The sequence below is a fragment of the Hymenobacter lapidiphilus genome (assembly GCF_013377885.1).
GTDB classification, from domain to species: domain Bacteria; phylum Bacteroidota; class Bacteroidia; order Cytophagales; family Hymenobacteraceae; genus Hymenobacter; species Hymenobacter lapidiphilus.
Genome location: NZ_JABKAU010000006.1, coordinates 56,426 through 165,869, shown reverse-complemented (window position 1 = coordinate 165,869; position 109,444 = coordinate 56,426). Strand labels below are relative to the sequence as shown.

Here is a 109,444-nt window from a genome sequence, read left to right as displayed (position 1 = left end):
TTTCCGTGAACGGTAGAAATCAGCTCGGCACCTGGTGGCCAGTTGGCCTCAATGGGGCAGCGCGAGTTTAAGAAACCCGTCTACGATTCAAAGTTTACGAAACGCGCCAAGTAGATGAGTTTCGTAAACTCCCAAACCGGAGCCTGGTCCCTCGGCAAAGTACCACGCTGGCCGTGCCCCAGCAAGAAGCCAAAAACCGCACATATTCCGAGGTGGGTCGGATAACACCGATTATGTAAAGAGACTATTCCTAAAATAACCTCTAGCTTCCTATTATTGTCCACTACTGTCTAAATGCTATTCCAGAAAGCTAAATTCATTGCGCCGCCAGCTACAAAAAGCCATAACTTGTTCTGTCCTTGGGTCTTACTAAAACTAAAGAAGTGAGATTGACCTCTGGCGAGACGGAAAGTATTCGGTTGAGGAAAAAGATGTTAGCGTGGTAAGGTCTTGCTATTCATCGAAGCTTTTCGCTGAGTTAAAAATGACTAGCCTCGTTGTCCTTTGGGCGCTTTGCTCGTAATGAGAGGTCATCAAACCCCCACTGCCTCGATGGCACGTCGGTAGCAGGCTTCATAAAGGGGATAAGTGCTGCTAAGAAAATGTTTGGCAGAGAACATCAGGCTGGGGGCAGCAGAGTATCTTTACCTCACTAGCACTTACTTGCTCGCGCAGTACAGCGGCTTGTTAACCCAACCCCAGCCTGGCATTTCGGTTGTTTGCTGATTTCGGCAGTCTTTCGCTTCCCCGGACTTCACCAGGGCTTCATTTCTGCCTGCCAGTTTTACGCCCACAATTTTCCTTCATGGCCGATTCTCTTGCTTCCGTCGATTTTCAAGGGCTGTTCCGGACGCTGCCGGGTGCCTACCTGCTATTGGCCCCCGATGGCACCATCCTCGACAACTCCGACAAGCACGTGGCCGTGTCGATGCTTCCCCGCGAACAGGCGGTGGGGCGCTACATTTTCGATGCCTACCCCGGCGACCCCCAAAGCCAGGCCGACCTGCTGGCCTCGCACGAGGAAGTGCGGCGTACTTTAAGGTCTCATGTGATGCCGCTGCTGCGCTACGACATTGCGCGGCCCGCCGCGCAGGGCGGTGGCACCGAGGAGCGGTACTGGCAGATTACCCACCATCCCCAGCTCGACGCTTACGGCGAGCTGCTGTACATTCTGCAAGCATCGGAGGACGTGACCGAGGCCACGCTGGCCGCCCGGCACGCCGCCGAGGTACAGCGCGAGCTCAATGAGGTCACCGAGCGCAACCGCTTCGTCCTCGAAAACCTGCCCATACTGGTATGGACCACCCAGCCCGACGGCACTGCCGAATTCTTCAACGCCCGCTGGACTGATTTCACCGGCCGCTCCCTGGCCGATACCTTGGGTTGGGGCTGGGTGGCCGACCTGCACCCCGACGATGTGGCCCCCACCACCGCCCGCTGGGAAGCCGCCCGCCAGCAGGGCAGCGCTTACCAGGCCGAGTACCGCATGCGGCGGCACGACGGCAGCTACCGCTGGCACCTGGCCACAGGTGTGCCACGCCTGGGTCCCGACGGTCAGATTCAGATGTGGGTGGGCTGCAATGCCGACATTCACGAGCAAAAACTTATGGTAACAGAGCTGCTGGAAGCCAATGAGCAGCAGGCCTTGCTTTCCGACCAGGCCTACGAACAGTACCAGTGGGCCCAGCAGCAGCGCCAAATTCTGCTGGACCTCTTTGCCGATGCCCCGGCCATGATTAGTGTAGTGCGCGGCCCCGAACATCGCTACGAGTTTGCCAACACTAGCTTTCAGGAGTCGGTGGGCCAGCAAGACCTGGTGGGCAAAACCGTGGCCGAGGTGTTTCCCGAAATTGTGAGCCAGGGCATCATTGCCATCCTCGATGGCGTGTTTAGTACCGGTGAGCCCATGGTGGGCAACGAGCTGTTGGTGCAGCTGGCCGGCCCCGACGGCCAGTTGCGCGACTGTTACTTCAACTTTTCCTACCAGCGCTTCGAGGAAAACGGCCGGCCAGCCGGTATCACAGCCTATGCCTCCGATGTGAGTGAGTTGGTGCGCACCCGCCAAGCCCTGGAGCAGCTCCGCGGCCAGACGCCGGACGTCCCCGCCGATAGCGACTTGGTCTTTTGAGCAAAGGCCTGCTCGTGCTTCCCCATCTACCCGCCTTCTGTAATCTCCGGCATGCCTCTCTCTTCTTTCGACTTTCAACAGGCCCGCGTCAAGCAAGTCCTTTTTAAGTCACGGCTGCGCTCGGTGCTCTACGGGGTGCGCGAAGCCGAGCCGGCCCTGTTTACCTACGCCGAAAACCCACTGGGCCAATGGATTCAAACGGTGTTAAAGCCTGAACTGGGCAGTCAGCCCGCCGTGCATGAGCTGGAAAACACGCTGCAGCAAATGCTGGGTACCAGCTTCGAGCTGGCCAACCGCTACCAGCGCGGCCTAATTGAGGAGGCCCGCGCCGGCCTCGACCAGATTAATACCTTCGCCGACCAGATCGAAAACCAGTTGCTTTCGCTGGAAAGTCACCTGTAGCCCAGACTGCAATGGTGCTTTGAACGAAGGAACCGCGTAACGTCAGTAGGACTTATGAGTTCGGACTGTTTTCGAGTATAGCAGGGGCATATTATGCATACAGGACTTGCGCAAAACGGCAACGAGACGCGAAGCCGAAGCTTCGCGTCTCGTTGCCGTTTTACTGAGTGAGGGTGTTCAATAAGATGCGGAACCAGAGCTTGGCGCTACAGGCTTGCAGCCTTCTTTTGCGTAAGCGCTATCGTTGAACGCCTACCGCTACCGCATCAATAGCCCGTTGGTAGCAGGCTTCATAAAGAGGCACCACGGTATCGAGAGCGAAGGTTTCGGCGCGGGCGTGGGCGGCAGCCTTGAAGCGGGGCAGGTTCTCGTCGTCGAGCACATACAGGGCGTTTTTTACCATGTCGGCCACGTCACCTACATTGCTGACCATGCCGGTTACGCCGTGCTCATTCAGCTCGGGAATGCCGCCGGCGTTGGTGCTGATAACCGGTACCTCGCAGGCCATAGCCTCCAGGGCCGCCAGGCCGAAGCTCTCCTTCTCGGAAGGCATCAGGAATAAGTCGGCAATGCTGAGCACTTCCTCCACGGCTTCGAGCTTGCCCAGGAAGCGGATATCCTGGCACAGGCCAATGTCGCGGCAGAGCTTTTCGATACGCGGACGGTCGGGGCCGTCGCCGACCAGCAGCAGCTTGGCCGGCATCTGGGCGCGCACGCCAGCGAAAATGTGCACCACATCATCCACCCGCTTCACCGAGCGGAAGTTGCTGGTGTGCACCAGCAGCTTTTCGCCCTCGGGGGCAATAGCGGCCTTGAAGTGGTTTTTGGCCTGCTTCTGAAAGCGCTCCAGATTGATGAAGTTCGGAATGACCTCGATTTCCTTCTCGATAGCGAAGTACTCGTAGGTTTCGCGCCGCAAATCGGCCGATACGGCCGTTACGCCGTCGCTCTGGTTGATGCTGAACGTAACCACCGGCTCGTAGCTGGCATCTTTGCCCACCAGTGTAATATCGGTGCCGTGGAGCGTGGTTACCACCGGAATGCGGATGCCGCGGGTAAGCAGAATCTGCTTTGCCATGAAGGCGGCCGAGGCGTGCGGAATGGCGTAGTGCACATGCAGCACGTCGAGCTTCTCGTTCTGGGCAATGTCCACCATTTTGCTGGCCAGCGCCAACTCGTACGGCGGAAACTGGAAAAGCGGATAGGGGGGGATGTATACTTCGTGGTAGAACAGGTTCTCGTTGAAGAAATCCAGGCGTACCGGCTGGCTGTAGGTAATGAAGTGGACGCGGTGTCCACGCTGTGCCAGGGCCTTACCCAACTCGGTAGCCACGACGCCCGAGCCGCCGAAAGTGGGATAACAGACGATGCCGATGTTCATGGGAGCTTTAGCTTGCGCCGTTGCGAGAACGGCTGAGGGAGTGAGGGGAATGATGTATTGCTGTAAGTGCAGAATTCACTATCAATTCTTTATCATAGCACCAATTGCATATAAAGCTTCTTCGTTTTGAGCGAGAATGTTACGTCTTCGCCAATTGCTAAGAGTAAGAATGTACATATAGAATCCTACTCTATTGTGAGCAACAAAGCAGTTGCTTCGCAAGACAAAGGAAGCGGTATCTTGAGAATGAGCTTTTAAGATTTTAAAAATGCTTTGCACACTATCAATCTCTATCAATTGCGAAAAAGCAGCACTGCGTATTATTGGATAGGGTGAATCTGTGAGTTCTCTTAATTCCTCAACACTTGCCAACTTCCTAAGAACTAAATAATGATGATAAGCGGCTGTAGGTATCCCCGCTAGACCTACCGGCTTTATATCTAGAGTGGAATCATTACTCATTGACTTGACGAGCTTGCGTACCGCAGCTCTGAGATGGTGGGTATTGTTAGTGGGTTGGGCGTAAACACTGTATGTAAGCCCAAGTGATAAAAGCAGCCAGAGTAAGAATTTCATATCATTCACTAGACAAAAAACCGGCGGCGAGTTGCTCCTAGCTGGAACGCCTCGCCGCCGGTTGCGGAATCAAATAAACGGAAATGCCGGACAACAGGTCATGACTTTTGCAGTGCCTTGTAAATGACGTCGTGAATACGGGTGCGGATGTTGTACTGCACCAGTTTCTTGTTGCCGGCGTCGGGGTATACGCGGTTAGAAAGGAAGATGTACATGATTTTGTTTTCCGGGTCCATCCAGACGCAGGTGCCGGTGAAGCCGGTGTGGCCGAACGTGCTGGCCGGCGACAGATTACTGGTGGGACCTTCGGGCTTGCTTGGGTCGCCCCGGTCCCAGCCCAGGCCGCGGCGGCTGCCCGCTTCGATACCACGGGCAAACTCAGTCACTATCGGCGTCTGGAAGAACCGCTGCCCGCCATAGCGGCCGTTCTGCAGGTTCATCTGCATGAGCACGGCCAGGTCGTTGGCGTTGGCAAACAGGCCGGCATGGCCGCCCACCCCGCCTACTAAGGCTGCAGTTTGGTCGTGCACGCTGCCCTGCAGCAGGGTGCGGCGGTAATAGGTGTCGTTTTCGGTGGGCGCAATGCACGACTTTGGAAACTTGTCGAGCGGGTTGTAGGTCATCGAGTTCAGGCCCAGCGGGCGGTAGAACTGCTTGGCCAGGAACTGCTCGATTGGCTGCTGGAGGAGCTTTTCGGCCAGTCGCTTCATCACAATGAAGCTCAGATCAGAATATTCGACCGGGTACTTGCCCTTCACTTTGGGCAGCAGCGCCGACTCCTGTACCCAGTTCCACACCGCATCGTCGGAGGAGGAGGCACTGAACAGGTTGGGCGTTACCTCGCGCGAGAATTTGGGCGACTCGGTGCTGGCGTAGAACTCGGGCTTGGGGCCGCTGCTGGTAATGGTTCGCTCCCAGGTGGGAATACCGGGCTTGAGGCCGGCGTGGTGCATGAGCACGTCGCGCACCGTCATGTCCTTTTTGTTGGTCGTCTTCAGCTCCGGGAGGTAAGTGGCTACCTTTTCATCAAGGCTGAGGCGGCCTTCATCCTTGAGCCACATAATGGCCTGGAGCGTGCCAGCGACTTTGGTTATCGAGGCCAAGTCGTAGAGCGTACCATTGTTGACGGCCTGGGTTTTGTCGTAGGTGTAGAATCCGTAGCTTTTGTCGAACACCACCATCCCGTCTTTGGCTACCAGCACCTGGCAGCCGGGGGCGGCGGCGTAGGCCACGGCCTCCAGGGCCACGTTATCAATCTGGGCCAGAATGCGGGAGTCGAGGCCTACTTCTTCGGGCGTGCCGTAGCGCAGGCGGCGAAAATCGGGGGTAGGCAGGCCCTGGCCGGCTTTCAGGTTTTCTGACACCGTAACCGGCAGACGGCCCTTGGCCGGCAGCGCCCCAAACAGCACCTGTGGCACAACCAGCTGCGAGGCGAAATTGTCTTCGTAGCCGCACACTAGGTTGCGGCTGGTTTCTACATTTTTGAGGGCGTAAGCATTGCCAAACATTACCACTACCGTTTTCAGGCGTGGGTTGGCCTGCAGCGTCTTCAGAAACTTCAGGGCCCCGTCGCCGAGCCCGTAGTTGTGGACCGGCGTGTTGTTCATATTGTGCAGGCTAACCACCACTACGTTGTAGGGCGCCAGCTGCCGGCCGATACGGTTGAAGGTAGAGTCGGGGGCGTAGCGGTTGGGCACGGCGTACACCGGTCCGCTCTGGTACTTGCCCATCGTTTCGCGGTAGGTATCCGCCTGCGAGCCAATGGTAATAGAGGCAATGCGCAGCGTATCGAGGCGCTGGAAGGGCAGAATATCGTCGTCGTTCTTAACTACCGTAACGGCGTGCTCATAAATCTGCTGCTGCACCATGCGGCTCAGGGGCCGGTTCAGGTTGGCCATCAGGTTGGGCACATCTACCGGGCGGTAGTGGTTGAGGCCGGCCCAGAACTTGGCCCGCAATATTTTGCGCACCCGCGAATCCACATCGGCCTGCGCCAGCTTGCCTTCTGCAATGGCCTCCTTTATCTTCTGCACGGCCATCGGCACATCCTCCGAAAACAGCAGTACGTCGTTGCCGGCCAGCAGGGCCAGGGCATCCAGCTCGCCGCCCTTGTACAGGTTCGATACGCTCTTCATGTTGAGCGCATCGGTGAACACCAAGCCCCGGAAATCCATTTTCTCCTTGAGCAGGCCGGTTACCAGGTTGGGCGAAATGGTAGCCGACAGCGTGCGGCTGGTATCGAGCAGCGGCACGTAGAGGTGGCCTACCATCACGCCCATCACGCCCTGGTCGATGGCGCGGCGGAAGGGGTAGAGGTCGATGTTGGTGAGGCGGGACAGGTCAGAGTTGATAACCGGCAGCGCTACGTGCGAGTCCACGTCGGTGTCGCCGTGGCCGGGGAAGTGCTTGACCACGGCCATCACGCCGTGGTCTTGCAGGCCGCGGATGTAACGCACGCCGCGGGCGGCTACCTGCTCCTTGTCTTCGCCGAACGAGCGGTTGCCGATAACCGGGTTGCTGGGGTTGGAATTGACGTCGATGACGGGCGAGAAGCTCACGTGGACGCCCAGCGTTTTGAGGTTGAGCGCAATTTCGCGGCCCATCTGGTACACGTACTCGTCGTCGTCCATGGCGCCCAGCGTCATGCCTTTGGCAAAGTGCATGCTCGAATCGAGGCGCATATCGAGGCCCCACTCGGCGTCCATGGCAATAAGCAACGGCACCTTGGAGGCAGCCTGATAGCGGTTGGTCAGGCTGGCCTGCCGGCGCGGACCGCCCTGCAGAAACATCAGCCCGCCAATGCCATAGTTCTTCACCAGAAACTCGGTGTACTGAACGTGCTTACGGTCTTTGTTGGAGTAGGCGGCCACCATAAACAGCTGGCCCAGGCGCTGTTCGGGCGTGAGGCCCGTAAACACGCTGTCAACCCACTGCTGCTCGGCGGCAGTCATAGGCCGGCCCATGTCGGCCGGCGGTGGGGCGGAGGAGGAAACAAACAGGCCGGTGAGGGCCAGGACCAGCAAAAAAAGCCCAATCCTAAATTCTTTGCGCATCGGCCCCGGTGATTCTGACTAAATTGGTACTAACGGATGACGAGCCGAAAAAAAGTAATTTTGCTCCTTCAACCAAGGTCTGGACAATAGTTGGCCGCATGTTACGCAACCGTTACCGCCTTTACAACCCGGCCGCTCACCCCGCCCAACGCCGAAGCTAGCCGATTGGTGTCGGCGCGGCCTGCCAAAGTTGGCTGCAAACTTACGGAGAAATTCCCGACGCCGGTTGTTATCAGGCGGATAGAATCAAAATGCCAGCCGTAAAAAGGGCAAAAAAAGAATGTGTTATGCTGAACGTAGCGGAGCGGAGTTGACGTATTGCTACCGCTTTGTTGCAGTGATAATGCAATGAAGTAGTAGAGATGCTTCGGCTGCGCGGACGCCAGATGAGGCATGACGATTTGCTATTACCCCTTACCCCTTCACCTGCTATATTCTAGCTCCCAACTCCTCGCTTCCTCTAAAAATGCCCGATATTATTCAACTGCTGCCCGAGTACCTGGCCAACCAGATTGCGGCCGGCGAAGTGGTGCAGCGCCCGTCTTCGGCCGTAAAGGAGCTGCTCGAAAACGCCGTGGACGCCGGTGCCACCCAGGTGCAGCTGATTGTGAAAGACGCCGGCAAGCAGCTGGTGCAGGTAGTGGACAACGGGGCCGGTATGAGCCCGACCGATGCGCGCATGAGCCTGGAGCGCCACGCCACGAGTAAAATCCGCACCACCGACGACCTGTTCCGCATCCGGACGCTGGGTTTCCGGGGCGAGGCGCTGGCCTCCATTGCCGCCGTGGCCCAACTGGAGTTGCGCACCAAAACCCGCGACCAGGACACCGGCACGCTGCTGCTGGTAGAAGGCTCGCAGATTACGAGCCAGCAGCCCGTGGCCTGCCCCGACGGCACGAGCATCAGCATGAAAAACCTGTTTTTCAATGTGCCGGCCCGCCGCAACTTCCTCAAGAGCAATGCCGTGGAGATGCGGCACATTCTCGACGAGTTCCAGCACGTGGCGCTGGCCAATCCGGGTATTGCGTTTTCGCTGTTTCAGAACGACCTGGAGGTGTTCAACCTGCCGGCCGGCAAGCTGGGGCAGCGGATTGTGGCGCTGCTGGGCAACGGCTATAAGGAGCAGCTGGCGCAGGTGGACGAGGAAACCCCGTTTCTGACGGTGCACGGCTTTATCGGCAAGCCCGAGTCGGCCAAGAAAAGCCGGGGCGACCAGTTCTTCTTCGTCAACAACCGCTTCATCCGCTCGGCCTACCTCAACCACGCCGTGCTCACGGCCTACGAGGGCCTGCTGCCCAAAGACACGCATCCGTTCTACGTGCTGTTTCTGGACCTCGACCCCAAGAGCATCGACATCAACGTGCACCCCACCAAAACCGAAATCAAGTTCGAGGACGAGAAAACGGTGTACGCTATTGTGCGCTCGGCCGTAAAGCAGAGCCTCGGCTTGCACAACATGGCGCCTTCCCTCGATTTTGCGGGTGATGTGAACTTCGGTGCCATCCGGCCGCTGCAGCTTTCGGGCAACGAGCGGAACCCGTTCGACGACAATGCCGGCCGGCCCGATGCGCTGGCGGCTGCGGCCAGCGCCGCCAATAGCCTGGCTAACCCGCGCTCCGCCGGCCGAACCGCCAGCGCCTTCGAGCGGCCCCTCACGCCCCGGCCCACCGAGCAGGCCAAGCAGGAGCTGGAGGATTTCTACCGGAGCCTAAGCCGAGTAAATCTGCCCGACGTGGAGCACGAGGCCACCGCCGCCGGCGTAACCGTGCCCAAGGTGCCGGTGTTGCCGCCACCCACCACGCCGCCCGCCGCCGAAATCGTAGACCCCGAAACCGGCGAAGTACTGACCTCCGTTCCGGCCGAAGCAACCCCGCCCGCGCCGGAAACAGCGCCGCAACCGGCCGCCCCGCTGGCGGGCACGGCCGCCGCGCCCGAGCTGCCGCTGCTGGAGTCGAGTACCGGACCGGGCAACAAGGTGCTGCAGCTGCACCAGCAGTATTTGCTGGTGCCGGTGAAGTCGGGCGTGATGCTGATTGACCAGGTAGCGGCCCGCGAACGAATCCTGTTCGAGCAGTACGCCCAGGCCCTGGAGCGCGACGTGAGTGCCTCCCAGACGCTGCTGTTCCCGCGCACCATCACCTTCACTCCCCAGGATTTTGCTATTCTGCGCGAAGTAGAGGACGCGCTGCGGGCCCTGGGTTTCCGCTTCACCGATTTCGGCCGCCACACCATTGCCGTCGAGGGCATCCCGGCCGATGTGCCGGCCCGCGACGAGAAGGAGCTGCTGGAGGGCCTGATTGAACAGTTCCGCAACGGTGGCTCCGTGAAGCTTGACCGGCGCGAGCAGATGGCCCGCGCCCTGGCCCGCCGCGTGGCCGCCAGCGCCGCCGGAGCCCGCCTCTCGGAGCGCGAAATGACGACCATCGTCGACAAGCTCTTTGCCTGCAGCGTGCCCAACTACACCCCCGACGGCCGCCGCACCCTCGTACTGCTGGAGTTAGGCCAGCTACGGGAGCTATTCGGGTAGAATAGGGTTAAAAAGGCGCGGCAAAAAGAGAACGTCATGCTGAGCGGAGTCGACGCATCTCTACCGCTTCCTTGGAAATAACGCCTCATCTGGAACAACGGCTCAACGAAGCGGTAGACATGCTTCGACTCCGCTCGGCTTCGCTCAGCATAACGTTCCTTTGTATTCTTGTTCTCTACTGCTCGCTCTCCGTTTCCTGCTTGCAGTTCCTTCCTTCTCGCTTCTAGCTCCCTCTATATGTTTCAACTCACGCCGACGGTTCGCAACCTGCTCATCGCCAACGTGGTATTTTTTCTGCTGGACAATCTTATGCCGGGTGGGCTGGGTCTGTTGGCGCTCTACCCGGTGGGCTCCCAGTTTTTCCAGCCGTGGCAGTTTCTAACCTATATGTTCATGCACGGCGGCATCGGGCATATTTTCTCCAATATGTTTGGTCTGATGGTATTCGGGCCGCTACTGGAGCAGCGCTGGGGCGGGCAGCGGTTCCTCACATTCTGGCTGATTTGCGGGCTCGGTTCGGGTATGCTTTATTCGGGCCTGCGCTATTACGAGATGAACAAGATGCGCCACGACATTGAGGTCTTCCAACAAGACCCTTCAGATGTGCATTTGATGGATTTCGTGCAGAACAATTTCAAAGCCTATGCTGAGGCCTACAAGCCTAACATAAGTCAGCTTCATGAAACGCCTAATGATCAGCGCCTAATTCAGGATATTCTTACTGATATGGGCAAGGCATATGAAGGCAGCCTCAACTTGCCGATGGTGGGAGCTTCAGGGGCCCTGTTCGGGGTACTGTTCGCCTTTGCCTACCTGTTTCCGAATACCACGCTCTTTATATTTCCGCTGCCCGTACCCGTCAAGGCCAAATATCTGGTGCCGGTTTATGGTCTGTACGAACTCTACAGCAGCGTTAATCAGGTTCCTGGCGATAATGTGGCCCACTTTGCCCACGTAGCCGGTTTGCTGGTTGGTTTCGTTCTGGTGATGTTCTGGGAGCGGGGCCGCAAGCAGTTTTACTAGTATTTCGGTTATAGTTGCTCGTTTTTTGCTTTTCGTTGTTTAAAGAACTCAGCGGAAAGCAGCAAATCACAACGAGCCACCGCCCGCGAGAAACGAATAACAAGAAACGACCAACGAGATGAGTGTTTTCAACGATATCCGCACCGCGTTCAGCCGCCGCGATAATGCGCTCAACCAGCTGCTGCTCATCAACGTGCTGGTGTTCGTGTTTCTGGTGCTCACCGAGGCTATCATGTTCCTATCGGGGGCACAGTACTACCCCAATATCATCCGCCAGTTTGCGCTGCCCTCCGACCTGCCCGGCCTGTTGCGGCACCCCTGGACGGTGCTCACCTATGCCTTCACTCACGAGAAATTTCTGCACATATTCTTCAACCTCATCAACCTGTATTTCTTCGGGGCATTAGTGCGCGAATACCTAGGCGACCGGCGCCTGGTAAGCGTGTATATTCTGGGTGCGCTGGCCGGGGCGCTGTTTTTCGTGCTTGCCTACAACCTGCTGCCTGCCCTGAGTCCGGCTCTGGGTACTACCGTAATTGGGGCTTCAGCGGGCGTTACGGCCATTATTATGGCTGCCGCCACTCTTATGCCCGAGTACCAGTTCAACCTGATTCTGCTCGGCCCGGTGCGCATCAAGTACATTGCCGCCGTTGTGATTGTGCTGTCGGTGCTGGCCATCAACCAGGGTAACCCCGGCGGCGGCATTGCCCACATCGGTGGGGCAGTGCTGGGCTACATCTTCATCCGGCAGCTGCGCGCCGGCCGCGACCTGGGACGCCCGGTGCAGGCCGTGGGCGACTGGGTTGGCCGCTTGTTCTCCAAGCGCCCTAACCTGCGCGTCACGCATCGTACCCCTGCCGCAGCCTCCGTTGCTACCGCCAAAGGCACCGCCCCCGCCGCCAGCCGCAAAGCCAGTACCTCCCAACCCGCCGAAGAGGAAATCGACCTCATCCTCGACAAAATCTCCCATTCCGGCTACGAAAGCCTCTCTAAGGAAGAAAAACAGAAGCTATTCAAAGCCAGTCAACAATAAATCACAGATGTGGCAGATGGTGCAGATAACGCAGATTCGTTTTGGAGGTTAATTTGTGCTGATTGGCTGTGCTCTCACGAACTTTCGGGTTGATAGGAGCACAGGATTTCAGTTGAAAATGACTTTAGCTGAACTATACCAAAAAAGCCAAACGGCCGCCCTGCATGATGCAGGGCGGCCGTTTGGCTTTGCAGAGAACTGGAAAACCGGGAGTCCGGTATGCCTCTAAGCTCTAAGCTCTAAGCTCTAAGCGTTGGCTTGGTTCATTTTGTCCAGGGCATCCATTACCTCTTTCACGTGGCCGCGGGAGGTTTCGAGCAGGGCTTTCTCGTCGTCGTTGAGCTGCAGCTCAATCACTTTCTCGATGCCGTTTTTGCCCAGGATAACCGGAGCACCGAGGTACACGCCGTCCATGCCGTACTCGCCTTCGAGCTTCACACACACGGGGAACACGCGACGCTGGTCGCGTACAATGGCTTCTACCATCTGGGCGGCAGCCGCGCCGGGCGCGTACCAGGCCGAAGTGCCCATCAGTTTCACCAGCTCGCCGCCGCCTACGGCCGTGCGCTGCACGATGGCGTCAAGCTCCTCTTTGCCGATGAGTTCGGTAACGGGAATACCGCCCACAGTGGTGTAGCGGGGCAGGGGCACCATGGTGTCGCCGTGGCCACCCATGAGCACTGCCTGAATGTCTTTGGGGCTCACGTTGAGCGCCTCCGCCAGGAAGGCGCGGTAGCGGGCCGTGTCGAGGATGCCAGCCATGCCGAACACCTTGGTCCGGTCGAGGCCGGAGGTAAGGTGGGCCTGGTAGGTCATCACGTCGAGCGGGTTGCTGACGATGATGATGATGGCGTTGGGCGAGTGTTTCACTACCTGCTCGGTCACCGATTTTACGATGCCGGCGTTGGTCGAAATCAGGTCGTCGCGGCTCATGCCGGGCTTGCGGGGCAGGCCCGAAGTAATCACTACTACTTCCGAACCAGCGGTGCGCGAGTAGTCGTTGGTTACGCCCACAGTGCGCGAGTCGTAGCCGATAACAGGGGATTTCTGCCAGATATCGAGGGCTTTGCCTTCGGCGAAACCTTCCTTAATGTCAACCAGAACAATCTCGTTGGCAATTTCGCGGGTGGCCAGTACATCGGCGCAGGTCGCGCCTACATTGCCGGCTCCAACTACGGTAACTTTCATTGAGCGGTGGAATTTGGGTGTGGATATTGGGATGCGCGTAAAGCTACGGCATAGAGTTTAGAAGTCAGGAGTTGGAAGTGAGAAGGGAGTACAGAGAAGTGAGTGGTGAGAAGAAAGAACGGTCATTCTGAGTGCAGCGCAGCGGAGTCGAAGAATCTCTACCGCTTCGTTGCGTCCGACTGAGTTACCATTGCAGTAGATATTCTTCGACTGCGGCTGCGCCCCTGGCTCAATTCGCCACATGCTCAGAATGACGTTCCTTTTCTCCCCTCCCCAACTCACATCCGCCGCACCAGCAGCACCCGTTCCGTCTCGGGCGATACCTTGAACCGGTCGTCGGGGCGGTGGCCGATAACCCACACGATTTTGCCGTCGGCCGACACCAGTACCCACACGCTGTCTTTTAGGTTGAGGGGCACTTTCTGGTCGATGAGGAAGTCGGAGAGCAGCTTTTTGCCCTTCATGCCGATGGGCATAAACCAGTCGCCTTCCTGCCAGGGACGCACCGTGAGCGGGAATTTGAGCACATCGGCGTCGAGGGCGGCCAGGGCTTTACCGCGGGGCGGCTCGTAGCCTTCCGGCACTTCGAGCAGCTCGGTGCGCAGGTGCAGGCCATCAATTTTAAGTACTTCCTGGCCCGCTTGGAGCTGGTAGGTACCGAACTGGCTGAGCCGGCGCGGCGTGATGACGAGCTGCTCCCGATCCTTCACCAGCAGGTGGGTCGGCGACTCGAAGCGGCGGCCCGGCTCGGCCCCGAAGCTGCGCACGATGTCCTTTACCACCGGGTAGGCGAAGCCGAAGGGCCGCAGCAGCTCGTGCAGCACCAGGGCCGTAGCGGCGGTGTTCTGCAGCAGCCGGATGTCGAGGTAAGTGGCTTCGGGTTCGGTGCGCTGGGCCTGGGCGGCGGTGTCGGCCACGTAGCGGCGCACGATTTCCTCGGCCCCGCCCACCCGCTCGGCCGTGGTGCTCATGGTGTGGTCGAGGTTGGGGTTGATGTCGCGCAGCACCGGCAGCACCTCCAGGCGCAGGCGGTTGCGCTGGTATACCGGCGAGTCGTTGCTGGCATCCTCACGCCAGATGAGGCGGTTTTCCACCACATAGTCGAATAAATCGGGCTTGCTCACGGCCAGCAGCGGGCGCACGAGGTGGCCGGTTTTTGCCCGGATGCCATGCAGCCCGGCCAGGCCGGTGCCGTGGGTGAGGTTGAGCAGCATGGTTTCGGCCGCGTCGCGCTGGTGGTGGGCGGTGGCAATGGCGGCGTAGCCCTGCTGGGCCCGCACCCGCTCAAACCACTCGTAGCGCAGGGCCCGGGCCGCCATCTGGGTTGAGATGCCCTCCTGCTCGGCGAACTTCTTGGTCTGGAAGAACTCGGCGAAGTAGGGCGCCTTGTACTGCTGGGCCAGCTTGCGCACAAACTCCTCGTCGGCGTCGGCCTCCTCACCGCGCAGCCCGAAGTGGCAATGAGCTACGGCAAACGGCTGCTCCAGCCGGTGGAGCACGTCGGCCAGCACCACCGAGTCGAGCCCGCCACTAACGGCCAGCAGCAGGGTATCGGTGGGGGAGAAGAGGGTGTGTTCCTGAATATAGGATTGAATCTGGTCGAGCATGGGGGAGTGGGTATCGGCGCAGGTGGCGGCGTATTCTGCCAGCATAAGTAGAGGCGGGGCTGGCCCCCGCCCGGCGTTGAACGGTGCAAGTCGGTTTCGTTCAGTGGCGGGCGGGGGCCAGCCCCGCCCCTGCATCGTTCTTCAGCCAATATTCCGCAAAGAAACACGTTAGCCACCCTGCTTGCCTACCTTTGCGCCGAAATGTCGCTGTCTAAGTCTGTTTTTCTTGTTTTACTGCTGGTGCTGCCGCTGCTGGGGTGGTCGCAGGCCCGGCCCGCCGCCAAGCCTGGTAGCGGCCAGCCTATTGAGCTGATTTCGGCCAACTCGCTGGAGGGAGGCACCTTTAATGGCGTCGAAATCCGCAAGCTGCTGGGCAACGTGAGCCTACGCCAGGGCACCACACTGCTCTACGCCGACTCGATGTACCAATACCTGGAGCGCAACGCCATTGAGGCGTTCAGCAACGTGCGCATTATCCAGAACGATACCATCACGATAACCGGCAACCGCGGCACCTACGACGGCGACACCCGCAAGGCCCGCATGGTGGGCAACGTAACGCTGCGCGACCCGCGCATGACCCTCACCACCCAACTGCTCGACTACGACCTGGCCAACAACCTGGCCTACTACAGTACCGGCGGCCACCTCCAAGACCCTAAAAACACGCTCGACAGCCAGTTCGGCTACTACAACACTGTCAGTAAAGTATTCAGCTTCAAGCGCAACGTGAAGCTGGTAACGCCCGAAAATACCATCGACACCGACACGCTGCAGTACAACACTGTAAGCAAGGTGGCGTACTTTTTCGGCCCCACGCGCATCAAGGGCAAAAACCAGAACCTGTACGCCGAAAACGGCACCTACAATACCGCTACCAAAGAGGCCAACTTCGGCCGCAACGCCAAAATAGAAACGCCGGAATACCTGCTGGGCGGCGACAAGCTGTTTTACAACGAGCTGACCGCGTACGGCGTGGCTACGGGCCGGGTGTCGATGATTTCCAAAAAGGACAACCTCGAAATACGGGGCGACGTGGGGCGCTACTGGCGGGCCCAGGGCCGCGCCAAGGTATACGGCAGCCGCCCCGTGATGCGCAACATTTCGGGCAAAGACACCCTCTACCTCACGGCCGATACGCTGGTCAGCATCGAAGGCAAGCCGCCGCTGAATAAGGGCGCCGTGATTTACGCCTATAAAAAGGCCCGGATTTTCCGCTCCGATTTGCAGGGCCGGGCCGACTCGCTGACCTATGACCGTCAGGATTCCATCATCTACCTCAGCCACGATCCGGTGCTGTGGACCAAGAAAAACCAGCTGACGGCCGACTCAATGGAAATCCGGCAGCGCCGGGGCAAAATCGACCAGATGCGGCTCTACGGCCACGCCTTCAGTATTGGGCTCGACACGATTGGCAACTACAATCAGGTAAAGGGCCGCACCATGGTGGCGTACTTCGGGGAGAAGGCCATAAAAAAAATTGACGTGGTTGGCAACGCCGAGAGCCTCTACTATGCTCTTGAGGGCGACACAGCCGTTTCGGGCGTCAACAAGTCGCTCTCGGCCACCATGGCCCTGCGCTTCGCCGACGACGAGCTACAAACCATCAGTTTCATCACCAACCCCGAAGCCAAGTTTATTCCACCCAACGAGCTCAAGCCTGAGGAAGCTAAACTCAAGGACTTCCGCTGGCGACCCGAAGACCGGCCCACGCGCCGCCAGACGCTGGGCAAGCACTTCGCTATACCCGTAAAGCCCAAAAAGAAACCTGCCCCAGCCCGCAAGCCGCCGGCCAAATCCAGTAAAAGGACACCGGCTAAGAAATAGCGGGTAGTTGGCAAAATAACGGTGTCAGGCTTCGACTCCGCTCAGCATGACATTCGATCATACAGGCAATTTATTACCAACTACTAATTCGTACCTTTGCGCCCTTATGCTGTCATTCCGTCCTGCTTTTTTTGTTCTGCTCCTCAGCACGCTGCTGTTGGGTTCCTGCTCCGGCTACCAGAAGCTGCTCAAGAGCACCGATGTGAACAAGAAGTACGAAGCTGCCATCCAGTACTACGAGAAGGAGGACTTTTTTAAGGCCGGTACGCTGCTCGAAGAGCTGATTCCGCTGCTCAGGGGGCGCCCCGAGGCCGAGAAGGCCCAGTTTTACTTTGCCAACACCAACTACCGCCAGCGTAACTACACGCTGGCAGCTTACTACTTCAAGACTTTCCACGACACGTATCCGAACTCGGAGTTTGCCCAGGAGGCGTACTTCATGCAGGCGAAGTCGTTGTTCAAAGATTCGCCCGAGTTCCAGCTCGACCAGACCAATACCTACACGGCCCTGGAAGTAATTCAGGAATTCCTGAACCGCTACCCCGAAAGCAAGTTCCGGACGGAGGTGGAGGGAATGTCGCAGGAGCTGCAGAAGAAGCTGGAGAACAAAGCCTTTCTGTCGGCCAAGCTCTACTACGACCTGCGCTATTATCAGTCGGCCGTTACGGCATTAACCAACTTTCAGCAGCAGTACCCGGCTTCGGCCTACGGCGAGCAGGCGGCTTTCCTCAAGCTCAGCGCCCAGTTCGACCTGGCTACCGAATCGGTAGCGGAGAAGCAGTTGGAGCGCTACAACGAAACGCTGGCGTTTTACCAGAGCTTCATCGACACCTTTCCGCAGAGCAAGCAGCTGAAAGACGCCGAGAAAATGTACGACAACGCCCGCGTTGCCGCCGACAAGCTGAAAGCGGCCGACACGGCTGCTGTTAAGTAAGGGCTTTCGCGCCCGGTATCACATAAGAACCTCGAAAACTCATCATATGAAGACGCCCAACAACACTTCCGCTTCCATCGTCACGCGCAACATGTCGGATTTTACCCCCGAAACCGGCAACGTGTACGAGAGCATTGCTATTATCTCGAAGCGCGCCAACCAGCTCTCCATCAAGCTGAAGGAGGAGTTGAACAGCAAGCTGGCCGAGTTTGCCACCACCGTCGACAACCTGGAGGAGGTGTTTGAAAACCGCGAGCAAATCGAGATTTCCAAGCATTACGAGCGCCTGCCCAAGCCCACTAACTTGGCTATCGAAGAATTCCTGGAAGGCAAGGTGTACCACAGCACGCCCGAGCAGGAAGCCGAGAAGAACGCGTAAGTTGGCCTTTCCGGCCGGCCGCAGCCTCCCCGCCACCCGGACCAACCCGGGCACGGGGAGGCTGCGGCGTGTAGGGCAATGCGTTGCCATGCTGCCAACCAGCCCTAACGCTGTATCGAAGATGAAGCTCTGCTACGCCAAAAGCCAGGTATGCCGCTAACAGGTCGAAATATTATACTGGGCGTAAGTGGCAGCATTGCCGCCTACAAAGCCGCACCACTGGTGCGCCTGCTGGTGAAGGCTGGGGCCGTAGTACGTGTGGTGCTGACGCCCGCCGCCACGGCTTTTGTTACGCCGCTCACGCTGGCCACGCTGTCTAAAAATCCGGTGCTGCAGGGCTTCCTCAAAGATGAGCGGGCCGGCGAATGGCACAACCATGTGGACCTTGGTCTGTGGGCCGATGCGCTGGTGGTGGCCCCGGCCTCGGCCAACACCTTAGCCCACCTCGCGCTGGGCCTCTGCGACACGCTGCTCGACGCGGTGTACCTATCGGCCCGCTGCCCCGTGTTTGTGGCCCCGGCCATGGACCTCGACATGTACCAGCACCCGGCCACGCAGGCCAACTTGGCGCGCCTGCGCAGCTACGGCAATACCGTGTGGGAGTCGCCGGCCGGCGAGCTGGCCAGTGGCCTCAGCGGCCCCGGCCGCATGCTGGAGCCCGAAGACATTGTGCGCGAGCTGGTGAAAGATTTACAGACTAAAAATTAAGAAGATGCGCGTTCTGATAACGGCCGGCCCGACTTACGAACCCCTCGACCCGGTGCGGTTTCTGGGTAACCACAGCACCGGCAAAATGGGCTACGCGCTGGCCGAAGCATTTGCCGAAACCGGGGCCGAAGTAGCCCTTATCAGTGGCCCCACCAGCCTGCCCGATCCGGCCAGCTCGCGCATCCTGACCACGCGGGTGCAGACGGCGGCCGAGATGTACGCGGCCGCTGCCGCCGCGGCGCGCCTGGCCGATGTGTGGGTGTTTGCCGCCGCAGTGGCCGATTACCGGCCGGCTGAGGTAGCCACCCAGAAGATCAAGAAAAGCGGCGAGCGGCTGACCCTGGAGCTGGTAAAAAACGTGGATATTGCCTTCGAGCTCGGAAAAATCAAGCGGGCCGAACAATTTTCGGTGGGCTTTGCGTTGGAAACGGAGGACGAGCAGGCCCACGCGCTGGGCAAGCTGGCCCGCAAGAATTTCGACCTGATTGTGCTCAACTCGTTGCGCGACGCCGGGGCCGGCTTCCGCTACGATACCAACCAGGTAACTTTGCTCGAAGCCGACGGCCGCGTAACAGCGTTCGGGCTGAAATCCAAAACCAGCGTCGCCCTCGATATTGTGGGCGTTGTACTCGACCGTTTAGCTGCCCGCCATGTCTAAGTTTCAGTTGCTGTTTTTGCTGCCGCTATTGGTGTTGCTGCGCCCCGCCCAGGCCCAAGAGCTGCAGGCCGAGGTAACCGTTTCGACCGAAAACGTGACGATTTCGGACCCGCAGCTGGTGCAGCAGCTGCGCAACGATATGCAGAACTTCCTCAACAGCCGGTCCTTTACCAACCGGGCGTACCGGCCCGAGGAGCGTATCCGCTGCCGGCTGTTCGTGGGCATCACCAAAATCCCGCAAAACGGCACCTACCAGGCTACGGTGCGCATTGTGAGCACCCGGCCGGTATACGGCACGGGTTACGAGAGCAATGTGCTGAGTTTCGCCGACCGGGGCTGGATTTTTAACTACTCACCCCAGAACCCGCTGGAGTACTCCGAGAATACCTTCGTTGGCAACCTCTCGTCGCTGCTGTCTTTTTACGCCTACATGATGATTGGGCTGGACCAGGATAGTTTTGCGTCGTTGAGTGGCGGGCCCTACTACGACCGGGCCCGGCAGATTCTGACCAACGCGGCCTCGCAGAATATTACCAACGAATCGGACCCCGGCTGGAAGGATGAGAACAGCGGCAACCGCTATTGGCTGCTCAACAACCTGCAGGACCCGCAGCTGCAGGCCTTCCGTAGCGGTATGTACGCCTACTACCGCCAGGGCCTCGACATCTTCATCACTCAGCCTGAGGAGGCCCGCACCAACATGTTCATGGCCCTGCAGGATGTGCAGAAGGCCGTGCAACGTCGCCCCGGCACGCTGTTCGCCCGCTCGTTCTTCCAGACCAAGGCCGACGAAATTTCCAACGTTTTCCGCACCAGTCCCGACCAGCAGCAAAAAACCAGCCTCGTGACGCTGCTCACCGAAACCGACCCCACCAACTCATCGAAGTACGAAACGATTCTGCGCCAGCCGTAATTTTGTTAGCTGTTAGCTGTTAGCTGTTAGCTGTTAGCTGTTAGCGCAGTAGGGGCGGGGACAAGCCCCGCCCCTACATCGTTCTAGCGAATAACTTCGCAACCTGAGTTAGGTATAAACTGAAAATTCGAGGGGGAAAAACAAGTAAGTTGAGCCGTAGGGGCTGATGCTGCCGCTTGTTGCGAAAATAACTAGCATCTGACTAACCGAACTAGTAACTTTGCTAATGCTGCTAGGCCTGGCCGTTTGATACGGGGCTGTAGCTGCACTTTAGTGGCCACGGTCGGCGCTCCGGCCCTCACGCTTTTTCGGTATGCTGGTTGACTTACGAATTCAGAATTACGCCCTTATTGAGAAGCTGGAGCTGAAACCTTCAGCGCTGCTCAACATTATCACCGGCGAAACGGGCGCCGGCAAGTCCATTATGCTGGGTGCTATTGGTCTGCTGCTCGGCAATCGCGCCGACTCGCGCATGCTGTTCGACACGAGCAAAAAGTGCGTGCTGGAAGGCCATTTCGACATCAGTAGCTACCAGCTGCGCGACATTTTCGAGGCTGAGGATGTGGACTACGACCAGCAGTGCATTCTGCGGCGCGAGCTGAGCCCCAATGGCAAGAGCCGGGCCTTCGTGAACGATACGCCCGTGACGCTGGAAACGCTACGCCACATTGGGGCCAACCTGATGGACATCCATTCGCAGCACGATACGCTGCTGCTCGGTGATGCCGTGTTTCAGCTGAATCTGTTGGATTTGTATGCCAACCTGGTGCCCACCCGCACCCAGTACAGTAGTGCTTTCCGCCAGTACCGCAAACTCGAAACCGACCTGCAGGCCCTCGAAAGCCAGGTGGCCCAGGCCAACAAGGAGCTCGATTACCACAGCTTTCTGCTGAGTGAGCTGGAAGAAGCCAGTCTGGACAATGAGCACCAGGATGAGCTGGAGCAGGAGGTGAAAGAGCTGGAGCACGCCGAGGAAATCAAGTACAAGCTCACCCACGCCCTGCAAAGCCTGAGCGACGGCGAATACTGCGCCACCGGGGCCCTGAAAGACGCCGTGGTGCTGCTAGGCCAGATTGCACCCTACTCGGAGCCCGTAAAGGACCTACGCCACCGCCTCGACAGCTGCCTGATTGAGCTGCGTGACATCACCGACGAAATCGAGCAGGTGGAGCGCCGTACCGAGGGCGACCCCGCCCGCATCGACGAGCTGCAGAGCCGCCTGAACGTGCTTTACAGCCTGCAGCGCAAGCATCAGGTGCGCGACGTGGTAGACCTGCTGGCCGTGCGCGCCGACCTGCGCGACAAGGTCAGCTCGGTGCTCAACCTCGACAAGCAGATCAGCCGCCTGCGCCGCGACGTGGAAACCACCCTGGCCACCGTGCAAAAGCAGGCCCTGCGCCTCTCCGAAGCCCGCCGCAAGACGTTTCCGAAGTTCGAGAAAGAGCTGGCTGCCCTGCTCACCGACTTGGGAATGCCCCACGCCCGCATCGTGGTCGGCCACGAGGCCGGCGCCCCCGCCGTTAGCGGCATTGATGTGGTGAGTATCCTGTTCACGGCCAACAAAGGCGCCGAGCCCCAGACACTGAGCAAGGCCGCTTCGGGCGGCGAATTCTCGCGCCTGATGCTGTGCATCAAGTACATGCTGGCCGATAAAACGGCGCTACCAACCATAGTATTCGACGAAATCGACACCGGCATCAGCGGCGAAATTGCCCTGAAAGTGGGTCGTATGATGCAGCAGATGGCCAAGAAGCACCAGCTCATTGCCATCAGCCACCTGCCCCAGATGGCCGCCGCCGGCGACGCGCACTACTTCGTGTACAAGGAAGACCGCGCCGACCGCACTGTGAGCCGCATCCGCCAGCTCAGCCAGGAGGAGCGCATCCACGAAATTGCCCAGATGATTTCCGGCGCCAACCCCACCATACACGCCACCCAGAGCGCCCGCGAGCTGTTGGCGTTGCGCGGCGTGGAAATGGCGGGGTAGGGGAGTAATCAGAACTGTCATGCTGAGCGGAGCGCAGCGGAGTCGAAGCATCTCTACCGCAATAGGTAAATCCAACGTCAGGATTACCGTTGCGGTAGAGATGCTTCGACTCCGCTGCGCTGCGCTCAGTATGACAGTTCCTTATTTTTTCGCCTTTTTTGTGGTTCCAATCTCAACCCAACTCACCTCCCTATATGGCCAGTAACCTGCTCGCGGGCAAAGTCGGCATCATTTCCGGCGCGCTCAATGAAGAATCCATTGCCTGGAAAGTGGCGCTGAAGTGCCACGCCGAAGGAGCCCGCTTTGTGCTCACCAACGCCCCGCTGGCCATGCGGATGGGCGAAATCAACAAGCTCTCGGAGCAGTGCAACGCGCCCATCATCCCGGCCGATGCCACCTCGATGGAAGACCTGGAAAACTTGTTTTCGGGTGCCCAGGAGCAACTCGGCGGCAAGCTCGATTTCGTGCTGCACAGCATTGGCATGAGCGCCAACATCCGCAAAGGCAAGCACTACGGCGAGCTGAACTACGAGTGGTACCAGAAGACGCTCGACGTGTCGGCCCTCTCGTTTCATAAGATGCTGGCCGTGGCCGAGAAGCAGGACGCCTTCAACGAGTGGGGCTCGGCTGTCGCCCTGAGCTACATTGCCGCCCAGCGTGCCTTCCTTGATTACACCGACATGTCGCAGGCCAAGGCCATGCTCGAAAGCATTGCTCGCAGCTATGGCCAGCGCCTCGGCAAGCTCAAGAAAGTGCGTGTGAACACCATCTCGCAGTCGCCCACCAAAACCACGGCTGGCACCGGCATCAGTGGTTTCGACGCGTTCTATGAGTACGCCAACCGCCTTTCACCGCTGGGCAACGCCCCGGCCGAAGCCTGCGCCGACTACGTGGTGAGCCTGTTCTCGGACCTGACCCGCTACGTAACCATGCAGAACCTGATGCACGACGGCGGCTTCAGCACCACCGGCATCTCGGAGGAAATCGTGGAACTGGTAACGGCTGCTAAGCAGTAATCCGGCTCTTTTTCTCGAAGAACGACAACGCCCGGCCAATATGGTCGGGCGTTGTGGCGTTTTAGGAGGCGCAGAAGCGAACGGATGGCCGGTTCGTGGGTCAGGCTGCCAGGTAAGTTTCCATTACTTCTCGGGTGAGGGCCGGGGCGCTTACATGTGGGCAATGGCCGCTAACGGGCAGCGTAACCAGTTCGGAGGCTGGCAGGGTGGCCTGCAGGAAATCACCTACTTCTAAGGGCGCAACAAGGTCGCGGGCGCACTGAATGAACAGGCACGGAACCTTGCAAAGGCTTACATCGGGGCGGTTATCGGAAAGGAAAATGACGCGGGCGAAGCGCTTGGCAATGGTCGGATCATTCTGGCACAGGCTATGGAGCAGCTCCTCGGCCAGCGAAGGTTGGTCGGGGTTGCCCATTACAAACGGGGCGAAAGTATCGACCCAGCCCATGAAATCCTGATCCATAAAGGCCAGCATCTGCTTCATGTCCTGCTGGTCGAAGCCGCCATGATAATTCGTTTCGTTCAGGTAGTAGGGCGAAAGGCACAGCAGCTGTAGTTGGCGAAAATACTCCGGGGCCTTAATGGCGGCCAGCATCCCGATCATGGCTCCTACGGAGTGGCCGATCAGGGTGACGTCGGTCAGGTTGAGCTCCTGGCAAATGTCGAGCAGGTCCTGGGCATACCCCTGCAGCGAGCCATGTTTGTCCGGGTCATAGGCCGAGGACTCGGATAGACCGGCGCCAACATGATCGAAGAGGACCAACTGAAAACGGGAAGAAAAACTGGGCGTAATAAAACGCCAGATGCTCTGGTCGCAGCCAAAGCCATTAACAAAAAGTAGCGTTCGGGACCCGGAGCCCATTATATGGACATTATTACGTTTGAGCGGGCTAGTCATCGGGCTAAAGGATTTAGATAAATAAGACAATAAAATATGTATTATAGATAATGAATGTTCGCCACAATAGCAAGTAGACTGACCGATAAGTCTTGCCTCCGGTGGTATAAGCAATAGCGCCAGCGGGCAATACTGCTTCGACGCGTTCTACGGGTACGCCGACCGCCTTTCGCCGCTGGGCAACGCCCCGGCCGAAGCCTGCGCCGACTACATGGTGAGCCTGTTCTCGGACCTGACCCGCTACGTGACCATGCAGAACCTGATGCACGACGGCGGCTTCAACACCACCGGCATCTCGGAGGAAATCGTGGAGCTGGTAACGGCTGCTAACTCGTAGGCAATACCACTTTACCCAAAAATGCCATGCCCGACCAATTTGGCCGGGCATAGAAACTGTTTAGGAAGTGCCAGAAATCAGTTAGGACGTCATGCTGAGCGAAGTCGAAGCATCTCTACCGCTTAGTTGTGGTTGTTTAACGAAGCGGTAGAGATGCTTCGACTTCGCTCAGCATGACGTTCTTTTGACTTTCTAAACAGCTTCATAGTCTTTTTGGGTAAAGCACAAATGAAGTAAGCAGCTACTTCTGACTGTTAGGCTCAATGGCGGAAGCCGGCCGATTTTTTTGCCAGAGTACATAGCTTTTCAATATTTCGGCGGCGTGTTCGGGATTTAGCTTAGCGCCTTTGAGCTGTTTAGCTAACAACGGGTGGTCGCCTACATGGGACAGCATAAACTGCCGGAATTCGCGCGGTTTAGTCGGTACTATAACAGGGGCTTGTGTGCCTTTTGCTAGTAGCACGTAGCTTTTGGATACGGCCATTCCAGGTCGGAAATACACGTAATTCGTTAATGCATACCCACCACCCAGGTACATCTGCTGAGCATAACCAGCGTCGATCCGTCCTTGAGGAATCGTAATATCGCGCACGGTAATAAATGTGTCGGTGCCCGCTACAAACCGGTGTACTTCAGCCGGTGAAAACCACTGAGGGTCTTGTTTCTTTTTATCCAGCTCAAGTACAAGTAGCATACCGTAGTTGATAAGCCATTTACCTGATTTCCATTCGCCGTTCGTGCGTTGATAGCTTCCCTTTCGGTACTCAACAGGAGTACCGCTTCGGTCTGCATTAAGTAGCATAATGATTGGTACAATCTGCGCTTGAGCGAGTGAACTTAAGCCGATGCTCGACAACATTAGGAGTGTAAGCAAGCAGCAAAAGCAGCGAGAAACAAAGTTCATTATAAGTACTAGTTAACAGCCCAAGCAAACCGCATCAGGCTGCTATCAGCTGCCGATTCCATCTTGCAATATATGAACGCAGGCACCTTAATGATACCAAGATGACAAGTGCGCGTCTGGTGGAAGGGTAGCGTGCCGTTGAAGGAGCTGGGTGAACAGATGAAGCAGGGTGCCATCAACCCAAAGCCTGCACAAAGTGACGATATGGGAGGTACCTAAAAATTTACCTGGGCCTGTAGGCGTAGCAGGCCGCCGCGCTGCCGGTTATCGGGTTTCTGAAAATCTTCGAAGCGGCGGTCGGAAAGCGTGTACATCGTTACCAGTTCGAAGCTGGGGAACGGTGCCCACTCAAGCCCCAGCTCGGCCTCGCGCACCGTGTAGCTGCGGGCGTCGCGTTCGTGCTTTTTGCCGCCATCATAGTACTGCACGCGCAGAAACGGATAGAATTGCTGCTGCTTATAGCGCAGGCGGTAGTTGAGCATTACATAGCCGCCGTGCAGGCCGCGGGTTTCGATGCTGTCGGTGCGCGGGTTGAACTCGGGGCCGCGGCCCACATTGTATTCGGCCTGCAGGCCGAAAGGCTGGGGGTACACGATGAACGAGGCAGCCACGCGCTGGTCGGGGTAACGGAAATCGGGCAGGGTTTTCACTCCGCTGGAAAGCTGGTCTTTGTTCAGCACATACTCGCCGGTGTAAGCCTGCAGGCCGGGCTCGATGATGTGCTGGCCGATTTCGAGCGGATACGTAACGCGGGCCACCACATGGCGCTGGTTGTTGAGCTCGGGGCGGTTGGCGGTTTGGCCATTAAATACGCCCAGGCCTACCACGCCGTAGTCGCCGGAGCCCTTCAGGCCTTCCTTCACCAGCCGGCTGAACCGCTTGCGTACGGCAGTGGGTGCCCAGTACAGGAATGCGCCCAAATCCCGCTCGTTGGAAAAGGCACTGTTGATGCCATCGTTGCGGTCGAGCGGCAGCCGGTTCTGGCTCGACTGCATGTTTTCGAAGCCAAACGGAATCTTGCTCTGGCCCAGCCGCACCCGGAACTGGCTGGCTTTATCCAGCCCGATGTCCATGTAGGCATCGCGCAGCAGCGTGGCATTGAGGGAAGAACTGCCGCTGAGGGTGCTGGCAAAATCGGGCTGGATGTAGAAATAGATTCGCTCGTGCAACTGGCCGAAGAAAATGATGCGGATCCGGCGCAGGGAAATTCCACCATCGCGCCCCCACGACTTGTCGCACTGCTCGCAGGAAAGGTCGGGGTTGGTTTCCAGTAGCCGGTTGTAGCGGGCCTGCACGTAGCCCCGCACCGAAACCGCCTGGTACCATTTGGGGGTGGGCGCCGGTTCGGAGGAAGCCGAATCGGCGGTTTGAGCGTTGGCGTAGCCCGCTGCCAGCAGCAAGGCAATGGGTAGCAATTTGGTCATGCATTGGTAATGTTGACACAAAATGCGGGATTAATTATTACCTAAATGTGGCTTAGACGTTACGAAAATGTTACCAAGGCCCAATATGCCCCATACCGAGCGTGAGCCGGGTGAAAAACTGTTGCCCAAGGGCGTGTTCCTTAGGTGCGCGGCCCTATCGCCGCCGCAAATCCCATGTAGCCAGGTATATATAGAAGCAGCTTGATGCTCAGGGCTGGCCGGTCTGGTTCTGCTTGGGTTCAAGAAGAGAAAAACTACCCATGGCCCAGACCAAAACGCCGCCCTACCGCTGCCGCAGGTACAGCAGCGTCGACAGACCCGAGGGGCCGTACTTGTCGTTGATGAGGAAATAACCGCCTTTGTAAGCCGCCAGGCCCTCCCAGTTGTAGGTCTGGTATTCGGCGGGCAGCTCCAGCAGCGGCTTCCATTTAATGCGGTTGCGCCGGTAGCGCAGGCTGATGAGGCGGCTGTAGTGCTGGTAGGCGCCGGTGCTGTCCTGAATCAGGCGGGCGTTGGAATCGGGCGGGGCCATGCGGTACACGATATCGGAAGCGCCATTGAAGAAGTAGTTGATGGCCGTGAAGCGCCGGCTACCGTTGGGCACCATATCCGTTACGCGGAAGGGCAGCGGAGGCAGCGCGATACTTCGGGGGCTGCGGTGGCGCAGGGCCAGGGCGTGGTTGCCGCGGGGCAAATAGTTGTATTCGAACAGCAACAGTAGCTCGCGGTGGCGGTAGCTGGCCAGGGCCTCGAAACCTGCGTTGAAGGCCGGAGTGCCATTGGGCAGCAACGGTTTCGGCAGGGCCACGAGGTAGCTGCTGTCGAGCCGGATGACGTTTTGGGCTTCATCCAGCACGCCCCGCACGAGGTAGCAGTTGGGGGCCGCGGTAACCGTTTCGACGGAGAAATAGGCTGTGTCGCGGAGCATGGCCATACCCTCCAACCCCTCATAAATTGCGCCGGCGCTATCAATCCGGGCCCGGGCGTCGGCAAGGCCCCGGATGGCATATTTGCGGAAGGGCAGCTCACCAACCTGGCCGGCCAGCTGCTGGTCGAGGTCGGAGAGGGCCAGGCCGTACACTTTCGCTTCGGCCTGCTCCTGCAGGCGGCTCTCTGACATAAGCAGCAACTGGCCGCGATACGTGCAGAGCCCGGAGAACTGGTTTTCGCGCTCGGCCAGCTCGGCGGGCAGCTGAATAGTGTGCGTCGGCAGCCGGGGAGCTGGTTGGGCGTAGATGCCAGTGGCGGGCAGCAGAGCTGGCAGGAGAGTAGAGAAAGTAAAAAGCCAGTTCATTTAGCAGTACCGCGTGGAAAAGGGTGTTTTTAGTCTCCTGCCCGGGCGGTGGCAACGAAGCTGTTTAGAAATTCAAAAGAACGTCATGCTTCATCTGGCGTCCGCGCAGCCGAAGCATGACGTTCTGATTGATTCCGGGTACTTCCTAAACAGCTTCAAAGGTAAGCAGCCTGTTGTGTTGTATGCAGGCGCGCATATTATCTAGCTCGGCATTGAGGATACTGGCAGCGGGCCTGGTAACTCCCTGCATGCATTGGCCCATCGTTCCCGCCATCAATCGGCCCGCAGTTCGACTGCCACCAAAGCCGCAGGCCGGAGGTGTTGAAGGGGTTGCGGCACCAGCCACAAACCCTTCAACACCTCCGGCCTCTTCTACTCCAGCATGTCTTTTTGTATAAAATTGAAGCCCCGCCGCAACGTGTTTGGATAGCGTTGCGCCGGACAGCCCTACGGAATCAGGCGGTCGGTGCGGAGCTGGGCAAATAGGTCAAAGAACGAGTCCTCCGTGGTCTGGTAGGCTAGGAAACCGTGCCGACGGCTCTTGCTCATGTCGGTCATCACCTCAATAGGGCGGCCCAGGTCCAGGTCGGTGTGCCAGGGCGAAGCCAGGCGGCTGAGGTCGGCCTCGGCTAGTTGGTGGCGGTCGGCTATTTCGCGCCACACGGGGGCGTCGGCACTCATTTCGGCTTCCAATGGGTGAATGGTGCCGTCGAAACCCACGGCTTCCACCCCGAACCAGGCAGCCAAGCGCGGCCACAGCCAGCTCCAGCGGAATACGTCGCCGTTCACGATGTTGAAGGCCTCGTTGCGGGCCGTTTCGGCGGTGGCGGCCCAGCGCAACTGCTGGGCGATGATGCGGGCGTCGGTTACGTCGGAGAGGCCGTTCCACTGGGCTTCCGAGCCGGGCCAGCGGAAGGGTCGGCCAGTTTCGCGGCAGATGGAGGCGTACACGGCCAGCGTGGTGCCCAGGTTCATAAGGTTGCCGACGGCCTTGCCGATGATGGTGTGGGGCCGGTGGATGCTCCAGGTGAACCCGTCGCGGGCAGCGGCGGCGTACACCTCGTCTTCCTGGGCATAGTAAAAGTTATCGAGCGGCAGGCGGGGCTGCTCCTCACGCAGGGGCGTGGGCGGCGGCGTACCCCCGTTCACGTAGGCCTCAAACGGCCCCAGGTAATGTTTGAGGCCGGTAACCAGTGCCACGTGCTGTACCGAATGCTGGGGCGCCAGCACATTGAGCAAATTGCGGATCATCAGCGCATTGACACGGATGTTTTCGGCCTCGGTTTCCTGGCGCATCCAGGTGGTGATGAACATGTGGGTGGGTGCGCGGCCGGCGAGAGCCTTTTCCAGGCTGGCAGGGTCGAGTAGGTCGGCGGCCATGGGCTGCAGACCGGGCACGTCGTCGGGGCGGGGCGAGCGGGACAGGCCGTAGGTGGGCCAGTCGTGGGCCAGCAGCTCGCGGGCCAGGTTGCTGCCGATGATGCCGCTGGCGCCGACTACTAAAGCACGGTTATTCATATTTCGGAATTTGAATTGCACGGTGTAAGCCACCGTATACGTGGCGACAGGTAGTAGCAACAGCCGAAACCGCGAATAGGCCCGCCGAAATGCAAACCGACCACTCGGTTATCCCGCTGTGTCGCCCACATCGTCTCCATCATCCACCAGCACCCGGGCCAGCTTCTCAATGTTGAGGCTGCGGGCCGAGGCGTCGAAAATTTCGCGGTAGGTACCGCGTAGGTCGTAGAGGTGTTCGTGGGTGCCGCTTTCCACCATGCGGCCCTGCTTCATCACGTAGATGCAGTCGGCGTCCACAATCTGGGCGAGGCTGTGGGAGATGATGACCACCGTGCGGCCCTGCTTGATGGCGTCGAGCGAGTTCTTGATCTGCTCGGTGGCAATGGCGTCGAGCGACGCGGTGGGCTCGTCGAGGAAGATGATGGGCGGGTCTTTGAGGAACAGCCGGGCAATGGCGATGCGCTGCTGCTGCCCGCCCGAGAGCTGCTGGGCGTCACTCTGATAGCCTTTCGGCAGCTCCATAATCTGCTCGTGCAGGTAGGCCTGCCGGGCGGCATGCTTAATCTGGTCGAGCGTGGCGTCCATCACGCCGTAGCGGATATTCTCTTCAATGGTGCCCTTGAAAATGTGGTTTTTCTGGAGCACCAAGCCAATTTGCCGGCGCAAGTCGTGGGTGTCGTAGTCGGCCAGCGGCTCGCCGTCGAGCAGCATCTGGCCGCGGTCGGGGGCGTAGAACTTGCAGAGCAGGTTGATAATGGTGCTCTTGCCGGCCCCGCTCAGGCCCACCAGGGCGGTGGTTTTGCCAGCCTCAATCGTGAGGCAGACGTCGTGCAGGGCCTGGATGCCGCCGGGGTAGGTGAAATCGACGTTGCAGATGTCGAAGGTGCCGTGCAGGTGCACCGGCCGCAACGGGCCGGTAGGTTCGCGGGCATCCTGGGCGTCGAGGATGTCGAAGAAGCCCTCGGAGTAGGTGAGGGCGTCGTTCATTTCGTCGTAGATGCGGTGCAGCTGCCGGATGGGGGCCGACACGTTGTTGAACAGCAGGATATGGAACATGATGGCCCCGATGCTGATTTGCCCATCGAGCACTAGATAAGCCGTGAGCACGATGATGAACACCACGCCAATCTGCTCGGTAAAGGTTTTCAGGCCGTCGTAGCGGAAGCTGATGCGGCGCGTCTGGAGCTGAGCGGCCTGCAGCTCATCCTGGAGCTGGTTCTGCTTGGTAGCCTCGTAGTCTTCGCGCACGAAGCTCTTGATGACGATGGCCGAATCGATGAGGTTGACTAGGCCCTGGCTGCGGGCTTCGCGCAGGCCGCGCAATGCCCGGCGGGTGCCGTTGAGGCGGTCGGCCTGCCGGAAGCTCAGCCAGAAGTACACCGGCAGCACCGCCACGGCCACCAGCCCCACATACAGGTTGGCCGCGAACATAACCACCAGCGCCACCACCGAGTTGGCAAACAGCGGCAGGATGTCGATGAAGAAGTTCTGTACCAGCTTCATCAGGCTCTCCACGCCCCGGTCGATGCGGGTCTGGAGCTTACCAGTCTGGTTGCCGGTGTCGGCATAGAAGCCCAGTTGGTAGCCTACCACCCGCTGCACGGCCTCGTGCATGAGGGCCCCCGACACGCTGATGCGGATTTTCTCGCCGAAATACCGCTGCCCAAACTGGATGAAGGTATAGATGATTTCCTTGCCCAGCAGCAGCCCACTCACCAGCAGCAGCAAATCCATGCCCTGCGCCAAGCCCTGGTTCTGGTTGAGTAGTCCCTGCACCGTATCGACGGTGTAGCGGAGCACGAACGGGTTCACCTGGGCCGCCAGCGAGCCGACCAGCGTGAGCAACAGCGTGCCCAGCACCAGCGCACGGTAGGGCCGCACATACGGGAAAATGCGTTGAATAATCTGCCAGAGGCTCATCTAAATCGTGCTAGAGGTTGGAATCGGTTAGACGGGAAGGGCGGCGGTGAGGTTTGGATTGCGGGACCGAAACGGCGGCGGCAAGTAAAGGCCAAGCTACGGGCCGCCCGTCGGATCCGATGCAACCGCCGGGCAGTTTCGGAGTTTTTGGGCTGCTTCCTCACTCTTTTACCCTCACCTATGCTGCACACGTTCCGTTTCCTCGTGCTGGCCGGCTCGCTGGCCGTTTCCGCACCCGCGCTTGCCCAGTCGGGCGGCACCAAGGCCGACCCGGCCGTACTCGCCAAAATCAAAGATGAAGGCCTGAACCGCTCCAAAGTGATGGAAACAGCCTTCTACCTGACCGACGTGAGCGGCCCGCGCCTGGCCGGCTCCGACGGCCTGGCCCGCGCCAACGAGTGGAGCCGCAAGCAACTCGCCGACTGGGGCATGACCAACGCCAGCATCGAGCCTTGGGGCACCTTCGGCCGCGGCTGGAACATCGATAAGTCGTACCTGGCCATGACGGCCCCCTACTATCATGCTCTCATCGGCGCGCCCAAGGCCTGGACGCCCGGCACCAACGGCGCGCTCAAAAAGCGGGTGATGGTGGTAAAAGCCGCTTCCGAAGCCGACCTCGACAAGTACAAAGGCCAGCTGCGTGACAAAATCGTGCTGCTCGATGTAGCCAACCCGCCCAAGCCGTCTTTCGAGCCCGATGCGCGCCGCCATACCGATGAGGCGCTGCAGAGAATGGCCGAGTTCAAGCTGGAAGCCCCCACCGCCACGCCCAAGCCCGCCGACCTCAAGGCCGAGGAGCAGCTGAAAAACCGCCGGGCCCAGGCTGCCCTGCGTGCCAAACTGCTCGATATGGTACAGGCCGAAGGTGCTGCCGCCATCCTGAGTTCCCGCGGGGGCTCCGACGGCACGTTCTTCACTTCTAACGGTGCGCCGTACGCCGCCGATGCCAAGCCCGCGCTGCCCGAAATAGAAATGGCCCCCGAGGATCTGCTGCGCCTCATTCGTCTTGCCGAAGCCGGCCTGCCAGTAGAAGTGGAGATGGAAACCCGCACTCACTTTCAGGATAAAGACCTGCAGGGCTACAACGTGGTGGCCGAAATTGCCGGTACCGACCGCAAGCTCAAAAGTGAAGTAGTGATGCTCGGCGCCCACATCGACTCGTGGCACGCCGCCACCGGCGCTACCGACAACGCCGCCGGCGTGGCCGTGATGATGGAGGCCATGCGCCTGCTGAAAGCCGCCGGCGTGCAGCCGCGCCGCACCATCCGCATTGCGCTGTGGGGCGAGGAGGAGCAGGGCCTGTTTGGCTCGCGGGGCTACGTGAAAAACCACTTCGCCGACCCCGCCACCATGAAGCTGCTGCCCGACCACGAGAAGCTGGCCGCCTACTTCAACCTCGACAACGGCGCCGGTAAAATCCGCGGCATTTACGCCCAGGGCAACGAGGCCGCCGCGCCCATCTTCGCCGATTGGCTGAAGCCCTTCGCCGATTTGGGCGCTACCACCGTAACGCTGCGCAACACCGGCGGCACCGACCACCTGGCCTTTGACGCGGTGGGCCTGCCGGGCTTCCAGTTCATCCAGGACCCGCTCGACTACGGCACCCGCACCCACCACACCAACATGGACACCTACGAGCGCCTACCCGCCGCTGACCTCCAGCAGGCCGCCGTGGTAGTGGCCTCGTTCGTGTACCAGGCCGCCATGCGCGACCAGAAGCTGCCCCGCAAAGCGTTGCCGGTCGTGAAAACCACAGGCCAGCTGTAGGCTAGTTGTGGGCGATGACAGTCAAAGAGAAAAGCCGGCTCCCAAGGGTCGGCTTTTTTTTGAAGTAATTCTTCAGCTTCTTACCTGCCGCAAACAGTCGCCATAGTAACTTTCTTTGCTTACCAACTCCTCCTGCTATCCTTACATGTCTGCACAAGCTAACTGGCCCGACCTACTTCGGCAAATCAGCAAAGAAATTTTAACCGATGCAGACTTTCTGGAGGGTAATCTGGCTGAAACGCTGACCCCAGCTCACCGTCAAGCCGGGTGGCTGGGCGAGCCGGGGGCCACGGAAGTTGAGTTGGCAGCCTTGGAACAGCGTCTGGCAACTCAACTTCCGCCGTCGTATCGCACCTTTTTGCAAACATCGAACGGCTTCGGTCCACTCGACTACTTTATCTGGGATTTACAGCCTTGTCAGAAAGTTGACTGGTTGGTGAACACCAACAGGGATGTTGTAGAACTATGGGAAAAAGGAAGCAAGCAGACCCCGAGTGTATCGGATGAGGAGTACTTCCAGTATGGCGAAGAGCAAGCGGGAGAGCAGGTTAGAGGGGAATACTTCCGGGAACTGTTGATGATTTCTGACTGGGGAGATGCTGGTTTTTTGGCCCTGAACCCGGCGGTGCAGCATGAAGGAGAGTGGGAGGCCTGGCACTTTGCCAGCTGGATTCCTGGTGCAAACAGGTACCGCTCGTTCACAGAGCTAATGCAGGCTACCTTGGTAGGCTATCAGGCGCTTAAAGCCGAATAATCAGCTATGCTCCTTACTACCAAACCCCGCCTCCATGCCCTGTGCCTGGCCTACGTGCAGGACCGCCTAGCCACCATCCAAACGGCCATCAACGCGGCCCAGGAATCGGCCAATTCCGAAACCAAGAGCAGCGCCGGCGACAAGTATGAAACTGGCCGTGCCATGGCCCAGAATGAGCGGGATCGGAACCTGGTGCAGCTCCAGCAAGCCCGCCAGCTGCTGGCCGAAATTCAGCGCATCAACCCCGACCTGCCCTGCGACGCGGTGCGCCCCGGTGCGCTGGTCAACACCTCCATGGGCTGGTTCTACCTAGGAATCAGCGCCGGCAAACTACCACTGGATGGCACCGACTATTTCGCCGTATCGGCCGCCGCGCCGGTAGCGGCCGCGCTGGCCGGCAGGCGCCCCGGCGACTCGGTGCTGTTCAACGGGAAATCAGTACAGATTTCAGCTGTTAGCTAACCGTCATGCAGAGCGAAGCGAAGAATCTCGCGTGCAGTCGTTGCAATACGTCGGCACGCGAGATTCTTCGCTTCGCTCTGCATGACAGTTAGCTTATTATATCCCTTTCAGCAGGCCGGCAATGCCGCGGATATTGAGGCGGATGAAGTTGCGGATGCGCTCGAAGCGGCCACGAGCTTCGTCCAGTTCCTCGTCGGGCTCCAGCTGGCTGGGGCGCTGGGTGTCGAGCAGGGCAAAAACGGTTTCGGCCAGGTCGAAGTAGCCCAGTAGCATGAGTAGCAGCAGCTTCTTATCGTCTTCGGCGTAGCCTTTGGTGCGGATGGCCTTTACCAGCGTATCGAGCTGAGAAGTTTCGTCCACGAACAGGTCGCGCAGTACGGCGCGTTGGTGCTGGTAGTCGAGCAGCTGCTGGGGCGTGGCGGCTGAGGCCGGGAACGGAAATGTTTCGGTGAAGCGGGTAGCAGCGCGGTAATCGGTTTCGGCGGCGTAGATGGAGGTCAAGTGCTTCTGTAGGCTGGTCCAGAGGCCGGTGCGGGCTTTATCGAAGGCGGCAGAATCGGAGGCGGCGGGGGCAGGGATGCTCACGGGATGGTGGAAGCTGGTGGAAGCTCAAAATACGGGCTTTTGGGCTGGCGGGGTTAGAATGACAACGCTCAAGCCGCCGGAAGCTGTATTTTTGCTGTACTTGTTTGTCATCCTGAGTGGAGCGAAGGACTTGGTAAGAAGCCAATCAAGAATGTTACCTCCTTACCAGGTCCTTCGCTCCGCTCAGGATGACAATCAGGCTGCCCGAACCCAATTCCGTTCTATGTCCCTCGAAACCCCTAAGCGCGTTGCCCTGCTCGGCTCCACCGGCTCCATCGGCACCCAGGCCCTCGACGTGCTCCGCGCCCAGCCGGGCCGCTTCGTCGTGTCGGCCCTCTCGGCCCAATCGAATGCCGATTTGCTGGTGGCCCAGGCCCGCGAGTTCCGGCCCGCTGCTGTAGTTATCGGCGACGAAAGCAAATACGCCCAGGTGCGCGACGCCCTGGCCAATCAGCCCGAAACCGAAGTGCTGGCCGGCGCCGATGCCTTGGTCGAGGTGGCCGGCCGGCTCGACACCGATGTGGTGCTGACGGCCATGGTGGGCTACGCCGGGCTGCTGCCCACGGTGGCCGCCATTAAAGCCGGCCACGACATTGCCCTGGCCAACAAAGAAACCCTGGTAGTAGCCGGTCAGCTGATAACCGAGTTGGTGCGCCAACACGGCGTAAAGCTGCTGCCCGTCGATTCGGAGCACTCGGCCATTTTCCAGTGCCTGGTAGGGGAGCAGCAGAACCCAATTGAGAAAATCATCCTCACGGCCTCGGGCGGACCGTTCCGGGGCCGCACCCGGGCGCAGCTGGCCCAGGTTACCCGCGCTCAGGCCCTCAAGCACCCCAACTGGGATATGGGCGCCAAAATCACCATCGACTCGGCCTCCCTCATGAATAAGGGTCTCGAAGTGATTGAAGCCAAGTGGCTGTTCGGCCTCAGCAACGAGCAGGTGGAGGTCATTGTGCATCCGCAGAGCATTATCCACTCGCTGGTGCAGTTCGAAGATGGCTCACTAAAGGCGCAGCTCGGGTTGCCCGACATGAAGCTGCCCATTCAGTACGCGCTGGGCTATCCGCAGCGGCTGCCCAACGAATTCCCGCGCTTCAGCTTCCTCGACTACCCGCAACTGACGTTTGAGGCTGCCGATACCACCGCGTTCCGCAACCTCGGGTTGGCTTTTGAGGCCATGCGCCGGGGTGGCAACGCGCCCTGCATCCTCAACGCGGCCAACGAAATAGCCGTGGCCGCTTTCCTGCGCGACGAAATCGGCTTCCTGCAGATGTCGGACGTGGTAGAAACCAGCCTCGCGCGGGTTTCGTACCTTGCCGCTCCAACCCTCGCCGACTACGTAGCCACCGACCAGGAAACGCGCCGCGTGGCCGCCGAACTGCTCGGTACCGTGCGCGCCTGACAGGCTGGCCGGAATCCGGCGAACCACGGGCCGCGGCGCGTTGTTTGTTGGATTGCAAGGAGAGTAAATAAAGAACGTCATGCTTCGGCTTCGCTCAGCATGACAATGTCCTTTTAGACGCTCCACCCCAGCACCGAAATCACCTCATCACCCAACTAAATTACCCCGCTCTTTTGGAAGGATTAATCATGGCCGGCAACCTGCTGCTGGGCCTTTCGCTCCTGGTGGGCCTGCACGAGTTCGGACACTTTGCGGCCGCCAAATACTTTAAAATCCGGGTCGATAAGTTTTACATCTTCTTCGATTTCCTGTTTCCGCTGCCCGGGGTGATGAATTTCGCCCTGTTCAAAAAGAAAATCGGCGAGACGGAATATGGCCTGGGCTGGTTCCCTCTGGGCGGCTACGTGGCCATTCATGGCATGATCGACGAAACCCAGGATGCCGAGAGCCTGGCCGCCGAGCCGGCCCCCGACGAGTTCCGCTCGAAGCCGGCCTGGCAGCGCCTGATTGTGATGCTGGGCGGTATCATCATGAACGTGCTAACCGGCATCGTCATCTTCACACTGCTCACCTTCAGCTACGGCCAGAGCTATTTGCCGGCCTCGGAGGTGCGCTATGGCATTGTGCCAAGCGAGCTGGGCCAGGAAATGGGCTTCCGTGAAGGCGACAAAATCGTGAAAATTAACGGCCGTCCCTTCGACGATTTCAGCGACGTGTACAGCCCCGACGTGATTCTGGGCTCCAGCGCCTACTACACCGTCGACCGTGCCGGCCAGCTGGTAGATGTGCCCGTTCCCATCGACTTCATGGACCGCCTTGCCGACGAGGGCGAGCAGCGCTTCGTGCAGCCGCTCGACCCGTTCGTAGTCGACCAGGTAGTGCCTGGCAGCCCGGCCGCCAAGGCTGGCCTGCTACCCCAGGACCGTATTCTGACCGTAGGCAGCGCGTCCATCCGTTTCTTCCCCGAGCTGCAAAAGGCCCTGAAAGACCAGGCTGGCAAGCCGGTGGCGGTGCGCGTGGAGCGCGCCGGCCAGCCCGTAGCCCTGAACGTGAACGTTGACGACGACGGCAAAATTGGTTTCCTGCCCAAGTCGCTGCTTAAGTTCGAAACCCGCGACTATGGGCTGCTGGAAGCTATTCCGGTGGGCACCAAGCAGGCGTTCGGCGTGGTAACGACTCAGATGAAGGCGTTCGGTAAGATTTTCCGCGGCGAAGCTTCTTTCCGGAAGTCGGTAGGTGGGCCGATTGAAATTGCTCAGCAGTACGGCGGCACCTGGGACTGGCTCCGGTTCTGGACGCTGACGGGCCTGCTCTCGATGGTGCTGGCCTTCATGAACCTGCTGCCCATCCCGGCCCTCGACGGTGGCCACGTGGTGTTTCTGCTCTACGAAATGGTGGCCGGCCGCAAGCCGTCCGACGCCTTCATGGAAAATGCCCAGAAAGTAGGCATGATGATTATCCTGGGTTTGATGGCCTTTACGCTCATCATCAACCCGCTCATTAAGGCCTTCGGAGACTAAGCTTGAATTAGTGGACTGAAAAAGCCGTGCTGCTCGTTGGGGTGGCACGGCTTTTTCTTGCGCTGTATCTTTCCCGCAGAGAGGCGCAGAGGTTCCCTTAGAAAGGAGCGGAGTCGTTCTGAACAGTTCTGCGCACCTCTGCCAAACTTCTGCGCTCCTCTGCAGAAAACTCTTCTTGTCAATAATGCCCAAACTCCTCCGAATCCTGCCGCTTCTGCTCTTGGTTAGCCTTGCGGCGTGGGCCCATACCTACCACGCCAGCCTGATGGAGGTGCGCTTCAATCCCGAGAAGCAGCGGCTCGAAATAGCCCTCAAAGTTTTTACCGACGACCTGGAAAACGCAATTTCGCAAGGCCAGCCTGCACCCTATACCATCGGCCGGCTCTCCCGCACCCAACTCGACCCGCTGCTGCTGAACCTGCTGCGGCGGGAGGTGCAGCTTAGCACCCAGCCCGGCCGGCCGCTGCCGCTTACGTTGGTAGGCCTGCAAAAGGAAACCGATTCGCACTGGCTGTTCTTCACGGCCCCGCTGCCGGCTACTGCCACCAGCGTCACGCTTCGTCAGGGGCTGCTGCTTACCATCTTTCCCGACCAGATGAACCTCGTCAATCTCACCGCGGGCAAGCAGAAGGAAAGCTTCCTTTTCCGCAGCGGCAACGAGGAGCAGGAACTGAAGTGGTAGGAGGTGAATGGGGAGGAACTGAAGCTGTTTAGAAAGCACCCGGAATCAACCAGAACGTCATGCTTCGACTTCGCGGACGCCAGATGAAGCATGACGTTCTAATTCATTCCCGGCACTTCCCAACAGCTTCGTCTGAACGAGTCGTTACTAGGACCGTGCTAACGTAATAAGGTCCTTCCTTCGTCAGGATGATAACCTACTTACTCCTTTACGTTCACTATCCCCACCGCTACCACCCGTCATCCCCGCTAGCTGGTTTGGGATCGGGCTTGCCGGTCGGGGCGGGGTCGGCCTTGAACTGCTCGTCGCCGGCCGGCTTGATGACGCGGAATTCCACGCGGCGGTTGGTGCGGGCATCTTCGCGGGTTTTCTCCTCTTTGAGGGGTTTTTCGCTGCCGTAGCCCATGCTCTCCACACGGTTGGGCGGCAGCTTGCCTTTCTGCTCGATATAGCGGCGGATAGCCTCGGCGCGGTCCTGCGACAGTTTCAGGTTGAAGTCGATGTCGCCGCGGCTGTCGGTGTGGCCCGCAATGTTGAGCCGGAACGTGGGGTGGTCGACGAGGAAAGTGGTAATCCGGTCGAGGGTAGGATACATGGTCGGCCGAATGTTGGCCTTGTCCTGGTCGAACTCGATGTTCTGGAACACCATCGGCAGCTGGTAGTCGATGGCGTTGGTCATGAGCTGAAATACCGTGTCATTCTTCAGCGCAAAGCTTTTTTCGACGCTGAAAAAGTCGGGGCTCTGAATCAGCATCACGTAGTGCGAGCCTTCCATGAGGTCGAAATCGAAGGAGCCGTCGTCGCGCAGGTACTTGCTTGCCACCTCAATCCCGTTGTCGGTGTCGATAATGCTGACCAAGCCGTTGAGCGGCTTGCGGCTCACCGAGTCGATGAGCGAGCCCTCGATGTGCGTGGTGGCGGTGGGTTGGGCCTCCATCGGCAGCGGGAAGGAGTAGAGGTCCAGGTTCTTCATGTCGGCCTGCTCGGAGCGGGCGTAGTAGAGGTCCTTTGAGTCGGCGTCGATGGTGAAGTAGTACTCCGAGCCCTTGCCGTTCACCAGCGGCCCGATGTTGATGGGCTCCTGCCAGCGGCCGCGCGTGCGGTATGTTTTGTAGATGTCGAAGTCGCCGAAGTTGAGCAGCTGCCCCCGCGAGCTGAAATACAGCACGTGGTAAAGCGGGTGGTAAAACGGGCTCACCTCACTCTCGCGGGTGTTTACAACCGGCCCCATGTTCTGGGCCGGCAGCCACTGCCCGGCCTTGTTCTTCACCGTAAACCAGATGTCCGAGAGCCCGAAGCCGCCGAGCCGGTCGGAGGCGAAGTACAGCGTGTCTTCGCCCGGCGAAAGGGTCGGCTGCGAGTCCCAGGCCGGCGAGTTTACGTTAGGTCCCAGGCTTTTGGGCATGCTCCATTTGCCGTTCTCAAACGTGGCCTCATACAGGTCGCAGTTGCCCTGGCAGGTGGGGCACTCGCAGCGGGCGAAGTACAGCGTTTTGCCATCCTTGCTGATGCAGGCCGAACCCTCGTTGTAGGCCGAGTTGATGGGTTTGGGCAGGGCTTCGGCTTCGGTCCAGAGGCCATTTTCGCGGCGCGACTGGTAGATATCCTCATCGGAAACCTCCTGCAGGCGGCCGCGGGTTTTGCGCTTCGAGGTGAAATAAAGTAGGTTGGCGTCGGTGTTGAGCGTGGGGCCGTAGTCCTCCTTTTTCGAGTTGATGGCGTCGCCCATGCTGGTGTACACGCCCTTGGGCGGCCGGAACGTGGCAATGCTCTTGCGGTACTCTACCAGTTCGTAGTACTTTTTGAGGGGTACGTACAGTTCCGTTTCCTTCTGTTCGAGCGAGTCGTAGTACTGCTGCACCTTGGTCAGGCTCTGGCGGCGGTGCTTGAGGGCGAGCCGGAAGTAGGCGCGGGCCCGCTGCTCGTCGCCGGCCTTGTCCCAGAGTTGGCCCAGCCGCCACAGCAGCTGCGTGTCGCGGTAGAAGTTCTCGGTGCCAAACTGGCCCACATAGGTTTCGAGCAGGTTGCGGGCCGCCGGCCAGTTCTTGCGCTTTTCGGCCTGTTGAATAGCACGCAGGTCTTTTTTGTCGCGGAAATACGCTAGTCGGTTTACGTTCGGAAACAGCGGCGTGGCATCGGGCCGGGCCCGCAGCTGGCGGATAACTTTGGCCGACAGGGGCCGCTGGGCATAGGTCGGAGCTTTCTGCTGACCACTTGCCGGCACTGCCGCTCCGAAGCCCAGCAGCATCCCGCCGACGAATAGTAAAATGACGAATCGAAGCATAATCAGCGCGGCACCAGCAGTAAGCAGCGGGCCGGCGTCAAAAATAGGAAAATTTTGATGTGGTTGTTTGCCAACCGAGAGCGAAGATTTGAAGAATATCATCAGTTCTGCATCCTCCGAGTTTCAACGCCCCCGGCATCTCCCTGCCGATGTGGCAAAGGCTGGCCGTGGCACGGCGCTTGCCGGGCCTGTACCTGCGGTGTCGCTCCGCCGTAAAGGAGCACTAGTCTGGGGCCCTGGCCTGTCATTGTGGCACCTCGGCTTCTTTTTTGCCCGTCTTTTCGCCTCGCATGAGCTATTCCATCCCGCCTACCCCTTCTTTATCCTCGTTACTGCTGATGACCGACGACTCCACCGAAATGGTATCTATTGTGGCCGCCGACCCCGACCAGCCAATGGCTCCCGGCGAGCAGCCGCAGGTGCTGCCGCTGCTGCCAGTGCGCAACACGGTGCTGTTTCCGGGCGTAGTGCTGCCGGTGACGGTAACGCGCAAAAAGAGCATTCGGCTGGTGCGCAAGGCCTACAAGGGCAACAAGCTGATAGGGGTAGTAGCCCAGAAAAATGGCGAGTCGGACGACCCGATGCTGGCTGATATGTACCAGGTGGGCACGTTGGCCCGCATTCTGAAGATGCTGGTGCTGCCCGATGGCAACACCACTATCATCATCCAGGGCCAGTCGCGCTTCCGCATTGAGGAGGAAGTACAGACCATGCCCTACCTCACGGCCCGCGTCAGCTACGCGCCAGAGGCCTTCCCGGGCAAAAGCTCCCGCAGCCTCAAGGCGCTGGTGTCGTCGCTCAAGGAGGCGGCGTCGCGTATGCTCAAGCTCAACCCCGAAATCCCACAGGAGGCCCAGGTAGCCCTGGATAATATCGAGTCGCCAGCCTTCCTGACGCACTTTCTGTCGTCCAACCTCAACGTGGAGGTGAGCGTGAAGCAGCAGCTGCTCGAAACCAACGACGGCGTGGAGCGCGGCACCAAGCTGCTGGAGCTGATGCTGAAGGAAATCCAGCACCTGGAAATCAAGCGCGAAATCCACACTAAAGTCCATACCGACATCGACCAGCAGCAGCGCGACTACTTCCTGCGCCAGCAGATAAAAGTGCTGCAGGATGAGTTGGGCTTCGATGGCCCCGAGCAGGACGCCGACAAGCTGCGCCAGCGGGCCAAGGGCAAAAAGTGGCCCGCGGCCGTGGCCAAGCACTTCGAGAAGGAGCTCGATAAGCTCAGCCGCCTCAACCCCCAGGCCGCCGAGTACCCCATCAGCGTCAACTACGTCGAGTACCTGCTCGATTTGCCCTGGGGCGAATACACCAAGGACAACTTCAACCTGAAACGCACCCAGCGCATCCTCGACCAGGACCATTACGGCATGGAAAAGGTGAAGGCGCGCATCATCGAGTACCTCGCAGTGCTCAAGCTGAAGAACGACCTGAAAGCGCCGATTTTGTGCCTCTACGGTCCTCCCGGTGTGGGTAAAACCAGCCTCGGCAAATCCATTGCCAAGGCGCTGGGCCGCAAGTATGCCCGCCTGAGCTTAGGCGGCGTGCGCGACGAGGCCGAAATCCGGGGGCACCGCAAGACCTACGTTGGGGCCATGCCTGGCCGCATTATCGCCCAGATTAAAAAGGCCGGCGCCGCCAACCCCGTTATCGTGCTCGATGAAATCGACAAGCTGGCCTCCGATTTCCGCGGCGACCCCAGCTCGGCGCTGCTCGAAGTGCTTGACCCCGAGCAGAACTCGACCTTCACCGACAATTACCTGGAGGTGGAATACGACCTGAGCCGGGTGCTGTTCATTGCCACCGCCAACTCGCTCGACACCATTCAGCCCGCCCTGCGCGACCGGATGGAAATTATTGATCTGACGGGCTACACGCTGGAGGAGAAAAGCCAGATTGCCAAAAAGCACCTCTGGCCTAAGCTGCTCGAAGAGCACGGCCTCGGCCCTAAAGACGCCGCCGTGAGCACCGCCGCCCTACAGCGCGTGATTGACGACTACACCCGCGAAAGCGGCGTGCGCAGCCTGGAGCGCAAGCTCGGCGGGCTGGTGCGCAACGTAGCCAAGAGCAAGGCCATGGACGAAAGCTACCCTGCCACCCTGCAGCCGGCCGATGTGAAGCGCATCCTGGGCGCGCCTATTTTCGACCGCGACCAGTACCAGGACAACGAAACGGCCGGCGTAGTAACCGGCCTGGCCTGGACCAGCGTGGGCGGCGATATTCTGTTTATTGAAAGCCTGCTGAGCCGGGGCCGGGGCAAACTCACGCTCTCGGGCCAGCTCGGCGACGTGATGAAGGAATCGGCCGTAACGGCGCTCAGCTACCTGCGCAGCCGCGCCGACGAGCTGGGCATCGACTACCGCCTCTTCGATCAGTACGACCTGCACATTCACTTCCCCGAAGGCGCGGTGCCCAAAGACGGCCCCAGCGCCGGCATTGCCATCTTCACTAGCATTGCCTCGGTGTTCACCCAGCGCAAAATCCGCAGCCACCTGGCCATGACGGGCGAAATAACCCTGCGCGGCAAGGTGCTGCCGGTGGGCGGCATCAAGGAGAAAATCCTGGCCGCCCGCCGCGCCGGCATCAAGGACATTATCCTCTGCCCCAAAAACTGCAAAGACATCGACGAAATAGCCCCTCATTACCTCCAGGGCCTCACCATTCACTACGCCGACCGCGTGGATGACGTGCTGCGCGTGGCGTTGCTGGATGAGCAGGTGGCACACCCGATGAAGCTGGTAGTGCGCGACGAAGCGCCCGCGCCGTTAGGCCCGAGCGTGGAAGTGCAGTAGGGGGAGCAGCATTGTAAAAGAACGTCATGCTGAGCGCAGCCGGATGTGAAGTCGAAGCATCTGTACCGCAATGGTAATTCCTGTGGATGGTAATGAAGCGGTAGAGATGCTTCGGCAAGCTCAGCATGACGTTCTTCCAACATTGAGTTACTCACGCCGCACAATAAATCCGGCCGCCGCAACGTCCTGTCCGGGAACTGCTTTATCTTACCGTTGATGAACCAACTCCTACGCCGCACCGCCGTTGTTTTTGCCGTTTCGGGCCTTACGCTGGGCACGGCGCGCGCCCAGATTGGGGGGCAGCGGGCCTTCTCGTTTCTGAACCTGCCTACCAGCGCCAAGTTGGCCGGCCTGGGCGGCGTCAATACCTCGTCGCGCGATGCCGATGGCACCATGCTTTACGCCAACCCGGCCTTGCTAAATGCTGATATGGATGGCCGGCTGGCTCTGGGTTTTGTCGATTATCTGGCCGACATCAAGCAGAGCACCGCAGTGTACGTGTTCAACACGGCCAAAGCCGGCCGGATAGGAGTAGGGTTAACCTACCTCAACTACGGCGACTTCGAGCAGTTCGACCCGGCCGGTAATTCGCTGGGCCGGTTTACAGTGAACGAGTACGCCCTGAGTCTCTCCGATTCCTATACCTCAGGCGTGTTCACGCTGGGTGGCACGCTCAAGCTGGCCGGCTCGGGCATTGCCGGCAACCACTCGTACGCCGCCCTGGCTGATGTGGGGGGCCTGTTCAAGCACCCCACCGCCGATTTCACGGTGGGCCTGGTGGTACGTAACGCCGGCGTGCAGCTAAAGGCCTACGATGGTGCCGACCGGGAGCCGATGCCATTTGATGTGCAACTGGGCGCATCCATCAAGCCCGAGTACCTGCCGTTCCGGTTTTCCCTCACGGCCCATCACCTCCAGCAGCTCGATATCGTTTACCTCGACCCCAGCCAGCGCGGTCAGATCGACGAGAATGGCAACGAAGTAAAGCCGGAAAAGAGCCTGGGCGACAAGATTGCGCGGCATTTTGCAGTGGGTGGCGAACTACTGCTCAGCAAAAACCTGAACGTACGCGTCGGCTATAACCACCTCCAGCGCCGCGAGCTGCGGCTGGATAACACTGCGGGCGGGGCCGGCTTCTCATTTGGCGTCATGTTGCGCATCAGCCAGTTTCAGCTCGACTATACCCACGCTGGCTACCACGCCTCGGGCGGTGCCAACTACTTCACCGTTTCTCGTAACCTCGATTCGCTGTTCAAGAAACAGCCTTAATAGTTGGCTGTTGTCTACAACGGCATCCTGAGCATTCCGCGAGTTGAGCGGCGACGAAGAACCTGTATGATGCTGAAGATGCCCCAAGGCTCTGTTGTGACAAGGATCCTCGTCGCCGCTCAACTCGCGGAATGCTCAGGATGACGAATTACTATATCAGCCCTTCCTCCAAACAGTACCTTATTACATGCTTGAATCCTCGGAATTTCTGACCCCGGCCCAGATTGTGGTCGAACTCGACAAGTATATCATCGGCCAGCACGAGGCCAAGCGCCACGTGGCCATTGCCCTGCGTAACCGCTGGCGCCGCCTGCGCGCTGCCCCCGAAATGCGCGACGAAATCGTGCCCAACAACATCCTCATGATTGGCTCGACCGGCGTGGGTAAAACCGAAATTGCCCGTCGGCTGGCCGGTATTTCCGGTTCGCCCTTCGTGAAAGTGGAAGCCTCTAAGTTCACCGAAGTCGGCTACGTGGGGCGCGATGTGGAGAGCATGGTGCGCGACCTGGTGGAGCAGTCGGTGAACATGGTGAAAACCCGCCGCAAGGAGGAGGTGAAAGCCCGGGCTGCCGAGCTGGTAGAAGAGGCCATCCTCGACATCCTGATTCCGCCCGTAACCGGCGCGCCCGGTGCGGGCACCAAGCCGGCGCTGGGCTTCCCCACTACCCCAACCTCGGGCGACATGCCCGACTCGGACCACGAGCTCAATGAGCGTACCCGCGAACGATTCCGCGAGAAAATTCGCAACGGTGAGCTGGATGACCGTAAAATTGAGATTCAGGTGCAGCAGGGCGGTGGCGGCATCAGTGTAATGGGTGGCGCGCCCGGCGGCATGGACGAGGCCAGCATGGCCGGCATCCAGGATATGCTGGGCTCGATGATGCCCAAGAAAACCCGCAAGCGCAAGGTAACCGTGGCCGAAGCCCGCAAGCTGCTGCTCGACGAGGAAGCCGCCAAGCTCATCGACATGGACGAGGTGAAGGACGAGGCCGTGCGCCACGCCGAAAACTCCGGCATCATCTTCATCGACGAAATCGACAAAGTAGCCAGCAAGAGCAGCAAAGGCGGCGGCGGCCCCGACGTAAGCCGCGAAGGCGTACAGCGCGACCTGCTGCCCATCGTGGAGGGTTCGGCCGTGAGCACCAAGTACGGCATCGTGAACACCGACCACATCCTCTTCATAGCTGCCGGCGCTTTCCACGTGGCCAAGCCCTCCGACCTCATCCCCGAGCTGCAGGGCCGCTTCCCCATCCGCGTTGAGCTGCAAAGCCTGACCAAGGGCGACTTCTACCAGATTCTTAAGGACCCTAAAAATGCTCTTACCAAGCAATACGAGGCGCTTTTAAAGGCTGAGGACGTAGAGCTGACTTTTGAAGATGCAGCCCTGGAGCGTCTGGCCGAAATTGCCTTCGAAGTGAACAGCGAAGTGGAAAACATCGGGGCCCGCCGCCTGCATACCGTCATGAGCCGCCTGCTCAACGACATCCTCTTCGACGTACCCGATAAAATCGGAGCCAACGCCCGCATCCTCATCGACCGTGCCTTGGTTGAGGAGCGCCTGACCGACATGGTCCGTAACCGCGACCTGAGCCAGTATATTTTGTGATGAAGTGATGAGGTAATAGGGCGAATGCCGTTCAGGTGCTTTGCTACTGAAATGATGAGTGCCGTTCAACGTCACCCTCGGTCCCTGCGTAACTACCGCGGAGACTGGGTGCGCTGAACGGCACTCACTATTTTACCCTCTCACTATTTCACCTCATGCACTACTACCTTATCACCGGGGCCAGCCGGGGCCTGGGCCGGGCACTGGCCGAAGCCGCCCTTGCCCAGCCCGATACCTCCGTTATCGGTATCTGCCGCCACGCGACCATTCAGCACGAACGGTACCAGCACCAGCCCCTCGACCTCTCGGATCTGGCGGCCGTGCAGCACAACCTGCACAAGGTGTTTTCGCGCTTTCCCGATGCCACCAGCCTCACCCTCATCAACAATGCCGCCGTGCTGGGCGAAATCGGCTACCTGGGCGAGCAGCCCAACGAGCACTTCGAATTTGTGTTCGACCTAAATCTGCTGGCCCCGGCCATGCTGATGAACACCTTCCTGAGCGCCTATCAAGGTCGTGAATTGCCGCGCACCATCCTCAACATAAGCAGCGGCGCGGCCCAACGCCCCGTCGATGGTTGGGGAGCCTATTCGGCTTCCAAAGCCGCCCTCGATGCTCTCTCCCGCACGGCCCAGCACGAGCAGGGGTTACGCGGCAGCGGCGTCCGCATCCGCAGCCTCTCGCCTGGTATTCTCGATACCCCCATGCAGGAGCACATCCGCTCGGCCGACGCCCATCATTTCAGCGAAGCCGCCAAATTCGCCGATTTCCACCAGCAGGGCCAGTTGCGCCAACCTGCCGAAGTAGCCGGCCGCATTATGGCGTGGCTGCAACAGCCAGATCTGGGGTCGGAGGTAGTGCTGCGGGTTAGTGAGCTAGAATAAGTTGTGCCGCGAAAAGCACAAAAAAAGAGCGGCAGAATTTTCTGCCGCTCTTTTTTTGTGCTACCGAAAGATAGATACTTAGTCTTCCGTACCGTCATCCCACCAAACACCATTAGCAATAGTGGTGTTGGGAACATTCTCGCTGTTGGTCGCGATTTCGCTTTGCGGGTAGGGGAAACGCCGCGGGAAGAATACTGAATTCTTTGGGTTGCTTAATGTCGGGAAGCCAGTACGACGGTAGTCGTTGTAGGCTTCAATCGACTGATATATGAACAACGAAATATACTTCTGCTGGATGATAGCCTGTTGGGTCAGGCCCGCAGCACCCATAAACACCCGGTCGCGGAAGGCCTGGGAAGCAGCCGTGGTACTGGTACTCACGGAAGTTGAGGCACCTCTAGCCGTCAGGTCAGTATTAACGCCCGTAACGTAGGCCTCATAAGCCCCGGCTCTGTCGCCGGTTCGCAAACGAGCTTCAGCTTCAATAAACTTCAGCTCAGCAAATGTGATAATGGGCTGTGCAGCCGTGGCATTAATCACGTTGCGCGATACGCGTGAGTATATAGTGCCGCCCTGGTCGTTGACAGCCGTGCCATTGGGTGCACCTACAATAGGACCCCCAACCACCCGGCGTACGGGGTCGATTAGGAACGAAATGCGCGGATCGTTATCGGCCGGATTAGGATCAGTTGCGGCGGTGGCTGGGATGTTGCGCAGCAGGTTATAAAACGAGGTGCTTACGGCAAAGTGACCCCGGTCATTCTCCTCCTGAAACCAAGGGTTCTCACCAATGGCCGTTGCCGCGTACCGGCTGAAGGTAAGGTTATCAGCTGACGAGGCAAAAGCTTTTGGCAGAGCTGCCAGCACGGCGGCGGCCGAGCCGTTTGGGTCGCGCTTGCTCAGGTGGTTGGCTAGCCGCGCCTTTAGGGCGTAGGCGGCTTTGGTCCACTTGGCAGCATCACCGGCGTAGAAGAAATCGGACGCGCCGGGCACTTTGTTGGACTCCTTGGCCAAATCGAGGATGGCATCATCGAGCAGTGCATTCAGGCCCTGGTAAATCTGCTGTTGCGGATCGTAAGCGGGCTTGAGTGTTACACTTGGCTTGTTCGCCTCAGTGTAGGGCACCCGGCCAAACAGGTCGGTTGCCACGCTCAGGTTGTAGGCCTTCAGTACTTTGGCAATGCCCACATAGCGCCAGGCCCCGGCTTCTTCTCCGGTAGAGCCCTTGGCAATCATGTAGTCCAGGTCCTGTAGCTGGCCGGCGTAGATGTCGTTCCAGTTATTGCTAGTAGCCGTCGACACGAACGAACCATTGGAGCGTTTGTCGGCCTGCTCGAACTGGGCGTGTACCCCGGTCGTCATCTCGGTAAATACCGCCGAATACCAGGCCAGGTCGGTGCCCGACACGCTGAAGGCTGCGCCAACTGTTACCTGCGGCATAAGCAGCAGGAGCGGAGCTTGCTCGGGTGAGTTGGGATTGGTATTGATTTCATCCAGCTTATCATCCGAGCAGGCTCCCGACCCGAAGGCCAGGCCCAACATCATCAGATAAGGAAGAGCTTTAGTACGTTTCATATGTGCAAAAATCAAAGGTCAGAGGAAGGAAAAACTAGAAGGTTACGCGCAACGAGGCTCCATAAGAGCGGAGCTGCGGCAATGCCACGTACTCTAGGCCCTGGAAGTTACCCGCTCCTCCAATGCTGGTCTCGGGGTCGAAGTTGGGGTAATCCGTAATCAGGAACAGGTTCCGGCCGATTAACGACACCGAAGCGGCACTGAATACTTTCGACTTCGTTACCAGCGACTGGGGCAAGCTATAGCTCAGCGAAACTTCGCGTAACCGGACGAAATCGGTGCTGTAAATGTTCGACTCGGTGATACCGTCCAGCGCGAACTGCCAGTAATCCTGGTCGCGCTTGATAACCGTAGTATTCGGAGCGTAGCTTACGTTGCCAGCTGCATCCACCGTTTCAGTTACACCGTCGAATACGAAATCCGACTCGCGGTCTTCCGTTATCTTATCCATGCCGTAGAGCTTGGCCAGGCGGGTGTTACCGGCGTAAGCTTGGGCACCCTGGCGCGTATCCACCTGCACCAGCAGGCTCAGGTTCTTGAAACTGAAAGTATTGGTTAGGCCCAGCTCAAACTTCGGCTGCACGGTGCCAATTACGCCCAGCTCATCATCAGCCATCGGGTAGCCATCACTATCAACTACAATGGCTCCGGCGGGGTTGCGCTTGAAGCGGGTACCATAGAGCACGGGATACAGGTTGTTGAGCTGCGCCCGAACACTCGGCTCGACGAAGCCGCCCAGGAAAATGTTGTCAACGCCTTCAGCCAACGAAACCACTTTGTTGCGGTACTGCGTGAAGTTGGCCGTCAGGTTCCAGTTGAAACCTTCCGCACTCTGGAAAGGCGTTACGCCCAGCACGATTTCATTGCCGGTCGAGCTCATCTCGCCCGAGTTGATGAAGCGCTGAGTAAAGCCGGTCGAAGGAGCTGCCGGTACCGAGAAAATCTGACCAACAATGCGCTGCGTGAAGTACGTGTAGTCAACCGTAACACGGTTGTTGAGGAAACGCAGATCAGCTCCGACTTCGTAGGTTTTCAGGTTTACCGGCTCCAAGTCCTGAGTCCGCAGGATGTCGCTCTGGCTCAGGCCCACCTGCCCGTTGAAGGGGAAGTTGATACCGTCGCTGAGGAAGCCGCTGTCAGCACCACCACGCGCGAAAATGGTGCGGGTCGAGTAAGGGCCAGGCGCTTGGGCTGCTTCGGCATAGGAGCCGCGCACCTTGGCGAAGGTAACGACGTTCTGTGGGATGTTAAATGCCTCCGTTAGTACAAAGCCCAAACCTACCGAGGGATACAGCAGTTTCCGGTTTTCCGGCTCCAAGGTGGAGAAGTAGTCTTGCCGGAGCGAGCTGTTCAAGAACAGCATGTCTTTATACGATGCAATCAGGTTGCCGAAGAAACCTACCGTGCGCGTACGGCTCAGGGTTTCGGCAGTAGTCTGCGTAATGGTAGAACCGATGTTGCGCAGGCCCCCAATGGTGATGCCCTGGCCGAGCATGTTTTGGAAACGGTTGGTGATGTTGTAAAACTCGTTACCAACCAGCACATTAAGGTTGATATCCTCAGTCAGGTTCTTGTTGAAGGAGAGGTTGACGTTGGAGTTTACCTGCGACTGGATAACCGAATAGTCGTTTACCTGACCACCCGAAGGCGTAGCGGTACGACCACCCGTGAAGCCTGAGCCTAGGTCATATACCTCCTTGCCTTGGGTCGTATACTGATCGACGCCGATACGGTAATTGAGCGTGAGGAAGTCGGTGAACTTGTAGCTCGAATTAACGTTGCCGAACACGCGGTTCGTCTTCTCGTTGAAGTAGTTATGCTTCAGCGCCCAGCGCGGGTTATCTATTGCTGCCCGATAGTGAATCTGGTTGTAGATGTTGTTGGGATTCTCGAACGGGATACCCCACAAGTCGTAGCTGCGCGGGGCGTAGTACGTAGTAAAGAGCGGGTTGGAGAGGTTTGAGCCGGCCGGCAGCTTGTCAATGTCCAAGTCGGAGTAGTTGAGCGAAGCACCAACAGTAAGCTTAGGCGTTACCTTGAAATCGCCGCTTACTTTGGCCGTGTAGCGCTGCATTCCCGTCGTTGGGATAATACCGCTCTGGTTGGTATAACCCAGGCCCACCGCATAGTTGCCAAACGTACCGTTGCCGGCCAACGAAAGGCTGTGGTTCATGGTGTGGCCCGTGCGGAACAGCGGCTTCACGTTGTCATACGCCTTGCCCGGTACCAGTGGCTTACCACCCTTATCCAGCACAGTTGGGTCGAGGGCAGTCAGGCGTGGTCCCCACGAGAGGGACGTGTTAGCATTGAAAGCTCCGCCGCTACCCTGTGCGTAAGTGCTCTGCAGATCGGGGAGTACCGAAGGAGAATCGAAGGAATAGTCGGTTGCGTAGCTCACCTGGGCGGGCTTACCGATACCGGCGCCCCGCTTGGTGGTAATGAGGATAACACCATTAACCGCCCGGTTGCCGTAGAGGGCAGCAGCGGCGGCACCTTTCAGTACCGAAATGTTTTCAATATCATTCGGGTTGATGTCGAGTGCCCGGCTCGAAGCGTCGGTACCCGAAACGCCACCGCTGAAGTCGGAATTGCTTTCAATCGGTAAACCATCTACTACGTACAGGGGCTGATTCTGGCCACTGAAGAAACGGCTACCCCGGATGGTAACCTGCGAAGAAGAACCTGGCATACCACTCGACGAGCGCACCGTAACACCCGCTACTCGACCCTGTAGGGCGTTGGTAACGTTAGGCTGGCCTGCCTGCACGAGGTTTTCGCCCTGCACCTCCTGCACGGTATAAGTCAACTCCTTTTTATCTCGCTCGATACCGAAGGCAGTAACTACTACTTCGCTCAGCTGCTTCGAGTCGGCCGAAAGGCCTACGGAAACCTGGCTGTCGGTGCCGATTTGCCGCTCTACGGAAACGAAACCGATAGAACTGAACACCAGGGTACCGCCCGTAGTTGGTACTGTCAGTGTGTACGAACCATCGGAGTTGGTTGAAATGCCGTTGCTGGAGCCCTTCAGCAGGACGGTAACTCCTGGCAAGCCTTCGCCGGTGCCCCGGTCGGTAACCCGACCTGAAACTGTTCTGGTCTGTGCTGCTACCTGCGTGGCGGAAAAAGCCACCAGCGGTAAGACAGAGAATAGAAATTTCTTCATGGAAAATGAAAAATTAAAAAAAGTACGAAGAAGGGTTGGGTGAGGTGGAATTAAGAAGAATTGTCTTCTGCGAGGGTGCTAATATATGGAGTTATAAAGAGAATGAACCATTTTTCAGGCGACTAATTCTGAAATTCGAGTGAATGGTGGTGTTCTTCGACAGAGTGCCAGACGAGAGCGGACAATTGCTAAGTCATTGTCTATAATCCTATAAGCCTTGTTTCCTTATATGGTCGTTTTGCAATTCATGAATTTTGTTGTGGATATACAATAGCTATTGGACTTAAAACTTGACAGGTAGTGTGAAGCTCCATCATCAAACTACCTGCCTATGGCTGCTTAAACATAACTCCTGCGCTTGCATAGTGGGCGACATAGCAAAAGAGCCTCTTCAACTAAGAAGAGGCTCTTTTGCTATGTCGCCCACAAGCTTTCAAACTACTACCAACTGGTCCATTTTAAATGAGAATTGAGCAGTCAGATAGAAATGGTCTAGTGGCTGTCCGACAGATAATCTGTGCTGTGCTTCTAGCTGTTCTAGTAGCCAGGGTTCTGCCTGATATTCGGGTTGTTGATGGTTTCCCGCAGCGGAATAGGCAGCAACAGACGGTTGGCATCAGGAACGCCCAATACCTGCTGGGCCCTGCCCGTACGAATCAGGTCAAACCAACGGTGTCCTTCCATTGCCAGTTCTACCCGGCGCTCCTGATAGATAGCCGTCAGCAAATCAGCTTGGCCGAGAGCAACCCGTACAGGCAAACCGGCCCGTACCCGGATACGGTTGAGCAGGATCAGCGACTCTGCCAGTTTACCCTGCTGGGCTTTCGCCTCGGCGCTGGTCAGAATCATCTCTGCAAGGCGAATGGCGCGGAAGTTATCGGTGCCGTTACCAGCATCGGTGTATTTAATGCCTACGTTGGCCGGAACCGCACGGCCAGCTACTAGGAACGTGCCGTTGGAGATAGAAGCCGGACGCCGGGTATCCCCGGTTTCATAAGCAGCTCGCAGTGCCGGGCTTGGCGTAATTTCATTCCGGCCACCCGATGCCTGTGGGAAGTAGAAGAAGGCAAACTGGCTCTGGTTCTGAATGTCGAATTGTACTTCGAAGATTGATTCAGACGTGTTTTTGTTGTCGTAGATGCTCCGGTAGGAGGGCTGCAACGCGAAAAGAGGGCTGGCAATAACCTGGTCGGCCAAACGCTCTGCCTCGGCCCACTGCTTCTCATATAGGGATAAGCGCGCCTTCAGTGCCCGGGCAGACCAAATCGTAGCCCGGCCAGTGTTCTGGGCTGGCAAGTACAATACAGCTGAATCAAGGTCAGCCTTGATTTGTGTGTACACATCGGCAACCGGTGTGCGGGCCAGATTAAGCGAGCCGTCGGGCGCAGTCGTAGGCGTCAGGCTCAGCGGAACAGCACCCCAGAAGCGAGTCAGGTCGAAGTAGTTGTAGGCGCGGACGAACCGTGCTTCAGCAACCAATCGCCGCCGGGTAGCCAGCGGAATGGCAGTGATGGGCGGAGCGTAGGCAATTACATTGTTCGAGCGATTGACTCCCACGTAGAGCGCAGCCCACAAATTGGTTATGTCTACGTTATCGGGCAGGATGTTGTATCCATCAATCTGCGCGAAAGTAGGGAACGTACCAATGTGGTCCACGTCGTCGCTGGCTAGGTCAGCAAATGCCGGGTAGCGCAGCCCGTAGTAGTTAGCACTGGTGAAAGCGCCGTAGGCACCGATGGTAGCGGCGTTGGCACCAGCAGCATCAACAAACACCTGATCTGCCTGCAGTGAGTTGGCTGGTTTAAGGTCCAGGGTCTTTTCGCAACTGGTCGCAAGGCCAAGTAGGCCCAGCATGGTCAGACGGACGGAATATTTAGAAAATTGCATGAGCAAAAGAAGTAGTCAGTTAATGAAGACGATTAAAACCCGAGGTTCACGCCAACTTGGTACACGCGGGCTTGTGGGAAGGTCAGGAAGTCGGTGCCCAGGGCAGTGTTCGTGCCACTGAAGGTGTTAACTTCCGGATCCAGGCCGGAGTAGTCAGTGAACGTCAACAGGTTTTGTCCTGCCAAGTAAATACGAGCCGAACGCAGACGAGCGGCGTTGGCAACACTTGCAGGCAAGTTATAGCCCAGGGTTATGGTTTTCAGACGAGCGTACGAACCATCTTCCAGCCACCGGTCCGAAGTACGGCGGTTGTTGTTAGGGTCGTTCCAGGCAGCGCGTGGAACGTCGGTGTTGGTATTGGTCGGCGTCCAACGGTCAAGTACCCGGGCAATCTGGCCAAACTGACCGTTCATGCCTTCTCCAAAGGCGCGGGTGTTGTTGTAAATTTCGTTGCCTTTCGAGAATTGAAAGAGGAAGCTCAGGTCAATTCCTTTGAAGTTGAACGTGTTGGTAATGCCGCCAAAGAAGTCTGGCTGGGCACTGCCCATAATCTCCTGATCGGCGGTGGTAATTACCCCATCACCGTTAAGGTCTTTAAACCGGATGTCACCGGGCCGGGTACCATTGACGGCATTGGTATTAGCCACCTGGTAAGCAGCGTTCGGGTTACCGGTTGCTAAACGGGCGGCAGCATTCAGGGTATTGATTTCGTCCTGCGTCTGGAAAATTCCGTCGGTGCGGAATCCCCGGAACGAACCAAGTGGGCTTCCTACTGCTACCCAGCTGGCAAAACCAGCTGCGAATGGCTGGTTATCAACCAACTCTGTTACCTCGTTGCGAATGAAGGAGATGTTGAAGTTGGTAGACCAGGTGAATTTGTCACCCACGATGTTATTAGACGTCAGCGAAAGCTCGATACCACGGTTGCGCAAAGCACCGATGTTATCGGTGATGGATGCAAAGCCCGAGGAAAGTGGCAGCTGACGGTTGAGCAACAGCTTGTCGGAGTTGTTCTGGAATACGTCGGCATCAATCAGGAACCGGTTGTTGAGCAAGCCGATGTTGATACCGATGTTGGCCATCTTGTTTTCCTCCCATGTCAGGCTGGGGTTAGCCAACTGGGTTGGGGCCAGGCCCGGAGTCTGCAGGTAGTTTGCCGTGCCGCCGCTGCCGAACAGGCCGCGGGAGGCGAAGTTGCCAATTTCGAAGTTACCCGTAACGCCGTAGCTACCCCGGATTTTCAGTTCGCTCAGAATGGCGTTGTCTTTCAGGAACTCTTCCTGGCTGATCCGCCAGGCTACCGAGCCGCTTGGGAAGTAACCCACACGGTTGCCCGAGCCAAAGCGCGAGGAGCCGTCGGCCCGGAACGAGCCCTGGATGATGTACTTGCTCTTGTAATCGTACTCCAAGCGAGCGAAGCCCGACTGCAGGTTGTAGAACGTCTGGTCGGAAGAGGCCTCCGTTTTAACGGCACCCGAACCAAGGGTTAGAATACCGTTGCCGGCGAAATTGGTTGCCGTAGCCTGAATGCCTTCCTGCGTCCAACGCTGGTAAGCGTAACCAACAACCGCGTTGATGGTGTGAGCGTCGGCCAGCGTTTTTGTGTAGCCTAGCGTGGTTTCGTTGAGCCAGCTAGCACTGGTGCGGAAGTTGCTAATACCCTGGCCGTTGGCGGCCTGGCCCTGTATCAGCGTGCTCGGGATATAGAAGTCCTCCTTCAGACCCAAGTAGTCAAGACCGAAGCTGGTACGCAGCCGCAGGTTGTCAATGGGTTCCACTTCCAGGTACGTGTTGCCAATCAGGCGATTGTTGCGCGAGTTGAACGTAGGCAGTGAAGCGGAGGCTACCGGATTTTCTACCGAGGAGAAGGGGTCGCGGGCAAACGTGCCATCCGCAGTGCGCACTGGCGTCTGAGAGCCCAGCAGCAGGGCTCCGCTCACGATACCGTAGATGTTGTTGTCGTTCTGGATCCGGGTGGCCAGCGAACGGCTGCCCGACATGTTCATGCCAACCTTTACCCGCTCGGTTACTTTATTTTCGAGGTTGAGTCGGGCACTGCCCCGGCGGAAGCTCGAACCGATTACAATACCCTCCTGATCGAAGAAAGTACCGCTAAGCAGGAAGCGCGTTTTGGCGTCGCCGCCCGAAACCGTACCGGTGTAATTGGAAATACGGGCATCACGGAAAATTTCGTCCTGCCAGTTGGTATCAGCGTCTGTGAAGAGCGTCTGAAGAGCTGGGTTGGCAACGGTGGTTACATAACGCGGAACCAGTCCTACATTAGTACGAGCCTCGTTGATCAATTCCTGCGCCTGCTGGCCATTCAGCACGTCCAGCTTGTTGGTCGTCTGCTGAATACCGGTGTAGTAGTTGAAGTCAACTTTGGTTTTGCCAGCCGTGCCCTGCTTGGTCGTGATAAGTACAACCCCGTTGGCTCCACGCGAACCGTAGAGCGCTGCCGCTGCTGCGTCTTTCAGCACCGAGATAGAAGCAATATCCTGCGGGTTGATGTCGGTCAGCGCATTCAGCTGCTGGTTGCCTACGCCGATGTTGGAGAAGCTACCGGTCGTGACAGGTACACCATCCACTACATACAGCGGATCGCTGCCTCCCGAGATAGAGTTGTTGCCCCGGATTCGCACCGATACGCCGCCACCGGGCGTACCCGAGTTTTGGGTTACTAGCACACCCGCGGCTCTGCCCTGCAGTGCTTGGTCGGCACCTGTAACGGGCTGCGTTTCAAACTGCTTGGCATCAATTGTCGCAATGCTGCTGGTAAGAAGCTCTTTGTTCTGAGCGCCGTAGGCTACCACAACAACCTCACTCAACTGGCGGCTGTCGGTGGCCAAACCAATGTTCACTTGGTTCTGAGTGCCAATAGGTTGCTCAACCGATATAAAGCCTACGGAACTGAACACCAGTGTTCCGCCCGTAGCAGGTACGGTCAAAGTAAACGTTCCATCGGAGTTGGTTGATACTCCGTTCGTAGTTCCTTTCAACAGCACGGTAACGCCGGGCAAGCCCGAGCCGCTGGCCCGATCAGTAACATTGCCAGAAATTGTTCTGGTCTGCGCAAATGCCTGCGAAGCCGAAAAAGCTAACAGCGGCAGTGCGACGAGTAGGGGTTTGTTCATGAAAAGAAAGAAGTAAGTGAAGCAAAATTGTGCTCGACTAAGAGTCGATCATTTGCTAAAAATATACATGAATTAGTGATTTGCTAGCAAATTGCCCTAAAAAAGACAGATTATTAGATAAACAGATAGTTTTTGCCCGTGAATGGTAGTGAATACTCTCCATCTTAAGGTGAGGAGAGCAATATGCACAAGGCTACAGCTGCTCCCGAAACAGTGCCAGGGTCCGGCCCCAGGCCTGGGCCGCTGCCTGGGCATTGTAGCGGGCGGGCGAGGTGTCGTTGTTGAAAGCGTGGTTCACGCCTTCGTACACGAACTGCTCGTACTTGGCCCCAGCCGCCTGCAGGGCCGCCTGCCAGGCGTCTTTGCCCGCATTCACCCGCTCGTCGAGGGCCGCATAGTGCAGTAGCAGGTGCGCTTTGACGCTGGAGGCTTCTGCGGCGGGCGGTTGCGTGCCATAATACGCTACGGCAGCGTTTAGCTGGGCATCGTGCACGGCGAGGCGGTTGGCCAGCGCCCCGCCCCAGCAGAAGCCCACGCAGCCAGTGCGGCCGTTGCTGCCGGGGTGCTGGCGTAGGTAGGCAAGGGCGGCCAGGTAGTTGGTCAGCGTCTGGTCTTTATTCAGCTTACCGATGAGAGTGCGTCCTTCATCTTCGTTGGTCGGGGTGCCGCCGAACTCCGACAGCCCATCGACGCCCAGGGCCAGATAGCCCGCCTCGGCCACGCGTCGGGTTATATCCTTGATGTGCGGCGTGAGGCCCCGGTTTTCGTGAATGACGACTACGGCACCGCGCTTTTTCCGGCCTTTTGGGTGTACCAGGTACCCCTTCATAGTAACGCCGGCCGCGCCCGGCCAGGTTACGGTTTCTTCGCGCAGGCCGGCGGCCGCGGCCGGCGCAGTGGCGGCACTGGCGTAGCCCGGTTCCAGCACAGCCAGCGCAGCTGCCGCCAGAGCCGTGCTGCCGGCTAACTTCTGAAGCCGGTCCAGAAAGTCGCGGCGGCTGAGCGGGGCGTGGGTGTACTCGTCGAAGAGTGTGATGATACGTTGGTCCATGGGGCGGGGGGGAATGTGGGAATGGGAAAGGTAACGAATTCGAGGACAGGTTTTCGGTCGTTCGCGACCGGGTTTCCGGCACTCGCCCGATTTTTCCGGCACTCACGCGAAAACGCCTGCTTTCGGTCCTGCCGGCCTGCACCTTTGGCCCATCATCAACCCAACGCCTTACCCATATGGACACTCAGAAACTGGCCCGCGACGTGAAATTCCTGAAAGCTTACGCTCTGGGCGCTACCCTGCTGCCGGCGGTGGCGCTGCTGTGCGCTTTCGGCAAGCCCGACAAGCCCACGCGCTTCGGCGAAATCAACGTCGAGCGCATCAACCTAGTGGAGCGCGACGGCACCGTGAAGATGATCATGAGCAACAAGGAGCGGTTTCCGCAGGGAGTGACCATCGACGGCCAGCACATCGACTATGCCCGCACCAACCCCGGCATGCTCTTTTATAATGAGAAGGGCGAGGAATGTGGTGGCCTCATCTTCGGCGGCAAGAAGGATAAGGACGGCAAGGTATCGGCCGGCGGCCACCTCTCGTTCGACCGGTTCGGGCAGGACCAGGTAATTGTGCTCAACTACCAGCAGCAGGGCAGCGGCTACCAGGCCGGCCTCACTTTCAGCGATGCCCCTGAAGAGTCGATGGCGGTAACGGAAGCGAAGTACAAGAATGCCACGCCCGAAGAGCAGAAGCAGGCCAATCGGGAGGGGAAACTCGGGTTGCAGCGCCGCATGTTCGTGGGTACTACCGTGGGCCGCTCGTCGGCGCTGGTAATGGCCGACCAGCGGGGCGAAACCCGCCTGATGCTGGTGGCCAACAACGACCAGTCGCTGCTCGACTTCAAGGACAGCCAGGGCCGCACCCGCCTCAGTATTGGGGTTGATAAGAACAACCAGCCAGTGCTGCGCTTCCTGGATGAGCAGGGCCAGGAAGTGAAGCCGGCCCCAGCGGCCAAATAGCGGCGCGGGGCGTATCTTTTCGGCCGGTTATGCGCAAGTCCATCTGGTTTTACGGGTTTCTGCTTGGGCTGGCCACGCTGCTGGCGCTCTTCACGCGCCTGACGCTAGCGGGCCGGGCCGAGGACTTTCACCTGTACCCGGATGCGCCCTTCTGGCTGTTTCTGCAAACGCTGCTCATCGTTTATCTGCTTGATAAGCTGGAACTGCGAGCCCGGCAGCGCCAGCAGGCAGTAGAAGGAGCTGGCTATTACCTACGGCTGCTGCTGGGCGGCGGGCTGCTGTATGCGCTGCTGATTCAGGCACTGAGCCTGGCCGTGAGCTTTGGCTTTAGCTGGCTGCCGGCGGGCCGACCCTTCGCGTGGGACTGGTACCGGCTGGGTCGGGGGCTGTTTCTGGACTTGTTCTTCTACCTGCTGGTGGGTGGCATTTACCTGCCGTTTCTGTATCAGCAGCATGCGGCCCGACTGCGGCTGGAGCTGGAGCAGCTGGAGAAGGAGGCCACCCAGGCCCGGCTGCGGGCCCTGCAGCAGCACGTTGATCCGCACTTCCTGTTCAACAATCTTAACATACTGGCCGCCCTCATCGAGCCGGAAAACACCGCCGCCCACGACTACGTGACGCACCTAGCCAGCCTTTACCGCTACTTGGTGCGCACCCGGCAGCTCGATGCCGTGCCGCTGACTGAGGAACTGGCCTTCCTGCGCGACTATCAGTTTCTGTTACAGCGTCGGTTTGGGGCGGCGTATGCGTTCGAGGAGGACATACGGGTGCCTACTGCCGAGTTAGGAAACCTGCTGATTCCGCCTGGGGTCGGGCAGGAGCTGCTTACCAACGCCCTCAAGCACAACCTGGGCAGCCGCGCCTGGCCGCTACGGGTGCAGCTTATAATAACGGCCACCAGCCTGGAAGTGCGCAACGCCCGCCAGCTCCGGCCCGTGCCCGCGCCGGGCGAAGGCAGCGGCCTGGCCGGCCTGCGCGCCCGGTTGGCCTTGCTGCACGATGTGCCGGTGCGGGTGGAGGAGTCGGCGGAGTGGTTTAGCGTAACGCTGCCGCTGAGCCGGCTGGCCCCGGTGCCGGCGTAAAGGCCGTTCCCAATCTAAAACTCTGCCACTGCCCATGCTCCGTTTGCTGCTCATCGAAGACGAGGAACCCGCCCTCGACCAGCTCCGCCGCTTTGCCCTGCGCTACAACCCCGCGGCCACCATCGTGGGCGAGTGCCAGGAGGTCAGCGAGGCCGCCGACTTCCTGCGCCAGCATCCGGCGCCCGACCTCATTCTGTCGGATATTGAGCTGCTTGATGGCAATGTGTTCCAGCTGTTTGGGCAAGTAGCCGTCAATAGTCCCATCATCTTCGTTACGGCCTACGACTCGTTTCTGGTGCAGGCCTTCGAGCAGAACGGCATTGCTTATGTGCTTAAACCGGTGCAGTACGCCCAGTTTGCGGCCGCCATGCAGAAGTTCGAGCGGTTGCGCCAGTCGTTTCAGGGGTCGGCGCTGCAGCAGCTGGCCGCTACGCTGGGCGGCGGCGTGGCGGCCTCGGTGGTGGCTCCGGCCTACAAGCAGCGCCTCGTGAGCAAAACCCGCCAGGGCCTGTACCTGCTGGATGTGGCCGAACTGCATTACTTCCAGCTGCGCAACGGCGTTACGCATGCCTTCGATGCGCAGGGCAAGAGCTTCGTGCTCAACGAAAGCCTGACCCAGCTCGAAGCCCAACTCGATCCGGCGCAGTTCTTCCGGCTCAACCGCGCCGAAATGGTGCAGCTCAGCGCAATTGAGCGGCTCGAACCCTATTTCAATGATACGCTGGTGGTGCATCTGAAAAGCGCCGGCGTGGCTCTCACGGCCAGCACCCACCGTACGCCCGAACTGCGCCGCTGGGTGGGCCTCAAGTAAGGGCTGCCGGCTATTATTCCTCCTCCCGATTAACGGTAGCTGGGCTGAAAGCAGGCACGCAGATGGACCAGTACTCGCACTCGGCGTCGAAGGGGTTGGAGTAGCGCACCCGTGCCCCGGCCTTAATCAGCAGCGACTCGCCGGCACTTAGCTCCACTACATCACCGTCAATCTCAAACCGCTTGCGGCCGCGTACGACAATCGTTACCTCGTCGAACTCGGGGCGCTGGTGGGGCTCGCTCCACTGGGGCGGGGCCACCATGTGGGCCACGCTGTACTTGGCAGTACCGGTGCTGGCTTGGCCGATGTGCTCCTCAATGAGCTTGCCATCGGTGGTGGGCACTATAAAGGGGTTCTGCTGGCGGAAATAGCGTTTTTCAGACATTAGTAAAAGCTGGTGAAGGATTAGTTGGTCCGGCCGGGGCACTCGCCAGGGGTGGAGCTGGTTACGCCGGCATTGGTGGCCTGGCAGGCGTTGCCGTAGGTTTTGCCGTCGCAGCCGCACACCGGGTCGTATTGCATGGTGCAGGCCGCATCGGGCCGGATTTTGGCCGGGTCGATACAAAGCGGATCGGCGGCGGTGGTAGGGGAGCTGCGCTGGCAGGCCACAAAAGCCGGTAGCAACAGCAGGCAGCAAAACAGTCGGGTAAACATGGCGCGAAGATAAGGGAGGAGCCTGGAGACAGTAACACAGCTACTACGATAGTATAGCCACTTTGGTATCTTTCCAATCGATTTTTCGGCCTGCATATAACCCCGCCCGCCCGGCTTCGTATAGGGAGCCATAACCAGAGGCTAGGGGCAGCAGTTATGCGCCTCGCTTCCGTTCCTTCTGAATCTCTATTTCCAACCTTTCTCTCCACAACATGTCGCATTACGAAGAAGACAACTCGGGTAAAATTCTCCTCGCTGCTATTGCCGGTGCTGGCGCCGGTATCATTGCGGGCCTCCTGATGGCTCCTGATAAAGGCAAAGCTACCCGCGACAAGCTCGGCAGTGCTGCTACCAAATACAGCGGCCAGCTCGGCGACCAGCTCTCCAAGTACGGCGAAGACCTCGACTCCAAGTTCAAAGGCTACATCGAAAAGCTCGAAGACATGGGCCTGACCGGTGCTGGTGGCAGCCTGAAGCTGAAAGGCAACTGGGACGACCTGAAAGGCAAGCTGAAGCAGCAGTATGCGCAGCTGACCGATGAGGACCTGACCTACGCCGAAGGCAAAGGTGACGAGTTGATTGGCCGTCTGCAGACCAAACTCGGCAAAGCCAAGAACGAAGTAGTAAAGATGCTCAACGACCTGTAGGTCGAGCTTCATTACAACAAAAGCCCCGGTCGAAATTTCGGCCTTGTCCTTACCCAAAACTTAAGAAGAGCGCTGGCCAGTAGGCCGGCGCTTTTTTTGTGGCTTACTCCTGCCGTAGTTGCGCCGCCATCTGTACGCCTTCGACGAGCAGGCGCAAGCTCATCCGGCCGAGCCAGAGGGTTTGCCAGCCAGGCGGCCCATCGCCCTTGCGACCCAGGTGGCCGCCGAGCGCGGCCAAGGCCAGCCAGACGGCGTGCACGCTGGTCAGGGGCCGTCGGTGCTGGTGACGCAGCACCCGTAACTCAGTCGCCGTCAGCCCGGCCACCTCGGCGGGTAAGTCCAGCTCCAAGCGGCTTTTCTCGCGCAGATCCACCAGCGCCACCACACTGAGCAGGGCCACGGCCGCGAACAGGCGGGCGGCCGTCTGCAGTTGCAGTTTTTCGGCGCCCAGACCCGTTTTCAGGGCTTTGTGAAAGTCCTCGATCAGCCAGCGGCTCGTGTACTGGCGCACGCAGCTCAGGGCCTGGGCCAGGTTGCTTACCGGCTGGTCGCTGAGCAGCAGCCATTCCAGGCCAGGCCCTGCTTCGGCGTCCGTCGCTTCCCAGACCCGCACCACGCTGGCCGGCACCGGCGCACCCTTGCCCGTGGCCCCGCCCGGCCGTTGCGGGGCCCGCAAGGCCAGTACCGGCGTGAAACTCACCTGCAACACCCCTTCCCGCGCCGGCTGGCGCGGCCGTCCCCGCAACGCCAGCGGCACACTACCGGCACAGGGCTGAGCGCGGGCCAGCTCAAACAAGCGACCGGCGGGCAGTTTGTCTGGCCCGGCCACCAGGGCCCGGTCCTGGGCCGCGCGCACCACGAAGCCCAGACCCTGGGCCCGGCACTGCTGCAAATGCGCGTAGATGTCGGCCCCGCGGTCGGCCGCCACCACCACCCAGCGCGTGCCGGCGGGCGGACGACCGACGGCGCGCAGGCTCTGGGTCCATAGCCCTGACTCGCGCACGCGGCCCTGCCGGGGCCGGGAGCCCCCGCCCGGATGTGCCCACTCGGCCTCCGGTACGGGCTGGCGCACGTGAAACTGCTGGTCGAGCAGGCCCAGCAGCGGCAGCGCGGGCCGTTTGGCGGCCGGATCGGGGTCCTCGTCGGGCCAGGCGGCGGCCACCAGCGAGTGCAGCAGCACGCCTTGGCTGTAGGCCTTGCCCTGTCCAACCGGCCCCAAACCGGCCCGGCGCTCGGCCGCTTCGGGCCAGCTCAGCTCGGTCGTATCCTCGATGAGCAGGAACGTGCCCGGCGCCTGCAGCTGCTGGCTGACCAACGCCCGGTGCGGTGCCTGCACGGCCTCGGGCGTGGTCTGCGGCTGTGCCAGCACGTGGTAGGCGGCCTTGCTGGCGTAAGCCTGGCCCTGGCTCAGGCGCGGGATGCTCGCCCCCGGCTGCCGGGCCCAGCCCGCTGCCAGCCTCACCACCCGCCGGCTGCGGCGTACTTCGCCCAGCCGCACGCCCCCAAAGTGCGTCTGCGCCCACGCCTGCGCCTCGCCAAAACCGGTCGAAATGCTCATGCTCGCAAGCTACCTACCAGCCACAAAAAAAGCGCTGACCCACCGGTCAGCGCTTCTTGAGTTTGGGTAAGGACAAGGTCCTTTTACAAGGCAGGGGCTTTTTGCGTAAACCCACCTGCCATTGCCACGTTATAAAAGCAGGTGAGCCGCAGTGGTTGCCACCGAATGCCATTATATCTCTCTACCCATGCAAGACACGAAAGGCAAAGTACTACTCTCGCTGCTGGCAGGCGCTACGGCCGGCATTATGGCCGGCCTGCTACTGGCCCCCGAAACCGGCGACGAAGCCCGCGCCGACATCAAAGAATCGGCTGGCAAACTCAACCAAGACCTGGCGAAGCTATTCAAAGAAGGTAAGGCGCGTCTGGATTCCTTCACCGGTAAGGCTCCTGCCAACTCCGGGCAGCAGGTTGCCGACCGTACGGCTGCCGATGACCTGCTTAGCTCCATGAACCAGCCTAACGGGCCTGGCGCCGGGATATAAATTATTTTTTCAGTTCCTGTAACCCTGTGCGCACTGTTGCCGTAGATCAACGTACAAGCCGCCTGAAAGATAGGTGGAGAAGCCGTTTCAGTAAAATTGCCGGCCGTTAAGCTTCTGTCAGAATCTGGTTAAATAGCCTGACAGCAAAATTAATCGTTGCCCATCGCACATTTCTGTTGTGGCCCTGCCTTGAATGGTAGGCGGTTTGTAAATAAAGAAAGCCTCTCGTCCTTATTGACGGGAGGCTTTCTTCTTTTGTACGTCTTGGTGTAAGCCAGCGAGTAGGGCAGGCATTGTACCTCCTGTCCTACTCGCTGGCTTACTACTTATTGCTCGGGGTGCGGAGTGTTTTCCGACTTTGTGTACTCCGGCTTCATCTGTGGGAAGAAGAGCACATCCTGGATGGAGTTGGAGTTGGTCATAATCATGCTCAGCCGGTCAATGCCGATGCCTAGGCCGGCCGTAGGCGGCATGCCGTATTCGAGGGCCCGCAGGAAGTCCTCGTCGAGTACCATGGCCTCGGTGTCGCCACGCTTGCCCAGCTCCAGTTGCTCCTCGAAACGGGCACGCTGGTCGATGGGGTCGTTGAGCTCGGAGAAGGCATTGCAGATTTCCTTGCCGTTGCAGATGGCTTCGAACCGCTCCACCAATCCCGGCTTGCTGCGGTGCTTTTTAGCCAGCGGCGACATCTCTACCGGATAGTCGGTGATGAACGTAGGCTGAATCAGCTTGGGCTCTACGTGCTCCCCGAAAATCTCGTCGATTATTTTGGCCTTGCCCATGCTCGGGTCGAGGCCTACTTTCAGGTCTTTGGCGGCTGCGCGCAACTCATCTTCGCTCTTGCCTTCAATGTTGAAGCCGGTGAAGTGCTCGATGGATTCGGCCATAGTGTAGCGCTTCCAAGGGCGCTGGAAGTTGATGAGGTTGTTGCCCACCTGCACCTCGGTTTTGCCGTGCAGCGCCATGGCCACGCGCTCTACCATTTCCTCCACCAAATCCATCATCCAGTAGTAGTCTTTGTAGGCTACGTACAGCTCCATCTGGGTAAACTCGGGGTTATGAAACCGGCTCATGCCCTCGTTGCGGAAGTCCTTGCTGAACTCGTACACGCCATCGAAGCCGCCCACAATCAGGCGCTTGAGATACAGCTCGTTGGCAATGCGCAGGTACAGCGTCATGTCCAGCGTGTTGTGGTGCGTTTTGAATGGCCGGGCCGCCGCGCCGCCGTACAGCGGCTGCAGAATTGGCGTTTCCACCTCCAGGTAGCCTTTGTCGTTGAGGTAGTTGCGCATGGCCTGCACCAGCTGGGTGCGTTTGATGAAGGCCTCGCGCACATGCGGGTTCACCACCAAGTCCACGTAACGCTGGCGGTAGCGCTGCTCGGGGTCGGTGAAGGCGTCGTAGGTGATTTTCTCCCCCGTGGCTTCGTCGGTGCGTTCCTTCACTACCGGCAATGGCCGCAGGGCTTTGCTAAGTACCGTCAGACCGGTTACGTGAACGGAGGTTTCGCCTACCATTGTTTTAAACACCCGGCCGGTTACCCCAATGAAGTCGCCCAAATCAAGCAGCTTCTTGAATACCGTATTGTAGAGTTCCTTGTCTTCGCCGGGGCAAATTTCGTCGCGGTTGATGTAGAGCTGAATCCGGCCCGAAGCGTCCTGCAGCTCGGCAAACGAGGCCTTGCCCTTCACCCGCATCGACATCAGCCGGCCGGCCAGGCTCACCTCCTGAAAGTTGTTGAGCTCGACGTGGTAGTTGTCGAGAATTTCCTGGGCGTAGAAGCTCACATCGAACAGCTCCGAAGGGTAGGGCTCGATGCCGAGCTGCTGGAGCTCTGTTAGTTTATTGCGCCGGATAATCTCCTGTTCGCTGAGGTGCTGCATAGGACGAGGGGGTAGCGGCCCCGCAAGGAGCGGGGCGAAGTCAGGCTGCAAAAATAGCGCAGCCTGTCCGCCTAACCTAACCCTTCATTTTGCTATTCGCTGCTCCCCTTTCAGAACGGAATAATGCTGACGCAAAAAGCGCCAACCCAGGGGGCCGGCGCTTTGGTATATATGGAGTCGGGAAGTACGAAGGACAGCTATCAACTGTCAGCTAACATAAATGGCTCAGAAATTAAGCGGCCATGCGCAGCACCGGCGTTTCGTCGTCGGTTAGTTGCGGGGTTACGCGGGTGCGTAGGCGCTCCTCCACAAACGAGTTCTGCAAGTGGCGGGGCAGCTCGGCTACCAGTTGCTCGTAGCGCTCCAGGCCCAGGGCCTTGGCCACGTAGGTTTCGTGCAGGCCGTTGAGGTAGCTCACAATATCGAGCAGCGACTGGTGGAAGAGGCTGAAGTCGATATCGGCTTCCACAAAACGCTCAATCTCGCGGCTGGTCTGCGAAATGCGCAGGCGGCCCAACAGGTCGAAGAGGGTGGTGTAGCCCAGTCGCCAGGTAATCTGCTGCCAATGCGAGGGCGTCCACTTGTCGAGCACTTTGCCGGTTTTCTGGCTGCGCAGGGCCGTGTTCGGGTTCGCCTGCACCTGCAGACGAGTAGCCTTGGCTTTAATGGTGCGAGTGGTGCGCAGAAACTGTCCGATCTGGGCCTGGGCATCTATTTCCTTGCCCGCAATCTGCAGACCGGCCTTGTAGCCGGCCAGCGGCAAACGGTGGATGCTGAAGTCGCCATAAGCCCCGGCGGCGTAAAACGAGATGGGGCGTGGGTAGGCGTTGCGCACTACCAGCCGGCCTACCTCACGGCGCACCAGAGCGGGGTTGTTGGCGCGCACGCCGGTGGTGTACAGAAAGGCCTGCAGACCGGCCATAATAGTGTGATAAGCCTGCGGGAAGGTCCAGTGCAGGGCGTTGCGCAGGTAGTCCTCGTCGCCCAGCTCGGCGGTGGCCCGCAAAGCGTATTCAGTGCTCCAGCAGGCATGCAGCATCTTGGTTATAGCCTGCACGTCGTCTTCAGTCAACTCGGCCTGGTGCGCCCGAAAATAGGGGAGGTGGCGCAGGCCACCCTGGGCGTTGTCGGCCTCCTGAATGTGGTAGTTAATGGCGAAGAAGTAATTGAGAAACACCTGGGCCGGAATCGATTTGCGCCAGGTTTCCTCGGCTTGCTTCTGCTCCTCGGTTGCGAGGGGGATAATCGGAGTTTCCATGTCTGTCGTCGTCATGATTGGTAAACCATCAGACGCAAATATAAGTTCTTGTTTGCTAAAATTATTGACACTCTATTTATTTTATTAATAATCTATTTATCAATAAGTTAAGCTAAATAAATGGCTGATCAATGTACGGTTTTTTATGCGTCTGTTTACTAAGGTAAATGGGGTTGATGGTAGGGAAACAAAAAAGCCTCCCGAACCAGAGTCCGGGAGGCTTGTATACTGGCCAATTTACGGGCCGGTAGCTTAGATTTCGTCGTGAAGTACGGCTACGGCTTCGCGCAGCGTGATATCCTTGGTAAGCGGCTTCACAAAGCGTGAGGCACGGTTCACCTTAATCGTATCAGCACCAATCTGGCGCATGTCGAAGGCCAGCGGCGCAATGGTCATGGGCTGAGCCGCATTCTGGATGGCCTCGTACTTGTCGGCCTCCACTTTGGCCAATTGCTGCTCGCTCCGGTAGCTGGCTAGCTGAAGAGACACCTTGGTGTCATCCTTCCGCTTCACCATGCGCTGCACCATTTCGGAAAGCTGCTTGAAGCTGGCGTTGCTGTTCACGCGGGCCAGGCTAGCCTGCCGCAACTTATCGATGGGCGGGTTGCCGGCCCACGGGCGGTAGCGGGCGGGCGAAATTTCGTCCCACTTCAGCGCGTATTCCTGGCTTTTTTCGCCCTGATCGAGGTAGCTATAGGCGTCGGGCAGGATAATGTCAGGCACAACACCCTTAAACTGGGTCGAGCCGCCGTTGATGCGGTAGAACTTCTGGATGGTGAGTTTGAGCGAGCCGAAAGGCTTGATGTTGTTGAACTCAGCAGGCAGGGCATCATCCAGATCGATGATACGCTGCACCGTGCCCTTGCCATACGTGCTGGCCGAGCCCATTACCACGCCGCGCTTGTAGTCCTGGATGGCAGCAGCCAGAATTTCTGAGGCCGAGGCACTGTACTTGTTTACCAGCACAATCAGCGGGCCGCTGTACTGCACCCGTGGGTCGCGGTCGTTGAGTACAGTGGCTGCGCCCTGGCTGCCACGCACCTGCACTATCGGGCCGCTATCGATGAACAGGCCCGCCATTTCCACGGCGTCCTGCAACGATCCACCGCCATTAAAGCGCAGATCGAGCACGATGCCCTTTACGTTTTCAGCTTTCAGCTTTTCCAGCTCTTTCTTTACATCAGCGGCCGAGCTACGACCCCCATTGTCGTTAAAGTCGGCGTAGAAATTAGGCAGCTTGATGTAGCCCAGTTTATCGCCGTTGTCATCGATAGTAGCCGACTGCGCGTACGTTTCCTCAATCACGACTACATCGCGAACGATGGGGATGATTTTGGTGCTGTTATCGGGCTTGCGTACCGTCAGGCGCACCTCCGTGTTCTTGCGTCCCCGAATAAGGGTAATAGCCTTATCCAAGCGCCAGCCCTCTACCGATACAGGCTCTTCGGCTCCCTGTGCTACCCGCAGAATAATGTCGCCGGCCTTCAAATCGCCCTGGCGGTACGAGGCTGAGCCGGGTACAATGTCATTAACCTTGATGTTTCCATCCTTCTCCTGCAATGTGGCGCCAATGCCCTCGAAACGGCCGGTCATGGCAATATCGAAGTCGTCCTTCTGGCGTGGGGCGAAGTACTCGGTGTGTGGGTCGTAGGTATTAGCAATTACGTTGGCGTACATAGCCAGCCGATCAGCGGCTTCGGTCTGCTCTAGGTCGTGGAAGTAGTCGTTGAAGTACTTGAGCACGCGCTTGCGGGCTTCCGCTTCCATTTGTTCGGCGTTCAGTACCGGGCTTGATACCGTTGCTTCTGAAGGCTTGGCGTTGGTGGAAGCGAGGGGCTTGTCCTTCTTTTTAGCCTGCTCATCCATTATCTCCGACAGACGCACCATCGTCTGGTACTTCAGAAACTTGCGCCATTCCTCGCGCTGAGCAGCCGGGGTAGCTGCGAAGGTGTTTTTATCGGCCTCCGTTTCAAATGTCTCAGCTACCGTGAAATCGAAAGGCTTGGCCAGAATGTCACGGTAAATTCCCTGTACATCCTTCACGCGCTGGCCCATAAGCTTGGTGCTCAGGTCGAGGTACTCGTGCGTACCGCGGATGATCTGGTTGTCGATATCGTTCTGGTACTGACGAAGCTGCTGCACATCGGTAGCCAGCAGAAACTTCTTGCTGCCATCAACGCGCTTGAGGTAAAGGTCAAATACGCGCTTGGAGAAAGCATCATCCAAGCGCTCAGGCTGGTAATGGGCCTGCGACAGCCCCTGTACCATTGCCTTGATCAGCACCTCGTCTTTCTGAAGCGGCTGCGTATCGTTGCGCCGGTAAAGCTTGTAGGAAGCCAGTACGAAAACGGCCAGCAGGACCGAAACGTAGAGGCCTATTTTAATACGGGGAGCAGACATGGAGCAGAAGAAGAGGAATGAAAAACAAGCAGATTAAGCCAGCGGTGGCTGCGGGCCGGAGTGCGGATTCGAGATGATAACGTGCCGGACAGTGAAATAAGTGCCTAAACCTATACACCAACTGGCTCTTATTTGGAGTGTGCAGGCCCCGGTGGCCTGTAGAAGGCTTGCCGGCTGTGAATATAGCAACTCAGCAAATAGAAGCCCAAAACGAACTGAAAGTTACTTTTTTTAGGGGGTAGCCTACAAAAAAAGGTTCTTCCCAACAAGGGAAGAACCTTTTAACTTACTCAGATACGCCAGAGGCGTATTTACTTAGTAGCGACGTACTTTGTCACCGTTGTGACGACGGAACTCCTCTTCGAAGTAACGAGCATCCTCTTCGTTACGGGGACGTACGCCCATCACGATGTTGCCGTTCTTCACGTCAGACTCGTACTCGGCAGCGTGCTCCTCAGGAATACCCGAGCCTACCAAGGCGCCTACTAGGCCACCCGTCAGGCCACCAGCACCAGCACCGGCCAGAGCTGCGGCAATCGGGCCGGCAATTACGAGGCCCAAGCCAGGCAATGCTACCGAAGTACCGATGGCAGCAATAGCACCAATGATTGCACCAGCAGTGCCACCAATGGCCGAACCTACGCCAGCACCTTCCATAGCTTTATCGCCAAGCTCGGTGTCAACGGTGTCGTCGCCGAAATGCTGCTTGCGCGTATCATCCGACATTACGAGGTTTACGTCATCCTTATGGTAGCCACGCGAAGCGAGCGACTGATAGGCACGCTCGGCGCTGTCACGGTCGCGGAACGAACCTGCCGTGTAAGCATTGCCCGAGCCGTAAGTTTCGTTGCTTCCAGTTACAGCGCGAGCTGCGTCGCCGGCGGCGTTTTGGGTAGCATCAATGCCAGCACCTACAGCAGCACCTACCGAGCCGGCAGCAGCTGCACCTTTTTGGGTAGCACTGAAATCGTGATTAGGATTGTTGTCGCGGTTCATCGAATCGTTGTTCATGGGATGGGAGATTTAAGATGGAAATGGAAATAAAAAAAAGTGATTTCCGTGCTCCAGTGGAAAGGAAGAGAGTAACGGAGGTTTCGATGCTTTTAACGCAGCCTCCAAAACGAAGTTGTGCCAAAATGATGTACGCAACCTTTCTGCACTCTAAAAATCCGGCTTAAATACCCCATAGGCCACTTTTCACCTTAGGATTTCGCCTTCGCAAATTTTTCAAAATTGGCATCATCCTGCCAAAATTCACGACACTGCTGGCGCAGGTCCTTCAGGAAGTTTTCATCCTGCTTAAGCGTCCGCCACTCGCCTAGCCCCAGCCGCTCGCACATCTTAAAGAAGTTGTCACCCTGGCCTTTCGAACCCTTTACTTTTACCAGGCAACTCAGCATCGGCCGGCCGGCCTGGAACTCGTGCTCCGAAATATCCGTCAGGATTTCGTTGAGGCGGGCCTTTTCGTGCGTGATTTCCATATTGAGGCCTAACTCAGCTTCCTGAATCAGGTTCAGGTAGCTGGTGGTGCCAATTTGGTTGCGGGAAAAGCGAATGAGGTGAGAGCGTACTCGGCCAATCATGGGCGGGAGAAGAGGGAGAATGAATAAATGCGGGCCCCTACAGGGGCAAAAGGCCTACCGGAGCCAAAACTATGCCGTTTGGCTTCGGTAGGCCTTTTGCGTGTTGTACGGTTACAGCTTGCGACGCTGCATCTCTTTCTGAATCAGGCGAAACTCGCGGCTGGTCTGGCCGGCAATGGCAGTGTTTTCGTCGGCGCGGCGCAGCAGGTAGGGCATAACTGCTTCTACAGGGCCGTAGGGCACGTACTTAGCCGTATTGAAGCCTGCGTTGGCTAAGTTATAGCTCAGGTTGTCGCTCATGCCATACAGCTGGGCAAACCACACACGCGGGTCGTTGGGCCGCAGGCCGTGGTGCTGCATGAGTTGGGTAAGCCGCAGCGAGCTGGCCTCATTGTGCGTACCGGCGCACACACTTACATGGTCGATGTGGCCGATGCAGAACGCCAATGCTTCATCGTAAAGTGCGTCGGTGGCTTGCTTGGTGGGGTTGATGGGGGTCGGGCGGCTTTGGGCCGTTGCCACGCGGGTTTCCTTTTCCATGTAAGCACCACGTACCAGCTTGGCCCCAATCTGGTAATGACCGGCCTTGGCCTCGGCAGTGGCTTGTTCGAGCGCCTCCAGCCGGTCGTGGCGGTAAAGCTGGTAGGTGTTCCAGACAATGGCCGACTCGTGGTTGTAGCGCCGCATCATCTGGTAGGCCAGCTGGTCGATGGTATCCTGAAACCAGCTTTCCTCGGCATCAATAAACACGCGAACCCCATACTGGTGGGCGCGGGCGCAGATGGCATTCACCCGCAGAGCTGTTCTGTCGTAGCTGGCCTGCTCGGCCGTGCTCAGCTTCTGGCCGGCCTGTACTTTCTCCAGAATGGCGACTTCGCCCACACCGGTTACCTTGAATACCGAGAAGGGAATGTGCTTGGAGCGATGCGCAAGATCAAGCGTAGCCAGAATTTCGGTGGTCGTGGCATCGAAGCTCTGGTCACTGCCTTCTCCCTCCACCGAGTAGTCGAGGATGGTGCCGATGTCGTAGCGGCCCAGCTCGTCAATCACGGGTAGGCAATCCTGAATGGTTTCACCCCCGCAGAAATGCTCGAAAATGGACTTCTTGATAAGAAATTTGCTGCCGGGTAGATGCCACTTAAGCGCCATTTTCATCAATCCGCCACCGGTTTTCACCAGCATAGGGTTGTTCATGGCCGCAAACAGCGCGTACATTTTACGCAGCTCGCCATTGGAGCGGGAGGCAAATGCAACAGCCGTATCCTCGAAGGAAATGGGGGGAGCCTGTAGTTGAGACATAAAGAGCAGCGGGTGGCAGCAGGTGGTAGCGGCTGCAAAGCGGCCGCGTAACAATAAGAATAAGTAAAGATAAGCTGACAACCTAGTTTCTCCGCATCGGGCCGCTCCGGAGCTGCACCCCGCCCGCTTGGCAAGCAATGGCGCGTATGCAAAAAAAAGGCTCCACCAGCTACGGTGAAGCCTTCTACAGACTATTTGCCCGCGCGGGTGCCTGCTGGCACAGCGGTAAATGTGGCGGATTTAAGTAAGCCCTGCCTTACCGGACCAGATTTACTGCCGACGTCGTGACGGCCTCGTCGATGCGCTGGAACAGGTGGGTAGAGGGTTGATTGATAACGTCCTGTAAATGCAACTGATTACCGGCCAAGGAGTAGGTCTGCCGGCGCTGATACCCGTGATAGGTGATGGTATAGCGCATCGGCCCCCACCACTGCAGCCCGTCGCGGCGCACCGTGAAGTTGGCGGCGCTTACCAGCACATCATCCTGGTAAAAGCGTGCCCGGCCCCGGCGGTCGAAGCGGATGCTCATACGATGACCGGTGTTGGCCGGAGTAAGGGCCGTATGACTACCATTGTTTGTCTGCTGCCATTCCCAGTTTCCTACTAGGCCTGCCTCAGTGGCCGGAAGCAGGGTTTGCTGGCTGCAGGAGGCCAGTAGGCCAATACTGCCTACTGCTAACAGCCAGTAGGCAAGGCGCGCCAGTGCGCGTATGGAGAAATGAGATGTAAGTTGCGGACGCATAGTATGACGCATATAATATTTGCACCGAAATAAGCATTAATTGTTTGTATGATCATCATAATTTTGAATAAACATTGAAAAATCATATAAAAATGATTCAGACCGTACAAATAGGCCCCATAGCGCTAATAAAACTGGCCGAACTGCTACATGCCCCGTCCGTGAGCCGAGTGGTAGTGCTGGCTGATGAGAACACCGTCCGGGAGTGCCTGCCGCTAGTAGAACCACATCTGCCGGCCGGCTACAGGCTGGTGGAAATGCCCGCTGGCGAAGAGTATAAGACACTCGAAACCTGCCAGCTGTTGTGGGCTGAACTGACGGAGTTGCGCGCCGACCGTTACGCTGTAGTAGTAAACCTGGGTGGCGGGGTGGTAACCGATCTGGGTGGTTTCGCGGCAGCCGTGTATAAGCGTGGGGTGCGCTTTGCGCAGGTGCCCACCACGCTGCTGGCGCAGGTAGATGCCAGCGTGGGTGGCAAAACCGGCGTCGATTTTATGGGATTCAAGAACCAGCTGGGCGTGTTTCAGCAGGCGGCGGCCGTGTGCATCGAGCCGCGCTTTCTGCGGACGCTCGACCCGCGCCAGTTGAAGTCGGGTTACGCTGAGGTGGTGAAGCACTGGCTGATTGCGGATGCCGGGGCCTTCGAGCGCAACCGTTACGTGGGCATCATGGTTGATGACTGGACGCCGGTTATCGAAGAGTCGGTGGCGCTCAAGCAGCGCATCGTCGAGCAGGATCCGCTGGAAACCGGGCTGCGCAAACTCCTTAATTTCGGCCATACCGTGGGCCACGCTTTGGAAAGCTATTTGCTGCAGCAGCCGGGCCGCGAGATTCTGCACGGCGAGGCCGTGGCGGCTGGCATGGTATGCGAGGCCTGGCTGAGCCACCATAAAGGACTGCTGAGCGCGGCCGAGCTGGACAAAATCGAGACGTTCCTGTTCTCCATCTTCGAGAAGGTGCAGTATGTGCTCCTCGAAACCGAAGCTATTGCCGATTACGCCCTTCAGGACAAGAAAAACACCGGCTCAATTATCAACTGCACGCTGCTCGAAGGTATCGGCCGCGGCGTGTACGACCAGCCGGTAACGCTGGCCGAAGTTTCTGAAGCGTTGCGCTACTACCACCGGCTGCCGGGCTAGTGGCCCCGCCGAGCATTGTTTTACCAGGGGCGTAGCCTTGTTTCGTCCTGCATTCTGCTACTATTATCAGCTCATTCCTCACGCTTACCTGGCCGGGTGGCCCATTGCGGGGCACAGCGCAGGTGCCGGCTTCCAAAAGTGAAAGCAACCGGGCCCTCATTATCCAGGCGCTGGCCGGCGGCGGGCAGCTCTTCAACCTCTCCGACGCTAACGACACCCAGCTGATGCAGCGGCTGCTACAGGACCCCGTCGCTCCGGTATTCGATGCCGAAGACGCCGGCACCGTTATGCGCTTTCTGTCGGCCTACCTGGCCATGACGGGCCGGCAGGCGGAGTTAACCGGCACCGCCCGGATGCAGGAGCGGCCCATTGCGGTGCTCGTGGATGCCCTGCGTGAGCTGGGCGCCCGCATCGAATACGCGGGCCAGGAAGGCTACCCACCGCTGCGGCTGCTGGGCCGCACGCCCCAGCCCGCTACGGCCGAAGAAACCGAACCCATCGAGCTGACGGTACGCGGCGACATCAGCAGCCAGTATATTTCGGCCCTGCTGATGATAGCGCCCACGTTGCCCGCCGGCCTGCGTATCTGGCTGACCGGTAAGGTCGGCTCACGGCCCTATATCCGGATGACGCAGGCGCTGATGCAGCATTTCGGGGCCGTGTGCCGGGATTTGGGCGAGGTGCTGGAAGTCAGGCCCCAAGCGTATCAGCCCACCGACTATACCGTGGAAGGCGACTGGTCGGGGGCCAGCTACTGGTACGCCATGGTGGCGCTGGCCCCCGAAGGCTCCTACCTCACGCTGCCCACGCTGCGCCGCTACTCCTGGCAGGGCGACCAAGCCATTGCAGGCATCATGGCCCAGTTGGGCGTGCACACCGAGTTTCTGGCCGATGAAACCCTACGCCTGACCAAAAATGCCCCCGCCGCCCGCCTCACCCAGGACTTCACCGACTGTCCCGACCTGGCCCAGACCGTGGCCGTAGTAGCCGCGGCCCTCGGCATCCCGGCTACCTTCACCGGCCTCGAGAGCCTGCGCATCAAGGAAACCGACCGGATTGCGGCCCTGCAAACCGAGCTGGCCAAGTTTGGTGGCGCGCTTACCGATGCAGGCGAGGGTCGGTTCGCTGTTTCTTCCGAGAGCTTTCAGGTAACGGGCCAGACCGTGGCCACCTATCACGACCACCGTATGGCCATGGCCTTCGCGCCGCTGGCGCTATTGGGCGAAATCCGCATCGAAGCTCCGCAGGTGGTGCGCAAGTCCTACCCGCAGTTCTGGCAGGAGCTGGAAAAGGTAGGCTTCAGCATTCCAGCCCCAGCTGTATAGTCAGCCCCGCTTCTAACCAAAAAATCAGCGAAAGCACGATTAATCAGCGCAAATCAGTGCTTTAAGGTAGGCGGCCGTCAGGCGCAGGCGGCTGCCGTACCAGCTGAACAGCTCCCCATCGACGATGCGGATGCGGGCCGCAGGGCAGAGTTGCCGGAACTCTACCACATGCTTGTCGGCGAAAGGGTAGGGCTCGGAGGAGAGCAGAATCTGGCTGGGCGCGGCGGCCTGCAGCTGCTCGGGCGTGATTTCGGGGTAGCGGCCGAGGCCGCCGAATACGTTGCGGAAGCCGGCGCGGGCCAGCATCTCATCAATGAACGTGCCGTTGGCCGCCACCATGTACGGCTTGCGCCAGATGAAGTAGGCAGCCGGTATCAGCTCGGCGGCGGGCGGAGCCAGCGCGGCAAACGAAGCGGCAATGTCGGTGGCCAACGCGTCGCCGGTTTCCTTGCGGCCGGTTATCAGCCCCACCCGCCGAATCATATCCAGCGCATCTTCGAGCGTCGAAATGTCGCTCATCCAGACCGGGTACTGTGCCGCCAGCCGCTCGATACCCTCCTGGTAGTTCTCCTCTTTGTTGCCGATAATGAGGTCGGGCTTCAACGCGGCAATCTTCTCGAAGTCGAAGTTCTTGGTACCCCCAACTACCGTGGCCGACTGCCGGGCGCCGGCCGGATGCACGCAGAACTTCGTCAGGCCCACCACCCGCGCACCCAGCCCCAAATCAAACAGCAGCTCGGTTTGCGAAGGTACCAGCGACACAATCCGCCGCGGCGGAAAAGGTACCGCCACCTGCCGACCCATCTGGTCGGTTACGGTTAGCGGCGGGAAAATGGGCGGTAATTCCATAAGACGGATGTGGGGGTAGAAGAGCCAGACATTTGGTCGTAACCAAAAAGGAGCCGCCCTCATCGGACGGCTCCTTGTACCGTACTGAACGATGTAGGGGCGGGGCTTGTCCCCGCCCGCCGTTGAACGGAATCGTTGGGATGGTGCGAACGGCGGGCGGGGACGAGCCCCGCCACTACATCGTTCTTAGCTGAAGTATCGGAAATCCTGCTTGTCCTCGATGCGAAGTACGGTTTCGTAAATCAGGTCGATGACGTGCTGCACGTCGTCTTTGTGCACGGTTTCCACGGTGGTGTGCATGTACTTCAGGGGTAGCGAAATCAGGGCTGCGGCCACGCCGGCGTTGGAGTAGGCGAAGGCGTCGGTGTCGGTGCCGGTGGCGCGGGTGGCGGCGGCGCGCTGGAACGGAATTTCGGCGCTCTGGGCAGTTTCGATGATGAGGTCGCGCAGGTTGTTCTGCACGGCCGGGCCGTAGGTAATCACCGGGCCTTTGCCGCAGAACAGGTCGCCCGAGGTCTTCTTCTCATACATCGGCGACTGGGTATCGTGCGTCACATCCGTAATGATGGCCACATCGGGCTTGATGCGGTGGGCAATCATCTCGGCGCCCCGCAGGCCGATTTCCTCCTGCACGGCATTCACGATGTACAGGCCGAAGGGCAGTTTCTTGTCTTCCTCCTGGAGGCGGCGGGCCACCTCGGCAATCATGAAGCCGCCGATGCGGTTGTCGAGCGCGCGGCCCACGTAGAACTTGTCGTTGAGCACCATGAACTCGTCCTCAAACGTCACGACCGAGCCGACGTGGATGCCCATTTCCTCCACTTCCTCCTTGCTGGCAGCGCCGCAGTCAAGGAACACCGTTTCGATGGTCGGGGCCTTATCCTGATCGGGCTTGCGGACGTGGATGGCGGGCCAGCCGAACACCGCTTTCACGATGCCCTTTTTGGTGTGGATGTTCACGCGCTTGCTCGGGGCCACGAGCGGGTCGGAGCCGCCGTTTTTGCGCAGGTACAGGAAGCCCGATTCGGTGATGAAGTTGACGAAGTAGCTGATTTCGTCGGCGTGGGCCTCAATCACCACCTTGTACTCGGCCTCGGGGTTGATAACGCCCACTACCGTGCCGTAGGTGTCAACGAAGTGGGTATCGATGTAGGGCTTGAGATATTCCAGCCAAATCTGCTGGCCCTCCTTCTCGAAGCCGGTAGGAGAGGGGTTATTGAGGTATTTCTGGAGAAAGTCGAATGATTCTTGACGCATAGGGGGACTAATAAGAACTGAATATCATGAGCAAAAGAACGTCATGCTGAGCGGAGCCGAAGCATCTCTACCGCATCGTCGGTTTACTAGTGCAACGAAGCGGTAGAGATGCTTCGGCTCCGCGGACGGCAGATGAAGCATGACGTTCTTTTACTCATGACCTACTATTAAAGGCAGAACTACAGCGGAATGTTGCCGTGCTTCTTGCGGGGCAGCGTGGCCACTTTGTTTTCCAGCATCTTGAAGGCGCGGATGAGTTTCTGGCGGGTCTGGGAGGGCAGGATGACCTCATCCACGAAGCCGCGGTGGGCGGCGCGGTAAGGCGTAGCAAACTTCTGCTGGTACTCGTCTACCTTTTCCTGAAGCTTGGCTTCGGGGTTTTCGGCGGCGGCAATTTCGCGCTTGAAGATGATTTCGGCCGCGCCCTTGGCACCCATTACTGCAATTTCGGCGGTGGGCCAGGCGTAGTTCATATCGGCCCCAATGTGCTTGGAGTTCATCACATCGTAGGCCCCGCCGTAGGCTTTGCGGGTGATGACGGTGATGCGCGGCACGGTAGCCTCGCAAAAGGCGTAGAGCAGCTTGGCGCCGTTGGTGATGATGCCGCGCCACTCCTGGTCGGTGCCGGGCAGGAAGCCGGGTACGTCTTCGAGTACCAGCAGCGGAATGTTGAACGAGTCGCAGAAGCGCACGAACCGGGCCGCCTTGGTGCTGGCGTTGATGTCGAGCACGCCCGCCAGCACCGCCGGCTGGTTGCCCACGATACCGATGCTGCGGCCGCCGAGGCGGGCAAAGCCCACCACGATGTTCTCGCCGAAGTTTTGATGCACTTCCAGGAACGAATCGGCATCAATAATCCCCTCAATCACCTCGCGCATGTCGTAGGGCTGGTTGGGGTTTTCGGGCATGATGGTGTCGAGGACCGGGCGACTTTCGTTCTGGCCCGCCTCGTAGGGCAGCATGGGCGCGGTTTCCTCGCAGTTCTGGGGCATGTAGCTCAGCAGCTGCTTCACGCGGGTGATGCAGGCTACTTCATTGGCGCAGCTGAAGTGCGTAACGCCGCTCTTGGCCGAGTGGGTGCTGGCGCCGCCCAGCTCCTCGCTGGTTACGGTTTCGTGCGTCACGGTTTTCACTACGTTGGGCCCGGTCACGAACATGTAGCTCGTGTCTTCCACCATCAGGATGAAGTCGGTGATGGCGGGCGAATACACCGCGCCGCCCGCGCAGGGGCCCATAATGGCCGACAGCTGGGGCACGACGCCCGAGGCCAGCGTATTCTTGTAGAAGATGTCGGCGTAGCCGCCCAGGCTCACCACGCCTTCCTGAATGCGGGCCCCGCCCGAGTCGTTGAGGCCGATAACGGGGGCGCCGTTCTTCATGGCGAGGTCCATGATTTTAACGATTTTCTCGGCGTGGGTTTCGCTCAGCGAGCCGCCGAACACCGTGAAATCCTGGGAGAAGGCGTACACCAGCCGGCCCTGCACGGTGCCGTAGCCCGTTACCACACCGTCGCCGAGGTAGTACTCTTTATCGAGACCGAAGTCCTTGGAGCGGTGCATTACGAACTTGCCGATTTCCTCGAACGAGCCCTCGTCAAACAGCAAATCGATTCGTTCGCGGGCCGTAAGCTTGCCCTTTTTGTGCTGGGCATCGATGCGGGCCTGGCCGCCACCGAGTAGGGCTTCAGCATTTTTGCGGGCGAGAACTTCAAGCGGGCTTAGTTGGGCGTCGGCGTGCGGGTCGGACATGCGGGGTGGGAATAGTCGAATGGTGTAGCCAGTGTTAGGTAGCCAAAGGTAAGGCCCAAGGCCAGAAAAGCCGCGCCCAAGATTCGGGCGCGGCTTTTCTGGTCTCATAGCAATGTTAATCTCTTCCTTGACAGGTAACTTGGCCTGTATTACGCGCAATAGTTAGATAGCTATGCTTGCTATATACGACCTCTAGGTTAGTAGGAGTCAGTTTAATGTAGCGCACAGCTTGATCAAAAATATCAGGGCCGCATTCATGGGACACATTTATTTGCCACAATACACTGTTGTCGCGATAAGCAACAATGGTTGATGGGTCGGAATTAGGAATGAAATACACAGTCCCGTCAGATGATAAAAGCCCTCTGTCTTCAGTAAAAGCAAGATTAATTTCAGTTCGCGTAGTAATTAATTTGGGGTCGTAGGGATAATTCGGAGTAGAGCACTGCATGAACAATGCTAGTGGAAACAGTGTAGGTAGCAGTAGAACCAATCTCATGTATACATTCAATTGAAGGTGCGTTGAAATATAGCAAAAGAGGACGGCCGGCCCCCACAATGGGAGCCGGCCGTTCTTTTTACCAATCGAATCTACTTACTCGCCTTTCTTCTTCGAGTCCGTGGGCTCGTCGTCGGAGGCTTCGGGTGCTTCTTCCGGGGCTTCCTCGGGCCGCTCGTCGCTGGCCTGGGGGATGGCTACGCCGTTGCCTTTGCTGGTGGCGAAAACGAGTTCCTCCGCGCCTTCGGTGTAGTCGGCGGTGATAACGTCACCCTGAGCAATTTCAGCTTTCAGGATTTCCTCAGCAATCGGATCTTCGATGTACTTCTGGATGGCCCGGTTGAGTGGCCGTGCGCCGTACTTGGGGTCGTAGCCCTTCTCGGCCACGAAGTCCTTGGCGGCGTCGGTCAGCTCCACCTTGTAACCCAGCGTCTGGATGCGGTTCAGGAGCTTGCTCAGGCTGATGTCGATAATCTTGTGGATGTCCGACTTCTCCAGCGAGTTGAATATAACCACGTCGTCCAAGCGGTTCAGGAACTCGGGCGAGAAGGTCTTCTTCAGGGCGTTGGTGATGGTGCCCTTCGTCAGCTCGTCCATGTTCTCCTGGCGGGCCTTGGTACCGAAACCGATACCGGCGCCGAAGTCCTGTAAGTCACGCGCTCCGATGTTGGAGGTCATGATGATGATGGTGTTGCGGAAGTCCACCTTGCGGCCGAGGCCGTCGGTGAGAATGCCGTCGTCCAGTACCTGGAGCAGGATGTTGTACACGTCGGGGTGGGCCTTCTCGATTTCGTCGAGCAGAATCACCGAGTACGGCTTGCGGCGGATTTTCTCCGTCAGCTGGCCGCCCTCTTCGTAGCCTACGTAGCCGGGAGGCGCGCCCACGAGGCGCGAGATGCTGAACTTCTCCATGTACTCCGACATATCAATCCGCACGAGCGAATCTTCCTTGTCGAAGAGGTAAGTAGCCAACACCTTGGCCAGCTCGGTTTTACCCACGCCGGTCGGGCCCAGGAACACGAAGGAACCGATGGGCTTTTTTGGGTCTTTGAGGCCAACGCGGGTGCGCTGGATGGCTTTCACGAGCTGCTGAATGGCCTTGTCCTGGCCAATCACCTTGCCGCGAAGCTCCTCACCCATATTGAGCAGCTTGGCGCTTTCCTTCTGAGCAACACGCGAGACGGGGATGCCGGTCATCATGGCAATTACCTCGGCCACGTTCTCCTCCTTCACGGTGTAGCGCTTCTTCTTGGTGTCCTCTTCCCAGTCCTTCTTGGCAGTTTCGAGCTGGTCGATGAGCTTCTTTTCCGTATCGCGGAGCTTGGCGGCTTCCTCGTACTTCTGGCTCTTCACCACGCGGTTTTTCTCGCCTTTGATGTTCTCAATCTGCTCTTCGAGCTTGAGAATATCCTCGGGCACCACGATGTTGTTGATGTGCACGCGGGCGCCGGCCTCATCGAGAATGTCGATGGCCTTGTCGGGCAGGAACCGGTCACTCATATAGCGGTCCGACAGCTTTACGCAGGCCTCAATGGCCTTGTCGGTGTACACTACATGGTGGTGGTCCTGGTATTTGTCCTTGATGTTGTTCAGGATTTCAATCGTTTCCTCGGGCGTGGTGGGGTCCACCATTACCATCTGGAAACGACGGGCCAGCGCGCCGTCCTTCTCAATGTACTGGCGGTACTCATCGAGCGTGGTAGCACCGATACACTGAATCTCGCCGCGCGACAAAGCGGGCTTGAACATGTTGGAGGCGTCGAGCGAGCCCGAAGCCCCGCCGGCACCCACAATCGTGTGCAGCTCATCAATGAACAGAATGACATCGGGCGATTTTTCCAGCTCGTTCATCACGGCCTTCATGCGCTCCTCGAACTGGCCACGGTACTTGGTACCAGCCACCAGCGAAGCGAGGTCGAGCGTAACAACACGCTTGCCGAACAGTACCCGCGACACCTTCTTCTGCACAATGCGCAGGGCCAAACCTTCGGCAATGGCGGTTTTACCCACGCCGGGCTCGCCTATGAGAATGGGGTTGTTTTTCTTGCGGCGGCTCAGAATCTGGGCCACGCGCTCGATTTCCTTTTCGCGGCCCACAATGGGGTCGAGCTTGTCGTCCTCGGCCATCTTGGTGAGGTCGCGGCCGAAGTTGTCGAGCACCGGGGTACGCGACTTGTCGTTGCCTTTCTTGGGCGTTGCGCCCGCGCCGCTACGGCCGGCTCCGCCACCCCCGAAGAGGCGGTCGTTGTCGTCGTCGTCGGCCTCGGGGCCGGAGGTAGGATTGTTCGCCGTGTTACCGTGGTAATCGAGCGAGTCGCGCACAGATTCGTAATTCACGTTGAATTTGCTCAGAATTTGGGACGAAATATTGTCTTCATCGCGCAGAATCGAGAGGAGCAGGTGCTCGGTACCGATAATTTCGCTTTTGAAGATTTTAGCCTCCAGATACGTAATCTTGAGGACCTTCTCGGTCTGTTTGGTCAGAGGAATCGAGCCGGTGATGCTGGTGCCCTGGGTGGCCGTATTGCGGGTGGCCTGCTCGAGCGCATACTTGAGTTCGTCGATGGACACGCCCAGCTTTTTGAGCAAGCCTAGAGCAGTACCTTCCCCTTCGCGGATCATGCCCAGCAGCAGGTGTTCGGTGCCAATATAGTCGTGCCCCAGCCGGATGGCCTCTTCCCGGCTCAGGGAGATGACCTCCTTGACTCTATTTGAGAATTTAGCTTCCATGCAGATAAGGTAGAAAAGAAAAACGGATTGCTGCCCAATAAAAATGGTTCACAGAGCAGATTTGGCCGATGTAAACTGAAACAGCTAGTACCGGGCGTTGGTTCGGGCGGCTGGTAGGCACTACGCAAGAAAACTGCCGGCGGCCGGACCCTGCATAAAGAGCAGGTCTAATATGCTGAGTCCGGGTGCAAAATCTTTACCAAAATGCTGCCCGTAAGCCGGTACCGACGCTCTGTCAGGTCCGGCCGGTAGCACGTGGTGCTTGGGTGAGAGGGTGTCACGCAAATCGAGCGGGGAGGGGGAAGGCCCGGGACCCGGCAGCAGCCCTCCATCGGCTACGGGAGGCTGGTACTGGGTGGTGAGGTGAATGGGCACAGGCAGGCGCAGGCAGCGACAATAGAAGCGTAGCAGCGCCAGATTCAGGTCGAAGAGCAGGGCCGGTTTCTGCTGGTAGATGTCGCGCAGGTACTCGATGTAGTACTCGAAATACGGCGTGCCCCCGTAAGCGGTTTGCAGCGTGTGCAGGTGCTGGTGCCGCCAGTTCTGCCGGTAGTCAATTTCAATGAGCGAGCTAAGCACCTTCTCACTGCGGTTGCCATCGATAACGGGCACGGTAAGGGGTTTTATGCCCTGGGCCGTGAGAATCAGGCAGCGGTTGCGGTAGGTTTGCTTGCGGTAGTTATCATGGGCCTCCAGCCACAGGGCACTGGCTCCGGCCAGCGCGGCAAAAAAGGCAATGGGCGGGTGGTACTGGGTTTCAGAAAGAACGTCGGGCATAGATGAAAGAACGGCGTGGAGACGCAATATTTTGCGTCTTGGTGTTGCTGGGGTTGAGCATCCGGCATAACCGTTCAACGATGAGACGCAAAATATTGCGTCTTTACATCGTTCAGCAGGTAGCCGCACTCCTGATACACTGCTAGAAAAGTCGCAATTTTACCAGCAGCAACGGTGGCAGCGCTTTACAAACCCACTGCCAACTCCGCCGCCCGTACCGTCAAACTGACATAATGCCCGTTCGCCTCCGCCTCTTCCTGCCGCTACTGGTTCTGCTGTCGGCCCTGGCTGCTGCTCCGGCCGCCGCCCAGCTACTACTCGACGCGGCCACCTTCCGCAACGACGATGTGGCGGTGAAGGGCGGCGTAGTTGAGGTGTATGCTACCGTTTCGGGCCAGCACCTGGTGTACAAGCGCCGGGCTCCGAAGGTATATCAGGCGGCCGCCTTGGTTACGCTCGAAGCCATCCGGCCCGATGGCACGGCGGCCTACCAGGAAACCATTACCCTGAAGCCTCCGGTGCTGCGCGACACGACGGCGGCCATCAAAAACCCCATCAGCTTCCAGAAGCGCCTGCTGCTGCCGGCCGGCCGCTACACCCTGCGCGGCCAGCTACGCGACCAGAACCGGGCCGCCTCGACGATTATCGTGGAGCAGCCGCTGGTAGTAGAGTTCGGAGCTACCAAGCCTCAGCTTAGCAACCTCGTGCTGCTAGCCCGGCCTGCCAGCCGGTCGGGCATCGAGGCCAACAACTTTATCCGCCAGGGCCTGACCCTGACCCGGGCCCCCGGGGGGCTGTATGCCCGCGGCCAGGAAAAGCTGTTTTTTTACGCCGAGCTGTACAACGCCACGGTGGGCCAGCCGCTGGTAGTGCTTTACCGCCTGCGGCCGGTGGCCGGAAAAGCCAACGTGGCCAGCGGCAAAGGGCTGGCCCAGGGTGCTGAGGGTCGCCCCACAGTACTTACCGGCGAGCTGGACCTGAGCAAGGTGCCGGCCGGCAGCTATAGCCTAACGCTGGAAGTGCGCGATGCTAAAAACCGCGTTCTGAGTACCCAAACTTCCTCTGTGCAACGCAACCCCACCGATTACGCCCCCGCCGGGGCTACAATGCCCCGATGAGTGCCCCTCCAAATCCAACTGCCGCGCCTGCCTACCCCTGGTATTTCCAGCCCCTCAACTGGTTTTTAGTCGGTCTGGCTAGCCTGCCGCTGGCGGTGCTTTACGGTATCGCCCGGCTGCTTTACTGGCTGATGGCGTACGTGCTACGCTACCGGCGGCAGGTGGTAATGGAGAATCTGCGTAACTCGTTTCCCGAGAAGTCCGGCGCGCAAATCGACCAGATTGCCAACGACTTCTACTGGCATTTTGCCCAGGTTATGGTCGAAATTCTGAAGCTACGCACGCTTTCGGCTGCCGAGATGCGGCAGCGGGTGGTGATTGAGAACCCGGAAGTGCTGGCGCGCCTGTTCGCTGAAAATAGGCAGGTGCTTACCCTAGGCTCGCACACCGGCAACTGGGAGTGGATTCTGCCATCGGGGGCAGTGCTGTTCCCGGGGCTGGTGACGGGCGTGTACAAGCCGCTGATGAATCCCTTCTTCGAGGCTTTTCTGCTGGAGCTGCGTACCCACCTGGGTGCCAAGCTGCTGCCGATGAAAAGTACCCTGCGCGACCTATTGCGCCACCGGGGCCAGGGCCGCGCCCTTAGCATGCTCTCCGACCAGGCCGCCGGCCCCGAAGACCAGCCCTACTGGACCAACTTCCTGCACCAGGACACGCCCTTTTACACCGGGGCCGACAAGCTGGCGGCCCAGTTTGGCTGCGCGGCCGTGTACGTAACCATTCGGCGCGTCCGGCGGGGCTATTATCGCATCAGCCTCACCGAACTGCACGATGGCCAAACCATGCTGCCACCCCAGGAACACCAGCTTACCGAGGCCTTTGCCCGCCTGCTGGAGCGCGACATTCAGGCCAGTCCTTCTGACTACCTCTGGAGCCACCGGCGCTGGAAGCATAAAAGAGAAGTAAGAAGCTAGAAGCCAAGAGTCAGGAGCCAGAATACCGTTCATCATCCCCAAAAGGAAGTGATGAACGGTATTCTGGCTCCTGACTCTTGGCTTCTAGCTTCTTACAGATACTGTTCGATGTCGCCGGCACCTTGGCGAATCAGCTCGAAGTCATCATTGGTACAGTCGATGATGGTGCTGGGGACGTTGTTGCCAAAACCGCCGTCAATAACAAGGTCTACCATAGAGCGGTATTTCTCATAAATCAGGTCGGGGTCGGTAACATATTCGTCCAGCGTATTCTCGTCTTCGCGCACCGAGGTACTCATAATCGGGTTGCCCAACTCCCGCACCAGCTGCAGAACGATGGGGTTGTCGGGGATGCGGATGCCCACGGTTTTGCGCTGCCGCCCACCTTGGCGGGGGGCTTTTGCGCTGGCCTCAAACAGAAAAGTGAATGGCCCTGGCAGGGCCCGCTTCAGCACCTTGTAAATGGGTGTTGTGATGCCGTGAGCATAGTCGCTGATGTGAGACAAGTCGTGACAGATAAAGCTGAGGTTGGCTTTATCGGGGTTTAGCCCCTTGATGCGGCACACCCGCTCTACTGCTTTGGCATTGTGAATGTCACATCCAATGCCATACACGGTGTCGGTAGGGTAAATAATAACGCCTCCCTTGCGGATGACTTCCACCGCCTGCTGAATACGGTTGAGAGGAGGATTATCGGGATGGATGCGGAGCAGCGTGGCAGACATAGGCAGGGTGTAAGAGAATGAAAAATGAACGGCCGGCTGGTTTGGCTAACCGGGCAGCTGGACTTGCCAAGGTAAGAGCCAAGGCGGTAAGGTGCTACTGTTTTCGGTAAAAGCGGGGGTTTTGTTGCCTGGCTGCCAAATACGACTCCCTCCCAAAGCCAACGAGCCCCGGCAGTTGGGCCGGGGCTCGTTCTCAAAAATCAGCTATCAGGGGCCTGTTGCCGGCAGTGTGCCGGATGCAAAGCTATCCGGCAACGGCTAACCGCCTTACTGCTTGCTTACTTTGTGCGAAGTCTGGGTTTTACCATCCTGTACCAGTACCATGTAGTTGCCGGCTGGCAGGCTACGCAGGCTGAAAGTGCCATCGGCAGCAGCCGTGCCCTTCAGCACGGTACGGCCCATCAGGTCGGTTACCGTTACGGCAGCCTTGGTAGCGCGGCCCGCCACCCGGATCGTCAGCTGATCGGTAGCCGGGTTAGGGTACACCAGTACGTTGCCGGTCAGTTTGGCCGAGCTCACGCTGGTAGTCGTTCCACTGCGCAGCGTGAAGTCATCAATGGCCAGCAGCGCGTCGTTACCACCATCGTTGGTATCCTTAAAACGAATCCACATGGTTTGGCCAGCAGCCCAGTTCAGACCGGTAAGGCCAGCCGTTACGTTGGCCGAGTTAGCCGCCAAGTTGCCATCGATAGCGGTATTTGCGTTGTTGCTATTGGCCACCTCCTTTACGTCGAGGGCGGGCACTGCTGTCCAGGTGCCGGTCGAGAGGCTGGTAGCATCAAAGCTGTACTCAAAAGCCAGCACCTCGGTGATATCAAGCGCTGAACCTGACTTCCACTGTTCGGTACGGAAGGAGATGGTGAGGATCGTAATGGCGGCGCTGCTACCATTGAGGAAAGCCGCGCCAAAAGCAGGCGCGGTACTGTTAGAGGAGATGGCGCCTAAGGCCCGGTCGAGGGTACCTGTAGTACCCACACTGTAAACTGCACCGGAATTGGCGCTACCATCAGTAACGACTGGGTTCAGCGTCTCGTTGGCTATGCCAGTGCCCGACAAGCGTAGGCCGCTCCAGCCGGGAACATACGTGGTGCTTGTTGAGCCCGTTGTCCCCATGCTATTAAAGTCTTGGCTGTAGGGCGTAGTACCGTTGAAGCTAACAGGCGTAACCGTTTGGGCGGTGGCAGCGGTGGCAGCCAGGCCTAAGGCCAGGCCCAGTAGCGAGCGGAAACGGGTAGAAGAAGTGTAAGCGTGTTGCATGGGACAATAAATTGAAGGGTGAAGAAACAGAACGCGTACTTTTGAACCCTAAAGGTACCAGTTTGCGGGCGTAGGTTGCAACAAGTAAACGACCCCGATAATGTTACCGTTGTATTAACCCCCGTCCGCTACATGGCCACCTCCCGCATCGAAGAGTATAAAGCCGCCGCCGACCGCCGCCGTAAGCGTTTTGCTTACCTGACCGGTTTTTTTGGCCTCATTCTCATCACTTTCTCCTATTATTTCTATCAGGTTTTCTTCGAGGCCAATATTGAAACCAAGGGGCGGGCCACCTACGTAACGGTGCGCCCCGGCTACACCAGCCGGCAGGTGCTCGACTCGATTGAGGCCAGCGGCGTGGTGGTCGACCGGCTTAGTTTGCGCTTTGTGGCCCGCATTATGAAGTACGACCAACTGGTAAAGCCCGGCCGCTACGAACTCAAAAACGGCTATACCAACCGCCAGCTCATTGGCGACCTGCGCACCGGCCGCAACCGGCTGCCGCTGCGCCTCACATTCCAGAGCCTGCGTTTGCGCCAGGACCTGGCCCGCCGCCTCGGCGAAGCCATCGACGCCCCTGCCGCCCGCTTCGACTCGCTGCTCAGCTCGCCCGCCTACACCAAAAGCCTGGGCTTCGACACGCTGAGCATTCTCACCATGTTCATCCCGAATACCTACGACCTGGCCTGGAATACCTCGGCCGAAAACCTTATGCAGCGCATGCAGAAGGAGTACGAAAAATTCTGGACGCCGGCCCGCAACGCCAAGCGTAAGGCGCTGGGCCTGAGCCGGGCCGAAGTAAGCGTACTGGCTTCCATTGTGGAAGCCGAGCAGCAGCAACACGCCGATGAGCGGCCCCGCGTGGCAGGGGTGTACCTCAACCGCCTCAAGCGAGGCATGAAGCTGCAGGCCGACCCCACGGTAGTGTTTGCCAACCAGGATTTCACCATCAAGCGCGTGCTCAACAAGCATCTGGTTAAGGATTCGCCCTACAACACCTACAAGTACGCTGGTCTGCCGCCCGGCCCCATCAACCTGCCCAGTATTGCCAGCATCGATGCCGTACTGAACCCCGAAGAGCATAATTACCTGTACTTCTGCGCCAAGGAGGACTTCAGCGGCTACCACGCCTTTGCCCGCAACGAGCAGGAGCACCTTGTAAATGCCCGTCGCTACCAGGCCGCCCTCAGCCGAAACGGAATTATGAAATAAGGATCAGTTGCCAGTTACCAGGTTGTGCTGGCGGTGGCTGATGGAACAGACTAGCAACTGATAACTACCAACCAACAACTAATTATGTATCAATCCGACACCCATATCCGCGTGCGGTACGCCGAAACCGACCAGATGGGCTATGTGTACCACGGCAATTATGCGGCCTATTTCGAGGTGTGCCGTACCGAGGCATTCCGGCAGCTGGGTATTAGCTACAAAGCCCTGGAGGCCGAGGGCGTAGGCATGCCGGTGGGCGAAATCCGGACCCGCTTCCGCCGTCCCGCCCGCTACGACGACCTGCTGACGGTGCGCCTGCTGCTACGCCAGCCGCCCGAGGGCACCCGCATCCTGTTCGAGTATGAAATTTACAACGAGGCCCAGGTGCTGCTGACCGAAGGGCACACGCTGATGGTATTTGCCAGCATGAGCACCGGCCGCCCCGTGCCCATTCCGGCCGATATTGCCGCCAAGCTGGCCCCGTACTTCTCCGACGATGAAACCGCCGGCCCGCTCACGCCGCCCGCCGCGCCAACTGATGCGCCGGCCCCGGCCGCGTTTCTGAGCTGAAGTGAGCATTCGTCTGTTACACTGAGCCGCTCGCACAATGCGCAGTATGTCTGGAAGGAGAAGGGCAGCTGTTTTTTTCTAACTTTCTCCTCTATCACCCATTTTTTTCGCCCATGAGGTCTCCCGTGCGCCGCTACCATTTGCCCGATGTGCAGCGCCGCCGCTCGTACCGCCGCTTCATTGTGTGGCTGAAGCGGCTGCGGTTTGCCCGCGGCCGGGCCTCGGTCTACGATGTGGTAGTGCAGCTACTGCAGGAAATCAAGCTTGATGGCATTGCCAAGCGGGCCAGCTACATGGCCTTCAACTTCACCATTGCCATCTTCCCCACCATCATCTTCCTGTTCACGCTTATTCCCTGGATTCCTATACCCCACCTCGACGAGGACATCCTGCAGTTTCTCTCCGACCTGATTCCGAAGGAGATGTACCGGGCCGTATCGGGCACCATCGAGGACGTCGTGACCATTCAGCAAGGGGGGCTGCTCTCATTCGGTTTCGCCACGGCGCTGGTACTCAGCTCCAACGGCCTTATGGCTCTGCTCGACGCCTTCGAAAAGAAATACCCCAGTTTTAAGAAGCGCACCTACATCCGTAAGCGCGTAATTGCCACGCTGCTTACCATCGTGCTGGCAGCGGTGCTGCTGGTAGCGGTTACGGGTATCTTTTTTGGTACGTATATTATTGATACACTGGTGTATAAAGAGATTGTGCCCGAGGCTCTCAACGACCAGATGACGAGCGTACTGCGCTATGGCTCGGTGGTGTTTCTGTTCCTGCTGACGACCAGCCTGATTTACTACTACGTGCCGCCGGTGCATGATAAATGGCCATTCGTGTCGGTGGGGGCCATTGTTGCTACGCTGCTCATCTTCTTGGTATCGTTTCTGTTTATTCTCTACGTCAAAATTTTCGATAGCTACAACCATTTCTACGGCTCGGTGGGCACGCTCGTGGGCTTCATGGTGTGGCTCGATTTCGTGTGCATGACCCTCATTCTGGGCTTCGAGGTGAACGTGAGCATTGATGCCGTGACGGGGGGATTCAGCCGGCCGGGCTTTTTTTCGCGCCGCCGCCGGCCCGATACCAAAACAATTAAGGCTTGATTGTGAGTTGAGTAGAGCCTGCGGGAAGAAAATTTTCGCTCTACGCCTTGTTCATTTCCAAATCGTCTTTACTTTTGCCATCCCAAACCGCCGTGTTTGGGCCTTTACAGAGAGGTGGCAGAGTGGTCGAATGCGACGGTTTCGAAAACCGTTATACCGGCAACGGTATCGGGGGTTCGAATCCCCCCTTCTCTGCTTTTTTGAAGGTGAAAAACAGAAGTGAAGAATTAAAAATTTCGGGATAAGCATTTATGCAGCCTCCGACACGATATTTTTGATTCTTCACTTTTGGTTTTCAGTCGTTGTTTTAGAGGAGTGGCAGAGTGGTCGATTGCGACGGTCTTGAAAACCGTTGAGGGTTACACCTCCGGGGGTTCGAATCCCTCCTCCTCTGCGTTTAAGTGTCGTAGTATTTTTAATAGCCACGGCCAATTTTTAGAAAAGCTCTCTGGCCAATGCCGGGGAGCTTTTTTTATGTTGTATATTTTCTGAAACACAGTAGCTTACTGCTCAGGTAGGTTAGTAGCGCGGTCATATTATGTTTATGTGAAGTGGCCTCTTCAGGCCAGAGCGGCCTTCTATTTGCTGTGGTTGCGGTTGCATAATTATCTGCCTTCTATGTCCCAATCTCTGTTTGATGTCAACCTGCAGCAACTGCCCGACGAGCTCCTGGCGGGCGTGTGGCGGGTTGCCAGTCGGGTGCTCAACCAAACCGACCCCACCAGCCTGATGGCCTGTGCCGAGCAGTTGGTGCTGCAGCCGGGCCGGGTGCAGATAGAAGGACCGGGGCAATCGGACCAGGGCAGTTGGATGGTGCAACGCGACGAGTTACTGAACCGGCCGTACCTGACCCTGGAGCTGGGCCGCGAGCAGACCCGCGCCCTCGTAACGCGGCTGCGCCGTTCGCGTACTGGCTCGGAGAGCCACCTGAATCTGTATTTCCAGTCAGGAATGGAAATGCAGCTCACCCAGCCGTAAGTTTTTCGTTCGCTTTTTGCCCGCTTGCCCATGGCCTCCGCCACTCCTCGCCCTACGCCCGCCGATTTCAGCTTCCTGGCCGAACTTATCCCGCAGCTTGTGTGGACTACTGACCCCACCGGCTATCATACCTATTTCAACCAGCGCTGGATTGATTACACGGGCTACGCGCTGGAAGACAGCGTAGGCGACGAGATGTGGAACAACCTGCTGTATCCGGAGGACCGGCAACGGGCCTCAAAACGCTGGCAACACTCGCTCGACACCGGCGAGTTCTACGAAATTGAGTACCGGTTTAAAAGCAAGGAAGGCGACTACCGTTGGTTTCTGGGCCAGGCCCTGCCCGTGCGCGACGAGGCCGGCCGCATCACCAAGTGGTTTGGTACCTGCACCGACATCCATGACCAGAAGATGCAGGAACTGGCCTTGCGCAAGCGGGAGCAGGACTTTACAACACTGGCCGACACCATCCCGCAACTGGCCTGGATGGCCGATGAGGCGGGCAGTATCTTCTGGTACAACCAGCGCTGGTTCGACTTTACCGGTACTACGCTGGAGCAGATGCAGGGCTGGAACTGGCAGAAAGTTCATCATCCGGAGCACGTAGAGCGCGTAACGGCTTATTTCCGCAAGGCCATTACCGAGGGCCACGATGCGTGGGAAGACACTTTTCCGCTCCGCCGCCACGATGGCGAATACCGCTGGTTTCTGAGCCGCGCCCTGCCTATACGCAACGAAGCCGGCCACATCGTTCGCTGGTGCGGTACCAATACCGACATTACGGACCAGAAAGAGCTGCAGGAGCAACTGGAGCGCGCCTATTCCGATCTGGAAGCTAAAATCATGTTCCGTACGCTCGATCTGGAGCGCGAGCTACAGCAGCTGCGGCAGCACAAAGGGGCGTAGAGACCAAACACAGAACGTCATTCCGAGCGAAGCGAAGAATCTCGCGTGGGTCGTTGAACGGGTAACCGTTGTAATGATTCACGCGAGATTCTTCGCTTCACTCGGAATGACGTTCCTCTAACAACCAGTAGTTACTCATCTTCCTCTTGGCCTTTCTTTAGCCCGGCGTAGAGGAAGTAGGCGCCGTGGCGGACGAAGCGGGTGGTATCGGCGCCGGTGTCGAGCAGGGTAAGGGCCACGTCGCCGTTTTCGGAAGGGCCGGTTTGCACGCGGTAGGTGCCGGGCTTGGGTGAAGACGTAGCTGAACTCGCCGGCCTGCACCACGGCGTCTTCGGGTAGCGTATACTGGCGGCGGCCGGCGGTTTGAATGTGGGCCGCCACGCGCTGGCCGGGCAGCATGGCCACGCTCTGCACGTAGCCGCCCATTATGGCCGAAATGAAGGCCATGTTCTGAGGCGGCACGTCAATTATACCCTTAGCCTGCACATCGGAGGTTATGTTTTTCCAGACAAACCCACCGGTTTCCATCCCCGCCTAAGGAAGGCGTTTCTTATGCTCGGGGCGGTTCCAGCAAGGGGCGGCTTATGCTGAAGGCGTAGAGCGAGCCGGGGGTTTGCCGGTAATCGGCGCCGCGCTAGGCCAGGGGCAGGGCGGGGGCCATTGCGCGGGCCGCTACAGGCAGCACGAAGTTTACCAGCACGCAGTTATGATAGTGCTGTTCCAGGGGTAGCTTCTTGTGGTCTTGGGGGTCGCGGTGCGAAAAAGGGTTTTGCTGGCACCCTGGGGGTCATAGTGCAGGGCCAGGAAAGCCACTATTGGCAAGTCGCTGCCAGCCAGCGTACAGTGGTAGCGGTAGTGCTCGGCTAGCTCGGGCAGTTTAGTCAGCTCCGAAAGGTCATGGCTGGGGCAGGAGGCTGCCAAGCAGCATCACAATTCCCAAAAGCCGAGCAACAACCGTTTTCAGCACAGAAAATGTAACGCGCCGGAAGTAGGGTTGTTTGTGAAAGATGACTGCCGGCTGAAATTTGGAATGACTATGAGACTGGGGCACCCGTAAATGGCGCACAACCTCAACCTTAGCCGCCGCGTAAGGCAGGCAGCCATTAGCTGCGCGCACTGCCCGGCACCGGCGCCCGTTACTTTATGTTGAAATGGTATTTCTGCGCGGCGCTGCTGCTGGCCGGGCTACTGGCTTCGCGGCCGGCTGCTGCCTATTCCGTGCTTACCCACCAGGCCAACGTAGACTCGACCTGGAAGCCGTGCATGCTGCCGCTGTTGCAAAGCCATTACCCCGGAGCCACCGAGGAAGAATTGATTGAGGCCAAAGCTCACGCGTATGGTGGCTCCATTCTGCAGGACATGGGCTATTACCCCTTCGGCTCGGAGCTATTTACCAACCTGACGCATTACGTACGCAGCGGCGACTTTGTGCGCAACCTGCTAATCGAGGCCCGAAACCGCAACGAGTACGCGTTTGCTCTGGGGGCACTGGCTCACTATGCTGCCGACGTGAACGGCCACCCCGCCGGTACCAATAAGGCCATGGCCAGCGTTTATCCCGAACTCAAGGCCAAATTCGGCGACAATATCACCTACGAAGAAGCCCCTATTCAGCACACCCAACTCGAATTTGCCTTCGATGTGGTGCAGATGGCCTCGGGCCGCTACCGCTCGGCTGACTACCAACGCTATATCGGTTTCCAGGTAAGCAAGGAGGTTTTGGAGCGGGCTTTTCTGAAAACCTACGGACTGGAGCTGGGCCAGGTGATTGTAAACGTAGACTTGGCCATCGGCTCGTTTCGGTTTGCGGTGCGCAGCCTCATCCCGATTGCCAGCCGCGCCGCCTGGCAGTCGAAGAAAAATGAGATTCGCGAAGAAATTCCGCAGGCCCGCCGCCGCGAATACGTGTATAAGGACAGCCAGCACGATTACGAGGAAAAGTATGGCACCGAGTACGAGCACCCCGGTTTTGGGGCCCGCATCCTGTCGTACTTCGTGCGGGTGCTGCCCAAAATCGGGCCGCTCAAGCCATTTGCCTTTAAGCTGCCCACGCCCGAGGCCCAGAAGCTGTTTAAGTCCAGCTTCAACCAAGTGATGACTGACTACTGCGGGCTGCTCGATGCGCAGCCCCGCGATACCGTTGCTGCACCGCCCGCGCTGGCTAACACCGATTTCGATACTGGCCGCCCCACCAAGCCCGGTGCCTATGCCCTGACCGATGTAACCTACGGCGAGTGGCTGCAGAAGCTGGCCGACCAGAAATTTGAGAACCTGACGGCTGTCCAGAAGAAGAACCTACTGGCCTTTTACCAAGACCCCAGCCTGCCCGCCACTAACAACGACAAAGGGGAGGACAAGGAAGAGGATGCGGAGAAGCAGAAACGCGAAGAGGAGAAAGTACGCGCAAAAATCAGCGAAGCTCTCCAGTCACTTCGGGCCGCTACGCCGATAACCGAAGCGCGACCCTAGCTGGCCATCCAGCTTATAGCCTCTTTTTCATCCTGAAACAGCTGCAGCTTGTAGGCCGGATGCGTCTGGGCCGTGACGGTGGCGGCGCGCATGGCAGGGTTTTGCTGCAACACGGCAATGTGGTCGGGTGCAAACAAATAGGCTACGCACAGCATGGCCGGGGCCAGTTCATTGGCTACGGCCGGTAGAAGCGTAGTAACTACCCAGCCCGAAACGGCGGCGTCCAGTTGGGCACGGCAGCGTACATCTATCAGCCAGCGAGATGCTCCGTGGCTATAGCTCATTTCGCGGGCCGCCCGCATACCTTCCTGAACTTCGGCGAATGATACATCCCGCTGCCAGCGCACCGCTAACAGGGCTAAATCAGGATCGTAAGATAAGTGGAGGTAGTCGTCAGTACCCAGAATAGAAGAAAACATGACAACAAAAGTACAGTAATAGCGAGAACTGTCTACTGTCGAGCTTCGCTCGTCTGCACCAGTCCGCTACTGAGGCGGCGCAGAATGATTTCGGCCTGTTTAGCTTGGTAGCGAATATCGAGCAGGCGGGTTTCGGCCTGCAGTTGGGTGCGCTGGGCCTCGCGCAGCACCAGCGGCGTAAGTAGTCCAAGACGGTAGCGCTCTAGGGCAATGGCCACGTTTTCGCGGGCCAGCAGAATGTTGGATTCTTCCAGCTCCAGTAGCGCCAGCCGGTTTTGGTACTGGGCATAGGCCTGCTCGGCATCGGCATCGAGCTGGAGCTGGAGCTGGTCGAGCTGCAGCTGGGTTTGTTCCTGCGTGATGCGGGCGTTCTGTTCCTGCCGATTCCTGTTAAATCCGTCGAAAATGGGTACCGAAGCCACTACGCCGTAGTTGAGGCCATACGTCCGGCCGGTGGTGGTAACGAGTTGGGCACCAAAAAAGGAGGCGTTGTTGATGTTGCGGTTGAAGCCGTAGCCGCTCGTGAGGCCCACGCGTGGGTAACGCGAGGCCTGCACCAGTTTGCGGTCCAAGGCCGCTATTTCAGTGTTGAAGCGGGCCTGCTGCAGGCGGGGGTTGCGCTGGCGCAGGGCAGTTAGCACCTCGTCGCGGCCCAGGTCACGGGCCACTACAATCGAGTCCTGGGGCAGAAAGTCGAGGCCCGGAGCGCGGCCCAGCAGCTCGTTGAGATTTATTTTAGCGCTTTTCAACGATTCCTGCTGCTGAATCAGGGCCGAGCGGTCGGCGTTGTAGTCCACCCGTGCCGTCAGCACTTCCACCTTGGCACTCACGCCCACATCCACCCGCGCCTGGGTCAGGTCGATGCGGGCCTGCCCGATTTTTAGCGCTTCTTCGAGCGAGTTAATCTTGCCCGATTCACGCACCACCACGAAGTAGGCATCCATCACGGCGGCCACGGTTTCCTCAATGGTAGCCCGCGTCAGCTGTTGTTGGCTTTGCTCCAGCACCTGCAGCCGGTCGTAGGCGATAAACATGCCCAGGCCGTCGAAAATGGTCCAGGTAGCGGCCACGTTGGCCTGCAGCTGGTTTGACTTGGCCCCGTTGGCAATGCTGGGCTCGGGCCGCGCCTCCGACTCCTGCCGCACATTGTTGCGGTTGAAGTTGCGCACGAAGTTGCCATTGACGACCGGCAGCTGGCCGGCATTGCCGCGGGTTACATTGTTTTCGGCAATGCGGGCATCCTGCTGCGAAACCCGGATGGTGTAGTTGCTTTCCACGCCCAACCGGACAGCCTCGGCCAGCGAAAGGGGTGGAGCCGGAGCCACGGTTTCGGGCCTCTCGGTTTGGGGCTTGCTCTGAGGCTTCTGGGTGGTTTCGCGGCGCGAAGGCAGCACCGGCTGCTGGGCCAGGGCGGGTAGGCCGGTAGTCAGCAGAAGCAGCGGCAGGAGCAGGGAACGGGAGGACATTCGAGGGGAAATAGATAGAAGGCCGGGCTGGTAGCCAAAACAGGCAGGCAGCACTATGCTGCTACTTTTTCGGGCTCGGGAGCCGGCTTGTGCTTTTTAGCCGTGGCGAAATACGAGTACATCACCGGCACCACGTACAGCGTAAGGACCGTGGCGAAAAACAGGCCGCCCACTACGCCGATGCCCATGGCCCGGCGGCTCAGAGCGCCCGCGCCGGTGGCCATGGCAATGGGCAGAATGCCCAGAATAGCACAAAGCGACGTCATCAGAATAGGGCGGAAACGAGCCGTAGCACCTTCCACCAAACCGCTCATGTAGTCCATGCCCTGCTCTACTTTCTGGTTGGCAAACTCTACGATAAGGATACCGTTTTTCGTCACCAACCCGATGAGCATGATGATGCCGATCTGCGAGAACAGATTCAGGGTCTGGTTGAAGTACCACAAGCTCAGCAATGCCCCGCTCAAGGCCAGCGGCACCGTTATCATGATGATAACCGGGTCGCGGAAGCTCTCAAACTGCGCGGCCAGCACCAGGTAAATCAATACCAGCGCCAGGCCGAAGGCGAACAGCAGCGACGAGGAGCTTTCCTCAAAGTCGCGGGAGGCGCCCGCCAGTTCGGTGGCGTAGGTGTCGTCGAGGGTTTTATCGGCAATGGCGCGCATGGCGGCAATACCGTCGCCCAACGTCTGGCCAGGAGCCAGCGACGCCGAGAACGTGGCCGCGTTGTAGCGGTTGAAGCGGAACAGCTGGGGCGGCGTGCTGCTTTCCTCCATCTTGATCACGTTATCCAGCTGCACCAGCTCGCCGGTGCGGCTCTTCACGCTCAGCAGCCGCACATCGAGCGGCTGGCTGCGGTCTTCACGCGCCACTTGCCCGATAATCTGGTATTGCTTGCCGTTTTTGATGAAATAGCCGTAGCGCTGCCCGCTCAGGCTGGCCTGTAGCGTCTGCGAAATATCCTGCACCGACACACCCAGGCTTTGGGCCTTGTCGCGGTCGATGTTCACGCGCAGTTCGGGCTTGTTGAATTTCAGGTCCACGTCCACGAACTGGAAGGTGGGGTCGAGGCGGGCGGCTTCCAGGAACTTAGGCACGGCCGTGCGCAGCTTCTCGAAATCCTGGGTTTGAATAACGAACTGCACCGGCAGACCGCCGCCGCCGCCCGAACCGATGCTCTGGTCCTGGCTAACGGAGGTACGGGCGGCCGTGAGGTTTTTCACGCCCGCCGAAATGGCATCGGCCACTTCTCCTTGGGTACGCGTGCGGTCCTCAGGTTCCTTCAGCAGCACCCGCGCAAAGCCCGAGTTGGCCCCACCCGACCAGCCCGGCGAAGTCACCGTGAAGATGCTGCCCAAATCGGCACCCGCCGAATCGATGGCCAGCTGGTTGAGCTGGGTGATGTACTTGTCCATGAACTCGTAGGAAGCTCCTTCGGGGCCGGTGGCATTCACGTTCACGCGGCTACGGTCTTCCACCGGCGCCAGCTCCGATGGGATAATGCCCAAAAAGTACCAGGTGCCCAGGCCCGTGCCGGCCACCACCAGCCAGGCCAGCCAGCGGTTGCGCAGAAACGTCTGCAAACTCTCGCGGTAGCCATTAACAACGCGCTGAAAGAACGGCTCTGTTTTGCGGTAAAACCAGTTGTGGGTTTCCTCGCGCTTGAGCAGCCGCGAGCACATCATGGGCGTAAGTGTGAGCGAAACGAAGGCCGAAATCAGCACCGAACCCGCCACTACAATGCCGAACTCGCGGAACAGCCGCCCGGTAATGCCCGTCAGGAAAACTACGGGCAGAAACACGGCCGCCAGTACCACCGTGGTGCTCACTACAGCCAGCAGAATTTCCTCGGAACCCTTGATGGAGGCCTCGCGGGGCGATTCGCCGGCCTCAATGCGGGTGTAGATATTCTCCAGCACCACAATGGCGTCATCCACCACCAAGCCGATGGCCAGCACCACGCCCAGCAGCGTGAGCACGTTGATGGAGAAGTCGAGCAGGTACATCACGAAGAAAATACCAATCAGCGACACCGGAATGGCCACAATGGGGATGAGCGTGGAGCGCCAGTCGCGCAGGAACAGGAAGATGACGACGACCACCAGAATGAAGGCCTCAATCAGCGTCTGTTTCACCTCGTCAATCGACTGGCGGATAAACACCGAGTAGTCGATGGCGGGCTCGATTTTGAGGTCGGCGGGCAGGTCTTTGCCGAACTGGGCCACGCGCTTGTTGAACTCGTCGGCAATGTCAATCTGGTTCGAGCCGGGCTGCGGAATAACGGCCAGCGCCACGCCCGGTACGCCGTTCACGCGGAACAGCGTCTGGTCGTTTTCGGCATACAGCTCGGCGTAACCGATGTCCGACATGCGCACGAGCGAGCCTTCGTCGCGCCGGATAACGAGGTTGTTGAACTCCTCGACCGTGGTGAGGCGGCCCATGGTGCGCAGCGTGAGCTGGGTGGCCTGGCCCTGCACCGAGCCGCTGGGCAGTTCCACGTTTTCGCGGGCCAGGGCCTGCTGCACGTCCACCGGGCTCACGCCCAGCGCCGACAGTTTCACCGGGTCGAGCCATAGGCGCATGGAGTAGCGCCGCTCGCCGTACACCCGAATTTCCGATACGCCCGGGATAGTCTGGAGCCGCTCGCGTAGCGTGTTAATGGCGTAGTCGGTAAGTTCGAGCAAGTTGCGCTCCTTGGAAGTTAAGTAGCTCAGCACCACGGGCTGCGAGTCGGCGTTGGCCTTGCTCACGGTGGGCGGGTCCATATCGCGCGGCAGGCGCCCCTGCACCCCCGAAACCTTGTCGCGCACGTCGTTGGCGGCCGTTTCCAGGTCGGCGTCGAGGTCGAATTCCACCCGGATGCTGGCCCGGCCGTCGCGCGAGTTAGAGGTCAGGTTCTTGATGCCCGGCACGCCGTTGATGGCCGCTTCGAGTACCTCCGTCACCTGGGCTTGCATCACATCGGCCGAGGCCCCGGTGTAGGAGCCCGATACGCTGATAATGGGCGGGTCGACGCTCGGGTACTCGCGCACGCTCAGGTAGCGAAACCCGATGACGCCGAAAATGACAATCACCAGGCTCATCACCAGAGCAAGGACGGGGCGGTTGATACTTGTGCTAGAAAGACTCATTTTTTTTGATCAAGGTAGCAGTAACATGCAGCGCGATGATGCTCACGCATTATGCCATCAAAACATAGGTTCATAACTGAAAAGCATATTCCCAGAATAAATAAGCTAGAGGACAGTAGTATATTTTATATTACTGTATTCTTGATAATTTATAGTGTTATGCGCTTATGTTATTATGAAGCTGTTTAGGAAGTCAAAGGAACGTCATGCTGAGCTTGCCGAAGCATCTCTACCGCTTCGTAGCAGTCGTTCAACGAAGCGGCAGAGATGCTTCGGCAAGCTCAGCATGACGTTCTGATTGATTCCAAGTACTTCCTAAACAGTTTCTATAAATACACACTCAAGTATATATCGTAATAAAATCAACTATTTATCTAAGTCTTTAGCAAAATCTGGAAGTGAAATGTATTCAAGATGAACACCATTTACGAAGCATTCATTCTTATTGCCCGGCTTGTAAATTGTATCACCAACCTCAGCCTCATCTTCTACATCGGAACTCATTATTGAGTAAACCTGAATTTTTCGATTGATTTCTATCTCCATGTGAGTTGTCTTTCTAAAGTAGATAGATTTTATTATACCTATATATTCCTCACTTATCAATTTTTGATAAGTTTCACGATCTGATTCTTTTCCTATGTGCATTAATAAAGCAATGAACAAGCAGAATACCGATACAAAGGCAAACTTCTTCATCTTACTTATTGACAAGATCTAAATCGGAAATGAGTTGACCGCAAACTTTTAATTTTTAACAGAAACGACCACCGCGTCGCCTGGCTTCACCTGTAGGATGCCGGTCCGAATCACGGTGTCGCCCACGGCCAGGCCGGCGGTTACCTGGATGAGCTGGTTGGAGCGCAGGCCGATGCTGATTTTGCGGGGCTCCATTTTGCCGTTTTTCACCAGGTACACGCTGTAGCCGGCGGCTTCGGGCACAACGGCTTCGGTGGGCACCTGGAGCGCGCCTTCCGTCTGGCCCAACTCCAGGTTTACTTTCACAAAGGCGCCGGGGCGCAGCTCGTTATTAGTGTTAGCGTAGCGGGCGCGTACGGTCTGGGTGCGGCTCACGGGGTCAATCTGCGGGTCGAGGGCGTACACCTTGGCCTGGTATTTCTGGCTGGAACTCTCGTCGGTGATGGTCACGGCCTCGCCCACGGCCACCTGCCGGGCGAAGCGGCCGGGCACGGCAAACTCTACTTTTACCGGCCTCACTTTAGAAAGCGTAGTGATTTCGGTGCCGGGGCTCACGTAGGTACCCACCGTGGCCGTGGTCAGGCCCAGTACTCCATCGAACGGAGCCCGGATGGTGGATTTGGCCAGCGTGGCCTGCAAAGCGCCCAGCTCGGCGCGGGCCGTGAGCACCTGGTTGTTGGCCTGCTCGTACTCCTGGGCACTGATGTACTCCTTATCGAGCAGGATGCGCTGCCGCTTCTCCTGATCCTGGAAAAGCTTGATGTTGTACTGCTGCTTGCGCAACGCGGCCTGAATATCGGCCGAGTTGATGCTGACCAGCACCTGGCCCTTGCGCACCGGCTGGCCCTCGCGCAGGTTGAGGCTGGTTATCTTGCCGGCTACTTCGCTTTTGATGATAACGGCTTCCTCGGCCAGCACCGAGCCGGTGGCGGCCACCGCATCGGCGAGGTTGGTGGCCTTCACCACATACACTTCCACAGGCAGGCCCGGACCGGCTTTGGCCGAGCCGCCGCCTTCCTTGCCTTTGCCGGCTGCACCTTTGCCGCCACCCTTGGCTTCGGGAGCCGGGAAGTACTTCATTTTAGCAAAAACCAGCCCGGCCACTACGGCCAAAGCCAGCAGCAGCCATAGTATCCGGCGGCCGGCTCCGCTGGTGCGGGTCGGGGCCACCTGGGGCTCTTCTTCTAAATATTCCTGAGTTTGCATGAACGGCAGCTGCGCTTACCGGTGCTCCCTTACCTGGGCCGCCCGTCGCATGTACCACAACGCGCTGCCCTGGTTGCAGGTTTAAAACTGCCGGCACCGGGATAGATAATGGGGGTAAGACACCGATTCGGCCCCCGGGTTGCGCGGCTGGTAGCCTGGTTGGCCGGCAAACCGCTTAATTGCGCTATTTGCGCTGCCAATGGTTGCCGGCTTCAAACAATACCTTCGCATTTCAGCGGTTCAGTACCTTCCCGCGTAGCATCTCATTATATATGGAGCAGCGTAATTTCTTTCAGGAAGTGCACGAAGTGGTGCGGCTGGTGCCGGCTGGCCGCGTAACCACTTACGGAGCCATTGCCCACTACCTGGGGTCGCGGCGCGGGGCCCGCATGGTGGGCTGGGCCATGATGGCCGCCCACACGGCCAACGAGTACGTGCCGGCCCACCGCGTCATCAACCGCAACGGGCAGCTCACGGGCCGGCAGCATTTCGCCACACCCACCGCCATGCAGGAGGCGCTGGAGGCCGAGGGTCTCGTCGTTTCAGACGACGAGGTGCAGAACTTCAAGCAGCTGTTCTGGGACCCGACCGCAGAACTGGTGTGAGTTGGGTAGGAAACGGTAGCTATAGAGGTCGGTGTAGGGGCGGGGCTTAGCTGCGCTGTCCTGCGGTTGTCCCCGCCCGCCGCTAGCACGTGCTTCACGGAGCCTACAAACAGTCAGTCCACGCCTCGTTTTAACGGCGGGCGGGGGCAAGCCCCACCCCTACACCGACCTCCCAATCCCTAGGCACTAAGCGGGACGGTGCTCATTGCCTGGCGGATGGCGCCCAGCACTTCTTCGGGGCTGGCATTCTTGAGTAGGTAGCCGTGGGCTCCTTCGGCCCGAAGCGAGTCAATCAGCTCGGGCTCGTCGTGCATGGAGATGATGATGGAGCGCACCTGCGGATACTGGGTGCGTAGCAGCCGCACCGTCTGGAGCCCGTCGAGCACCGGCATCTGCAGGTCCATCAGAATAACGTCCGGAATTACACCCTGGTCGAGGTGTTCGAGCAGTTCCTGGCCGTCGCCGGCCTCGAAGAGAACCTCCATGCCGGGAAAGCCGCTGATGAGGGCGCGCAGACCTTTGCGGAACAGAATGTGGTCGTCGACGACGGCCAGGCGGATAGAGACGGTACTCATGCCAGTGGTGGGATATAGGGCGAGGTGGAAGCAAGGTAAGGCAGCGGCAGCGAAATTTTCACGGTAGTGCCCTGACCAGGTGAGGATTGGTGCTGTAAGGTGCCGCGGAGCACGCCTACACGGCTGCGCAGGTTGGTCAGGCCCAGGCCGGTGCGGGTACTGGGTAGTGGCTGCTGGTCCGACTGGGTGGGGTCGAAGCCGATGCCGTCGTCGATGTAGCGCAGCGTGAGTTCCTCAGTGCCGAAATCGACCAGCATCTGAATGTTGCTGGCGTGGGCGTGGCGCAGGCCGTTGCCCATGAGTTCCTGCACAATGCGGTACACAATCAGCTCGTAGCGGGCATCGAGGCGGCGGGGTGTGCCGGTCTGCTCAATACTGACGCGGGTGGGGCCATCGGCCGGAATGGTGCGGGCCAGCGCTTCGAGGGCGAAAGGCAGCCCGAATTTCTGCAGGGCCGCCGGTAGCAGGTTGCGCGAAATGCGCCGGACCTCGTTAATGGCCTGGTCGAGCAGCAGCGTGGCCTCGTGGGTGAGGGCCGGTTGGTTGAGCGTGTTGAGGTGCAGCTTCACAATGGCCAGCGTGGTGCCTACGCCGTCGTGCAGGTCGCCGGCAATGCGGCGGCGCTCCTCCTCCTGGGCCAGCAAAGCGGCTTCCAGGGCCTGCTGCTGGCCGGTTTCGTGCAGCTCCTGCATCTGCATCTGCTGCTGAATGAGGCGGCGCTGGTAGCGCACCACGAAGCCCACTACGCCCAGCGCCAGCAGCAGCAGAATAGGAGTGACGAGAATAAGCGGAAGCAGCGCGTCGGGCATGGGAAGGGGCGGCCAGCAACCCGGCCAGCCGGGTAAGCGGAGCAAGATACCGATTTAGCCGACCAGATGCGGCGGCAGTACCCGGTAGCGCCAGTTTTTGGTAGGCGGCCGCCACCCCAGCCGGAACCGCAGCCACTGCGGCAGCGCGTGGCGCGGCGTTACGCCCATCGGGAAGAGCGTGATGAGGTGCAGCAGCATGCCAAACTGAAGGGCGCGCAGGAAGGGGTAAAACCAGAGCGCTGAAACACCATTATGTTGTTGATTAAAGCGTATAATAGAATTGCTGAGCCAGCTGTAGCGGGATAAATCCTGGCCGATAAACATGAGTAGCGAACAAGAATAGTAAATGCCTACGATAAAGCAAAAAATAAAAACCGGACTTTTGGCCGGTGGAACTAAGTAGTCATGACGAATCATTTGGTTCAGCTGGCGAAAGGCCATGAAGACCAGAAAGCAATTGCCTACTGTCCGACTGAGCGTATTCATATTAGTAATCAGCCCATCAACCCATAGCGCGCTAGTAATGGCGCTAGCGAAAAATAGTAGCCAACCTATCTTCAGCCAATTTCTGGTATTATCGGATGCTAAGTTAATAAATATTAGTGTTAGCCATGTGGCATCACAAAAGGTTGAAATATGGAAGGCGAATATATTATTGTGTAATACTTTTCTGGCAAATGTATCAAAAACATATAAAAAGGAATCACACAATAAATAAGCCGTTAAAGGTCGGAAAACAGGGGTAACTTTCGTCTTCCGGGCCCACATTATCCCTAGTATTAGCAGGCTGATACTCTCTCCAATTCGTAGAAATAGGAAAATGCCATTATACCAGGTCATGGCCGATAGCTAATTTAACGTACTACCAGGGTCGCATACAGACGGACATTTGCTGGTCATATCCCCCACAATACCGTCATCATACATGGCTTCCCCATTCGCTCCCAGGCGCGGCACGATGTCGTGGCCGTTCTTATCAACCCCAACAACCAGTATCTGCGACTCATCAGCTTCGGTCAGGTCCGCTTTTGATTTCTTTAGGCCCATGTAAAACCGCAAGCCCACACAGCCTTCCTGGTTCTTTATCTCATCGAGCAGCTTATTGCCGAAGTAGTAGGCGTTGATGCGCTTACGGCCGGCAGCTTCGGCTTCGGTTAGCGCCTCCTTACGGTAATTGGCGGTCCATTCGGCTGCTTCTGCCACCAGGATAGGGGCGCCAGCGTCGGGATTGAAGCCGGGAATGGGGTCGTTGTTTTTCATTTTTTAAGGAAATGTTGTGGGTGGAGAAACAAGCGGGTATGCTGCTGAAGTGGCGCTACCGGAGCGGTGTCTCAGTTGGGCGTACCAGCAAAAAAGCTCTACTGAGTAGCACCGCCAATAGTAGCAGCAGTACCGAGCTAACCAAATATATCAGCCGCAGATTGAATTCGTCGTTGAGGACAATAAAGTAGTTCGTTGTCAGGAAGAGTAAAACAGTTCCGCTCAGATATATGACAATACCTACCGTAGCCACGAACATGGGCGTTCTTAATAGCTTTGGCTGCTTGTCTCTTACTATTATTTTCTCAAAGAACAATAAGGCCAAGCCGATGATCATAATGCTTTCAACTAAATTAGTGTAAGAATTTATTCTGGGAGGACTTTCCAGCCATACCGAATCGATAAAGGCAAAAAACAGAAAAGCTACTGCTACGTACCGAATAGTCTTTTTGATATTCGTCTCGATGAATTCGTTGTGGTAGACTTTTAAGTAGATAAGGGTTTCGACTATAGTAGCGAAGTGAATTAGTGGGATATTATTGCGCCATATAGTATTAGCAACGTGCATAAGGCAATATGTGCCGAAAAGAAAGATTGGCAAAAACCGAAGTGCTAGTAACCCCCCGGTCAGATGCGTGCGACGCGTATGCGCCAGATAAAAAGGCAGCAGCAAACTGGTGTAGGCTACGAAGTCCAGCAGCTTGGCGAAGCCTATAAACCAAGGCGGCATCAGCTGTTAAGTGGATTTTCGATACTGCAGCAAGGCGGGCAGGGCGGCACATGAATAGCAAGGGATATCGGCTGCTCTTCACTGGGCAGCTCCTGCATCTGGCTTTTGGCATCCAGGCGCTGCAGTTCCGTTGCCGAGGGCGCAGGGAGGATATCGTTGTCGTCAGCATCGTAGCCGACCAACACCAGCTGCGGCTGGCCGGCGTCGTCGAGGCCATAGTAGGCCCGCACGCCCACGCACGCCGGCTGGCTGAGAATGCCCTGCAGGGTTTCGGCCGATAAGCAGTGGCCCTTAATTCCGTTCAGATTCTGGTTGCGGTAATTACGGGTCCAGGTGCTGGCTTGCTGCAGGTCGTTATTGGTCATGGGGGTATTGGGAAGGAATAGGGACTGAGGAGCCAAATATAAGGAAAAGGGTATAGTATAACGTGTAATTCAGGACGCAAGGAACCGGATTGTTGTTAGGCAAAGTCGTCGGTGTCCTCTTCGTCTTCCAGATTTTCGAAAACCTGGTCGATGGCCTGCTCAGCCGAGCGAAGTTTGAGCTTACAGAGGCGGATAAGCTCGGCCGAGCGTTGCACCCGGCTCGTGAGGTCATCCACGTCTACGGCATCGGTTTCGAGGGCCCGCAGAATGGTTTCGAGCTCTTCGATGGCCTGGCGGTAAGTGGGTTCTGTTGACTTGGGAGGCATGATAAAGGGGAAAGTTGAAGGAGTTAGTTGAACGGCGTAGAGACGCACTGCTTTGCGTCTCTACAGCAGTAGTGGCAGCTGGCCACCTACGCGGGCCGGTACCACCGAGGCGTCGGGCAGGCGCAGCAGCAGCTCCTGGCCCGGCCGCAGCGTGCCCGTAACCGGGCGGCCCTTGGGCGTGAGCAGGCGCACGGTGCCCGGCTCGGGCGGGGCGGGGCGGGTTGCCACGGGCATGGGCCGTAGCTCGGCCAGCCGCAGCTGCTGCAGGTGCAGCAGGCGCAGAGCGGCCAATTGTAGCTTGTAGCGCCGGCGCAGCAGCTGCTCGCGGCGGCGGCGGTGCAGGCGGCGAAAGCGCTGAGCCAGCGCCCGGCCGCGTAACCGTAGCTGCTGCTCGTGGTGGTTTAAGGCCTCGCGGGCGGCCCGGTGCAGCTGGTGCCGCCGCCGCCCGAGCTGCTGCTCCTGCTGGCGCAGTTGGGCCCGGGGCGCCGCCGCTGCCGCCCGAATGCGCTGATGCAGGGACTCGCGGTGCTCCTGCAGCTGGCCCTGCACCGCCCGCCGGGCCTGCCGGAGCCGGCGGTTGAGCTGCTCGGCGGCGTAGCGTACCTGCTGCTGGGCCAGCTGCCGAATGCGGCCACCGTAGCCTTCGAGCGCCGCCTCCAACCGGGCCAGCCGCTCGATAAGGTAGGCGGCCACGGCAGTGGGCGTTTTCAGGGCCAGGTGGGCCGCCAGGTCGAGTACTGCCTCGTCGCGCTCGTGGCCGATGCCGGTGAGCACGGGCAGCGGAAACGCGCCCACCGCCGCCGCCAGCCCGAAGTCATCAAAGGCCAGCAAATCGGCCTTCGAGCCCCCACCGCGGATAATGACGACGACCTCGAACTGTCCCCGGCGCGCCCGGATGGCGTCGAGGGCGGCGCGGATGCTGGCCGGCGCGCCCTCGCCCTGCATGGTAGCCGGAAACAGCGTCAGGGCGAAATCGTAGGGCGCTTCCTGCAGCTGCTGCACAAAATCCTGCCAGCCCGCCGCCGTGGCCGACGACACTACGGCCACGCGCTGCACCCCGATGGGCAGCGCCAGCCGCTTCTGCCGCTCCAGCAGGCCTTCGGCTTCGAGCTTGCGCAGGGTTTCGAGCCGCAGCCGGGCTAGGTCGCCCACGGTGTAGGTGGGGTCGAGGGCCAGCACGTCGAGGCTCAGGCCGAACTGCTCGTGGAACTTCACCTGCACCCGGAGCATAATTTTCAGGCCCGGCCGCAGCTGCAGGCCGGTTTGCTGCTCGAAGGCGGCCGCCAGCTGCTGGTAGCGCTGGCTCCAGATGGTAGCGCGCGCCTGGGCCTTGAGCGTGGCCCCGCGGGCGGTGGTATGCTGGTCGGTGAGGGTGAGGTAGCAGTGCGCGCCCACGGTGCGGGGCAGTGTGAGATCCGAAATTTCGGCCACCACCCAGTAGGAGTCGGCAAACCGCTCGCTCAGCGTCTGGCGCACCCGGGCCAGCAGCTCGGCCAGCGGCAAAGCGGCGGGCGGCAGCGCGGGACCGGCGTTGGCGGCAGAAGAAAGGCCCGGGTCGGGCCGACGGTTATAGAGCGGCATCAGGCGCAAGTTACGGAGCGTTGGCAGAGAGGCGAGAAGTGGGGGAGACGTGGGAAGGGAGAAGGGAGAAGGGAGAAGGGAGAAGGAAGAAGGGAGAAGGAACGTCATTCTGAGCGAAGGCGCAGCCGCAGTCGAAGAATCTCTACCGCTTCGTTGGATTACTATTGCAACGAAGCGGTAGAGATTCTTCGACTGCGGCTGCGCCTTCGCTCAGAATGACGTTCCTTCTCCCTTCTTCCTTCTCCCTTCTCCCTTCATCCCTTCATCCCTCCACCCAATCACCCAATCACCAACTCCGGGCTTTTTAGTAGATTTACTCCTGACAATACTTCCTTTCTTCCTGTTTTATGAGAAAAAATAATCCTTTGTCTTTGGCGGCCCTGGCTGCCGCCGGTCTGGCCTTAGGTGGCTGCGCCAGCACCCAGCCGGTGGCTTCCACTACCACCACTGCGCCCACTACCGAAACGCCCCCAACGGCCGCTCCCGCCCCCAAAGGCACCGGCCTGAACGTGGCCAACATCAACACCTCGGCCGACCCCTGCGACGACTTCTTCGAGTACGCGTCGGGCAGTTGGCTCAAAAACAACCCTATCCCGGCTTCCGAAGTGCGCTGGGGCTCTTTCAACGAGCTGGCCGACAAGAACAACGCCGTGATGCGGCAGATTCTGGACGAGTCGGCCGCCAACACCTCGGCTGCCAAGGGCTCCAACGCCCAGAAAGTAGGTGACTTCTACGCCTCGGCCATGGACTCGGCCGCCATCGACGCCGCCGGCCTGAAATACCTGCAGCCCGAGTTGGACCGCATCAGCAAAATCAAGACGCTGAAGGAAGTGCAAGCAGTGCTGCCCCAGCAAATGCGCCTGCAGACCGGCGCCTTTTTCGGA

89 protein-coding genes, 2 tRNA genes and 1 pseudogene (1 of these 92 only partly in view) are annotated in these 109,444 nt (G+C 58.6%); 43 read left to right on the top strand and 49 right to left on the bottom strand.

Features of this window, described 5'->3' with window-relative positions; genetic code table 11:
- Positions 1 to 805: 805 nt before the first annotated feature.
- Together HW554_RS05035 and HW554_RS05030 are read left to right on the top strand one after the other, a co-directional pair.
- On the top strand, positions 806 to 2,128 hold the full coding sequence (locus HW554_RS05035; protein ID WP_176907387.1) for a PAS domain-containing protein: 1,323 nt from the start codon (positions 806 to 808) through the stop codon (positions 2,126 to 2,128).
- A gap of 51 nt (positions 2,129 to 2,179) precedes the next feature.
- Entirely contained in the window at positions 2,180 to 2,530 is a 351-nt protein-coding gene (locus HW554_RS05030; RefSeq protein WP_176907385.1) for a hypothetical protein, read from the top strand.
- Between the two features lie 238 nt (positions 2,531 to 2,768).
- Here the strand turns inward: HW554_RS05030 and bshA are convergent, their stop codons facing one another.
- From bshA to HW554_RS05015, 3 genes are all read right to left on the bottom strand, one after another.
- Complete coding sequence (gene bshA / locus HW554_RS05025) at positions 2,769 to 3,911, bottom strand: N-acetyl-alpha-D-glucosaminyl L-malate synthase BshA (RefSeq protein ID WP_176907383.1); 1,143 nt, start codon at positions 3,909 to 3,911, stop codon at positions 2,769 to 2,771.
- 81 nt (positions 3,912 to 3,992) lie between these two features.
- Entirely contained in the window at positions 3,993 to 4,487 is a 495-nt protein-coding gene (locus HW554_RS05020; RefSeq protein ID WP_176907381.1) for a hypothetical protein, read from the bottom strand.
- 98 nt (positions 4,488 to 4,585) lie between these two features.
- Positions 4,586 to 7,540, bottom strand: a complete 2,955-nt coding sequence (locus HW554_RS05015) for a glycoside hydrolase family 3 N-terminal domain-containing protein (protein WP_176907379.1) — start codon at positions 7,538 to 7,540, stop codon at positions 4,586 to 4,588.
- Positions 7,541 to 8,006: 466 nt separating this feature from the next.
- Here HW554_RS05015 and mutL point away from each other — a divergent pair, with 466 nt between their 5' ends.
- The 3 genes from mutL (at position 8,007) to HW554_RS05000 (ending at position 12,123) form a co-directional block, all read left to right on the top strand.
- The gene (gene mutL, locus HW554_RS05010; protein WP_176907378.1) at positions 8,007 to 10,067 is read left to right on the top strand and encodes a DNA mismatch repair endonuclease MutL; all 2,061 of its coding nucleotides are present in this window, start codon (positions 8,007 to 8,009) and stop codon (positions 10,065 to 10,067) included.
- Between the two features lie 168 nt (positions 10,068 to 10,235).
- Positions 10,236 to 11,090 (top strand): rhomboid family intramembrane serine protease, encoded by an 855-nt coding sequence (locus HW554_RS05005; protein WP_246285110.1) that lies wholly within the window; start codon positions 10,236 to 10,238, stop codon positions 11,088 to 11,090.
- A gap of 118 nt (positions 11,091 to 11,208) precedes the next feature.
- Positions 11,209 to 12,123 (top strand): rhomboid family intramembrane serine protease, encoded by a 915-nt coding sequence (locus HW554_RS05000; RefSeq protein ID WP_176907375.1) that lies wholly within the window; start codon positions 11,209 to 11,211, stop codon positions 12,121 to 12,123.
- A gap of 246 nt (positions 12,124 to 12,369) precedes the next feature.
- Here HW554_RS05000 and mdh read toward each other — a convergent pair whose 3' ends face one another.
- Together mdh and tilS are read right to left on the bottom strand one after the other, a co-directional pair.
- Positions 12,370 to 13,311, bottom strand: a complete 942-nt coding sequence (gene mdh, locus HW554_RS04995; RefSeq protein WP_176907373.1) for a malate dehydrogenase — start codon at positions 13,309 to 13,311, stop codon at positions 12,370 to 12,372.
- 278 nt (positions 13,312 to 13,589) lie between these two features.
- Positions 13,590 to 14,963, bottom strand: a complete 1,374-nt coding sequence (tilS, locus tag HW554_RS04990; protein ID WP_246285109.1) for a tRNA lysidine(34) synthetase TilS — start codon at positions 14,961 to 14,963, stop codon at positions 13,590 to 13,592.
- A gap of 156 nt (positions 14,964 to 15,119) precedes the next feature.
- Here tilS and HW554_RS04985 point away from each other — a divergent pair, with 156 nt between their 5' ends.
- The 8 genes from HW554_RS04985 to HW554_RS04950 all read left to right on the top strand — a co-directional run bounded on the left by HW554_RS04985 (position 15,120) and on the right by HW554_RS04950 (position 23,340).
- Positions 15,120 to 16,745: an OstA-like protein gene (locus HW554_RS04985; RefSeq protein ID WP_176907371.1), complete on the top strand. Its 1,626-nt coding sequence runs from the start codon at positions 15,120 to 15,122 to the stop codon at positions 16,743 to 16,745.
- A 106-nt stretch (positions 16,746 to 16,851) separates the two neighbouring features.
- Positions 16,852 to 17,679: an outer membrane protein assembly factor BamD gene (locus HW554_RS04980; protein ID WP_176907369.1), complete on the top strand. Its 828-nt coding sequence runs from the start codon at positions 16,852 to 16,854 to the stop codon at positions 17,677 to 17,679.
- 46 nt (positions 17,680 to 17,725) lie between these two features.
- The gene (locus tag HW554_RS04975) at positions 17,726 to 18,058 is read left to right on the top strand and encodes a DNA-directed RNA polymerase subunit omega (protein WP_176907367.1); all 333 of its coding nucleotides are present in this window, start codon (positions 17,726 to 17,728) and stop codon (positions 18,056 to 18,058) included.
- Positions 18,059 to 18,208: 150 nt separating this feature from the next.
- Positions 18,209 to 18,766, top strand: coding sequence for a flavoprotein (locus tag HW554_RS20935; protein ID WP_176907365.1), 558 nt, complete (start codon positions 18,209 to 18,211; stop codon positions 18,764 to 18,766).
- A gap of 4 nt (positions 18,767 to 18,770) precedes the next feature.
- The gene (locus HW554_RS20930; protein WP_176907363.1) at positions 18,771 to 19,424 is read left to right on the top strand and encodes a phosphopantothenoylcysteine decarboxylase domain-containing protein; all 654 of its coding nucleotides are present in this window, start codon (positions 18,771 to 18,773) and stop codon (positions 19,422 to 19,424) included.
- A complete protein-coding gene (gene porD / locus HW554_RS04960) occupies positions 19,417 to 20,337 on the top strand; it encodes a type IX secretion system protein PorD (protein ID WP_176907361.1) in 921 nt (306 codons plus the stop codon). Before HW554_RS20930 ends, porD begins: the two co-directional genes overlap by 8 nt.
- 313 nt (positions 20,338 to 20,650) lie before the next feature.
- Complete coding sequence (gene recN, locus HW554_RS04955) at positions 20,651 to 22,324, top strand: DNA repair protein RecN (RefSeq protein ID WP_176907359.1); 1,674 nt, start codon at positions 20,651 to 20,653, stop codon at positions 22,322 to 22,324.
- A gap of 194 nt (positions 22,325 to 22,518) precedes the next feature.
- Entirely contained in the window at positions 22,519 to 23,340 is an 822-nt protein-coding gene (locus HW554_RS04950; protein WP_176907357.1) for an enoyl-ACP reductase FabI, read from the top strand.
- 100 nt (positions 23,341 to 23,440) lie between these two features.
- Here HW554_RS04950 and HW554_RS04945 read toward each other — a convergent pair whose 3' ends face one another.
- Complete coding sequence (locus HW554_RS04945) at positions 23,441 to 24,202, bottom strand: alpha/beta fold hydrolase (protein ID WP_246285108.1); 762 nt, start codon at positions 24,200 to 24,202, stop codon at positions 23,441 to 23,443.
- Positions 24,203 to 24,359: 157 nt separating this feature from the next.
- On the opposite strand from HW554_RS04945, the pseudogene HW554_RS04940 reads away from it, so the two are divergent.
- A pseudogene (locus tag HW554_RS04940) lies at positions 24,360 to 24,575 on the top strand (SDR family oxidoreductase); the annotation flags it as partial.
- A 241-nt stretch (positions 24,576 to 24,816) separates the two neighbouring features.
- Here the strand turns inward: HW554_RS04940 and HW554_RS04935 are convergent.
- The 5 genes from HW554_RS04935 to HW554_RS04915 form a co-directional block, all read right to left on the bottom strand.
- On the bottom strand, positions 24,817 to 25,479 hold the full coding sequence (locus HW554_RS04935) for a hypothetical protein (RefSeq protein ID WP_176907354.1): 663 nt from the start codon (positions 25,477 to 25,479) through the stop codon (positions 24,817 to 24,819).
- Positions 25,480 to 25,694: 215 nt separating this feature from the next.
- Positions 25,695 to 26,903 carry a porin gene (locus tag HW554_RS04930; RefSeq protein ID WP_176907352.1) on the bottom strand — a complete coding sequence of 403 codons (1,209 nt, stop codon included), beginning with the start codon at positions 26,901 to 26,903 and terminating at the stop codon, positions 25,695 to 25,697.
- 283 nt (positions 26,904 to 27,186) lie between these two features.
- The gene (locus HW554_RS04925) at positions 27,187 to 28,197 is read right to left on the bottom strand and encodes a hypothetical protein (RefSeq protein WP_176907350.1); all 1,011 of its coding nucleotides are present in this window, start codon (positions 28,195 to 28,197) and stop codon (positions 27,187 to 27,189) included.
- Between the two features lie 447 nt (positions 28,198 to 28,644).
- Complete coding sequence (locus tag HW554_RS04920) at positions 28,645 to 29,715, bottom strand: SDR family oxidoreductase (RefSeq protein ID WP_176907349.1); 1,071 nt, start codon at positions 29,713 to 29,715, stop codon at positions 28,645 to 28,647.
- 108 nt (positions 29,716 to 29,823) lie between these two features.
- Positions 29,824 to 31,635, bottom strand: a complete 1,812-nt coding sequence (locus HW554_RS04915) for an ABC transporter ATP-binding protein (RefSeq protein WP_176907347.1) — start codon at positions 31,633 to 31,635, stop codon at positions 29,824 to 29,826.
- A 180-nt stretch (positions 31,636 to 31,815) separates the two neighbouring features.
- On the opposite strand from HW554_RS04915, the gene HW554_RS04910 reads away from it, so the two are divergent.
- The 3 genes from HW554_RS04910 to HW554_RS04900 all read left to right on the top strand — a co-directional run bounded on the left by HW554_RS04910 (position 31,816) and on the right by HW554_RS04900 (position 34,618).
- Positions 31,816 to 33,402 (top strand): M28 family metallopeptidase, encoded by a 1,587-nt coding sequence (locus HW554_RS04910; protein WP_176907345.1) that lies wholly within the window; start codon positions 31,816 to 31,818, stop codon positions 33,400 to 33,402.
- 145 nt (positions 33,403 to 33,547) lie between these two features.
- A complete protein-coding gene (locus HW554_RS04905) occupies positions 33,548 to 34,156 on the top strand; it encodes an SMI1/KNR4 family protein (RefSeq protein WP_176907343.1) in 609 nt (202 codons plus the stop codon).
- 6 nt (positions 34,157 to 34,162) lie between these two features.
- Positions 34,163 to 34,618: a 3-oxoacyl-ACP synthase gene (locus HW554_RS04900; RefSeq protein WP_176907341.1), complete on the top strand. Its 456-nt coding sequence runs from the start codon at positions 34,163 to 34,165 to the stop codon at positions 34,616 to 34,618.
- 96 nt (positions 34,619 to 34,714) lie between these two features.
- Here HW554_RS04900 and HW554_RS04895 read toward each other — a convergent pair whose 3' ends face one another.
- Complete coding sequence (locus HW554_RS04895; RefSeq protein WP_176907339.1) at positions 34,715 to 35,203, bottom strand: hypothetical protein; 489 nt, start codon at positions 35,201 to 35,203, stop codon at positions 34,715 to 34,717.
- A 223-nt stretch (positions 35,204 to 35,426) separates the two neighbouring features.
- Between HW554_RS04895 and HW554_RS04890 the strand changes: the two genes are divergently transcribed.
- The 3 genes from HW554_RS04890 to HW554_RS04880 all read left to right on the top strand — a co-directional run bounded on the left by HW554_RS04890 (position 35,427) and on the right by HW554_RS04880 (position 38,807).
- A complete protein-coding gene (locus HW554_RS04890; RefSeq protein WP_176907338.1) occupies positions 35,427 to 36,605 on the top strand; it encodes a 1-deoxy-D-xylulose-5-phosphate reductoisomerase in 1,179 nt (392 codons plus the stop codon).
- Between the two features lie 173 nt (positions 36,606 to 36,778).
- Positions 36,779 to 38,125: an RIP metalloprotease RseP gene (gene rseP, locus HW554_RS04885; RefSeq protein WP_246285107.1), complete on the top strand. Its 1,347-nt coding sequence runs from the start codon at positions 36,779 to 36,781 to the stop codon at positions 38,123 to 38,125.
- A 184-nt stretch (positions 38,126 to 38,309) separates the two neighbouring features.
- On the top strand, positions 38,310 to 38,807 hold the full coding sequence (locus HW554_RS04880) for a DUF6702 family protein (RefSeq protein WP_176907336.1): 498 nt from the start codon (positions 38,310 to 38,312) through the stop codon (positions 38,805 to 38,807).
- Positions 38,808 to 39,036: 229 nt separating this feature from the next.
- Here HW554_RS04880 and HW554_RS04875 read toward each other — a convergent pair whose 3' ends face one another.
- A complete protein-coding gene (locus tag HW554_RS04875; protein WP_246285106.1) occupies positions 39,037 to 41,091 on the bottom strand; it encodes an OmpA family protein in 2,055 nt (684 codons plus the stop codon).
- 338 nt (positions 41,092 to 41,429) lie between these two features.
- Here HW554_RS04875 and lon point away from each other — a divergent pair, with 338 nt between their 5' ends.
- From lon to HW554_RS04855, 4 genes are all read left to right on the top strand, one after another.
- Positions 41,430 to 43,886, top strand: coding sequence for an endopeptidase La (lon, locus tag HW554_RS04870; protein ID WP_394354313.1), 2,457 nt, complete (start codon positions 41,430 to 41,432; stop codon positions 43,884 to 43,886).
- A 216-nt stretch (positions 43,887 to 44,102) separates the two neighbouring features.
- Positions 44,103 to 45,155, top strand: a complete 1,053-nt coding sequence (porQ, locus tag HW554_RS04865) for a type IX secretion system protein PorQ (RefSeq protein WP_176907333.1) — start codon at positions 44,103 to 44,105, stop codon at positions 45,153 to 45,155.
- Between the two features lie 187 nt (positions 45,156 to 45,342).
- Positions 45,343 to 46,761, top strand: a complete 1,419-nt coding sequence (gene hslU / locus HW554_RS04860; RefSeq protein WP_176907331.1) for an ATP-dependent protease ATPase subunit HslU — start codon at positions 45,343 to 45,345, stop codon at positions 46,759 to 46,761.
- A gap of 155 nt (positions 46,762 to 46,916) precedes the next feature.
- Positions 46,917 to 47,645 carry an SDR family NAD(P)-dependent oxidoreductase gene (locus HW554_RS04855; RefSeq protein ID WP_176907329.1) on the top strand — a complete coding sequence of 243 codons (729 nt, stop codon included), beginning with the start codon at positions 46,917 to 46,919 and terminating at the stop codon, positions 47,643 to 47,645.
- A 78-nt stretch (positions 47,646 to 47,723) separates the two neighbouring features.
- On the opposite strand, the gene HW554_RS04850 is transcribed toward HW554_RS04855, so the two are convergent.
- The 5 genes from HW554_RS04850 to HW554_RS04830 form a co-directional block, all read right to left on the bottom strand.
- Positions 47,724 to 49,220 carry a SusD/RagB family nutrient-binding outer membrane lipoprotein gene (locus HW554_RS04850; RefSeq protein ID WP_176907327.1) on the bottom strand — a complete coding sequence of 499 codons (1,497 nt, stop codon included), beginning with the start codon at positions 49,218 to 49,220 and terminating at the stop codon, positions 47,724 to 47,726.
- A 34-nt stretch (positions 49,221 to 49,254) separates the two neighbouring features.
- A complete protein-coding gene (locus HW554_RS04845; RefSeq protein WP_176907326.1) occupies positions 49,255 to 52,383 on the bottom strand; it encodes a SusC/RagA family TonB-linked outer membrane protein in 3,129 nt (1,042 codons plus the stop codon).
- 537 nt (positions 52,384 to 52,920) lie between these two features.
- Complete coding sequence (locus HW554_RS04840) at positions 52,921 to 54,270, bottom strand: RagB/SusD family nutrient uptake outer membrane protein (protein ID WP_176907324.1); 1,350 nt, start codon at positions 54,268 to 54,270, stop codon at positions 52,921 to 52,923.
- Positions 54,271 to 54,302: 32 nt separating this feature from the next.
- A complete protein-coding gene (locus tag HW554_RS04835) occupies positions 54,303 to 57,404 on the bottom strand; it encodes a SusC/RagA family TonB-linked outer membrane protein (protein ID WP_176907322.1) in 3,102 nt (1,033 codons plus the stop codon).
- A 193-nt stretch (positions 57,405 to 57,597) separates the two neighbouring features.
- The gene (locus HW554_RS04830) at positions 57,598 to 58,455 is read right to left on the bottom strand and encodes a dienelactone hydrolase family protein (protein ID WP_176907320.1); all 858 of its coding nucleotides are present in this window, start codon (positions 58,453 to 58,455) and stop codon (positions 57,598 to 57,600) included.
- A gap of 176 nt (positions 58,456 to 58,631) precedes the next feature.
- Between HW554_RS04830 and HW554_RS04825 the strand changes: the two genes are divergently transcribed.
- From HW554_RS04825 to HW554_RS04815, 3 genes are read left to right on the top strand one after another with little or no spacing between them, the layout of a single operon-like run.
- Entirely contained in the window at positions 58,632 to 59,411 is a 780-nt protein-coding gene (locus HW554_RS04825) for a hypothetical protein (protein ID WP_176907318.1), read from the top strand.
- A 29-nt stretch (positions 59,412 to 59,440) separates the two neighbouring features.
- A complete protein-coding gene (locus tag HW554_RS04820; RefSeq protein ID WP_176907316.1) occupies positions 59,441 to 60,493 on the top strand; it encodes a sensor histidine kinase in 1,053 nt (350 codons plus the stop codon).
- Positions 60,494 to 60,527: 34 nt separating this feature from the next.
- Complete coding sequence (locus tag HW554_RS04815; protein WP_176907315.1) at positions 60,528 to 61,304, top strand: LytR/AlgR family response regulator transcription factor; 777 nt, start codon at positions 60,528 to 60,530, stop codon at positions 61,302 to 61,304.
- Positions 61,305 to 61,317: 13 nt separating this feature from the next.
- Here HW554_RS04815 and HW554_RS04810 read toward each other — a convergent pair whose 3' ends face one another.
- Together HW554_RS04810 and HW554_RS04805 are read right to left on the bottom strand one after the other, a co-directional pair.
- Positions 61,318 to 61,689, bottom strand: a complete 372-nt coding sequence (locus tag HW554_RS04810) for a cupin domain-containing protein (protein ID WP_176907313.1) — start codon at positions 61,687 to 61,689, stop codon at positions 61,318 to 61,320.
- 20 nt (positions 61,690 to 61,709) lie between these two features.
- Positions 61,710 to 61,958: a Kazal-type serine protease inhibitor domain-containing protein gene (locus tag HW554_RS04805; protein ID WP_176907312.1), complete on the bottom strand. Its 249-nt coding sequence runs from the start codon at positions 61,956 to 61,958 to the stop codon at positions 61,710 to 61,712.
- Positions 61,959 to 62,170: 212 nt separating this feature from the next.
- On the opposite strand from HW554_RS04805, the gene HW554_RS04800 reads away from it, so the two are divergent.
- Positions 62,171 to 62,605, top strand: a complete 435-nt coding sequence (locus HW554_RS04800; RefSeq protein WP_176907310.1) for a CsbD family protein — start codon at positions 62,171 to 62,173, stop codon at positions 62,603 to 62,605.
- A 103-nt stretch (positions 62,606 to 62,708) separates the two neighbouring features.
- On the opposite strand, the gene HW554_RS04795 is transcribed toward HW554_RS04800, so the two are convergent.
- The gene (locus HW554_RS04795) at positions 62,709 to 64,163 is read right to left on the bottom strand and encodes an IS4 family transposase (protein ID WP_176907308.1); all 1,455 of its coding nucleotides are present in this window, start codon (positions 64,161 to 64,163) and stop codon (positions 62,709 to 62,711) included.
- Positions 64,164 to 64,350: 187 nt separating this feature from the next.
- Between HW554_RS04795 and HW554_RS04790 the strand changes: the two genes are divergently transcribed.
- Complete coding sequence (locus HW554_RS04790) at positions 64,351 to 64,647, top strand: YtxH domain-containing protein (RefSeq protein ID WP_176907306.1); 297 nt, start codon at positions 64,351 to 64,353, stop codon at positions 64,645 to 64,647.
- Positions 64,648 to 64,973: 326 nt separating this feature from the next.
- Here the strand turns inward: HW554_RS04790 and lysS are convergent, their stop codons facing one another.
- The 7 genes from lysS to HW554_RS04755 form a co-directional block, all read right to left on the bottom strand.
- Positions 64,974 to 66,530, bottom strand: a complete 1,557-nt coding sequence (lysS, locus tag HW554_RS04785) for a lysine--tRNA ligase (protein WP_176907304.1) — start codon at positions 66,528 to 66,530, stop codon at positions 64,974 to 64,976.
- Between the two features lie 232 nt (positions 66,531 to 66,762).
- The gene (locus HW554_RS04780) at positions 66,763 to 67,803 is read right to left on the bottom strand and encodes a hypothetical protein (protein WP_246285105.1); all 1,041 of its coding nucleotides are present in this window, start codon (positions 67,801 to 67,803) and stop codon (positions 66,763 to 66,765) included.
- Between the two features lie 237 nt (positions 67,804 to 68,040).
- Complete coding sequence (locus HW554_RS04775; RefSeq protein ID WP_176907302.1) at positions 68,041 to 70,188, bottom strand: carboxy terminal-processing peptidase; 2,148 nt, start codon at positions 70,186 to 70,188, stop codon at positions 68,041 to 68,043.
- Positions 70,189 to 70,503: 315 nt separating this feature from the next.
- Entirely contained in the window at positions 70,504 to 71,199 is a 696-nt protein-coding gene (locus HW554_RS04770) for a hypothetical protein (RefSeq protein WP_317170827.1), read from the bottom strand.
- A 191-nt stretch (positions 71,200 to 71,390) separates the two neighbouring features.
- Positions 71,391 to 71,771 carry a hypothetical protein gene (locus tag HW554_RS04765; RefSeq protein ID WP_176907301.1) on the bottom strand — a complete coding sequence of 127 codons (381 nt, stop codon included), beginning with the start codon at positions 71,769 to 71,771 and terminating at the stop codon, positions 71,391 to 71,393.
- A gap of 111 nt (positions 71,772 to 71,882) precedes the next feature.
- Positions 71,883 to 73,070 (bottom strand): proline dehydrogenase family protein, encoded by a 1,188-nt coding sequence (locus HW554_RS04760; RefSeq protein ID WP_176907299.1) that lies wholly within the window; start codon positions 73,068 to 73,070, stop codon positions 71,883 to 71,885.
- Between the two features lie 256 nt (positions 73,071 to 73,326).
- Positions 73,327 to 73,599, bottom strand: coding sequence for a hypothetical protein (locus tag HW554_RS04755; RefSeq protein WP_176907296.1), 273 nt, complete (start codon positions 73,597 to 73,599; stop codon positions 73,327 to 73,329).
- 305 nt (positions 73,600 to 73,904) lie between these two features.
- Between HW554_RS04755 and aroB the strand changes: the two genes are divergently transcribed.
- Both aroB and HW554_RS04745 read left to right on the top strand, forming a co-directional pair.
- Entirely contained in the window at positions 73,905 to 74,951 is a 1,047-nt protein-coding gene (gene aroB, locus HW554_RS04750; protein ID WP_176907294.1) for a 3-dehydroquinate synthase, read from the top strand.
- Positions 74,952 to 75,073: 122 nt separating this feature from the next.
- Positions 75,074 to 76,276, top strand: coding sequence for a 3-phosphoshikimate 1-carboxyvinyltransferase (locus HW554_RS04745; protein WP_317170826.1), 1,203 nt, complete (start codon positions 75,074 to 75,076; stop codon positions 76,274 to 76,276).
- Positions 76,277 to 76,315: 39 nt separating this feature from the next.
- On the opposite strand, the gene HW554_RS04740 is transcribed toward HW554_RS04745, so the two are convergent.
- The 5 genes from HW554_RS04740 to HW554_RS04720 form a co-directional block, all read right to left on the bottom strand.
- Entirely contained in the window at positions 76,316 to 77,125 is an 810-nt protein-coding gene (locus tag HW554_RS04740; RefSeq protein ID WP_246285104.1) for an ABC transporter substrate-binding protein, read from the bottom strand.
- A 186-nt stretch (positions 77,126 to 77,311) separates the two neighbouring features.
- Entirely contained in the window at positions 77,312 to 78,382 is a 1,071-nt protein-coding gene (locus HW554_RS04735) for a M42 family metallopeptidase (protein WP_176907290.1), read from the bottom strand.
- 179 nt (positions 78,383 to 78,561) lie between these two features.
- Complete coding sequence (locus tag HW554_RS04730; protein WP_176907288.1) at positions 78,562 to 80,130, bottom strand: acyl-CoA carboxylase subunit beta; 1,569 nt, start codon at positions 80,128 to 80,130, stop codon at positions 78,562 to 78,564.
- Between the two features lie 595 nt (positions 80,131 to 80,725).
- Complete coding sequence (locus HW554_RS04725; protein ID WP_176907286.1) at positions 80,726 to 83,359, bottom strand: ATP-dependent Clp protease ATP-binding subunit; 2,634 nt, start codon at positions 83,357 to 83,359, stop codon at positions 80,726 to 80,728.
- 120 nt (positions 83,360 to 83,479) lie between these two features.
- Positions 83,480 to 84,136: a WbqC family protein gene (locus HW554_RS04720; RefSeq protein WP_176907284.1), complete on the bottom strand. Its 657-nt coding sequence runs from the start codon at positions 84,134 to 84,136 to the stop codon at positions 83,480 to 83,482.
- A 233-nt stretch (positions 84,137 to 84,369) separates the two neighbouring features.
- Between HW554_RS04720 and HW554_RS04715 the strand changes: the two genes are divergently transcribed.
- Positions 84,370 to 85,254 (top strand): hypothetical protein, encoded by an 885-nt coding sequence (locus HW554_RS04715; RefSeq protein ID WP_176907282.1) that lies wholly within the window; start codon positions 84,370 to 84,372, stop codon positions 85,252 to 85,254.
- Complete coding sequence (locus tag HW554_RS04710; RefSeq protein WP_176907280.1) at positions 85,251 to 86,168, top strand: lysophospholipid acyltransferase family protein; 918 nt, start codon at positions 85,251 to 85,253, stop codon at positions 86,166 to 86,168. Before HW554_RS04715 ends, HW554_RS04710 begins: the two co-directional genes overlap by 4 nt.
- Positions 86,169 to 86,260: 92 nt before the next feature.
- On the opposite strand, the gene HW554_RS04705 is transcribed toward HW554_RS04710, so the two are convergent.
- Both HW554_RS04705 and HW554_RS04700 read right to left on the bottom strand, forming a co-directional pair.
- Positions 86,261 to 86,893: an L-threonylcarbamoyladenylate synthase gene (locus tag HW554_RS04705; protein WP_176907278.1), complete on the bottom strand. Its 633-nt coding sequence runs from the start codon at positions 86,891 to 86,893 to the stop codon at positions 86,261 to 86,263.
- Between the two features lie 267 nt (positions 86,894 to 87,160).
- Entirely contained in the window at positions 87,161 to 88,150 is a 990-nt protein-coding gene (locus HW554_RS04700; RefSeq protein WP_176907276.1) for a T9SS type A sorting domain-containing protein, read from the bottom strand.
- Between the two features lie 132 nt (positions 88,151 to 88,282).
- Between HW554_RS04700 and mltG the strand changes: the two genes are divergently transcribed.
- From mltG to HW554_RS04665, 7 genes are all read left to right on the top strand, one after another.
- Positions 88,283 to 89,362, top strand: a complete 1,080-nt coding sequence (gene mltG, locus HW554_RS04695) for an endolytic transglycosylase MltG (RefSeq protein WP_176907274.1) — start codon at positions 88,283 to 88,285, stop codon at positions 89,360 to 89,362.
- Between the two features lie 84 nt (positions 89,363 to 89,446).
- Positions 89,447 to 89,932, top strand: coding sequence for an acyl-CoA thioesterase (locus HW554_RS04690; RefSeq protein WP_176907272.1), 486 nt, complete (start codon positions 89,447 to 89,449; stop codon positions 89,930 to 89,932).
- 113 nt (positions 89,933 to 90,045) lie between these two features.
- Positions 90,046 to 91,035, top strand: a complete 990-nt coding sequence (locus tag HW554_RS04685; protein WP_176907270.1) for a YihY/virulence factor BrkB family protein — start codon at positions 90,046 to 90,048, stop codon at positions 91,033 to 91,035.
- A gap of 108 nt (positions 91,036 to 91,143) precedes the next feature.
- Positions 91,144 to 91,230 (top strand) — tRNA-Ser (locus tag HW554_RS04680).
- Positions 91,231 to 91,344: 114 nt separating this feature from the next.
- Positions 91,345 to 91,429 (top strand) — tRNA-Ser (locus tag HW554_RS04675).
- Positions 91,430 to 91,653: 224 nt separating this feature from the next.
- Positions 91,654 to 92,013 carry a hypothetical protein gene (locus HW554_RS04670; RefSeq protein WP_176907269.1) on the top strand — a complete coding sequence of 120 codons (360 nt, stop codon included), beginning with the start codon at positions 91,654 to 91,656 and terminating at the stop codon, positions 92,011 to 92,013.
- Between the two features lie 30 nt (positions 92,014 to 92,043).
- A complete protein-coding gene (locus HW554_RS04665) occupies positions 92,044 to 92,919 on the top strand; it encodes a PAS domain-containing protein (protein WP_176907267.1) in 876 nt (291 codons plus the stop codon).
- 131 nt (positions 92,920 to 93,050) lie between these two features.
- Here the strand turns inward: HW554_RS04665 and HW554_RS04660 are convergent, their stop codons facing one another.
- The gene (locus HW554_RS04660; RefSeq protein ID WP_176907266.1) at positions 93,051 to 93,188 is read right to left on the bottom strand and encodes a hypothetical protein; all 138 of its coding nucleotides are present in this window, start codon (positions 93,186 to 93,188) and stop codon (positions 93,051 to 93,053) included.
- An 874-nt stretch (positions 93,189 to 94,062) separates the two neighbouring features.
- Here HW554_RS04660 and HW554_RS04655 point away from each other — a divergent pair.
- A complete protein-coding gene (locus HW554_RS04655) occupies positions 94,063 to 95,388 on the top strand; it encodes a zinc dependent phospholipase C family protein (RefSeq protein ID WP_176907264.1) in 1,326 nt (441 codons plus the stop codon).
- Here the strand turns inward: HW554_RS04655 and HW554_RS04650 are convergent.
- The 5 genes from HW554_RS04650 to HW554_RS04630 form a co-directional block, all read right to left on the bottom strand.
- Entirely contained in the window at positions 95,385 to 95,807 is a 423-nt protein-coding gene (locus tag HW554_RS04650) for an STAS/SEC14 domain-containing protein (protein ID WP_176907262.1), read from the bottom strand. The genes HW554_RS04655 and HW554_RS04650 overlap by 4 nt on opposite strands.
- 32 nt (positions 95,808 to 95,839) lie before the next feature.
- Positions 95,840 to 97,273, bottom strand: coding sequence for a TolC family protein (locus tag HW554_RS04645; protein ID WP_176907260.1), 1,434 nt, complete (start codon positions 97,271 to 97,273; stop codon positions 95,840 to 95,842).
- A 53-nt stretch (positions 97,274 to 97,326) separates the two neighbouring features.
- Positions 97,327 to 100,404 carry an efflux RND transporter permease subunit gene (locus HW554_RS04640; protein WP_176907258.1) on the bottom strand — a complete coding sequence of 1,026 codons (3,078 nt, stop codon included), beginning with the start codon at positions 100,402 to 100,404 and terminating at the stop codon, positions 97,327 to 97,329.
- A 366-nt stretch (positions 100,405 to 100,770) separates the two neighbouring features.
- Positions 100,771 to 101,103, bottom strand: a complete 333-nt coding sequence (locus tag HW554_RS04635) for a hypothetical protein (protein WP_176907256.1) — start codon at positions 101,101 to 101,103, stop codon at positions 100,771 to 100,773.
- 48 nt (positions 101,104 to 101,151) lie between these two features.
- Entirely contained in the window at positions 101,152 to 102,309 is a 1,158-nt protein-coding gene (locus HW554_RS04630; RefSeq protein ID WP_176907255.1) for an efflux RND transporter periplasmic adaptor subunit, read from the bottom strand.
- 272 nt (positions 102,310 to 102,581) lie between these two features.
- On the opposite strand from HW554_RS04630, the gene HW554_RS04625 reads away from it, so the two are divergent.
- Entirely contained in the window at positions 102,582 to 102,914 is a 333-nt protein-coding gene (locus tag HW554_RS04625) for an MGMT family protein (protein WP_176907253.1), read from the top strand.
- A gap of 179 nt (positions 102,915 to 103,093) precedes the next feature.
- Here HW554_RS04625 and HW554_RS04620 read toward each other — a convergent pair whose 3' ends face one another.
- The 8 genes from HW554_RS04620 to xseA form a co-directional block, all read right to left on the bottom strand.
- Entirely contained in the window at positions 103,094 to 103,489 is a 396-nt protein-coding gene (locus tag HW554_RS04620) for a response regulator (RefSeq protein WP_176907251.1), read from the bottom strand.
- Entirely contained in the window at positions 103,486 to 104,298 is an 813-nt protein-coding gene (locus tag HW554_RS04615) for a sensor histidine kinase (protein WP_176907250.1), read from the bottom strand. Before HW554_RS04615 ends, HW554_RS04620 begins: the two co-directional genes overlap by 4 nt.
- A 54-nt stretch (positions 104,299 to 104,352) precedes the next feature.
- Positions 104,353 to 105,138 (bottom strand): hypothetical protein, encoded by a 786-nt coding sequence (locus tag HW554_RS04610; protein WP_176907248.1) that lies wholly within the window; start codon positions 105,136 to 105,138, stop codon positions 104,353 to 104,355.
- A 9-nt stretch (positions 105,139 to 105,147) separates the two neighbouring features.
- Entirely contained in the window at positions 105,148 to 105,558 is a 411-nt protein-coding gene (locus HW554_RS04605) for a hypothetical protein (RefSeq protein ID WP_176907246.1), read from the bottom strand.
- Positions 105,559 to 105,613: 55 nt separating this feature from the next.
- Positions 105,614 to 106,288, bottom strand: a complete 675-nt coding sequence (locus tag HW554_RS04600; RefSeq protein WP_176907244.1) for a hypothetical protein — start codon at positions 106,286 to 106,288, stop codon at positions 105,614 to 105,616.
- Positions 106,288 to 106,653 carry a hypothetical protein gene (locus HW554_RS04595; protein WP_176907242.1) on the bottom strand — a complete coding sequence of 122 codons (366 nt, stop codon included), beginning with the start codon at positions 106,651 to 106,653 and terminating at the stop codon, positions 106,288 to 106,290. Before HW554_RS04595 ends, HW554_RS04600 begins: the two co-directional genes overlap by 1 nt.
- Positions 106,654 to 106,748: 95 nt before the next feature.
- Entirely contained in the window at positions 106,749 to 106,979 is a 231-nt protein-coding gene (gene xseB / locus HW554_RS04590; protein WP_176907240.1) for an exodeoxyribonuclease VII small subunit, read from the bottom strand.
- Positions 106,980 to 107,039: 60 nt separating this feature from the next.
- Positions 107,040 to 108,560 (bottom strand): exodeoxyribonuclease VII large subunit, encoded by a 1,521-nt coding sequence (gene xseA / locus HW554_RS04585; protein WP_176907238.1) that lies wholly within the window; start codon positions 108,558 to 108,560, stop codon positions 107,040 to 107,042.
- A gap of 347 nt (positions 108,561 to 108,907) precedes the next feature.
- On the opposite strand from xseA, the gene HW554_RS04580 reads away from it, so the two are divergent.
- Positions 108,908 to 109,444 carry the start of a M13 family metallopeptidase gene (locus tag HW554_RS04580; protein ID WP_176907236.1) on the top strand. Its footprint extends 1,563 nt past the window's final position, so 537 of the gene's 2,100 nt are visible here — the first part of the coding sequence; it begins with the start codon at positions 108,908 to 108,910; its stop codon lies beyond the right edge, outside the window.

Bases quoted from the DNA above. Each gene is read 5' to 3' on its own strand.
- HW554_RS05035 (WP_176907387.1), top strand. From the start codon at position 806: ATGGCCGATTCTCTTGCTTCCGTCGATTTTCAAGGGCTGTTCCGGACG.
- HW554_RS05030 (WP_176907385.1), top strand. From the start codon at position 2,180: ATGCCTCTCTCTTCTTTCGACTTTCAACAGGCCCGCGTCAAGCAAGTC.
- bshA (WP_176907383.1), bottom strand. From the start codon at position 3,911: ATGAACATCGGCATCGTCTGTTATCCCACTTTCGGCGGCTCGGGCGTC.
- HW554_RS05020 (WP_176907381.1), bottom strand. From the start codon at position 4,487: ATGAAATTCTTACTCTGGCTGCTTTTATCACTTGGGCTTACATACAGT.
- HW554_RS05015 (WP_176907379.1), bottom strand. From the start codon at position 7,540: ATGCGCAAAGAATTTAGGATTGGGCTTTTTTTGCTGGTCCTGGCCCTC.
- mutL (WP_176907378.1), top strand. From the start codon at position 8,007: ATGCCCGATATTATTCAACTGCTGCCCGAGTACCTGGCCAACCAGATT.
- HW554_RS05000 (WP_176907375.1), top strand. From the start codon at position 11,209: ATGAGTGTTTTCAACGATATCCGCACCGCGTTCAGCCGCCGCGATAAT.
- mdh (WP_176907373.1), bottom strand. From the start codon at position 13,311: ATGAAAGTTACCGTAGTTGGAGCCGGCAATGTAGGCGCGACCTGCGCC.
- tilS (WP_246285109.1), bottom strand. From the start codon at position 14,963: ATGCTGGCAGAATACGCCGCCACCTGCGCCGATACCCACTCCCCCATG.
- HW554_RS04985 (WP_176907371.1), top strand. From the start codon at position 15,120: ATGTCGCTGTCTAAGTCTGTTTTTCTTGTTTTACTGCTGGTGCTGCCG.
- HW554_RS04980 (WP_176907369.1), top strand. From the start codon at position 16,852: ATGCTGTCATTCCGTCCTGCTTTTTTTGTTCTGCTCCTCAGCACGCTG.
- HW554_RS04975 (WP_176907367.1), top strand. From the start codon at position 17,726: ATGAAGACGCCCAACAACACTTCCGCTTCCATCGTCACGCGCAACATG.
- HW554_RS20935 (WP_176907365.1), top strand. From the start codon at position 18,209: ATGCCGCTAACAGGTCGAAATATTATACTGGGCGTAAGTGGCAGCATT.
- HW554_RS20930 (WP_176907363.1), top strand. From the start codon at position 18,771: ATGCGCGTTCTGATAACGGCCGGCCCGACTTACGAACCCCTCGACCCG.
- porD (WP_176907361.1), top strand. From the start codon at position 19,417: ATGTCTAAGTTTCAGTTGCTGTTTTTGCTGCCGCTATTGGTGTTGCTG.
- recN (WP_176907359.1), top strand. From the start codon at position 20,651: ATGCTGGTTGACTTACGAATTCAGAATTACGCCCTTATTGAGAAGCTG.
- HW554_RS04950 (WP_176907357.1), top strand. From the start codon at position 22,519: ATGGCCAGTAACCTGCTCGCGGGCAAAGTCGGCATCATTTCCGGCGCG.
- HW554_RS04945 (WP_246285108.1), bottom strand. From the start codon at position 24,202: ATGGGCTCCGGGTCCCGAACGCTACTTTTTGTTAATGGCTTTGGCTGC.
- HW554_RS04935 (WP_176907354.1), bottom strand. From the start codon at position 25,479: ATGAACTTTGTTTCTCGCTGCTTTTGCTGCTTGCTTACACTCCTAATG.
- HW554_RS04930 (WP_176907352.1), bottom strand. From the start codon at position 26,903: ATGACCAAATTGCTACCCATTGCCTTGCTGCTGGCAGCGGGCTACGCC.
- HW554_RS04925 (WP_176907350.1), bottom strand. From the start codon at position 28,197: ATGAACTGGCTTTTTACTTTCTCTACTCTCCTGCCAGCTCTGCTGCCC.
- HW554_RS04920 (WP_176907349.1), bottom strand. From the start codon at position 29,715: ATGAATAACCGTGCTTTAGTAGTCGGCGCCAGCGGCATCATCGGCAGC.
- HW554_RS04915 (WP_176907347.1), bottom strand. From the start codon at position 31,635: ATGAGCCTCTGGCAGATTATTCAACGCATTTTCCCGTATGTGCGGCCC.
- HW554_RS04910 (WP_176907345.1), top strand. From the start codon at position 31,816: ATGCTGCACACGTTCCGTTTCCTCGTGCTGGCCGGCTCGCTGGCCGTT.
- HW554_RS04905 (WP_176907343.1), top strand. From the start codon at position 33,548: ATGTCTGCACAAGCTAACTGGCCCGACCTACTTCGGCAAATCAGCAAA.
- HW554_RS04900 (WP_176907341.1), top strand. From the start codon at position 34,163: ATGCTCCTTACTACCAAACCCCGCCTCCATGCCCTGTGCCTGGCCTAC.
- HW554_RS04890 (WP_176907338.1), top strand. From the start codon at position 35,427: ATGTCCCTCGAAACCCCTAAGCGCGTTGCCCTGCTCGGCTCCACCGGC.
- HW554_RS04880 (WP_176907336.1), top strand. From the start codon at position 38,310: ATGCCCAAACTCCTCCGAATCCTGCCGCTTCTGCTCTTGGTTAGCCTT.
- HW554_RS04875 (WP_246285106.1), bottom strand. From the start codon at position 41,091: ATGCTTCGATTCGTCATTTTACTATTCGTCGGCGGGATGCTGCTGGGC.
- lon (WP_394354313.1), top strand. From the start codon at position 41,430: ATGACCGACGACTCCACCGAAATGGTATCTATTGTGGCCGCCGACCCC.
- porQ (WP_176907333.1), top strand. From the start codon at position 44,103: ATGAACCAACTCCTACGCCGCACCGCCGTTGTTTTTGCCGTTTCGGGC.
- hslU (WP_176907331.1), top strand. From the start codon at position 45,343: ATGCTTGAATCCTCGGAATTTCTGACCCCGGCCCAGATTGTGGTCGAA.
- HW554_RS04855 (WP_176907329.1), top strand. From the start codon at position 46,917: ATGCACTACTACCTTATCACCGGGGCCAGCCGGGGCCTGGGCCGGGCA.
- HW554_RS04850 (WP_176907327.1), bottom strand. From the start codon at position 49,220: ATGAAACGTACTAAAGCTCTTCCTTATCTGATGATGTTGGGCCTGGCC.
- HW554_RS04845 (WP_176907326.1), bottom strand. From the start codon at position 52,383: ATGAAGAAATTTCTATTCTCTGTCTTACCGCTGGTGGCTTTTTCCGCC.
- HW554_RS04840 (WP_176907324.1), bottom strand. From the start codon at position 54,270: ATGCAATTTTCTAAATATTCCGTCCGTCTGACCATGCTGGGCCTACTT.
- HW554_RS04835 (WP_176907322.1), bottom strand. From the start codon at position 57,404: ATGAACAAACCCCTACTCGTCGCACTGCCGCTGTTAGCTTTTTCGGCT.
- HW554_RS04830 (WP_176907320.1), bottom strand. From the start codon at position 58,455: ATGGACCAACGTATCATCACACTCTTCGACGAGTACACCCACGCCCCG.
- HW554_RS04825 (WP_176907318.1), top strand. From the start codon at position 58,632: ATGGACACTCAGAAACTGGCCCGCGACGTGAAATTCCTGAAAGCTTAC.
- HW554_RS04820 (WP_176907316.1), top strand. From the start codon at position 59,441: ATGCGCAAGTCCATCTGGTTTTACGGGTTTCTGCTTGGGCTGGCCACG.
- HW554_RS04815 (WP_176907315.1), top strand. From the start codon at position 60,528: ATGCTCCGTTTGCTGCTCATCGAAGACGAGGAACCCGCCCTCGACCAG.
- HW554_RS04810 (WP_176907313.1), bottom strand. From the start codon at position 61,689: ATGTCTGAAAAACGCTATTTCCGCCAGCAGAACCCCTTTATAGTGCCC.
- HW554_RS04805 (WP_176907312.1), bottom strand. From the start codon at position 61,958: ATGTTTACCCGACTGTTTTGCTGCCTGCTGTTGCTACCGGCTTTTGTG.
- HW554_RS04800 (WP_176907310.1), top strand. From the start codon at position 62,171: ATGTCGCATTACGAAGAAGACAACTCGGGTAAAATTCTCCTCGCTGCT.
- HW554_RS04795 (WP_176907308.1), bottom strand. From the start codon at position 64,163: ATGAGCATTTCGACCGGTTTTGGCGAGGCGCAGGCGTGGGCGCAGACG.
- HW554_RS04790 (WP_176907306.1), top strand. From the start codon at position 64,351: ATGCAAGACACGAAAGGCAAAGTACTACTCTCGCTGCTGGCAGGCGCT.
- lysS (WP_176907304.1), bottom strand. From the start codon at position 66,530: ATGCAGCACCTCAGCGAACAGGAGATTATCCGGCGCAATAAACTAACA.
- HW554_RS04780 (WP_246285105.1), bottom strand. From the start codon at position 67,803: ATGACGACGACAGACATGGAAACTCCGATTATCCCCCTCGCAACCGAG.
- HW554_RS04775 (WP_176907302.1), bottom strand. From the start codon at position 70,188: ATGTCTGCTCCCCGTATTAAAATAGGCCTCTACGTTTCGGTCCTGCTG.
- HW554_RS04770 (WP_317170827.1), bottom strand. From the start codon at position 71,199: ATGAACAACGATTCGATGAACCGCGACAACAATCCTAATCACGATTTC.
- HW554_RS04765 (WP_176907301.1), bottom strand. From the start codon at position 71,771: ATGATTGGCCGAGTACGCTCTCACCTCATTCGCTTTTCCCGCAACCAA.
- HW554_RS04760 (WP_176907299.1), bottom strand. From the start codon at position 73,070: ATGTCTCAACTACAGGCTCCCCCCATTTCCTTCGAGGATACGGCTGTT.
- HW554_RS04755 (WP_176907296.1), bottom strand. From the start codon at position 73,599: ATGAGCATCCGCTTCGACCGCCGGGGCCGGGCACGCTTTTACCAGGAT.
- aroB (WP_176907294.1), top strand. From the start codon at position 73,905: ATGATTCAGACCGTACAAATAGGCCCCATAGCGCTAATAAAACTGGCC.
- HW554_RS04740 (WP_246285104.1), bottom strand. From the start codon at position 77,125: ATGGAATTACCGCCCATTTTCCCGCCGCTAACCGTAACCGACCAGATG.
- HW554_RS04735 (WP_176907290.1), bottom strand. From the start codon at position 78,382: ATGCGTCAAGAATCATTCGACTTTCTCCAGAAATACCTCAATAACCCC.
- HW554_RS04730 (WP_176907288.1), bottom strand. From the start codon at position 80,130: ATGTCCGACCCGCACGCCGACGCCCAACTAAGCCCGCTTGAAGTTCTC.
- HW554_RS04725 (WP_176907286.1), bottom strand. From the start codon at position 83,359: ATGGAAGCTAAATTCTCAAATAGAGTCAAGGAGGTCATCTCCCTGAGC.
- HW554_RS04720 (WP_176907284.1), bottom strand. From the start codon at position 84,136: ATGCCCGACGTTCTTTCTGAAACCCAGTACCACCCGCCCATTGCCTTT.
- HW554_RS04715 (WP_176907282.1), top strand. From the start codon at position 84,370: ATGCCCGTTCGCCTCCGCCTCTTCCTGCCGCTACTGGTTCTGCTGTCG.
- HW554_RS04710 (WP_176907280.1), top strand. From the start codon at position 85,251: ATGAGTGCCCCTCCAAATCCAACTGCCGCGCCTGCCTACCCCTGGTAT.
- HW554_RS04705 (WP_176907278.1), bottom strand. From the start codon at position 86,893: ATGTCTGCCACGCTGCTCCGCATCCATCCCGATAATCCTCCTCTCAAC.
- HW554_RS04700 (WP_176907276.1), bottom strand. From the start codon at position 88,150: ATGCAACACGCTTACACTTCTTCTACCCGTTTCCGCTCGCTACTGGGC.
- mltG (WP_176907274.1), top strand. From the start codon at position 88,283: ATGGCCACCTCCCGCATCGAAGAGTATAAAGCCGCCGCCGACCGCCGC.
- HW554_RS04690 (WP_176907272.1), top strand. From the start codon at position 89,447: ATGTATCAATCCGACACCCATATCCGCGTGCGGTACGCCGAAACCGAC.
- HW554_RS04685 (WP_176907270.1), top strand. From the start codon at position 90,046: ATGAGGTCTCCCGTGCGCCGCTACCATTTGCCCGATGTGCAGCGCCGC.
- HW554_RS04670 (WP_176907269.1), top strand. From the start codon at position 91,654: ATGTCCCAATCTCTGTTTGATGTCAACCTGCAGCAACTGCCCGACGAG.
- HW554_RS04665 (WP_176907267.1), top strand. From the start codon at position 92,044: ATGGCCTCCGCCACTCCTCGCCCTACGCCCGCCGATTTCAGCTTCCTG.
- HW554_RS04655 (WP_176907264.1), top strand. From the start codon at position 94,063: ATGTTGAAATGGTATTTCTGCGCGGCGCTGCTGCTGGCCGGGCTACTG.
- HW554_RS04650 (WP_176907262.1), bottom strand. From the start codon at position 95,807: ATGTTTTCTTCTATTCTGGGTACTGACGACTACCTCCACTTATCTTAC.
- HW554_RS04645 (WP_176907260.1), bottom strand. From the start codon at position 97,273: ATGTCCTCCCGTTCCCTGCTCCTGCCGCTGCTTCTGCTGACTACCGGC.
- HW554_RS04640 (WP_176907258.1), bottom strand. From the start codon at position 100,404: ATGAGTCTTTCTAGCACAAGTATCAACCGCCCCGTCCTTGCTCTGGTG.
- HW554_RS04635 (WP_176907256.1), bottom strand. From the start codon at position 101,103: ATGAAGAAGTTTGCCTTTGTATCGGTATTCTGCTTGTTCATTGCTTTA.
- HW554_RS04630 (WP_176907255.1), bottom strand. From the start codon at position 102,309: ATGCAAACTCAGGAATATTTAGAAGAAGAGCCCCAGGTGGCCCCGACC.
- HW554_RS04625 (WP_176907253.1), top strand. From the start codon at position 102,582: ATGGAGCAGCGTAATTTCTTTCAGGAAGTGCACGAAGTGGTGCGGCTG.
- HW554_RS04620 (WP_176907251.1), bottom strand. From the start codon at position 103,489: ATGAGTACCGTCTCTATCCGCCTGGCCGTCGTCGACGACCACATTCTG.
- HW554_RS04615 (WP_176907250.1), bottom strand. From the start codon at position 104,298: ATGCCCGACGCGCTGCTTCCGCTTATTCTCGTCACTCCTATTCTGCTG.
- HW554_RS04610 (WP_176907248.1), bottom strand. From the start codon at position 105,138: ATGACCTGGTATAATGGCATTTTCCTATTTCTACGAATTGGAGAGAGT.
- HW554_RS04605 (WP_176907246.1), bottom strand. From the start codon at position 105,558: ATGAAAAACAACGACCCCATTCCCGGCTTCAATCCCGACGCTGGCGCC.
- HW554_RS04600 (WP_176907244.1), bottom strand. From the start codon at position 106,288: ATGCCGCCTTGGTTTATAGGCTTCGCCAAGCTGCTGGACTTCGTAGCC.
- HW554_RS04595 (WP_176907242.1), bottom strand. From the start codon at position 106,653: ATGACCAATAACGACCTGCAGCAAGCCAGCACCTGGACCCGTAATTAC.
- xseB (WP_176907240.1), bottom strand. From the start codon at position 106,979: ATGCCTCCCAAGTCAACAGAACCCACTTACCGCCAGGCCATCGAAGAG.
- xseA (WP_176907238.1), bottom strand. From the start codon at position 108,560: ATGCCGCTCTATAACCGTCGGCCCGACCCGGGCCTTTCTTCTGCCGCC.